The organism is Planobispora longispora (assembly GCF_016863135.1).
In the GTDB taxonomy this organism is placed as follows: domain Bacteria; phylum Actinomycetota; class Actinomycetes; order Streptosporangiales; family Streptosporangiaceae; genus Planobispora; species Planobispora longispora.
Genome location: NZ_BOOH01000012.1, coordinates 112627 through 205287, shown reverse-complemented (window position 1 = coordinate 205287; position 92661 = coordinate 112627). Strand labels below are relative to the sequence as shown.

Annotated in this window: 85 protein-coding genes; 30 read left to right on the top strand and 55 right to left on the bottom strand. The window is 71.6% G+C overall.

The features are described 5' to 3' along the window. Positions 1 to 91: 91 nt before the first annotated feature. Positions 92 to 694 carry an ArsR/SmtB family transcription factor gene (locus Plo01_RS06900; RefSeq protein WP_203889653.1) on the bottom strand — a complete coding sequence of 201 codons (603 nt, stop codon included), beginning with the start codon at positions 692 to 694 and terminating at the stop codon, positions 92 to 94. A gap of 102 nt (positions 695 to 796) precedes the next feature. On the opposite strand from Plo01_RS06900, the gene Plo01_RS06895 reads away from it, so the two are divergent. After that, a complete protein-coding gene (locus Plo01_RS06895; protein WP_203889652.1) occupies positions 797 to 2284 on the top strand; it encodes an MFS transporter in 1488 nt (495 codons plus the stop codon). Continuing rightward, entirely contained in the window at positions 2281 to 2847 is a 567-nt protein-coding gene (locus tag Plo01_RS06890; protein ID WP_239315948.1) for a murein hydrolase activator EnvC family protein, read from the top strand. The genes Plo01_RS06895 and Plo01_RS06890 overlap by 4 nt, the downstream gene beginning before the upstream one ends. Positions 2848 to 3004: 157 nt before the next feature. Here the strand turns inward: Plo01_RS06890 and dprA are convergent, their stop codons facing one another. From dprA to Plo01_RS40875, 17 genes are all read right to left on the bottom strand, one after another. Further along, complete coding sequence (dprA, locus tag Plo01_RS06885) at positions 3005 to 4189, bottom strand: DNA-processing protein DprA (RefSeq protein ID WP_239315946.1); 1185 nt, start codon at positions 4187 to 4189, stop codon at positions 3005 to 3007. Next, positions 4186 to 5844 (bottom strand): YifB family Mg chelatase-like AAA ATPase, encoded by a 1659-nt coding sequence (locus Plo01_RS06880; protein WP_203889651.1) that lies wholly within the window; start codon positions 5842 to 5844, stop codon positions 4186 to 4188. Before Plo01_RS06880 ends, dprA begins: the two co-directional genes overlap by 4 nt. A gap of 1 nt (position 5845) precedes the next feature. Continuing rightward, the gene (locus Plo01_RS06875) at positions 5846 to 6040 is read right to left on the bottom strand and encodes a hypothetical protein (protein WP_203889650.1); all 195 of its coding nucleotides are present in this window, start codon (positions 6038 to 6040) and stop codon (positions 5846 to 5848) included. Continuing rightward, a complete protein-coding gene (locus tag Plo01_RS06870) occupies positions 6041 to 6394 on the bottom strand; it encodes a YraN family protein (RefSeq protein ID WP_203889649.1) in 354 nt (117 codons plus the stop codon). 462 nt (positions 6395 to 6856) lie between these two features. Continuing rightward, the gene (locus Plo01_RS06865) at positions 6857 to 7180 is read right to left on the bottom strand and encodes a DUF2469 domain-containing protein (RefSeq protein WP_067184127.1); all 324 of its coding nucleotides are present in this window, start codon (positions 7178 to 7180) and stop codon (positions 6857 to 6859) included. A gap of 152 nt (positions 7181 to 7332) precedes the next feature. Beyond that, on the bottom strand, positions 7333 to 7941 hold the full coding sequence (gene lepB / locus Plo01_RS06860) for a signal peptidase I (protein WP_203889648.1): 609 nt from the start codon (positions 7939 to 7941) through the stop codon (positions 7333 to 7335). Positions 7942 to 7950: 9 nt separating this feature from the next. Next, positions 7951 to 8820, bottom strand: coding sequence for a signal peptidase I (lepB, locus tag Plo01_RS06855; RefSeq protein ID WP_203889647.1), 870 nt, complete (start codon positions 8818 to 8820; stop codon positions 7951 to 7953). A 224-nt stretch (positions 8821 to 9044) separates the two neighbouring features. Then, the gene (gene rplS, locus Plo01_RS06850; protein ID WP_203889646.1) at positions 9045 to 9398 is read right to left on the bottom strand and encodes a 50S ribosomal protein L19; all 354 of its coding nucleotides are present in this window, start codon (positions 9396 to 9398) and stop codon (positions 9045 to 9047) included. A gap of 159 nt (positions 9399 to 9557) precedes the next feature. Beyond that, positions 9558 to 10346, bottom strand: a complete 789-nt coding sequence (trmD, locus tag Plo01_RS06845; protein ID WP_203889645.1) for a tRNA (guanosine(37)-N1)-methyltransferase TrmD — start codon at positions 10344 to 10346, stop codon at positions 9558 to 9560. A 1-nt stretch (position 10347) separates the two neighbouring features. Next, the gene (gene rimM, locus Plo01_RS06840) at positions 10348 to 10863 is read right to left on the bottom strand and encodes a ribosome maturation factor RimM (protein WP_203889644.1); all 516 of its coding nucleotides are present in this window, start codon (positions 10861 to 10863) and stop codon (positions 10348 to 10350) included. Positions 10864 to 10984: 121 nt separating this feature from the next. Then, positions 10985 to 11227: an RNA-binding protein gene (locus Plo01_RS06835; protein ID WP_184945466.1), complete on the bottom strand. Its 243-nt coding sequence runs from the start codon at positions 11225 to 11227 to the stop codon at positions 10985 to 10987. A 1-nt stretch (position 11228) separates the two neighbouring features. After that, positions 11229 to 11687: a 30S ribosomal protein S16 gene (gene rpsP, locus Plo01_RS06830; protein WP_203889643.1), complete on the bottom strand. Its 459-nt coding sequence runs from the start codon at positions 11685 to 11687 to the stop codon at positions 11229 to 11231. Between the two features lie 469 nt (positions 11688 to 12156). Continuing rightward, positions 12157 to 13701 carry a signal recognition particle protein gene (gene ffh / locus Plo01_RS06825; RefSeq protein ID WP_203889642.1) on the bottom strand — a complete coding sequence of 515 codons (1545 nt, stop codon included), beginning with the start codon at positions 13699 to 13701 and terminating at the stop codon, positions 12157 to 12159. Positions 13702 to 13855: 154 nt separating this feature from the next. Next, a complete protein-coding gene (locus Plo01_RS06820) occupies positions 13856 to 14449 on the bottom strand; it encodes a GTP-binding protein (protein ID WP_203889641.1) in 594 nt (197 codons plus the stop codon). After that, positions 14430 to 14885, bottom strand: coding sequence for a DUF742 domain-containing protein (locus tag Plo01_RS06815; protein ID WP_373871671.1), 456 nt, complete (start codon positions 14883 to 14885; stop codon positions 14430 to 14432). Before Plo01_RS06815 ends, Plo01_RS06820 begins: the two co-directional genes overlap by 20 nt. 81 nt (positions 14886 to 14966) lie before the next feature. Beyond that, on the bottom strand, positions 14967 to 15389 hold the full coding sequence (locus tag Plo01_RS06810) for a roadblock/LC7 domain-containing protein (protein WP_275415367.1): 423 nt from the start codon (positions 15387 to 15389) through the stop codon (positions 14967 to 14969). A 34-nt stretch (positions 15390 to 15423) separates the two neighbouring features. After that, positions 15424 to 18357 carry a sensor histidine kinase gene (locus tag Plo01_RS40875; protein ID WP_203889640.1) on the bottom strand — a complete coding sequence of 978 codons (2934 nt, stop codon included), beginning with the start codon at positions 18355 to 18357 and terminating at the stop codon, positions 15424 to 15426. A gap of 557 nt (positions 18358 to 18914) precedes the next feature. On the opposite strand from Plo01_RS40875, the gene Plo01_RS06800 reads away from it, so the two are divergent. The 5 genes from Plo01_RS06800 to Plo01_RS06780 are packed head-to-tail and all read left to right on the top strand — an operon-like array spanning position 18915 to position 23300. Next, positions 18915 to 19901 (top strand): ABC transporter substrate-binding protein, encoded by a 987-nt coding sequence (locus tag Plo01_RS06800; protein ID WP_203889639.1) that lies wholly within the window; start codon positions 18915 to 18917, stop codon positions 19899 to 19901. Continuing rightward, complete coding sequence (locus tag Plo01_RS06795) at positions 19901 to 20692, top strand: ABC transporter permease (protein ID WP_203889638.1); 792 nt, start codon at positions 19901 to 19903, stop codon at positions 20690 to 20692. Before Plo01_RS06800 ends, Plo01_RS06795 begins: the two co-directional genes overlap by 1 nt. Continuing rightward, positions 20692 to 21480, top strand: a complete 789-nt coding sequence (locus Plo01_RS06790) for an ABC transporter permease (protein ID WP_203889637.1) — start codon at positions 20692 to 20694, stop codon at positions 21478 to 21480. The genes Plo01_RS06795 and Plo01_RS06790 overlap by 1 nt, the downstream gene beginning before the upstream one ends. A 9-nt stretch (positions 21481 to 21489) precedes the next feature. After that, positions 21490 to 22272 (top strand): ABC transporter ATP-binding protein, encoded by a 783-nt coding sequence (locus Plo01_RS06785; protein ID WP_203889636.1) that lies wholly within the window; start codon positions 21490 to 21492, stop codon positions 22270 to 22272. Between the two features lie 20 nt (positions 22273 to 22292). Further along, entirely contained in the window at positions 22293 to 23300 is a 1008-nt protein-coding gene (locus Plo01_RS06780) for a methyltransferase (RefSeq protein WP_203889635.1), read from the top strand. Positions 23301 to 23365: 65 nt separating this feature from the next. Here Plo01_RS06780 and Plo01_RS06775 read toward each other — a convergent pair whose 3' ends face one another. From Plo01_RS06775 to Plo01_RS06745, 7 genes are all read right to left on the bottom strand, one after another. Next, the gene (locus Plo01_RS06775; RefSeq protein WP_203889634.1) at positions 23366 to 24646 is read right to left on the bottom strand and encodes a flavin-dependent oxidoreductase; all 1281 of its coding nucleotides are present in this window, start codon (positions 24644 to 24646) and stop codon (positions 23366 to 23368) included. 481 nt (positions 24647 to 25127) lie between these two features. Then, on the bottom strand, positions 25128 to 25667 hold the full coding sequence (locus Plo01_RS06770) for a GTP-binding protein (RefSeq protein ID WP_203889633.1): 540 nt from the start codon (positions 25665 to 25667) through the stop codon (positions 25128 to 25130). A gap of 22 nt (positions 25668 to 25689) precedes the next feature. Then, on the bottom strand, positions 25690 to 26058 hold the full coding sequence (locus Plo01_RS06765; protein ID WP_203889632.1) for a DUF742 domain-containing protein: 369 nt from the start codon (positions 26056 to 26058) through the stop codon (positions 25690 to 25692). A gap of 55 nt (positions 26059 to 26113) precedes the next feature. Continuing rightward, the gene (locus Plo01_RS06760; protein ID WP_068921764.1) at positions 26114 to 26536 is read right to left on the bottom strand and encodes a roadblock/LC7 domain-containing protein; all 423 of its coding nucleotides are present in this window, start codon (positions 26534 to 26536) and stop codon (positions 26114 to 26116) included. Then, positions 26533 to 29709, bottom strand: coding sequence for a sensor histidine kinase (locus tag Plo01_RS40870; RefSeq protein WP_203889631.1), 3177 nt, complete (start codon positions 29707 to 29709; stop codon positions 26533 to 26535). The genes Plo01_RS06760 and Plo01_RS40870 overlap by 4 nt, the downstream gene beginning before the upstream one ends. 134 nt (positions 29710 to 29843) lie before the next feature. Then, the gene (locus Plo01_RS06750) at positions 29844 to 31250 is read right to left on the bottom strand and encodes an aminobutyraldehyde dehydrogenase (protein ID WP_203889630.1); all 1407 of its coding nucleotides are present in this window, start codon (positions 31248 to 31250) and stop codon (positions 29844 to 29846) included. A 28-nt stretch (positions 31251 to 31278) separates the two neighbouring features. Beyond that, positions 31279 to 32547, bottom strand: a complete 1269-nt coding sequence (locus tag Plo01_RS06745; RefSeq protein ID WP_203889629.1) for a glycosyltransferase — start codon at positions 32545 to 32547, stop codon at positions 31279 to 31281. A 159-nt stretch (positions 32548 to 32706) separates the two neighbouring features. On the opposite strand from Plo01_RS06745, the gene Plo01_RS06740 reads away from it, so the two are divergent. Next, positions 32707 to 33285, top strand: coding sequence for a TetR/AcrR family transcriptional regulator (locus Plo01_RS06740; protein WP_239315945.1), 579 nt, complete (start codon positions 32707 to 32709; stop codon positions 33283 to 33285). Here the strand turns inward: Plo01_RS06740 and Plo01_RS06735 are convergent. The 4 genes from Plo01_RS06735 to Plo01_RS06720 are packed head-to-tail and all read right to left on the bottom strand — an operon-like array spanning position 33279 to position 37108. Next, complete coding sequence (locus Plo01_RS06735) at positions 33279 to 34313, bottom strand: ABC transporter ATP-binding protein (protein ID WP_203889627.1); 1035 nt, start codon at positions 34311 to 34313, stop codon at positions 33279 to 33281. The two genes, Plo01_RS06740 and Plo01_RS06735, sit on opposite strands and share 7 nt — an antisense overlap. Further along, on the bottom strand, positions 34313 to 35086 hold the full coding sequence (locus Plo01_RS06730) for an ABC transporter permease (protein ID WP_203889626.1): 774 nt from the start codon (positions 35084 to 35086) through the stop codon (positions 34313 to 34315). The genes Plo01_RS06735 and Plo01_RS06730 overlap by 1 nt, the downstream gene beginning before the upstream one ends. Further along, positions 35079 to 35975, bottom strand: a complete 897-nt coding sequence (locus tag Plo01_RS06725) for an ABC transporter permease (protein ID WP_203889625.1) — start codon at positions 35973 to 35975, stop codon at positions 35079 to 35081. The genes Plo01_RS06730 and Plo01_RS06725 overlap by 8 nt, the downstream gene beginning before the upstream one ends. After that, positions 35972 to 37108, bottom strand: a complete 1137-nt coding sequence (locus Plo01_RS06720) for a polyamine ABC transporter substrate-binding protein (RefSeq protein ID WP_203889624.1) — start codon at positions 37106 to 37108, stop codon at positions 35972 to 35974. Before Plo01_RS06720 ends, Plo01_RS06725 begins: the two co-directional genes overlap by 4 nt. Positions 37109 to 37238: 130 nt before the next feature. Here Plo01_RS06720 and Plo01_RS06715 point away from each other — a divergent pair, with 130 nt between their 5' ends. The 3 genes from Plo01_RS06715 (at position 37239) to Plo01_RS06705 (ending at position 40778) form a co-directional block, all read left to right on the top strand. Further along, positions 37239 to 38330: a hypothetical protein gene (locus Plo01_RS06715; protein ID WP_203889623.1), complete on the top strand. Its 1092-nt coding sequence runs from the start codon at positions 37239 to 37241 to the stop codon at positions 38328 to 38330. A gap of 58 nt (positions 38331 to 38388) precedes the next feature. Next, complete coding sequence (locus Plo01_RS06710) at positions 38389 to 39348, top strand: SIS domain-containing protein (protein WP_203889622.1); 960 nt, start codon at positions 38389 to 38391, stop codon at positions 39346 to 39348. 734 nt (positions 39349 to 40082) lie between these two features. Beyond that, positions 40083 to 40778, top strand: a complete 696-nt coding sequence (locus Plo01_RS06705) for an alpha/beta hydrolase (RefSeq protein WP_203889621.1) — start codon at positions 40083 to 40085, stop codon at positions 40776 to 40778. A gap of 132 nt (positions 40779 to 40910) precedes the next feature. On the opposite strand, the gene Plo01_RS06700 is transcribed toward Plo01_RS06705, so the two are convergent. After that, on the bottom strand, positions 40911 to 41336 hold the full coding sequence (locus tag Plo01_RS06700) for a DUF742 domain-containing protein (RefSeq protein ID WP_203889620.1): 426 nt from the start codon (positions 41334 to 41336) through the stop codon (positions 40911 to 40913). 2 nt (positions 41337 to 41338) lie between these two features. Next, complete coding sequence (locus tag Plo01_RS06695) at positions 41339 to 44083, bottom strand: nitrate- and nitrite sensing domain-containing protein (protein ID WP_203889619.1); 2745 nt, start codon at positions 44081 to 44083, stop codon at positions 41339 to 41341. Positions 44084 to 44456: 373 nt separating this feature from the next. Here Plo01_RS06695 and Plo01_RS06690 point away from each other — a divergent pair, with 373 nt between their 5' ends. The 5 genes from Plo01_RS06690 (at position 44457) to betA (ending at position 51149) form a co-directional block, all read left to right on the top strand. Further along, positions 44457 to 45491, top strand: coding sequence for a quaternary amine ABC transporter ATP-binding protein (locus Plo01_RS06690; protein WP_203889618.1), 1035 nt, complete (start codon positions 44457 to 44459; stop codon positions 45489 to 45491). Further along, positions 45488 to 47494, top strand: a complete 2007-nt coding sequence (locus Plo01_RS06685) for an ABC transporter permease (protein WP_239315944.1) — start codon at positions 45488 to 45490, stop codon at positions 47492 to 47494. The genes Plo01_RS06690 and Plo01_RS06685 overlap by 4 nt, the downstream gene beginning before the upstream one ends. After that, on the top strand, positions 47491 to 48483 hold the full coding sequence (locus Plo01_RS06680) for an ABC transporter substrate-binding protein (RefSeq protein WP_203889617.1): 993 nt from the start codon (positions 47491 to 47493) through the stop codon (positions 48481 to 48483). The genes Plo01_RS06685 and Plo01_RS06680 overlap by 4 nt, the downstream gene beginning before the upstream one ends. 102 nt (positions 48484 to 48585) lie before the next feature. After that, positions 48586 to 49524, top strand: coding sequence for an ABC transporter substrate-binding protein (locus tag Plo01_RS06675; protein ID WP_203889616.1), 939 nt, complete (start codon positions 48586 to 48588; stop codon positions 49522 to 49524). After that, a complete protein-coding gene (gene betA / locus Plo01_RS06670) occupies positions 49521 to 51149 on the top strand; it encodes a choline dehydrogenase (protein ID WP_203889615.1) in 1629 nt (542 codons plus the stop codon). The genes Plo01_RS06675 and betA overlap by 4 nt, the downstream gene beginning before the upstream one ends. Positions 51150 to 51165: 16 nt before the next feature. On the opposite strand, the gene Plo01_RS06665 is transcribed toward betA, so the two are convergent. The 9 genes from Plo01_RS06665 to Plo01_RS06625 form a co-directional block, all read right to left on the bottom strand. Continuing rightward, positions 51166 to 52236, bottom strand: coding sequence for a DUF2332 domain-containing protein (locus Plo01_RS06665; RefSeq protein ID WP_203889614.1), 1071 nt, complete (start codon positions 52234 to 52236; stop codon positions 51166 to 51168). Between the two features lie 145 nt (positions 52237 to 52381). Continuing rightward, a complete protein-coding gene (locus Plo01_RS06660; RefSeq protein WP_373871670.1) occupies positions 52382 to 52969 on the bottom strand; it encodes a GTP-binding protein in 588 nt (195 codons plus the stop codon). After that, positions 52950 to 53312, bottom strand: coding sequence for a DUF742 domain-containing protein (locus Plo01_RS06655; protein ID WP_203889613.1), 363 nt, complete (start codon positions 53310 to 53312; stop codon positions 52950 to 52952). Before Plo01_RS06655 ends, Plo01_RS06660 begins: the two co-directional genes overlap by 20 nt. 132 nt (positions 53313 to 53444) lie before the next feature. Continuing rightward, positions 53445 to 53867, bottom strand: coding sequence for a roadblock/LC7 domain-containing protein (locus Plo01_RS06650; RefSeq protein ID WP_068921742.1), 423 nt, complete (start codon positions 53865 to 53867; stop codon positions 53445 to 53447). Then, complete coding sequence (locus tag Plo01_RS06645) at positions 53864 to 56770, bottom strand: nitrate- and nitrite sensing domain-containing protein (RefSeq protein ID WP_203889612.1); 2907 nt, start codon at positions 56768 to 56770, stop codon at positions 53864 to 53866. The genes Plo01_RS06650 and Plo01_RS06645 overlap by 4 nt, the downstream gene beginning before the upstream one ends. A 221-nt stretch (positions 56771 to 56991) precedes the next feature. Next, positions 56992 to 59268: a [protein-PII] uridylyltransferase gene (locus Plo01_RS06640; RefSeq protein ID WP_203889611.1), complete on the bottom strand. Its 2277-nt coding sequence runs from the start codon at positions 59266 to 59268 to the stop codon at positions 56992 to 56994. A 3-nt stretch (positions 59269 to 59271) separates the two neighbouring features. After that, positions 59272 to 59610, bottom strand: a complete 339-nt coding sequence (locus tag Plo01_RS06635; RefSeq protein WP_184945529.1) for a P-II family nitrogen regulator — start codon at positions 59608 to 59610, stop codon at positions 59272 to 59274. After that, on the bottom strand, positions 59607 to 60917 hold the full coding sequence (locus Plo01_RS06630; RefSeq protein WP_203889610.1) for an ammonium transporter: 1311 nt from the start codon (positions 60915 to 60917) through the stop codon (positions 59607 to 59609). Before Plo01_RS06630 ends, Plo01_RS06635 begins: the two co-directional genes overlap by 4 nt. 357 nt (positions 60918 to 61274) lie before the next feature. After that, the gene (locus Plo01_RS06625; RefSeq protein WP_203889609.1) at positions 61275 to 62102 is read right to left on the bottom strand and encodes an alpha/beta fold hydrolase; all 828 of its coding nucleotides are present in this window, start codon (positions 62100 to 62102) and stop codon (positions 61275 to 61277) included. Between the two features lie 75 nt (positions 62103 to 62177). On the opposite strand from Plo01_RS06625, the gene Plo01_RS06620 reads away from it, so the two are divergent. The 3 genes from Plo01_RS06620 to Plo01_RS06610 all read left to right on the top strand — a co-directional run bounded on the left by Plo01_RS06620 (position 62178) and on the right by Plo01_RS06610 (position 64076). Next, a complete protein-coding gene (locus Plo01_RS06620; RefSeq protein WP_203889608.1) occupies positions 62178 to 62747 on the top strand; it encodes a TetR/AcrR family transcriptional regulator in 570 nt (189 codons plus the stop codon). 147 nt (positions 62748 to 62894) lie between these two features. Then, positions 62895 to 63179: a putative quinol monooxygenase gene (locus tag Plo01_RS06615; protein WP_203889607.1), complete on the top strand. Its 285-nt coding sequence runs from the start codon at positions 62895 to 62897 to the stop codon at positions 63177 to 63179. A gap of 165 nt (positions 63180 to 63344) precedes the next feature. Further along, positions 63345 to 64076, top strand: coding sequence for a class I SAM-dependent methyltransferase (locus Plo01_RS06610; protein WP_203889606.1), 732 nt, complete (start codon positions 63345 to 63347; stop codon positions 64074 to 64076). A gap of 54 nt (positions 64077 to 64130) precedes the next feature. Here Plo01_RS06610 and Plo01_RS06605 read toward each other — a convergent pair whose 3' ends face one another. From Plo01_RS06605 to Plo01_RS06590, 4 genes are all read right to left on the bottom strand, one after another. After that, positions 64131 to 65069, bottom strand: coding sequence for a sigma-70 family RNA polymerase sigma factor (locus Plo01_RS06605; protein ID WP_203889605.1), 939 nt, complete (start codon positions 65067 to 65069; stop codon positions 64131 to 64133). Between the two features lie 214 nt (positions 65070 to 65283). Continuing rightward, complete coding sequence (hutI, locus tag Plo01_RS06600; RefSeq protein WP_203889604.1) at positions 65284 to 66432, bottom strand: imidazolonepropionase; 1149 nt, start codon at positions 66430 to 66432, stop codon at positions 65284 to 65286. Between the two features lie 43 nt (positions 66433 to 66475). Then, positions 66476 to 67828, bottom strand: coding sequence for a formimidoylglutamate deiminase (locus Plo01_RS06595; RefSeq protein ID WP_203889603.1), 1353 nt, complete (start codon positions 67826 to 67828; stop codon positions 66476 to 66478). Further along, entirely contained in the window at positions 67816 to 69000 is a 1185-nt protein-coding gene (locus Plo01_RS06590; protein WP_203889661.1) for an allantoate amidohydrolase, read from the bottom strand. Before Plo01_RS06590 ends, Plo01_RS06595 begins: the two co-directional genes overlap by 13 nt. A gap of 298 nt (positions 69001 to 69298) precedes the next feature. Between Plo01_RS06590 and Plo01_RS06585 the strand changes: the two genes are divergently transcribed. Continuing rightward, on the top strand, positions 69299 to 70399 hold the full coding sequence (locus tag Plo01_RS06585) for a glycoside hydrolase family 19 protein (protein ID WP_239315943.1): 1101 nt from the start codon (positions 69299 to 69301) through the stop codon (positions 70397 to 70399). A gap of 152 nt (positions 70400 to 70551) precedes the next feature. Here the strand turns inward: Plo01_RS06585 and Plo01_RS06580 are convergent, their stop codons facing one another. After that, the gene (locus tag Plo01_RS06580) at positions 70552 to 71238 is read right to left on the bottom strand and encodes an SDR family oxidoreductase (RefSeq protein WP_203889602.1); all 687 of its coding nucleotides are present in this window, start codon (positions 71236 to 71238) and stop codon (positions 70552 to 70554) included. Between the two features lie 9 nt (positions 71239 to 71247). Then, on the bottom strand, positions 71248 to 71574 hold the full coding sequence (locus tag Plo01_RS06575) for a hypothetical protein (RefSeq protein WP_203889601.1): 327 nt from the start codon (positions 71572 to 71574) through the stop codon (positions 71248 to 71250). A 38-nt stretch (positions 71575 to 71612) separates the two neighbouring features. Here Plo01_RS06575 and Plo01_RS06570 point away from each other — a divergent pair, with 38 nt between their 5' ends. The 3 genes from Plo01_RS06570 (at position 71613) to Plo01_RS06560 (ending at position 74027) form a co-directional block, all read left to right on the top strand. Beyond that, positions 71613 to 72143 (top strand): PadR family transcriptional regulator, encoded by a 531-nt coding sequence (locus Plo01_RS06570; protein WP_203889600.1) that lies wholly within the window; start codon positions 71613 to 71615, stop codon positions 72141 to 72143. A 148-nt stretch (positions 72144 to 72291) separates the two neighbouring features. Continuing rightward, entirely contained in the window at positions 72292 to 73251 is a 960-nt protein-coding gene (locus tag Plo01_RS06565) for an ATP-binding cassette domain-containing protein (RefSeq protein ID WP_203889599.1), read from the top strand. 26 nt (positions 73252 to 73277) lie between these two features. Then, a complete protein-coding gene (locus tag Plo01_RS06560; protein ID WP_203889598.1) occupies positions 73278 to 74027 on the top strand; it encodes an ABC transporter permease in 750 nt (249 codons plus the stop codon). 70 nt (positions 74028 to 74097) lie between these two features. Here Plo01_RS06560 and Plo01_RS06555 read toward each other — a convergent pair whose 3' ends face one another. From Plo01_RS06555 to Plo01_RS06535, 5 genes are all read right to left on the bottom strand, one after another. Continuing rightward, positions 74098 to 74913: a MurR/RpiR family transcriptional regulator gene (locus Plo01_RS06555; RefSeq protein WP_239315942.1), complete on the bottom strand. Its 816-nt coding sequence runs from the start codon at positions 74911 to 74913 to the stop codon at positions 74098 to 74100. Between the two features lie 127 nt (positions 74914 to 75040). Continuing rightward, positions 75041 to 76696, bottom strand: a complete 1656-nt coding sequence (gene hutU, locus Plo01_RS06550; protein WP_203889596.1) for a urocanate hydratase — start codon at positions 76694 to 76696, stop codon at positions 75041 to 75043. 416 nt (positions 76697 to 77112) lie between these two features. Then, positions 77113 to 78957, bottom strand: coding sequence for an ABC transporter ATP-binding protein (locus Plo01_RS06545; RefSeq protein ID WP_239315941.1), 1845 nt, complete (start codon positions 78955 to 78957; stop codon positions 77113 to 77115). Between the two features lie 294 nt (positions 78958 to 79251). Next, complete coding sequence (locus Plo01_RS06540) at positions 79252 to 80514, bottom strand: beta-ketoacyl-[acyl-carrier-protein] synthase family protein (RefSeq protein ID WP_203889594.1); 1263 nt, start codon at positions 80512 to 80514, stop codon at positions 79252 to 79254. Then, positions 80511 to 80759 (bottom strand): acyl carrier protein, encoded by a 249-nt coding sequence (locus tag Plo01_RS06535; RefSeq protein WP_203889593.1) that lies wholly within the window; start codon positions 80757 to 80759, stop codon positions 80511 to 80513. The genes Plo01_RS06540 and Plo01_RS06535 overlap by 4 nt, the downstream gene beginning before the upstream one ends. 271 nt (positions 80760 to 81030) lie before the next feature. On the opposite strand from Plo01_RS06535, the gene Plo01_RS06530 reads away from it, so the two are divergent. From Plo01_RS06530 to Plo01_RS06520, 3 genes are all read left to right on the top strand, one after another. Continuing rightward, entirely contained in the window at positions 81031 to 82413 is a 1383-nt protein-coding gene (locus Plo01_RS06530) for a DUF4331 domain-containing protein (protein WP_203889592.1), read from the top strand. An 85-nt stretch (positions 82414 to 82498) separates the two neighbouring features. Further along, positions 82499 to 83803: a tetratricopeptide repeat protein gene (locus Plo01_RS06525; protein WP_203889591.1), complete on the top strand. Its 1305-nt coding sequence runs from the start codon at positions 82499 to 82501 to the stop codon at positions 83801 to 83803. An 86-nt stretch (positions 83804 to 83889) separates the two neighbouring features. Next, complete coding sequence (locus tag Plo01_RS06520) at positions 83890 to 85692, top strand: nickel/cobalt transporter (RefSeq protein ID WP_203889590.1); 1803 nt, start codon at positions 83890 to 83892, stop codon at positions 85690 to 85692. Positions 85693 to 85719: 27 nt separating this feature from the next. Here Plo01_RS06520 and Plo01_RS06515 read toward each other — a convergent pair whose 3' ends face one another. The 4 genes from Plo01_RS06515 to Plo01_RS06500 all read right to left on the bottom strand — a co-directional run bounded on the left by Plo01_RS06515 (position 85720) and on the right by Plo01_RS06500 (position 88330). After that, complete coding sequence (locus Plo01_RS06515) at positions 85720 to 85914, bottom strand: hypothetical protein (RefSeq protein ID WP_203889589.1); 195 nt, start codon at positions 85912 to 85914, stop codon at positions 85720 to 85722. 99 nt (positions 85915 to 86013) lie between these two features. Then, entirely contained in the window at positions 86014 to 86706 is a 693-nt protein-coding gene (locus tag Plo01_RS06510) for a nucleotidyl transferase AbiEii/AbiGii toxin family protein (protein WP_203889588.1), read from the bottom strand. A 49-nt stretch (positions 86707 to 86755) separates the two neighbouring features. Then, the gene (locus tag Plo01_RS06505) at positions 86756 to 87535 is read right to left on the bottom strand and encodes a hypothetical protein (RefSeq protein ID WP_203889587.1); all 780 of its coding nucleotides are present in this window, start codon (positions 87533 to 87535) and stop codon (positions 86756 to 86758) included. Between the two features lie 63 nt (positions 87536 to 87598). Then, positions 87599 to 88330 carry a FadR/GntR family transcriptional regulator gene (locus tag Plo01_RS06500; protein WP_203889586.1) on the bottom strand — a complete coding sequence of 244 codons (732 nt, stop codon included), beginning with the start codon at positions 88328 to 88330 and terminating at the stop codon, positions 87599 to 87601. An 86-nt stretch (positions 88331 to 88416) separates the two neighbouring features. Between Plo01_RS06500 and Plo01_RS06495 the strand changes: the two genes are divergently transcribed. From Plo01_RS06495 to Plo01_RS06480, 4 genes are read left to right on the top strand one after another with little or no spacing between them, the layout of a single operon-like run. Next, on the top strand, positions 88417 to 89760 hold the full coding sequence (locus Plo01_RS06495; protein WP_239315935.1) for a glutamine synthetase family protein: 1344 nt from the start codon (positions 88417 to 88419) through the stop codon (positions 89758 to 89760). Positions 89761 to 89762: 2 nt separating this feature from the next. Then, entirely contained in the window at positions 89763 to 91106 is a 1344-nt protein-coding gene (locus tag Plo01_RS06490) for an aldehyde dehydrogenase family protein (protein WP_203889585.1), read from the top strand. Between the two features lie 6 nt (positions 91107 to 91112). Next, complete coding sequence (locus Plo01_RS06485) at positions 91113 to 91877, top strand: 3-oxoacyl-ACP reductase (RefSeq protein WP_203889584.1); 765 nt, start codon at positions 91113 to 91115, stop codon at positions 91875 to 91877. 28 nt (positions 91878 to 91905) lie between these two features. Next, a complete protein-coding gene (locus Plo01_RS06480) occupies positions 91906 to 92601 on the top strand; it encodes a gamma-glutamyl-gamma-aminobutyrate hydrolase family protein (RefSeq protein WP_203889583.1) in 696 nt (231 codons plus the stop codon). The last annotated feature ends 60 nt before the right edge of the window (positions 92602 to 92661 follow it).

Sequence of the window (92661 nt, the reverse complement as noted above, 5' to 3'; positions counted from 1 at the left end):
GGATCGCCCCGGCGGGGGTATGGAAACGTCCCGGGCGGGGTCGTGGATCGTCCCCGGCCGCAGTCGCGGGATCGCCCCCGCCGACGCGGGATCAGCTGCCGGAGGGCAGCCCGTGCGGCCGGCGCTCGGCGCGGGGGAACAGCGTGATGTGGGCCTCGGCGATCCTGGCCCCCGGCGGGGCCTCGCTCCGGTCACGATGGTTGAGCGCGTACGGGGCGAGGAGGTCGTCGATCCGCTTGACCAGTTCCTTCATCTCGGCCGCGTCGATGAGCAGGACGGAGCGGGCGAACAGGCTCGCCTCCCGCCACTCCGGAGGCTCCCGCTCGTAGTTGTCGAGGGCGCGCGCGGCCTCGGCCCCGGACTCGTCGCGGATCATCTTGATCAGCGCGTTCTTGGCCTCCCGCACCTCGGGCTGGTCATCGGCCTCGGGACTGACGACCCAGCCTTTGCTGATCCGCCGCCACAGGCGCTCCCTCCCGTCGCCGCGCGGCGGAGCGTCCTCGACGAAGCCGTACTTGGCGAGCATGCGCAGGTGGTAGCTCGCCGCGCTCGGCGTGATCCCGACGACCTCCGCGACGTCGGTCGCGGTCGCCACCCCTTCTTCCTGGAGCCTGTTCAGGATGGCGAGCCGCGCGGGGTGGGCGAGCGCCCGCATCGCCCTGGGATCGCTGAGCGTCCGCCTCTCCTCGGTCATGTGCAAACCGTACCCGCTCGGAGTTGTGAAGTGTTGCCTTCACAACTCTGAAGGGTTACTTTCATAGATGTGAAGCGAATCCTTCAGAAAGGTCCGTGACCGATGCTTCAGCCCGTCCCCCTCCGCAGGCAACGCGACTACCGGCTGCTGCTGTCCGCCCGTGCCGTCTCCGAGACCGGCACCGAGATCTCCCGCCTGGCCGTCCCCCTGACCGCCGCCACCCTGCTCGGCGCCTCCCCCGCCCAGATGGGCGTGCTCGCCGCCGCCGCCTCGCTCCCCTACCTGCTGATCGGGCTCCAGGCGGGGGCCGTCGCCGACCGCAGGCGGCACCATCGGCCGGTCATGGTCGCCTGCGAGGCGATCTCCGCCGCCGCCATGGCCTCGATCCCCCTGGCCTGGATCGCCGGACTCCTGACCGTGCCGTGGCTGATCGCGGTGACCTTCGCCGTCGGCTCCTGCGCGGCGGTCTTCCGGGCGTTCACCTTCCCGCACCTGACCTCGGTGGTCCACGAGAGCCAGCGGCCCCAGGCCCTCGCGGGCTTCCAGTCGGCCTACTCCCTGGCCATCGTCGGCGGGCCCAGCCTGGCCGGAACCCTCGTCCAGCTCGTCACCGCGCCGTTCGCGATGCTGGTCAACGCGGTGTCGTTCCTGGCCTCGGCGTTCCTGATCCAGAGCATCAAGGCTCCGGAGACCCACACCCCGGCCGAGCGCCGGGGGATGTGGACCGAGATCCGGGAAGGACTGGCCGCGGTCGCGGGGCATCCGGTGCTCCGCGCCCTCTGCGGCACCGGGATTGTGATCAATTTCTTCGGCAGCGCCTACATGGCCCTGTTCGTCATCTACGCGATCACCGTCCTCGCCCTGCCCTCAGGCCTGATCGGCGCGCTCACCGCCGTCTTCGGCGTGGGCGGCCTGCTGGGCGCCGCCGTCACCGCGCGCCTGGTCAAGCGGGTCGGCGAGGATCGGATGCTGATCTACGCGGTGCTGATCTTCCCGCTGGACTTCGTGACCGCGGCGCTCGCCTCCGGCCCGACCTGGGCCAAGTTCGCGCTCATGTCCGCCAGCACTCTGATCACCGGCATGGCCGTCGTCGCCTTCTCCGTGTGCCTCGGCGCGATCGTCCTCCGCGAGGCCCCCGCGCCCCTGCTCGGCCGGGTCAACGCCACGATGGTCTTCACCACCCAGGGCGTGCTCGCCCTCGGCGGCCTCGCCGGCGGCCTGCTCGGCGAGCTGCTGGGGCTGCGCCCGGTGTTGTGGATCTGCGCGGCGGGAGTGGTCCTGGCCATCCCGCTGATCTGGAGTTCCCCGCTCGGCCCGGCCTCCGGGGAGCGCGCGGACCCGGCGGGCGGCGGACGGCTCCCCCTCCGCCGCCGTGAGGCGCGCCGGTGCGATCGTGAGGCGCACCTGTGCGGCGGTGGATCCGCCTGGTACGACCGCGGGCCCGCCCGGCGCGGCCGCCAGTCCGCCTGGGCCGACGACGAGCTCGTCCGGTACGGCGGCCGCCGTCCGTCCACAACCCTGCTCGACTGTCCCCAGAATCCCGATCGGTTCATCGCGCACGCGTGGCCGATCTCATCCTTGCGAATGTGATCCCGCGAATCATCATGGCCCTGGCCCTCCTCCCGTCTCTCACGTCCGCCGTCCCCACGGACCGGCCGGCCCCCGCCCGTCCACCGATCGGCCCCGCCCACACCGGCCTCTCAGGAACGGCGGCTCCGCCGCGATGGCACCGGCCTCTCTCCGGCCGCCTCCAGATCCTGCGGCGCTTCAGCCCTCCGCCGCAGCCCTGGCTGGCCGGGCACCGGGGCGTCGACCTCGCCGCGGCTCCCGGGGCGGAGGTCCGCTCGGCGGGCCCGGGCAGGGTCGGTCACGCCGGCCCGGTCGCCGGGCGCGGGGTCGTCACAGTGATCCATCCCGGTGGTCTGAGGACGACCTACCTGCCGGTCCGCGCGTCGGTGCGGCCGGGCCAGCCGGTGACGCCCGGTGAAGTGCTCGGCTCCCTGGAAAACCTCCCCGGGCGCCTCTCCGGGCACTGCCCGGCCTCCTGCCTCCACTGGGGCCTGCTCCGCGACCGGGACTATCTCGATCCGCTTCTCCTCATCGGCCTCGGCCAGGTCCGCCTCCTGCCCATCTGGACCCACGCCCCGTCCTGAACCGGAACCACGGGGCGAACCCGCCGCTGTGCCCGCCCACCGGCACGGACACCCGTTCCGAACCGCGCCATGCGACATCACCGCACCCACGACACCGGCGCAAGGCACTCCGTCGTCGACACGAGGCACCCCACCCGGCGCCGGAACGCCTCAGGGGTCACGGACCGCCGGGGCGCAGGCGCCAGCCTCGGCGGACACGCTCGACGTAACCCGCCGCGGCCAGGCCGCCGAGGCAGGAGAGCACGGTCTCCAGGTCGACCCCCGCGGTCACGGCGATCGTCGCGGGTCCCGCTCCGGTCCGGGCCGGCACGGCCTCCAGGACGCGGCGGAGCTCGGCGGAGAGCGTGTCGCGGGGGAGCACCGGTCCCCGGAGCTCGGGGGCGAGGTCGTCTCCGATCGTGCCGACGAGCTCGATCATCTCCTCGGGGGTGGTGACGCATGTCGCGGCGCCCTGGCGGATCAGCCGGTGGCAGCCCGCCGACGTGTCCGAGGTCACCGGTCCCGGCACGGCCGCCAGATGCCGGTTGAGCGCCACCGCGTGGCCGGCCGTGTTGATGGCCCCGCTCCGCACGGCGGCCTCGACGATCACGGTGCCCCGGGACAGGGCGGCGATGAGCCGGTTGCGGATCAGAAAACGCGGCCGGGTCGGCCGGACGCCCATCGGGCACTCGCTCACCAGCACTCCCTGCTCGCGAACGGCGGCGAACAGGTCGTGGTGCGCGCTGGGGTAGGTCACATCGACACCGCAGGCGAGCACGGCGACGGTGGGCGTGCCGCCCGCGAGGGCCCCGCGGTGGGCCGCGCCGTCGATGCCGTAGGCGCCGCCGGAGACCACCCCGTATCCCCGGGAGCCCAGCTCGGCGCCGAACTCCGCCGCGATGTGCGCGCCGTACGGCGTGGCGGCGCGGGAGCCGACGACCGCGACCGACCGGACGCAGGAGAGGCGCAGGTTCGCCTCGCCCCACAACCACAGGGCACGCGGCCGGAGTTCTTCCAGATCATCCAGTTGGGTCGGCCATTCCGGGGACCCGGGAGTGATCAGGCGGGCCCCGGTCCGCTCTCCCTCGGCCAGGTCCCGGCCGGGATCGGTTCCCTCCAGACGTGCGCTCCAGGAGGCGAGCAGCCGGTCGAGCCGCTCCATCGGCTCCTCGCGTCCTCGCGCTCCGCCGGAACCGTTCCGGTGGACGTCCGCGAACCAGCGGACGAACTCCGGGTCCAGCCGTCCCGCCCGGATCTGCGCGACGGCGGCCTCCGGGCCGTAGGCGGCCACGAGCCTGCCCATCACCGTGTCGTCGGGCTCGGCCAGCCGCATCAGGCTGACACGCGCGAGCCGGTCGTTCACCGCTCCTCCCCCAGCCAGAGGCCGAGCGCGGAGTTGGTCTCCTCCACCCCCGGGCGCTCTCCGCCCTTGAGGTCTGCCAGCGTCCAGGCGACCCTGAGCACCCGATCGAGGCCCCGCGCGCTGAGCGTCCCGCTGTCCAGGCAACTCAGAAGCGGCATCATGACCTTCGCCGGCAGGCGGTATTCGTCGTGGAGGGCCCCGGTGGGGATCTCCGCGTTGCACCGCCACGGCCTGCCCGCGAACCGCTTGGCGGCACGCTCACGGGCGAGGAGCACCCGCTCGGCCACCACCTGGCTCGACTCGATGAACCGGCGGTCGGCGAGCAGCTCCCGCCGGGTCGACCGCAGGAGCGTGGCCTTGACGTCGACCCGGTCCAGCAGCGGGCCGGAGAGCCTGGCCAGATAACGGCGACGGGTCGTGGGAGTGCACCGGCACGGATCCTCGGGACGGGACGGCCGCGCGCACGGGCACGGGTTGGCGGCCAGCACGAGCATGAACCTGGCCGGGAAGGTGACCGAGCCCAGCGACCTGGACACCGTCACCTTGCCGGACTCCAGGGGCTGGCGGAGCGCGTCAAGGACGCTCATCGGACACTCGGGCGCCTCGTCCATGAACAACACCCCGCGATGAGCCAGGGAAGCCGCTCCCGGCCGGATGGTCCCGCTGCCGCCGCCGATGACGGCCGCGATGGTCGCCGTGTGGTGGGGCGCCACGAAGGGCGCGCGGTCCAGCAGCGGACGCCCCTCCGGCAACGTCCCGGCGACCGAGTGGATCGCGGTCACCTCAAGTGCCTGATCGCGGTCGAGCGGAGGGAGCAGGGTGGGCAGCCGCTCGGCCAGCATCGTCTTACCGGTGCCCGGCGGACCCAGCATCCAGAGGTTGTGCCCTCCGGCGGCGCAGACCTCGACGGCACGGCGGGCGAACGGCTGACCCGCCACGTCCTTCAGGTCGGGGACCACCTGCCCGGTCTCTCCCGCGTCCGGCCCCCCTGACGCATCCGGCCGACCGGGGAAACTCGAAGCGCCGCAGGCGGGCGCGGATCCACCGGAGGGGCCGGACCCGCCGCCGGGGCCCGCCGCGCCGTCGGAGCCGGGCCCGCCGTGGAACAGCTCGTCCACGAGTGTGGGCAGGTTGACCGGATCGTCGCTGCGCAGCCAGCCCACCAGCTCGCCGAGGGTCGTCACGGGGATCACCGTCAGGTCCGGCACCAAGCGCGCCTCCGCCGCGTTGCGCGCCGGGACCACGACCGTGCGGGCGCCGGCGGCGGCGGCCGAGAGCACGGCGGGGAGCACACCCCTCACCGGCCTGATCGAGCCGTCGAGCCCGAGCTCCCCGAGGAAGAACGGGTCGGCGATCCTCGCCCTGGGCACGGCCCCCGCGGCGGCGAGCAGTGCCACCGCGATGGCGAGGTCGAAGGCGCTCCCTCGTTTCGGCAGGCTGGCGGGGAACAGGCTCACGGTGATCCGGGCGTCGGGCCAGGCGTGGTGACTGTTGACCACGGCGGAGCGGACCCGGTCTCGCGCCTCGCTCAGCGCGGTGTCGAGCATGCCGATGAAGTGCGTTCCCGCCATGCCGTGGCCGACGTCGGCCTCGACGTCGATGACGTGACCGGTCACCCCGATCAGGCAGACGCAACGCGTGCGTGCGACGGGCACGTCAGCCCACCTCCCCGGCGGTGGGGACCGTCCGGCCCCCGGCAGTGAAGATCATCCCGCTCCCGGCGGTGGAGACCGTCCGGCCCGCGGCGGTGGAGACGACCCGCCTCCCGGCACGACCGGTGACCTGTTCCTCGTCGGCGCGGGCGACCCACCCGCCGGTGGCACGGGTGATCCAGGAGAGTCCGGCGGGCATCTAGCACACCCCCCGCTCGTGACGGATGGCGAAGTCTCCGGCGAAGCGCTCCAGCGCCACCACGTCGATCCGGATCGAGTCGAACCGCTCGCGTCGCGTTCGCAGCCACTGGACGGCGAGCCTGCGCAGCCGGGCGAGTTTCGCCTCCGTCACCGCCTCGAAGGCGGTTCCGTGCGTCCGGCCGGAACGGGTTTTCACCTCCACCACGACGAGCGCACGGCCCTCACGGGCGACCACGTCGATCTCCCCGTCGGAACAACGCCAGTTGCGGTCGAGGATCTGCATGCCCTGCGTCAGCAGGTAGTCGACGGCGACCTGTTCACCGTGCCTGCCGAGCGTGTCCTTCACGGCCATGGAACCACCTCCGGTTCCAGACCCTCGCCCAGCTCGGCGTCCCGCCGAAGGAGCGAACCCGATTCTGTGGACACCGGTCCGGGAGCCGGTGACGTCTGTGGAAATCCGCCGTGGCCGGCCGTGGTGGAAGCGGCGGAGAGCGCAGCGGCCCGGCGTCTCCGGGCCTGGCCGTGTCCCGGAGACGTACGGCGCCGGACAGCCGGAGAACCCGCCGGCGGGGAAGGACCTGCGCCGTCCTGCTGAACCGCAGGGGGTCAAAGGAGACCGCGGGGGCCTATCCGCCGGCCGGAACGGCACGGGGGGCAAGAGAGACGCGAGAGCCTGCCCGCCGACCGGAACCCTACGAGGTCGGAAGAGGACGCGGGAATCTGCCCGCCGACCGGAACGGCACGGGGTCAAAGGAGACGCGGGGCCTGCCCGCCGTTCGGAGGTGGAGGGGATGCGCGGCGTGGAGGGGCGCGCTCAGCCGGAGAATCCCTCCTTGGGCATCTCCAGATCGGGCTTGGCCAGTTCTTCCACGTTGACGTCCTTGAAGGTGACCACGCGGACGTTCTTGACGAAGCGCGCCGGGCGGTACATGTCCCACACCCAGGCGTCCTGCATCTTCACGTCGAAGAACACGTCCCCGTTCTCCGCCGTACGGACGTCCAGGTCGACGGAGTTGGTCAGGTAGAAACGCCGCTCGGTCTCCACGACGTAGGTGAACAGGCCGACGACATCGCGGTATTCACGGTAAAGCTGCAGCTCCATCTCAGTTTCGTACTTCTCGAGATCTTCTGCGCTCATCCCGGTCCTCCTGTCACACACCTTCCGGCCCGCCCGATCAGACGGAGCCGGCCCCCACATCATTGTTGCCCATCGACCCGCCTCGTCCGGACCGCGCCACCGTCGGGGATCCGGGGCCGGGGCCGGCCGTGCGCTCCTCGGGCCCGGATTCCCTACTTTTCCTTGCCGAACGACTGCGTGAACGTGTCCGGCGTCGACAGGACCGTCGCCCGCGAGAACGGCCAGTAGATCGCGACGGCCCGGCCGATCACGTCGTCCTCGGAGATCGCGCCGTTCTGCTCGTTCTCCTCGTGCCTGCGGGAGTCGAAGGAGGCGGAGCGGTGGTCGCCCATGACCCACAGCCGGCCTTCCGGGACGACCTTCTCGAACTCGTCTCCCGAGGGGAAGTCGTCGGGGTGGATGTAGGCCTTCTCCTCGAGGGGGACCCCGTTGACGGTGATCCGGCCCTTGGAGTCGCAGCACTTCACCGTGTCGCCGCCGACCGCGATGACCCGCTTGATGGTGTCCTCGCCGTCCCAGCCCTTGAAGACCACGATGTCGCCGCGCTCCGCATCGCCGTTCAGCTTGTTGACCACCACCCGGTCGTTCTTCAGGAGGGTGTTCTCCATCGACTCCGACGGGATGTAGAACGACTGGAAGACGAATGCCTGCAGCAGCAGCGCCACGACGACGCCGGAGACCAGCAGGAACAGGGTCTCACGCAGGCCGCCGCCCTTTTTGCGGGTGGGCTTTTCCTGCTTGCTCTCGGGTTCGACACTCATGAGGTACGGCTACCGCCTTGCGAGCCTGCGACGACGCCACAGCACCAGCGGGACGGCGCCCGCGACGCCCCCGATGAAGGGGACGGCCCCTCCCAGGGCGGCGGCGGTCTGCAGCGCCGGCTGGCTGAACGTGTCGGGAATGGGGAGAGTGGTGGCCCTGGAGAAGGGCCAGACGATGACGAAGGCCCGGCCGATCACCTGGTCGATCGGGATCGTGCCGCCGCCGGGGTCGCCCTGGTGCTCACGGGAGTCGAGGGAGACCGCGCGGTGGTCGCCCATGACCCAGAGCCGGCCGTCGGGAACCTTGATCGTGAACGGCTCCTTGGAGGGGTCGTCACCCGGGTAGAGGTAGCTTCCCTCGTCGATGGGCACCCCGTTGACGGTGACCCGGCCCTTGGAGTCGCAGCACTTCACGGTGTCGCCGGGGATCCCGATGACGCGCTTGATGTAGTCCTTCTCCCCGGGCACCACGCCGAAGGCCGTGCCCACCGAGTGGAAGAAGGACGCGATCGGGTTGGACGGCTCCTCGAACTCCACCTCGCCGTCCCACGAATCCACGCCCGAGAAGACCACCACGTCGCCGCGCTCGATGTCGCGGACGTGGTAGACGAGCTTGTTGACCAGGACCCGGTCGTTTTTCAGGAGGGTGTTCTCCATCGACTCCGACGGGATGTAGAACGCCTGGACGATGAAGGTCTTGATCAGGAACGCGAGAACCAGCGCGACAACGACCAGAACGGGCAGCTCCCGCCAGAAGGAACCCTTTTTCTTGTCCTTGTCGCTCTTGGCGGCCTTCTTGGTGTCTTCCGCGACCACATCCACCTCGTCCTCGACAGGTCGATGCGAGGCTGCGTCGCACGCCCGGTCTTCGCTAGTCATCTCTGACGAGCCTAGATGATGACCGGAGCTCAGTGGTCGAGCCGGTGGTTAAGGACTGCTCCGGATTCCACAAGATCCTGCGGGGAGAGGCCGGATCTCCGGCCGGAGGAGCCGCCTGTGCGAGGGTCTCGCCTCACGTCCCCGGGGACGCCGGCCGGGCGCGCCGCGGCCCCAAACGGGGATGGCCCGTCCCCCGGAGGGAGACGGGCCGGAGCCGCACGCTGCTAGCGGGCGTCGCGGCGCTCGCGGATGCGAGCGGCCTTGCCGCGCAGGTCGCGCATGTAGTACAGCTTGGCGCGGCGGACGTCACCGCGGGTCACGACGGCGATCTTCTCGATGACCGGGCTGTGGACCGGGAAGGTGCGCTCGACGCCGACGCCGTAGCTGATCTTGCGGACGGTGAAGGTCTCACGGGCGCCACCGCCCTGACGGCGCAGGACGAAGCCCTTGAAGACCTGGACACGGGAGCGGTTGCCCTCGATGACCCGGACGTGCACCTCGAGCGTGTCACCGGGACGGAAGTCCGGGACGTCGCTGCGGAGCGAGGCCTTCTCGAGCTCGGTGATCAGCGTGTGCATGACAGTGGTACCTCATTTACGCGAGCACGCGGAGGTCCACCCGGCCGCACGGAAGCGGCATCGCGGTGGACGCACATGCTGGACTGGTATGTGTCTTCCGGAGCCGGGCCCGTCGGCCCGGCGGCGCGCGCCGACCTGCAGGCAGGCGGCGGCAACGGTTCAGTGTGCCATATTTTCGCCGCTCACCGGAAATCCGAGCTCCTCCAGGAGCCGCCGGTCGTGCTTGTCCAGGCGTGCGGGGTCGAGCGCCGTGAGCAGCTCGGGCCGGTTCTTCGCGGTACGGCGCAGCGCCTCGTCCCGCCGCCACCGGGCGATCCTCCCGTGGTGGCCGGAGAGCAGGACCTCCGGCACCTCGTGTCCCCGCCACTCCGGCGGTTTGGTGTAGACCGGACCTTCCAGGAGGTTCTCCATGCTGCCCGGGGCGAAGGAGTCGTCGACCGCCGAGCAGGCGTTGCCCAGCACCCCCGGCAGGAGCCGCCCGATGGCCTCGACCATCACCAGCACCGCGACCTCGCCCCCGGCGAGCACGTAGTCGCCGATGCTGACCTCGTCCACCCGCAGGCGGGCGCCGTACTCGGCCATGACGCGGGAGTCGATGCCCTCGTAGCGGGCCGGGGTGAACAGCAGCCAGGGCTCCGCGGCGTACTCCATGGCGAGCTTCTGGGTGAAGGGCGTGCCGCTCGGCGTCGGCACGATGACGCGGGGCGCGGAGGCCGGATCGGCGGCGAGGACCCCGTCGACGGCCTCGCCCCACGGCCCGGGCTTCATGACCATGCCGGGGCCGCCGCCGTAGGGGGTGTCGTCCACGGTGCGGTGCACGTCGTGCGTCCAGTCGCGGAGCTGGTGCAGGTGGACCTCGAGGATGCCGCGCTCGCGGGCCTTCCCGATGAGCGAGACCTCGAGCGGGGCGAAGTACTCGGGGAAGATGGAGATGACGTCGACGCGCATGTCAGACGGCCTGATCCGGGTCCAGCAGGCCGGCCGGGCCGTCCACCAGGAGCGTCCCCTTCTCCAGGTCGATCTCCGGGACCAGCGCCTTGACGAACGGCACGTAGACCTCCGCGCCGCCGCGCCGGATCACCAGCAGGTCCTGCCCGTGGTGGAGCACGTCGGCCACCTCCCCGGCCCGCTCCCCGTCAGGGGTGATCACGGTCAGGCCGATGAGCTGGTGGTCGTGGAACTCGTCGGGGTCGTCGGAGGGGGGGAGGTCCGCCGAGTCGATGACGAGGGTGGTGCCGCGGAGCCCCTCGGCGCCGTCGCGGTCGGCCACGCCCTCGAAGCGGACCAGGAGGGTCCCCGAGTGCCAGCGCCGGGAGGCGACGACGAGCGGGCCGGCGGAGGCGGGGTCGGTGGCGATGGTCTCCCCGGCGGCGAAACGCCGCTCGGGGTCGTCGGTGCGCACTTCCACGGTCACCTCGCCGCGGAGCCCGTGCGGGCGGCCGATCCGGCCAACGACAAGCTGCACGCCCGTCTCCCTGATGTCGTATGCGAAGTCATGTGCGAAAGGAACTGCGGAAAGAAAACAGACGGGTCACCCACGACGTGGATGACCCGTCCGCTCGGTGGATCTCGTGTCGGCCGCGACGTCAGCGGACCTCGTCCAGGTCGAGCAGGTCGACTCGGACGTACTTGCCGTCGCCAAGGGCGTTCACGACGGTGCGGAGCGCCTTGGCCGTACGGCCGCCACGGCCGATGACCTTGCCCAGGTCCTCAGGGTGGACCCGGACCTCAAGCACGCGCCCGCTGCGGATGCGGCGAGCCCGGACCTGGATCTCGTCGGGATGCTCGACGATGCCCTTCACCAGGTGCTCGAGGGCCTCCTCAAGCACCTCAGGCCTCGCCTTCCGGCTTCTCCTCGGCGGCGGCCGGCTCGGCCGGGGTCTCGGCGGCCTCGTCGGCCTTCGGAGCCTTCTTGGCCGACTTCTTCGGCGTGGTGGCGGTCTCGAGAGACAGCGTCTCCTTGGCCGCGGCCTCGTAGAGGGCGTGCCGGTCCGGCTTGGGCTCGGCGACGAGCTTCGGAGCCGGGGCGGCCTCGCCCTTGAACTTCTGCCAGTCACCGGTGATCTTGAGGAGCTTCAGCACCGGCTCGGTCGGCTGCGCGCCGACACCCAGCCAGTAGGCCGCCCGCTCGGCGTCGATCTCGATGCGCGAGGGGTTCTCCTTGGGGTGGTACAGGCCGATCTCCTCGATCGCCCGGCCGTCACGCTTGGTGCGGCTGTCGGCGATGACGACACGGTACTGCGGGTTGCGGATCATGCCGAGCCGCTTGAGCTTGATCTTGACTGCCACGGGTGTGGTCTCTCCTGCATTAGAGCGTGGGTGAGCGGCGTCTCATCGAGTGGGGCACGAAGAGCGGACCGTTCGAGGGACAGGCACGACCGGCGGGGGTTAGAGGGCGCCCGCCTGGTCGGGATGTTCCAACATGCCATTGTGCCAGATGCGGCGGAGTGCCCGGTCGGCCAATCGCCATCTTCTCCGGTGTCGCGGGGAAAATCTCGGCAATCGTCCGCCGTCTCCCGTCCGTCCCGGCAAGCCGGAGACGGCCGGGAGCGGATCCCGGAGGAAGCCCCGGAGCATGAGCCGGAGGAAGCCGCCGTCAGAGGACGGCTTCCGGGAGGGGCGGCCGCGGGGAGACGGCCGCCCGGCGGGTCCGGCTACTTGGGCCGGACCCCCAGCAGCTCCAGAGCGGCCACGGCGATGAACCCGATGATGATGACCATCCAGATCCACCGGCTGCGCCGGTAGAACTTGTCGTCACTCATTTCTGTCCCGGGAACTTGAACTTGGAGGGGTCGAAGCCCGGCGGCAGTTCGATGCCGGGCGGGAGCTGGCCGGCGCCCAGGTTCCCGAGCGCGCCGCCGAGGTCGGGGGTCTTGTTCCCGGCGCCGGCGCCCTTGCCGAGCGCGGCCTTGCGCGGGTCGCCGCTGACGCGCCGTCCCTTGGCGGCCTTCTTCTGCGCGGCCTTGCCCTTCCGGCCGCCGGGCATGCCGGGGATGCCCAGCCCGCCCGCCATCCGCTTCATCACCTTCTGCGTCTCGAAGAAGCGGACGACCAGGTTGTTCACCTCGGCCACCGTGACGCCGGAGCCCTTGGCGATGCGCTCGCGGCGCGACCCCTTGATGATCTTCGGGTCCTCGCGCTCGGCCGGCGTCATCGAGCGGATGATGGCCGCGAGGCGGTCGAGGTCGCGCTCGTCGATCTGGTTGATCTGGTCACGCATCTGCCCCATGCCGGGCATCATGCCGAGCAGGTTCTTGATGGGGCCCATCTTGCGGACCATCATCATCTGCTCGAGGAAGTCATCCAGCGTGAAGTCCTCGCCCGAGGTGAGCTTGCCCGCCATCTTGGCGGCCTGCTGCTCGTCGAAGGTCTTCTGGGCCTGCTCGATCAGGGTGAGGATGTCACCCATGTCGAGGATGCGGGAGGCCATCCGGTCCGGGTGGAAGGCGTCGAAGTCCTCGAGCTTCTCACCGGTGGACGCGAACATGATCGGCCTGCCGGTGATCTCCCGGATCGACAGGGCCGCGCCGCCGCGGGCGTCGCCGTCCAGCTTGGTCAGCACGACGCCGTCGAAGCCGACACCCTCCATGAACGCCTGGGCCGTGGAGACGGCGTCCTGGCCGATCATGGCGTCGACGACGAACAGGACCTCGTCGGGCGAGACCGCGTCGCGGATGTCCGCGGCCTGCTTCATCATCTCCTGGTCGATGCCCAGGCGGCCGGCGGTGTCGATGATGACGATGTCGTGCTGCTGCCGCCGGGCCTGGTCGAGCGACTGCCGGGCCACCGCGACCGGGTCGCCGACGCCGTTGCCGGGCTCGGGCGCGTAGACCGCCACCCCGGCCCGCTCGGCCACGACGGACAGCTGCTGGACCGCGTTGGGCCGCTGCAGGTCGGCGGCCACCAGCAGCGGGGTGTGGTTCTGCTCCCGCAGCCAGCGGGCGAGCTTGCCCGCCAGCGTGGTCTTTCCGGCGCCCTGGAGACCCGCGAGCATGATGACGGTCGGCGGGGTCTTGGCCAGGCGGAGCCGCCTGGTCTCGCCGCCCAGGATCCCGATCAGCTCGTCATTGACGATCTTGACGACCTGCTGGGCCGGGTTCAGCGCCTGGGAGACCTCCGCGCCGCGGGCGCGCTCCTTGACGTGGGCGACGAACGTCTTGACGACGGGCAGCGCGACGTCGGCCTCGAGCAGCGCGATGCGGATCTCGCGGCAGGTCGCGTCGATGTCGGCGTCGGAGAGCCGACCCTTGGACCGAAGGGAGGAGAAGACCGATGTAAGCCGGTCGGAAAGCGTCTCGAACACGTGATTGGCCAGCCTCTGCGCTACAGGTCTGCGACTCGACCTCCCAGCCTATCCGCTGAGAGGTGGGTCCGGCGCCCCGGCGGGTGCCGCCCGGCGGGGCGCCGCGAGCCGGAGAGACAGCCGCCGCCGGCGGCCGGGCGGTCCTTCCCGGAGGTCAGCGGCCCCAGCCGGGCACGGCCATCCGCATGGTCAGCGCGTGCTCGACCAGGGTGATGAGCGTGGCCTTCACCGCGTCGCGCGAACGCGCGTCGGTCCGCGAGATCGGAATGTTGGGGGCGAGCGTGAGCGCCTCCCGCACCTCCTCCTCGCCGTGCAGGTAGGTGCCGTCCCAGCCGTTGAGCGCGACGACGAACGGGAGGTTGGCCTCCTCGAAGTAGTCGATCGCCGGGAAGCTGTCGGCCAGGCGCCGGGTGTCGACCAGAACGACCGCGCCGATGGCGCCGCGCACCAGGTCGTCCCACATGAACCAGAAGCGGTGCTGACCCGGCGTGCCGAACAGGTACAGGATCAGGTCGCGGTCGAGGGAGACCCGGCCGAAGTCCATGGCGACCGTGGTGGTCGTCTTGTTCGGCGTGAGACCGAGGTCGTCGATGCCGGCGCTCGCGTCGGTCATCACCGCCTCCGTGGTCAGCGGGAGGATCTCGGACACGGCGCCCACGAACGTGGTCTTGCCCACGCCGAAGCCACCCGCGACGACGATCTTGGTCGAGGTGAGGCCGCCACCGCGGCTAGAGCCTGCGAAGTCCACTGAGCACCCTTTCCAGCAGGTTGAGATCCGGCTTCCCCGCGTTCAGCTGCGGTTGGTGCAGCTGGACCAGGCCCTCGGCCGCCATGTCGGCGACCAGGATCCTGGTCACGCCGAGGGGGATGCGGAGCATCGCCGAGATCTCAGCGACCGAACGCACGTGCCGGCACAGGGCGCTGATCGCCTGATACTCCGGAGTGCGGGTGGATAGATCGTGATGGATCGACGTCGCCGAGGAGACCAGGGCCTCCATGGCGAGCTGGGTCCGGGGGGCGGTCCGCCCCCCGGTCACGGCGTACGGCCGGACCAGGGAGCTCTGCTCCGCCGGCGCCGGTTGCACGTGGTGTGAAGGACCGCCCTGCCGGTGGGCGTCGTCCATCGACCGGTAGGGCGGCCCGCCCATCGGGTCCCCCCCACCGGCCCAGCCATGGTCTGCCACGGCACCCTCCTAGGGACAGTTTCTGACGCGGCGCCGGAGCGCCTCGGCCCGGCCGGCCGCGACCGGCGCCTTCGCGGAGCCTCACCGGGGGTGGGAGGCCTGGAGCTCGGCGCGGACGGCCGGTGTCAGCACCTGGCCGGCCCGCTCGACGAGCAGGGTCATCTGATAGGCCACCAGACCCATGTCGCAGTCCGGAGCGGCCAGTACGGCGAGGCAGGAGCCGTCGCTGATCGACATGATGAGGAGCAGCCCGCGCTGCATCTCCACCACGGTCTGGGTCACCCCGCCGCCCTCGAAGACCCGGGAAGCGCCCTGGGTCAGGCTGAGCAGGCCGGACGCGACCGCGGCCAGCTGATCCGCCCTGTCCCGGGGGAACCCGTCCGAGAACGCCAGCGGCAGACCGTCCGCCGACACGACGACCGTGTGCGCGACACCGGGAACGTTGTTCACGAAGTCAGTGATCAACCAGTTGACTCCGCGAGCGGCCTGGCTCAATTCACGCACCTGTCATCCTCCTCGGCCATGGTGATGGGTCCTCTCACCGGTTCTCCTCATTTCCTTCAACGCTCCCGCGAGGGGCGGGATACGCCTGTCCTTCGTCGGATTCGCCTCTGGCGACGGCCCGCCCCTGCCGGACCCCCCGCTGGAAGCTCGCCAGGCGGTTGCGCACCGCATCCGGCGAGACGGACGGCCGCGGGGCGACCGGGGCGCTCGGGGCCGCGCCGGGCGCGGCCGAGCCGGGCACCAGGTTCGCCTTGGGCACCCGCTTGGGCAGTCCGGCGCCGGTGACCCCGCCCATCGAGGGATCCTGGACCGCCCGGGCCGCCTGCCAGCCGGCGTCCGCGGGCGAGGACCAGGCGTTCCTCGGCGCCGCCGGGGCCTGGACCGTGGCGGTCTCCTGCACGTCCTCGTCCCGGATCGCCGGGGCGGGGGTGAGGGGCTCGGCCTTCTTGAACCAGTCGGACTCCACCGCCGCGAAGATCGGCAGGAACTCCTCCCGCTCCTCCTCCAGGGGGTGGGAGTCCCGCACCACGGGCAGGGGCCCGGTGGCGTCGACTTCCGGCCCGAACCTGCGCCGGTTCACCGGATCGGAGGGGGGCTCCCCCCACGATCCGGAGTCCTGCGGGAAGGCGTTCGGCCAGGTCGGCCCGGTGCCCGGGGGCGGCATCTGGGCGGGCCACGGGGTGTCGACCGGGGACTGACCGATGTTCCCGCTGTTGCCGGAGAACAGGGACGTGGAGCGGAAGGAGTCGGTCTGCCCCGCGTCGAAGGAGTTGAAGTCCTGCCGCGCCGCCTCGAACGAGGAGAACGCGGGCCGTCCCGAGTCCAGCGCGACGGGGCTGGCCAGCACCGGCGGCGGGGCCACCGTCCCCCAGTCCACGCTCCCCTGCGAGAACGAAGGCGCCGACGCCCAGTCCCCGCTGCTCGGAGGGGCCGGGGGCATCGAGGGCATCGAGGGCGCCGGGCCTCCCCAGCTCCCGCCCTGCACCGCGGCGGGCATGGCCGGCGCCGCTCCGGCGCCGGTGACCGTGAGCAGTTCCTCCGGCAGCAGCACCATGGCGGTCAGGCCGCCGGTGTCCTGCTGCCTGAGCTGCACGCGGATGCCGTGCCGCAGGGCCAGGCGGCCGACCACGAACAGGCCCATCCGGCGGGAGACCGAGACGTCCACCACCGGCGGGTGGGCCAGGCGGTGGTTGGCGTGCGTGAGCTCCTCGGACGTCATGCCGATCCCGAGGTCGGTGACGGAGATCATCACGCCGCCGCCGTCGATGCGGTTGCTCGACACGATGACCTTCGTCTCGCGGGGAGAGAAGGAGATGGCGTTCTCCACCAGCTCGGCGATCAGGTGCACCACGTCGTTGACGCAGGTGCCCGCCACGGCGACGCCGCCGGAGATCCGCAGTTCCACCCGCTCGTAGCTCTCCACCTCCGACAGCGAGGCGCGGACCACGTCGATCAGGGGGATGGGCTGGCTCCACCGGCGCGCGGGCTCCTGACCGGCGAGGACCAGGAGGTTCTCGCTGTTGCGGCGCATGCGGGTGGCCAGGTGGTCCAGGCGGAACAGGCTGCCGAGCCGGCCCTCGTCCTGCTCGCCCTGCTCCAGGCTCTCGATGAGCGCCAGCTGGCGTTCGACCAGGGTCTGGCTGCGGCGGGAGAGGTTGACGAACATCGCGTTGACGTTGCTCCGCAGCGACGACTCCTCGCCCGCCAGCCGTACGGCCTCGCGGTGGACCTCGTCGAAGGCCCGGGCCACCTCGCCGATCTCGTCGTGCGAGACCACTCCGATCGGCACGACCTCGGCCGCGGACATGTCGCCGGTCTCCCGGAGTTTCTGCACGGTGTCGGGGAGGCGCCGCCCGGCGATGGACAGCGCCTCGGTCCGCAGCCTGCGCAGCGGCTTGACCAGCGAGCGGGCCATGATCGCGGTGACGGCCAGGACCAGCAGGAGGAGGAAGACCGTCAGGCTTCCCGCGATCAGGGCGCCGCGCTGCTCGGCCTCCTGGAGGGTACGGCTCTGCGCGATGACCGCTTCGGCGATCTTCTTCTCGACCTCGCGCATGCGCGTGACGACGTCGGAGGCCACGTCGAACCAGACGGCCTGGTCTCCGGCCCCGGCCCTGGACGACGTGTCGACCCGGACGAGCGGGGCTCCCGTACCGGCCAGGACCAGCGCGCGCTGCCGCATGGATTCCGCGCGGTCCTTCTTATGGCTGCTCACGGTGTCGTCGAACAGCTGCTTCTGGGCGACCGTCGCCTCGGCCCGGAAGGTCGCGAGTTCACTGTCGCGCCTCGCCCGGGCGGAGATGAAGGCGTCCAGGCTCTCGGAGCCGAACCTCCGCTCGGCGAGCGCGACGGCGAGGATGGCCCGCTCCTCGGAGGCCTGCGCCTTGGCCCTGGCCAGCGTGGCGAACGCGTGCACGCCGCCGGCGAGGGTCTGGTCGGTGACGCCCTGGACGATGTCGTCGTGCAGGGCCAGCAGGTCGGTGATCGTCCGGGAGTACATGGCGATCGTGGGCTGGGCGGGGATCTGGGTATCCACCGCCGTCTTGCGCATGCTCCCGAGCTCGTCGACGCGGTTGCGCACGTGGGCGAGTTCGATGTCGCCCTGCCCCCTGGCGTCGTCCGTGTCGCCGCCGAGGAGGAGATCGATGCGGTCGACGACGTCCACGGCGATCCTGTCGACGGCTTCGTACTGCTCCTTGAGCTCGCCTTCCCCGCCGGCCGGGCGTCCCTGCGCCACGAAGCGCGCCGAGAGGTCGCGTTCCTCCTCCAGCTCGTGCGCCAGCTCGCTGAGTTCGGCGGCGAGCTCGGCGCTGGTGCGCACGCGCTCGTACTCGGCCGCGCTGCTCATCGAGGTGATCACTCGAAGGCCGCCCAGGACGATCATCGCGACGGTGGGGATGGCGATGAGAACGATCAGCCGCGACCGGACCCGCCAGTTTCGGAGGGCGACTCCTCCGCCCTTCCGCACGTCCCGCCGCCCGAGGTCTCGGCCCTGGACGGCGGCGGTTGGGGCGTCGGCTGGCTCAGGGCCGAGTTTGCTGGGGATTGACGCTGTCCTCACTGGGCTTCCGCTGCCTCTCCTCGGACCCACTCCTTAGAGGGGGATCGCGTCACATCAATTGATAAGCATGGGACGCCGATGCATCCATGGGGTAGAGGTTATTGGAGCACAACCGGAAGAGTTCGGCCAACGGTGCATAAGTTACGGATTATCCACAACCGTCACACCGCTCCCCCAACCGGACAGAGCCCTCCGGCGCGTCGGCGAACCTCTCCCGCGGTGAACGGACATCCCTCCGGATCGCCCCCAAAGGCGACAAAACCAACGACCGTCCGTAAAACGGCATAAATCCTATTATGACCGTTTTATCCTGATAGGCGATATTTGTTATTCGAGCAATTCTCTCCGCTACTCTGATCCACGATCGACACCCCCTTGATCATCTGCCTCCCGGGACCCTCTCTCACGCCGCCTCGCGCTTCGCCGAGTCCCGCCGAGGTGATCAATGCAGCTAAGGAGAGCTGATGAGGTTCAGACTCGCGAGCCGGGCCATCGTCATAGGAGTCGCCGCCGTACTGGCGCTCAGCGCCTGCGGCGGCTCGGAGCCCGCCGACACGGCCCAGGCAAGCGGAGGAGGCGGGCTGGAGAAGGCCGAGATCACCATCGGCGCGCTGCCGATCCCGGACTCGGCCGCCCTCTACATCGCCAACAAGAGGGGCTTCTTCAAGGAAGAGGGCCTCACCGTGAACATCGAGACCGTCCAGGGCGGCGCGCAGGCCCAGCAGAGTCTCATGGGCGGTTCGCTGGACGCGACGCAGACCAACTACGTCTCGACCTTCCTCGCCGTCTCGGCCGGCAACAAGCTGAAGATCGTCGCCGACCTGTACCAGGCGACGCCCAACTCCTTCAACATCATGGTGCCGAAGGACTCCCCCATCAAGACCCCGGCCGACCTCAAGGGCAAGAAGATCGCGGTCAACAGCAAGCGGAACATCGGCACGCTGTCCGTCACCTCGGTTCTCAAGGCCCACGGCCTCACCGAGCAGGACGTCACCTTCCTGGAGTTCCCCTTCCCCGACATGGCGGGCAAGCTCCAGCAGGGCGTCGTCGACGCGGCCTGGATGACCGAGCCGCACCTGACCGCCGTGCAGAAGAACATCGGCGCCCAGAAGCTCGCCGACACCATGACCGGCCCCACCGCGGACTTCCCCATCGCGGGCGTGGTCGTCACCGAGGAGTTCCTGGCCAAGCACCCCAAGACCGTCGCCGCCTTCCAGCGCGGTCTCGCCAAGGCCCAGCAGATCTCCGCCTCGGACCGCAAGGCCGTGGAGGAGATCCTGCCGACCTACACCAAGATCGACGCCGCCACCGCCGCGGTCATCACGCTCGGCTCCTTCCCCACCAGCCTCGATGAGACCCGCCTGCAGCGCGTCTCGGACCTGATGGTGGAGCAGGGCTACCTCAAGAGCGCGATCCCGGCCAAGACCATCCTCCCGGACTCCAACGGCTGATGACAGGACGTTCCCTGTTCGACAACAGACTGCTCTGCGGCGCCATCGGCGTCGCAGGGCTGTTCTGTCTCGCGGAGCTCGCCGGGCGGACCGGGCTCATCGACCCGATCGTGTTCCCCCTGGCCTCCTCCGTGGTCGGCCGCGCGGTCGGGCTGGCGGCGGACGTCGACTTCCTCGCCGACGTCGCCTCCACCCTGGGCGCCTGGGCGGTCGGCCTCCTGCTCACCGTCCTGATCGCCGTTCCCGTCGGCTTCCTGCTCGGCACCCTGCCGTGGGTGGAGACGTCACTCCGGCCCGTGCTGGAGTTCCTGCGCCCGATCCCGTCCGTGGCGCTGATCCCCCTGGCTCTCCTGCTGTTCTCCGACCGGTTCGACATGAAGGTCGCGGTGATCGTCTACGCCGCCTGGTGGCCGGTTCTGATCAACACCATGTACGGCCTCAAAGACGTCGACCCGCTGGCCAAGGAGACCCTGCGCAGCTTCGGCTTCGGGCCGATGGCGGTGCTGTGGCGGGTGTCCCTGCCCAGCACGGCCCCGTTCATCGCCACCGGGGTACGGCTGGCCGCCGCGATCGCGCTGATCCTGGCGATCAGCGCCGAGCTGCTCGCGGGAGGGTCCAGCGGCATCGGCACGTTCATCCTGGAGGCCGGCAGCAGCCCCGACGCGCTGGAGTACACCGTGGCCGCGACCATCTGGGCGGGGGCCATCGGAGTGATCTCCAACAGCCTGTTCACCCTGGCCGAGCGGCGGCTGTTCCACTGGCACCTGGCCCGCACGGAGGGAGCGCGGTGATGCGGTTCCTGCGCGCCCTGGGCCGCCTGTGGCTGGTGCCCGTCGTGCTGGTGGCCTGGGAGGTCGCCACCCGCGCGGCGGAGGACGTCTTCTTCCCCCCGCCCACGACGATCGTGGCCCGCATGCACGAGATGTGGTTCTCCGGCCCCGCGGAGCGGCTCTGGCTCACCGACGCCGCCCTGGAGAACATCCCCACGAGCGTCGGCCGGCTCTTCGTCGGATGGCTGCTCGCGAGCGTGATCGGCATCGTCCTCGGCGTCATGCTGGGGCGCTCGGCGCTGCTGTCCCGGTTCATCGACCCGCTCATCCAGTTCGGGCGCGCCATCCCTCCCCCCGCCCTGCTTCCCCTCTTCCTCGCGCTGTTCTCCATCGGCGCGCAGATGCAGATCGTCACGATCACGTCCGGCATCATCTGGCCGATCCTGCTCAACGCCGGCGACGGCGCGCGCCACGTCGACCGGCAGCACCTGGAGACCTCCACGGTCTTCGGGCTGTCGCGGAGCCAGCGACTGTTCTGGGTCATCCTGCCCTCCGCGATGCCCAAGATCTTCGCGGGCCTGCGGCTCAGCCTGTCGCTGGCGCTGATCCTGATGGTCATCTCCGAGCTGGTGGGCAGCGTCAACGGCATCGGCTTCCAGCTCCTCGACGCCCAGAGGTCCTACGACCTGCCCGGCGTCTGGGGAACCATCGTGGTCCTCGGTGTTCTGGGATACCTGCTCAACTCGGCCTTCCTGGTGGCCGAGCGACGTGTGCTGTCCTGGCACCGGGGCGCCAACCGTACAACCTGAGGACCCGCTGTGCTTGAGATCTCGAACCTGACCCACGTCTACGGCAGCGGGCCCGGCGCCCACCACGCTCTGGGGGGCGTCGACCTGAAGGTCGCCCAGGGCGAGCTGGTGTGCATCGTCGGCCCCTCGGGGTGCGGCAAGTCCACCCTGCTCCGCTCCATCGCCGGACTGCTGCACCCGACCGGCGGCACGGTGACCCTGGGCGGGAAGCCCGTCGAGCGGACGCCCGACGACCTGGCCGTGGTCTTCCAGGACTACAGCCGCTCCCTCTTCCCGTGGATGTCGGTGGGCGACAACGTCGCGCTGCCGCTGCGGCGCAAGGGCATGGACCGGCCGCGACGGCGGGAGGCGGCGACGGAGGCGCTGGAGCAGGTCGGCCTGGCCGGCGCCGAGGGCAAATACCCGTGGCAGCTCTCCGGCGGCATGCAGCAGCGCGTCTCCATCGCCCGCGCCCTGGCCTACCGGCCCGCGCTGATGCTGATGGACGAGCCCTTCGGCTCGGTCGACGCGCAGACGCGCGAGGACCTGGAGGACCTGACCCTGCGCGTGCGCAGCCACCACGACATGACCATCCTGCTCATCACCCATGACATCGACGAGAGCGTCTACGTCGGCGACCGGGTCGTGGTCCTGTCCAAGGCCCCCGCCACGGTCGTCGGCGACCTGCGGGTGGACCTGCCCGGCCCGCGCGACCAGATCACCACCCGGGAGAATCCCGAGTTCGTGCACCTCCGTGCCGAGGTCGGCCGCCTGGTCCGCGGCATGCGCGACGACCCGGGCGCCGCTTCCTGATGATCAGAGAGGACTTGCCAATGGACGACCCACAGGCACCGGTATGGGATGCGATCGGAGGGGTGTCCCGGTTCGCCGCCCTGGCCGTGATGGCCGAGCTGGGCTGCGCCGACCACCTGCGGGAGGGGCCGCTGAGCACGGGCGAGCTGGCGGCCCGCTGCGGCGCGGACCCGTCGGCGCTGGGCCGGGTGCTCCGCCAGCTCGCCTCCATGGGAATCGTCAGGACGGCGGCGCCGGGGGTGTACGAGCTGACGGAGGCGGGTGCCACACTCCGCAGCGACGTGCCGAACTCGTTGCGCCCGGCCGTACGGATGATCGGCGAAGAGGGCTTCTGGTACGGCCTGGGCGCGCTCCCGCGGACCGTGGGCACCGGGAAGTCGGCCTTCGTCGAGCGGCACGGGCCGCTGTACAGCGGCTACCTCGCCTCGAACCCCGTCGCGGGACGGCTGTTCGACGACTACATGGTGGCCCGGGCGTGGCCGTTCGCGGAGGCCGTGGCCGCCCGCTACGACTTCTCCGGGGTGCGGACCCTCGTCGACGTGGCGGGCGGCAAGGGGCACGTGCTCGCCGCCGTGCTGAAGGCCCATTCAAACGTGCGCGGCGTCCTGTTCGACCTTGAGCAGGTGGTCCCGGGCGCGAGGGACTTCTTCGCGCAGGCCGGTCTTGAAGACCGGTGCGAATGCGTCAGCGGTGACTTCTTCGCCTCCGTCCCGGCCGGAGCCGACGCCTACATGCTGGGCAGCGTGATCCACAACTGGTCCGACGAGGACGCGGTGCGGATCCTGCGCAACGTCCGGGAGGCCATGGCCGAGGACGGCCGGGTGTTGCTGGTGGAGTTCGTCGTGCCCGACGACGACTCCCCGCACGTCTCCAAGGACGTGGACATCCGCATGCTCGCCATCTTCGGCCAGGGCATGGAGCGCAGCGCGTCGGAGTACGGCGAGCTGCTCGGCAAGGCCGGTCTCCGGCTGAACCGGCAGGTCGAGCTGACCGCCGGGTCGAGCATCATCGAGGCGCTGCCCGTCTGACCGCGGCGGTGCCACGGCCGGCGGCGCGGGCGCCCGCGCCGCCGGCCGCCGCGTTCGGGCCCGCCTCAGGCCCTCGTCCCGGCGGCCCGCCCCGGCGGCGCGTCCCGGACGACGCTCCAGGACGGGCGCTCGTTGAGGAACGTGACGTCCATGTCGGTCATCCGCCGCTGACCGGCCGCCATCTCGGCGATCTCCTCGGCGGTGAGCACCTCGGAGACGTCCCCGAACCCCAGCGGGGCCCGTTCCTCCACCAGGGCGAGGATCCGCTCCATGGGCATCTCGCGGTTGGCCAGGACCAGCGGCGTGGTGGCGGTCCTGCGCTCCCGCTCGTAGGCGGCCAGGCCCTCGACGGGTCCGGAGGCGGCGAGCGAGCGCGCCAGCGCGCGGGCGTCGAGCACGGCCTGCGAACCGCCGTTGGAGCCGACCGGGTACATCGGGTGGGCGGCGTCGCCGAGCAGCGTCACCCGGCCCCGGCCCCACGAGGGCAGGGGGTCCCGGTCCACCATCGGATACTCCAGGATGCGCCCCGCCCCGGCGATCAGGCCGGGCACGTCCAGCCAGGAGAACGTCCACCCGGCGAAGTGCGGCAGGACGTCCTCCAGGCGCCCCTCGCGCGACCAGTCGGCGGCCGGGACCGGCCCGCCGGGGTCCACCTTCACCTCCGCGACCCAGTTGATCTGCCTGCCGTCGGGCGATACGGGGTAGGCCACGAACTTGCACGACCGGTTCGAGCCGGCGACGACCAGCGTGGCCCCGTCCAGGAACGGCTCCCCCTCGGTGATCCCGCGCCACATCCGGACCCCGTTCCACAGCAGCGGCCCGTCCCCGGGATGCAGCCGCGCCCGTACGGCCGAGTGCACGCCGTCGGCTCCGACCAGCACGTCGGCGGGGATCTCGGCCCGCCCGCCGGTGCGCACGTCCCGCAACGACGCCACGACTCCCCCGGCCTCCTCGCGGACGTCGCCGAAACGCAGTCCCGTCCGCACCGCCTCCGGGCCGATCCGCTCGCGCACCGCCTCCAGCAGCGCCATCTGCAGCAGGCCCCGGTGGACGGAGTACTGCGGCCAGCGGTATCCGGCCGCCCGGCCCCGGGGCAGGGCCAGGATGGTGCCGCCGAAGCGGTCGGTGTAGGTCTGGAAGCTGGTCGCCACACCGATCCCGGCGAGACGGTCGCCCAGGCCCAGCTCGGTGAGCTCCCTGACCGCGTGGGGCTGGATGTTGATCCCCACGCCGAGCGGGCGCAGCTCCGCGGCCGACTCGGCGACCGTGCACTCGATCCCCGCGGCGTGCAGGCTCAGCGCGGTGGTGAGACCGCCGACGCCGGCACCGATGATCAGTACGCGCATGACTTCCTCGATGTCTGCCAGAGGTCCGCGGCACGGCCTCCCGCGCGTTCGGGCGCCGACCGGGAACCCGCTCCCCGGACGCCGCGAGAACCGCGCCGATGAATGGCGGCGGAGCCTCGCGGACGCATTGACGACCGGCGCGGGACCGGATCGCACGGTTCCCGCGAGCGATCTTTTTCAAAGGACCGGCAGGATGGTAGCGCACGCCCCTGCGGAATGACGGGGCCGTCGATCGCCGATGGATTCCGGATTCCGGGCGCCCGTCACATTCGACGGCCTTCATTGAACAAGGGCAGAAATAACCGAGAGCTTTCCCGGCTCTTGCGGATCCCTCCCCACCTCGCCTTCGAGGCCGTCACGAGACTTCACGGCCGTCGCTTTTGAAGCGGAATTAAAAAAGACCGCCCCCGTCCGCCCGCCGGGTACGGCGGGCGGACGGGGGCGGCGGCCCCGGATGTCTCCGGGGCTCGAGCCTCCGGCCTCAGACGCGAAGGGTCAGGACGTGCTCGACCAGGGTGATGAGCGTGGCCTTCACCGCGTCACGGGAGCGGGCGTCGGTCCGGACGATGGGGATGTGGGGGGAGATCGTCAGAGCCTCCCGCACCTCCTCCTCACCGTGCAGGTGATCGCCGTCGAAGCCGTTCAGGGCGACGACGAACGGGAGGCCGGCCTCCTCGAAGTAGTCGATCGCCGGGAAGCTGTCGGCCAGGCGCCGGGTGTCGACCAGAACGATCGCCCCGATCGCGCCCTTGACCAGGTCGTCCCACATGAACCAGAACCGGTGCTGACCCGGCGTGCCGAACAGGTAGAGGATCAGGTCGCGATCCAGCGAGACCCGGCCGAAGTCCATCGCCACCGTGGTGGTCCGCTTCGTCGGGATCTGTGAGAGGTCGTCGACCCCCGCGCTCGCCTCCGTCATGACCGCTTCCGTGGTCAGCGGCATGATCTCGGAGACAGCCCCGACGAAGGTCGTCTTGCCGACACCGAATCCGCCGGCGACGACGATCTTCGTCGACGTCATCCCGGCCGAGGCCATTCCGGCGTCAGAGCCTGCGAAGCCCACTGAGCACCCTTTCAAGCAAGCTGAGATCCGGCTTTCCGGCATCCAGCGACGGATGGTGGATCTGCACCAGGCCCTCGGCCGCCATGTCCGCGATCAGCACGCGGGTGACACCCAACGGCATGCGCAGCAGCGCCGAGACCTCGGCGACCGAACGCAGCTGCCGGCACAGCATGGTGATGGCCTGGTACTCCGTCGAGAGCATGGAGGGATCCACGCTCGGAGCAGTCGCCGAGGAGACCAGCGCCTCGAGCGCAAGCTGCGTCCGAGGAGCGGTTCTTCCCCCGGTCACAGCGTACGGGCGGATCAGGCGATCTCTCCCGCTCTTGGCCTGAGGCGGCGGCTCATTCATCGGATGCTATCCCTCCTTTTCGGTTGTTGTCCCAGCGTTCCGCGAGTGATATCCGCTACCGCTGGGACGCCTGGAGCTCGGCGCGCAGGGCAGGCGTCAGCGCCTGGCCCGCACGCTCCGCCAGAAGCGTCATCTGGTAGGCCACCAAGCCCATGTCGCAGTCGGGGGCGGCCAGCACCGCGAGGGCGGAGCCGTCGCTGACCGACATGGTCAGCAGGAGCCCCCGCTGCATCTCGATCACGGTCTGCACCACCGGGCCGCCCTCGAAGACCCGGGCGGCCCCCTGGGTCAGGCTGATCAGGCCCGCCGTGATCGCGGCGAGCTGGTCGGCGCGGTCCTTCGGGAATCCCTGGGAGTAGGCCAGCGGGAGGCCGTCGGTGGAGACGATCACCGCGTGGGCGACGCCCGGCATCTCCTTGACGAACTCGGTGATCAGCCAATTGAACCCTCGGGCGGCCTGACTGAGTTGGTGGTTCACTGCATGTCTCCCTCGACGGCCTTGGACCGCTCGCTCATCTCAGCACGGCCCTGCCGTGATCCTTGCTGGAAACTGGACAGACGACTGCGCACCCGCTCCGCCGAGAGCGGGGGCATCGGGGGCGCCGGCGTGGCCGGCGCGGCGGGAGCCGCCCCCGGGATCAGATTGGCCTTGGGCACCCGCTTGGGCAGTCCCGCGCCGGTCAGACCGCCCTCCGCGGGCTTGGCCGCCGCCTGCGCCGCGGCCCATCCCTGGTCGGCGGAGCTGCCGCTCCATTCCTGCCGCTCGGCGGGCGGTCGCGGAGACTCCGCCGGACGGGACTCCGGCTCGGCCGGGCGGGCCTCCGGTTCGCCCGGACCGGCGTCGGAGCCGAGGTCCGCGCCGGAGCCCGCCGCGGCCCCGGTCTCCGGGACGCTGCGGCGGAACCAGTCGGACCCCACCGCCTCGAAGATGGGCAGGAACTCCTCGGGCTCGGGCTCGGTCGGCGACACCCCCACCGCGGGCAGCGTCTGGGTGTTCTCACCCGGCTCCTGCCGGTGCGTCCCCCAGCCGTCCGCCGCGGACGTGTCGGGCCAGGACGGCGCCGGAGGCGCGTCCGGCCAGGACGGCGCCGGGGGCGCCGCGGCCGCGGGCGGGAACGACGCGGGCGGGAAGGACGCGGGCGGCCCCGGCGGGGCCGCCTCCGGCGCGGCCGGGAACGGCGCCGGGGCCGGCGTGAACGGCGACGACCACAGGCTCTCCACCTCCGAGGCCGACACCACCGGCTTGGACCACAGGTCCGAGATGGAGGGCGTGGGCCCGACGGGAGCGGCCGGAGGCGCGGCGTCCATCGGGACCGACGGGACCGGCGGAGCCGCCGGGGCCGGCAGCGGCGCGGCCGCGGCCCTCGGCGTGGGCGGCGCGCCGAACGGCGTGTCGTCCATCGGGGGCATGCCGAAGGGGGGCCGCTCCTCGCGCGGACGCCCGCCGAAGGAATCGGACGTCCCGAAGGAGCCGGACACCCCGAAGGAACCCGATGCCCCGAAGGAGCCGGAGGCGGCGAAGGGGTCCTCCGCCGGCGGATGGGTGAAGGAGGACATCTCCATCGACGACATGGAGGCCGACGGCATGGAGGCCGATCCGAACGGGTCCTGCCGCAGCCCCCCGGCGAACGGGTCGGCCTCGCGTCCGAGCGCCCCCACGGTGCCCGGCTGCGGGGCCCCCGACATGATCGGCTGCGGCGCCATGGCCTGCGCGACCACCTGCGGGGGGAGCAGGACGACGGCGCTCAGGCCGCCGGTCTCCGGACGGCGGAGCTGGACGCGGATGCCGTGGCGCTGGGCCAGACGGGCGACCACGAACAGACCCATGCGGCGGGAGACCGACAGGTCCACCGAGGGCGGTTCGGACAGGCGGCGGTTGGCCTCGATCAGCTCCTCGTCGCTCATGCCGATGCCCTGGTCGGTGACCGCCACGATGACGCTGCCCATCTCGTTGCCGTTGCTGGTCACCATGATCTTGGTGTCCTGCGGCGAGAAGAAGATCGCGTTCTCGACGAGCTCGGCGACCAGGTGCACGATGTCGTTGACGGCCTGCCCGATGATCAGGGTGCCGGACTCGACCCGGAGGGTCACCCGCTCGTAGTTCTCCACCTCCGACAGCGAGGCGCGCACCACGTCGCCCAGCGGGACCGGCTCGCTCCACCGGCGGCTCTGCTCCTGGCCCGCGAGGACCAGCAGGTTCTCGGAGTTGCGGCGCATGCGGGTGGCCAGGTGGTCCAGCTTGAAGAGGCTGGCCAGCCGGTCGTCGTCCTGCTCGCCCTGCTCCAGGTCGTCGATGAGGTCGATCTGGCGCTCCACCAGCGACTGGGTGCGCCGGGAGAGGTTGACGAACATCGCGTTGACGTTCGCGCGCAGCCGGGCCTCGTCGCCCGCCAGCCGTACGGCCTCGCGGTGGACCTCGTCGAAGGCCCGGGCCACTTCCCCGATCTCGTCGAGGGAGGTCACCCCGATGGAGGGAACCTCGATCTTCGAGGTGGGGTCCCCGGAGTCGCGCAGCGCGCGGACGGTGTCGGGGAGCCTGGATCCGGCCACCTCCAGCGCCTCGCTGCGCAGCCTGCGCAGCGGGCGGACCAGCGAGCGGACCGCCCAGGAGGTGATGAACAGGGTCAGCACCAGCAGGACGAGGATCGCGCCGCCGGAGATGATGGCGCTGCGCTGCTCGGCGCTCTGCATCTCCTGGCTGCGCGCGACGACCGCGGCGGCCATGTCCCTCTCGAGGGTCCGCATGCCGTCCACCGCCGCGCTGGCGGAGTCGAACCAGGTGCGGATGCCCACGACGCCCAGGGGCTTGTTCTCGCGCATGCGCGCCATGACCAGGGCGCGCATGGCGTCGGCCCGGTCGACCTTCGCGCCGCTGACCAGCTCGCGGAAGCGCCGGATCTGGGCGGCCGAGGCGGTCGCCTGGAAGGCCGCCACCTCGCTCACCTGGCTCTTGTACGAGCCGAGGAAGTCGGCCGGGTCGTCGAAGTCGAACCCGCCCTCCAGGCGCGCGACGAGCAGGATGCCGCGCTGCCGCGCGAGCTGCTCCTTGGCCCGGGTCAGCGCGCCCAGCGCCAGCGCGTCACCGATCAGGCGCTCGTCGCCGCCGCTGCGGCCGAGGTCGTCGTGGAGGGTGACGAAGTCGGCGATCATTCGCGAGTACATGCCGAGGGCGGCACGCGGGAGCACGCTGCCCTCGGTGATCAGGTTGCGCAGGCCGGGGAGCCCGTGCAGCCAGCGGCGCACCTGGGACGCCTCGCTCCGCACCCGCGCCGCGTGGTCGTCGGTGATCGACGCCACCGCCTTGAGCACCTCGTCGCCGGCCCTGTCGACCGTCTCGCGCTGCTTCTTGACGGCGGACAGCCGGGCCGGGCGCCGGTTGTCGGCGATGTACCAGGCGGTGAGGTCCCGCTCCTGGGCCATCTCGTGGGAGAGCGTGCCCAGCCGCTCGACGAGCGTGGCCACCTCGGACATCCGGCGGTACTCGGTGGAGGTGGCCAGCGCGGTGGTGAGCTGCAGGCCGCTCAGCAGCACGGCCGCCACGGTCGGGAGGAGGATCAGCGCGACCAGACGGGGACGGACGCGCCAGTTCGCCGGTAGGAACCGGGCGGCCGCCCCTGAGGCACGGCGGTTCCGGCGGTCTTGTGTCTTCACTGGTCTACGTAACCCATCGCCGGGCGGGGAAGCCGCGCACGCAATTTGAGCACATCCTTTATATCGCTTTTAGATCGATTTGGTGGTGCAGATCCCTATAAACGGGGCCGCCGGTGCAGGAAGCACCCGCACTTCTAGGCGGGCCGGAACGAGTCCCTGGCCTCCGGGGCCTGATGCTTGATCATCAGGTGCCGGGTCACCGAGTACTCCTGGACCGCCTCCTGGCTCATGTCCTTGCCGAAGCCGCTGCCCTTCACCCCGCCGTGCGGGGCCTCCGAGGCGATCGGCAGGTGGTCGTTGACCCAGGTCACCCCCACGTCGAGACGGTGCGAGACGCGCAGCGCCCGGGCCACGTCCCGGGACCAGACCGAGGAGGCCAGGCCGTAGGGGGTGTCGTTGGCCAGCCGCACCGCCTCGTCCTCGCCGTCGAAGGGCAGGGTCACCAGCACCGGGCCGAACAGCTCGCCCTGGACGATCTCGCTGTCCTGGCGGGCCCCGTCGACCAGCGTCGGCGGATAGAAGAAGCCGGACCCCTCCACCGGGGCGCCGCCGCACAGCACCGCGGCGCCCGCGGCCCTCGCGCGCTCGACGAAGCCGTGCACCCGGTCCCGGTGCCCGGCGGAGATCAGCGGGCCGATGTCGGTCGACGGGTCCCAGGGGTCGCCGGCCCTGATCCCGGCCAGCGTGCCGTGAAGCGCTTCGACGGCGTCGCCGTACACCTCGCGGGCGATGTAGACCCGCGTGGCGGCCGTGCAGTCCTGGCCGGTGTTGTAGGTCGCGCCCATCGCCACGCCCCTGGCCATCCCGGCCAGGTCCGCGTCGCCGAAGACCAGCGCCGGCGCCTTGCCGCCCAGCTCCAGATGGACCCGCTTCAGGGAGCCCGCGGCCCCGCGCATGACCGCGCGGCCGGTCTCGGTGGACCCGGTGACGCTCACCATGTCCACGCCGGGGTCGGTCACCAGCGCCTGGCCGGCCTCGGCGTCGCCGAGCACGACCTGGAGCAGCCCGTCCGGGGCGCCGGCGCGGGCGAACAGCTCGGCCAGCCGCAGGGTGGTCCCCGGCGTCTGCGGAGCGGGCTTGATCACCACCGCGTTGCCCGCGGCGAGCGCGGGCCCGATCTTCCAGACCGCCATCACGAGCGGGAAGTTCCACGGGGCGATCGAGGCGACGACGCCGACCGGGCGGCGCACCAGCACCGACGTGTAGCCCGCGCTGAACACCCCCGCCCCGGTGCCGTCCAGCGAGCGGGCCGCCCCGGCGAAGAAGCGGAGGTTGTCGACCGCGAAGGGCAGCTCGCCGTCGCGGAACACCGCCGCAGGCTTGCCGGTCTCGGTCACCTCCAGCCGGGTCAGCTCCTCGGCGTCGGCCTCGACGAGGTCGGCGAAGCGCAGCAGCACCCTGGCCCGTTCGGCCGGGGTCGCCGCGCCCCACTCGGCGAAGGCCCCGCGCGCCCGCCGTACGGCCGCCGCCACCTCGGTGACCGGGGTGACGGCCGCCTCCGTGACGAGCTCGCCGGTCGCCGGATTGATCAACTTACCCATGGAACGTCCTTGCTCGTGCTCGAAAACGTCAGGCGCCGGCCTGCTCGATCAGGTCGGCGGCCTTGCGCAGGCCGTCGCGGCGGCGGATCTCCTCGCCGGCGGCGGCCAGGCGCGCGCGCAGCCCGGTGTCGCCCAGGAGCCGATCGAGGGCGCCGGTCAGCTCCTCGTCGGTGAAGGCGTAGGTGGACAGCCGGACGCCGTAGCCCAGCTCGTGCATGCGCTGGGCGTTGTCGTACTGGTCCCAGAACAGGGGCAGCAGGATCATCGGCTTGCCGAAGTGCAGCGCCTCGGTGGTGGTGTTGTTGCCGCCGTGCGTGATGACCAGGTCCACCATCGGAATGATCTTCGTCTGCGGGACGAACTCGGCGCCCCACATGTTGTCGGCGAGCTTGATCTCCTCGTGCAGCGGGCCCTTGGAGACGATGAAGCGGTGCGGGGTGGTGCCCAGCACGTCGATCACCCGCTGCATCAGCTCCACGTCGGCCGAGCCGAGCGAGCCGAGCGAGAAGTAGACCAGGGCCCCGTCGCCTGCGAGCGACTCCGGCAGTTCGAAGGCGTCGTCGGTCTCGCGGACCGAGGAGTCCAGGCGGTGCCAGTTCGGGCCGAGCGGGCGCGCGTCGGTGTAGTCCGCGATCTCCGGGAACACGTACAGGTTCAGGTCGCCCTCGTGGATGAAGTCCAGGTCGGGCAGGGGCGCGGTGCCCTGGGCGACGCACCACTCGTTGAAGGCGGTCCAGACCTCGCGGTGGGTGCGGTCGTACTCGGCGCGGAAGGCGTCCCACTCCGAGCGGTCGTCGGCCGGGAGGCCGGAGAAGACCGGCGCCGCATTCTCGCCGCGGACCTCCAGCGGATTGCAGGAGACGATGCGCACGAACGGCTTGCCCGCGGTCATAAGCGCCGGGAAAGTGATGACGTTGTCCTCGACGATGACATCCGGCTGAACGCGCTCGATAATCGCCTTGAGCTGCGGTTCGCAGTACTTCACGCCGTCGATGAGGGCGTCCCAGATCGGCTTGGTCACCGTCTCCAGCTGCTCGGCGGTCGTCTTGCGGTATTCCGGCGCGGTGTCCCGGATGAAGTCCTTCCAGAACTGCCCCGCGTCCTGCTCCTCCTCGGACGGCGGAGCCAGGTCGACCAGGTCCTCCTCGAAGCCGAGCGCCTCCAGCTTCCCCTTCCAGGAGGCTTCAGCGGCGAAAACGACCCGGTGACCGCGCTTACGCAGAATGTCACCGATGCCGATGCAGTTGTTCGTCGGCCCGTAGGCGCTCTCCGGCATGAACAGGATCGTGAGGGGCATCGCATCCTCCAGACGGCAGGGGGCTGATTTTGTGTTAAATATTTGTTTAAATCATGATCTAGCGGGAATGCCGGATATCGGCCACTATGGACCCCGGCGTGAATCACTGAGGTAAACGAACGGGGAAATATGGCGCGTATGAGTCGGTCTGATCGGCGTGTGGATCTCATCGACGCGGCGCGCCGGGCGATCATCAGACACGGCACCGACGGTGTCGGGCTCAACCACGTCGCGGAGGAGGCGGGACTGACCTCCGGCGCCGTGCTCTACCACTTCCCCGATCTCGGCGAACTCCTGGTGGAGGCCCACCACGCCGGGATGGAGCGCTTCTACGAGCTGCGCCTGAAGCGGATCAGCGGGATGCGCGACCCCGTCGAGAAGCTCGTCGTGACCATCCGCTCGGGCCTGCCGCACGGCCCGGAGGACCCGGACGTACGGCTCCTCAACGAGCTCGGCGGCGCCGCGTCCCGCAACCGGATGTACGCGCTCCTGCTCACCACGCTCTACGACCGCCAGGTCGCGATGTACCAGAGCATCCTGGAGACCGGCAGCGCCCTGGGAACCTTCACGCTCTCCGACGACTCCCTGGTCGTCGCGCGCAACCTCGTCGCGCTCGAGGACGCGTACGGTTACCGCATAACGGCCCGCCACCCGGTGATCGGCCCGGATGAGGCGGCGGACCTCATCCTGGCCTACGCCCGCGCGGCCACGGGGAACGATCTGAAGCCGTCTCATTGAGGGACCAGCACCCCGTCCCCGGACGCCCAGGACACCCCGACCCGCGCGCCCTGCCGGACCCGGGTGGCCCCCTGCGTCGCGACCAGGAGCGGTTCCGGACGGCCCGGCACGGTGACCGCGACATGCGAGACGCCGCCGTAGAAGCTCACGTCGGCGACCTCGCCGTGGAGCACGCCCTCGGCCGGAGCGTCGTCCAGCCGGAGCCGCTCGGGCCGTACGGCCAGCAGCGCGGGCGTGCCGTCCGGCAGGTCGGAGGCGCCGGGCAGCACGCCCAGGCCGTCGGCGGCCAGGCCGGCCGCGCACGCCCGGCCCGGGAAGAGGTTGCTGGCTCCCACGAAGCCCGCCACGAACGGGGTCCGCGGCCGCTCGTAGAGCCGCACCGGCTCGTCCACCTGCTCGACCCGGCCCGCGTTGAAGACCGCGATCCGGTCGGCGAGCGACATGGCCTCCTCCTGGTCGTGGGTGACCACGACGAAGGTGATGCCGACCTCGTTCTGGAGCCGCTTGAGCTCCAGCTGCATCTCCGCGCGCACCTTCTTGTCCAGCGCGGACAGCGGCTCGTCGAGCAGGAGCAGGCGCGGCCGCTTGACGATCGCGCGGGCCAGCGCGACCCGCTGGCGCTGGCCGCCGGACAGCTGCTGCGGCCTGCGCCCGGCCATCGCGGACAGCCCCACCTTCTCCAGCACCTCGCCGACCCGCGACCGGATCTCCGCCTTCGGCAGCTTCTCCCGCTCCAGGCCGTAGGCGACGTTCTTGGCCACGGTCATGTGCGGGAACAGGGCGTAGGACTGGAACATCAGGTTGACCGGGCGGCGGTGCGCGGCCCGGCCGAGCAGGTCGTCGCCGTCGAGGGTGACGGTTCCGGAGTCCGGCGACTCGAACCCGGCCAGGATGCGCAGGAGCGTGGTCTTTCCGCAGCCGCTGGGGCCCAGCAGCGCGAAGAACTCGCCCTGGCGGATCTCAAGGGAGACGTCCGCCAGCGCCGTGACGTCGCCGAACCGGCGGCTGACACCAGTGATCTGCAGCATCAGGTGAAGGACTCCGTCAGTCGGGTCATCCGCTGGGCCACGATCACCACGGTGAAGCTCACGGCCAGCAGCAGCGTGGCCAACGCGTTGATCTCCGGGGTGACCCCGAAGCGGACCATTGAGTAGATGACGATGGGCAGGGTCGGCTCGGTCGGCGCCGCGGTGAAGAACGCGATGACGAACTCGTCGACGGAGAGCGTGAACGCCAGCAGCGCGCCCGCGGCGATGCCCGGCACGAGCTGCGGCAGGGTGATCCGGAAGAACGTCGTCGCCGGGGTGGCCCCCAGGTCGCGCGAGGCCTCCTCCAGGGAGAAGTCGGCGTGGGTGAGCCGGGTGCGGACCACCGCGGCGACGAACGCCATGCCGAAGACCGTGTGCGCCAGCAGCACCGAGTGCAGGCCGAGGGTCATCTTGACCGTCCCGTAGAACACCAGCAGCCCGATGGCCAGCACCAGGTCCGGCAGCACGGCCGGGAGCACGCCGATCGCGTCCAGCACCTTCGACCTGCTGTACCGCGCCAGCCCCACGGCCAGCAGCGTGCCCAGCGCGGTCGCCAGGACGGTCGAGCCCGCGGCCACCAGCAGGGTGTTGACCAGGCCCTTGCCGATCTCGGCGTTGCCCGCCAGCTCGCCGTACCACTTCAGGCTGAACCCGTCGAAGGAGTACGGCGAGTCTCCGGAGTTGAACGACATGACGACCAGCACCGCGATCGGCGCGTACAGGAAGACGTAGGTCATCCAGAACGGGACGTACAGCAGGCGGGGTCTACGCACGGCGGGCACTCCATGCCTGCAGGAGCAGCAGGACGATCAGGACGGCGAGCAGCGCCAGCGTCAGCGTGGACCCGAACGGCCAGTCCCTCGCCTTGAGGAACTGGTCCCTGATCAGGTTGCCGACCATGATCGATCGCCCGCCGCCGAGCAGCTCGGGGATGACGAAGTTGCCGAAGCTCGGCACGAAGACGAAAAGGCACCCGGTGACCACTCCCGGCAGCGTCAGCGGCAGCGTGACCGAGACGAACGTGCGGGCGGGCCGGGCGCCGAGGTTGGCCGAGGCCTCGCGGAGCTGCGGGTCGAGCTTCTCGATCGCGGCGTACAGCGGGAGCACCATCAGCGGCAGGTAGGAGTAGACCAGGCCGGTGACGATCGTGCCCTGGTTGTAGAGGAACTCGAACGGGCCCAGCCCCAGGTCCCCGAGAGCGGAGTTGACCAGCCCGGGGCCGCTGAGCAGCACGATCCAGGCGTAGACCCGGACCAGGAAGTTCGTCCAGAACGGCAGCACGATCGCCACCAGCGCGATCGTCTTCCACTTCCGGGGCAACTGCGCGATCAGGTACGCCGTCGGATACCCGACCAGCAGAGCGATCACCGTGGCGATCGTGGCCAGCTTCAGTGAAGAGACGATGACGTCGAGGTAGAGCGGGTCGAGCAGCCGGGTGAAGTTCTCCCCGGTCGCCTCGTAGACGACCCCGCCGAAGCGGCCCCGGCGGAACACCGTGTAGCTGAGGATCAGCGCCAGCGGGACCAGCAGCAGGACGATCAGGTAGGCCAGGCCGGGACCGAGGAAGACCAGCCGCCCGATCGCACGCGACCGCCGCCCCAGCGCACGCGACCGGCGCGACCGCGATACCGCGGCCGCGCCGGAGACGGTGGAGCCGGTCACTGCTGCGCCGCGACCTCGGTCGCCAGGCGGGTGAACTTCACCGAGTCCTCACCGAGGTCGATGATCGACTCACCCTGGAGCAGCTGCGACGGGGTCATCTGCAGCGAGGGCATGCTGGCCTTCAGTTCGGGGTCGACCAGGTCCATCGCGGCCTTGTTCGGCACGCCGTACAGGATGTTCGAGGCGGCCCAGCCGTGGACCTTCGGGTCCAGGATGTAGTTGATGAAGGCGTGCGCCGCCTCCTTGTTCTTGGAGGACTTCAGCACCACCATCGTGTCCACCCAGAGGTCGCTGCCCTCCTTGGGGACCACGAAGTCGATGTTCTTCTCGCCGGCCGGGCACCAGCCGTCCCACGCCTCGACCATGACGGCCTCGCCCTTCTTCAGGCGATCGCGGAAGGTCGTGTCGTCGTAGGCCAGCAGGTTCGGCTTGGCGGCCAGGAGCTTCTCCTTGACCTTGGCGATCTCCTCGTCGCTGCGGGTGTTGACCGAGTAGCCGAGCGCCTTGATGGCGGGCAGGGCCAGCCAGCGCTCGGTGATCATCATGGTGACCTTCCCCTTGGCGTCGGCCGGCGGGCTGAGCAGGTCGTTCCAGCTGGTCGGCGGCGTCTTCAGCAGGTCGGTGCGGTAGCAGATGCCGGTCGTGCCCCAGGTGTAGGGGACGGAGAAGACGTTGCCCTTGTCGTAGGAGAGCTCCTTGGCCTCGGGGAAGAGGTTGGCCAGGTTCGGGACCAGCTCGGGGTGGATCGGCTCCAGCAGCCCGGCCTCGTTGAGTGCCTGCGCGTACTGCCCGGAGACGAAGGCGACGTCGAGACCGGTGTCGGTGCCGGAGGTCAGCTTCGCCATGATCTCTTCGTTGTTGGCGTGCAGCGTGACCTTCAGCTCGGTCTTGAGCTTCTCCTTGACCTGCTGCGGAAGCTCCTTGGGCGTGTAGCCGTCCCAGACCGAGATGGCGAGGCTCTGCTTCGACAGGTCGGCGTTCGGGTCGAGCTGCGCGGAGGACGCGCTGGCGGCGGGTCCCGCGGCGGCGGTGGTGTCGTCGGCGGCCTCCCCGCCACACGCCGAGACTGCGAGCGCAAGACCGGCTGCCAGGGCGGCAGCCGGAAGACGACGGGTGTACCGGGAACGGGGCACAGCCGCTACTCCTTCAGAATTCAGATTTATAGGGCGATCCGGGGCGTACGGAACGTGCCAGACCAAAGCAGGAGTGTTGCAGGCAACATCAACATCGGCAACACTTTTCACGACATCGTCACATGGAAGTTTGATCCAGCTATTGAATCCGCATTCAATATGGGAGCGGCTGGCCACCGTGCCCCAGGCCGGAGACGGCCGCACCACCGCGCTCCTCACCGCTCTGACCTCGGAGATTCCCGACCCGTACACCGTCAGGCTCTTCCACCCCCTGCCGGAGGTGCCCGCCGGAGCGGCTGAGCGCGGCTTTGACGTGGACCAGACGAACTACTCCGTCGTCATCGGAGAAACCCTGGTCGTCAAGTGGCTCACCCCGCCCGTCCCCCTCCCCCACCCCGCCCCCGAGATGTTCGCCCACCTGACCTCGGTCGGCTTCACCGCCACGGCGACGCCGTACGCGGCGATCACCCGGGGCGGCGAGCTGCTCGCCCTGGTCACCCGCTACCTGCCCGGCGCCCGCGACGGCTGGGAATGGTGCGCGGAGGAGGCGGCCGCCGGCCGTACCGCCTTCGCCGGCGAGCTGGGCGCGCTCGCCGCCGACCTGCACGCCGCCCTGGCCACCCCCTCCGCGGCCTTCCCCGACCCGGTACGGCCCTCGCCCGCGCGCACCTCCTGGCCCACCCGGGCCGAGGCGGCGCTGCGCGAGGCGCTGGAACTGACCGACGGCGAGGACGGCGAATGGCTGGCCGCCCGCGCGCACCTCCTGGCAGAGCGGTTCCGCGTCCTGGCGGACCACGACGCGACCCCGCTCATCCGCATCCACGGAGACCTGCACGTGGGCCAGATCCTCCGGTGGCGGGACGGCTACGCGGTGATCGACTTCGACGGCAACCCGACGGTCTCCGACACCGATCTCTTCCAGCCCGCCGCCCGTGACCTCGCCCAGCTCTCCACCAGCCTGGAGCACGCCGGCCAGGTCGCGATCAAGCGCCGGGGCGCCGACCCCGCCGAGGTCGGGCAGTGGGCGGTGCGGGCGACCTCCTCCCTGGAGGACGCCTACATCCGGCGCCTGCACGAGCTCGGGCACGCCCGGCTGCTCCACGACGGGCTGCTGCGCGCGTTCGCGGCCGAGCAGGAATGCCGCGAGCTCATCTACGCCGCCCGCCACCTGCCCCGCTGGCGCTACGCCCCGATGGGCGTCCTGCGGTCCTGGTACCGCTGACCGCCGACCCTCCCGACCACTTGATCCACCTGATCCACCTGATCCACCGAGGAGAACCGTGAACCCCGAGCTGTACCACGCCGACCTGGAAGCCAAGCCGGAGGCGCTGGCCGCCCTGGCGGAGGCGCTGGAGACCGGCGACCCGCTCGCGGCCGTGCCGTCCGGGATCCGCCGGGTGGTCTTCCTCGGCATGGGCAGCTCCCGCTACGCCGCCCGGGTCGCCGCGCTCCGCCTGCGCGCCGCCGGGATCGACGCGGTCGCCGAGTACGCCTCCGCCGCGTCCTCCTACCCGGCCGGCCCGGACACCCTCGTCGTCGCGATCTCCGCGACCGGCGGCAGCCGCGAGACCCTCGACGCGGTCGCCCGCTACCGCGACCGCGCGTTCGTGCTGGCCCTGACCAACCGGCCGGGATCGCCCATCACCGAGGGCGCGGACCTGACCGTCCCGATGCTCGCGGGCGAGGAACGCGGCGGCGTCGCCTGCCGTACCTTCCAGCACACGGCCGCGCTGCTCCTGGCCCTGCACGACCGCCTGACCGGCGCCGCCACCGGTGTGCCCGCGGTGCTGCGCCGCACCGCCGAGGCCACCTCCGACCTGCTGGACCGGCGCGGCGAGTGGCTGGAGGCCGCCTCCGACCTGCTCGACGGCCCGCACGGCGTCTACACCGTCGCCCCCGCCGAACGCCTGTCCTCGGCCGACCAGTCCGCCCTGATGTTCCGCGAGGGCCCCCGCCGCGCCGCCACCGCCTGCGAGACCGGCGACTGGTCCCACGTCGACGTCTACCTCACCAAGACCCTCGACTACCGCGCCCTGTTCTTCCCCGGTTCCCGCTACGACGAGCAGGCCATGGAATGGATCCGCGAGCGCGGCTCCACCGTCCTGACCGTCGGCGGCGAACTCCCGGACGCCAAGGCCGCCATCCGCTACCGCCACGATGACGACCCCCTCGTCTCCCTGCTCACCGAACCCCTGGTCGCCGAGCTCATCGCCGCCCGCTGGTGGCTCGACCAGTCCTGACGCCTGCCGTACGGGGCGTGGATCGCGGTTGCCCGGCTGGGGGCTTCTGTGGGTGGTCGTGGTCGTGCTGTGCGGGTGGTGGTGGGAGCTTCTGTGGATGGTCTTGGTCGCACTCCGCGGGCGGCCATTCCAGCCGGCCGTCGGGGTCGGGCTCTGGTTTCTCAGGCCTCCGGCCTGGCGGGCGTGCGGGGTCCTGTCCTTTTTTACGCCGGCTGGAATATCCACCCGCTCCGCACTCCTGGCGCTTCGCCGTAGCGGGTGCGGGCCGTATGGATGCGGCCCCGCCTCGGACGACCGTGGTGCTCGCCGCCGCTGAAGCGCACGCGCGGGTCCGGCTCAGGGCTGAGCGCCGTCGCCTGCGGCCACGCTGTCGGGAAGGAGCTCAGGGCGAGCCGCCGTAGCTGCACCCATTCCGGCTCCAGTCGTCTTGCGCACCGTCTTCGGACGGCTCGTCACCATCGAGGCCGGATAGGAGTCAATTGAAAAACCCCCATAACGGTTATATGGTCACCGAATATGACAGAGCGACCTTGTTTCCCCAAGATGGGCGCATGGGGGTAGGGCCACACCCCGCCACGGATCCCGGGACGGCGTCCTGTCACCTGAAGGCCGGAAGCATCCGCGGATCCGGTGGGCGGGCTCGCCGCCTTCTGGGGTCGTCTCTGGCCGCGGTCATCCTCGGGCTTACCGGATGCGGTTCCGGCGGGCCTGCCAGGGTCTCACCGGACAGCGCGTTGAGTGAGCAATGCGATGCCGTTCCCTCCGGCGCCGAACGGGTCACCCTGAAAGCCCGGGACGGTGTCCGCCTGGGTGCGGCCCTGCTCGGTCCCCCTGACGCCTCGATCGGTGTGGTTCTCTCCCACGGCGCGACCCAGAGCCTGTGCGACTGGCTGACCGAGATCGACGGAATCGCCGCTGAGACGCGTGCCCGGTTCCTCATTCCCGACCGCCGCGGAGGGGGATCCAGTGAGGGAAGGCCCGATGTCGGCAGCTACGTGACCGACATCGTCGATGCTCTGCACTGGCTGAAGAAGGCCGGTGCCGTACGGCTTGCGGTCGCGGGCACCTCCTATGGCGCTCCCATCGCCGTCGCCGCCGGGCAGGAGGCCGGTGCCCGATCGGCCGAAGGGGCCGTGCGGCTTCCCGTGTGCGCGGTCATCGCCATCTCCCCGCTGCGGTCCATAGAAGAGCCGGGCGGGTCCATCCAGCCGCTCGATACGCACCTGGCCGTGCCGGGCGTATGGATCGCCGCGGAGAAAGACAATACGGGCATCGCGGCAAACGCCAGGAGCCTGTTCGACGAACTGCGGCATGACGAACAGGGCCGGCTGGTGCTCGTCCCCGGCGAGGACCACAGTCTCGCGCTGGTGCAAAACCATCCGGAAGCCAGGCTTCTGATCAAGGATGCGATCCTCTCGTGCCCGCCTTGATCTCCGGCGCACCTCTGCCGCCTGACCGATGGCAGTTCCCGCAGTCGGGCCTACGGCGGCCCGCCCTGAGCTCCTTCCCGGAAGACCCCACCACCGCACGGGGGCGACAACGCCGTACAGGACCGTAGGGGGTCAGAGGCGGCGCAGGCCGTGGAGGACGCGTTCGAGGATGTCGGAGGCGGGGCCGCTGTCCCTGGTCGGGGGGTGGTAGACCCGGACCAGGCCCTCGGCCTCCATGTCGGAGACCAGGACGCGGGCGACGCTCAGCGGGACGCCGAGGAGGGCGGAGATCTCGGCGACCGAGCGGACCTGGCGGCACATCTCGCTGATCGCGCGGTATTCGCGGGTGAAGGACATGCCCAGGATCCCGGAGGTCGCGGAGGAGACCAGCGCCTCGATGGCGAGCTGGTTGCGCGGGGTGGTCCGGCCGCCGGTGACGGTGTACATCCGGACCAGCGAGCTCTCTTCCGCCGCGTCCCCGTACGGCGGGCGGCTGTGTTTGGGCGTGTGGTGGTGGCCGTCCTCACCCGGTGGGTCGTGCCAGTGCGGGCCCGACATGTTCAGATCTCCCGGTTCGGGCGTTCGTCGCGCGCCCGGCGCAGGCCCTGCTGGAACTCGGCCATCCGGTTGCGCGCCCGCTCGGCCGAGACCGGCATCGCGGGTTCGGGGCGGGGCTCGGGGCGGGCCGGGGTGGCGCGCGGCACCGAGCCGGGGACCAGGTTGGCCTTGGGGGTGCGGCGGGGCAGGCCGGCGGAGGTCAGTCCGACGAAGGAGGGGTCGCTCGCGACACTGGCGGCCTGCCAGCCGCTGTCCGCCGGGGAGGTCCAGGGATCCGAGGGCTCGTCCGGGACGGCGGATCCGGTGGGGCCGGAGGGGTCGGGCGGCCGCGGCGACATGCGATCGACCGTGCGGAACCAGCCGGACTCGACCGAGGCGAAGATCGGCAGGTATTCGTCCTCGCTGTCCAGCGCGGGGGTGCCCACCGCGGGCAGCGGTTCGATTCTCTCCGGGGGGATCGGGGGCTGTTCCGGCTCCGCGGGCTCCCGGGAGCCCATCGCGAAGCGGTCGAACCGTTCGGGGGGCGCCTGCGGGGAGGGCGTCGTGAAGTTGAAGCGGTCGAAGGGGCCGGAGTGCTCCGGGGGGAGCCGGTCCTCGCGGAGGGGCGGGATCCAGGCACTCGGCCCGGTGACCTCGGGCGGTCTGGGCTGCGGCGGTACGGCCGCCGCCGGAAGGGGCACGGGTCCGGTCTGCCCGGCGGCGCCCGGGGCGAGGGGCGGGAAGGACGGGCCGGTGGCGCCCGGGGCGGGTGACGAGGGGAAGGGCGAGCCCGGCGCGAGGGGCGGCGGGAAGGACGGGCCGGTGAGGGGGACGAGGAGCGACTCGGGGAGCAGGACCATCGCGGTCAGGCCCGTCTCCTGGGGGCGGAGCTGGACGCGGATGCCGTGCTTGAGGGCCAGGCGGCCGACCACGAACAGCCCCATGCGGCGGGCCGCGGCGGCGTCGGCGGCCGGTGGGGCGACCAGGCGGGCGTTGGCCTGGGCGATCTCCTCGGCGGACATGCCGATCCCGTGGTCGGTCACCGAGATCATCATGCCGTTGCCGGTCCTGTCGCAGGACACCGTGACCTTGCTCTCCTCCGGGGAGAAGGCGATCGCGTTCTCCACCAGTTCGGCGAGCAGGTGGACCACGTCGCTCACGGCGGGGCCGGTCACGGCCGCCTCGGCGTGGACGCGGGTGACCACCCGGTCGTAGTTCTCCACCTCCGACAGGGAGGCCCGTACGACGTCCATGATCTCGACCGGCTGCCGCCAGCGCCGCACCACCTCCTGCCCGGCGAGGACGAGCAGGCTCTCGCTGTTGCGGCGCATGCGGGTGGCCAGGTGGTCGAGCTTGAACAGGTCGGCCAGGCGGTCGTCGTCTCGCTCGCCGCGCTCCAGCCGCTCGACCAGGGTGAGCTGGCGCTCGACCAGGGTCTGGCTCCGGCGGGAGAGGTTGACGAACATCGCGTTGATCGTTTTGCGCAGCTTGGCCTCGTCGCCCGCCAGCCGCACGGCCTCCCGGTGCACCTCGTCGAAGGCGCGCGCGACCTCGCCGATCTCGTCGCGCGACATGATCCCGATCGGGGGCACCTCGGCGGGGGCCTCTCCGTCGCGTGACTCCCGTACCTGCTGGACGTATGCCGGCAGCCGTTTCCCGGCCACCTCCAGCGCCTCCCGGCGCAGCCGCCGGAGCGGACGGACCAGCGAGCGCGCCACCCCGGTGGTGATCAGCAGGATGGCCAGGAGCAGTCCGGCGGCCGATCCGGCGACCACCAGGGCGCGGTCCCGCTCGGCGTCGCGGAGCTCCCGGCTGCGGGTGACGATCGCCTCGGCGTGCCGCTGTTCGACGGCGCGCATCCGGTCGATCGTCACCGACACCGCCTCGTACCACTGCCGGGCGTCGTCCTCCTCGGACAGGTCCAGCCCTTTGAGGGAGGCGCCGGAGGCGGCCCGGACCATGACGAGTTCCCGCAGGAAGTCGGCGCGGTCGGCGGTGTGGCCGTTGACGGTCTCGTCGAAGAAGCGCCGGTCCTCGGGGCCGGCCTCCGCGGAGAAGGCCGCGCGCTCGTTCCGTTCGGAGGAGATGGCGCCGAGGAATCTCTCCATCTGTTCCTGCTCGAACCGTCCGGCGACCAGCACCACGCTCAGCAGGGCCCGCTGCAGGGAGAGGCTCTCCTTGGCCCGGGCGAGCGCGTCCAGGGTGAGCGACCGGCCGAACAGCAGGTCGTCGGAGCTGCCCTTGCCGAGCTCGTCGTGGAGGGAGAGGAGGTCGGCGATCACGAGGGTGTAGGCGTCGATCGCGGCGTCGGGCAGCAGTTTCTCCTCCAGCGCCTGCCGCCGCAGCGGCGCCAGGTCGTCCAGCCGGGCCAGCGCGGCCCGGATCTCGTCCCCGGTACGGCCCGCCGTCTCCCCGGCGATCAAGGTGCCGCCGTCGCGGACGCGGGCGGCCGTGGAGTCCACGGCGCCCATCTGGTCGCGGACCTCCTCCGCCACGTCCTCGGGGCGGCCCAGGGCGATGAACCAGGCGGTGCGGTCGCGCTCTTCGGCCAGTTCGTGGGTGAGCGCGCCGATCCGGTCCGAGAGCCGGGCCAGGTCGTTGACGCGTTGATAGTCGGATGCGGCGTTGACCGAGGCCGCCACCTGCAGGCCCGCGAGCAGGACCAGGGCGGCGGTGGGGACCAGGATGAGCGCGACCAGCCTGGAACGCACCCGCCAGTTGCGCAGCCGCAGACCGTTGCCCGTTTTCCGGGCTCTGCCTGTACTCACCGAATGCTGCCTCTCGGTGGATGACCTCGCCGACCGAATTGCCGTGGATCACGGTAATTCGAGCACACCGCTACCGGTTGAGGCCACCGACCATAGCCACCCAAAGTGGCGCTGATGTGACAACTGAGGCGAGAACCTGGAGTTCCATTTGGCAGGCAATATCAAATTTCGGGCGACCGAATCCGGTTTTAGTGGATTTAACTTACCGTTATGGCCGTTTGCACCGTTCCATATCAGAGATCCGAGGGTAACCGCGGCGGAATCGCCGCTATCTCCCGGGGCTCCAACGTTGTGATTCCTGATATTTCCGCTTTATCGTTCCGCATACGCTCGTAGCCTCACTGCATCCGAGCGTCGAGCCTTGGAGGGCAGAGTGGCCTCATCCGACGGCGTCGCGATCGAGGTTCGCGGCCTCTGGAAGATCTTCGGTCACCGCGCCGACCGTGTCCTCGGCAGCCCCGACGCCGCGCTCGACCCGGCCGCGCTCCGGGCCAGGACCGGATGCGTCGCCGCCGTCAGGGATGTGAGCTTCTCGGTACGGCCCGGCGAGGTGTTCGTCGTGATGGGCCTGTCGGGCAGCGGCAAGTCCACCCTGGTCCGCTGCCTGACGCGGCTGATCGAGCCGACCGCCGGGGAGATCTCGATCGCCGGCGAGGACGTGTGCGCCGCCTCCCCCGCACGTCTGCGGGACCTGCGGCGGCACCGGGTCAGCATGGTCTTCCAGCACTTCGGGCTGCTGCCGCACCGCAAGGTCGTCGACAACGTCGCCTACGGCCTGGAGGTCCAGGGCGTCCCCCGGGCCAGGCGGCACGAGCGGGCGCGGGAGATCCTCACGCTCGTCGGCCTGGACGGCCACGCCGAGGCCAGGCCCGACCAGCTCTCCGGCGGCATGCGGCAGCGGGTCGGGCTGGCCCGCGCCCTGGCCGCCGACCCCGACGTGCTGCTCCTGGACGAGCCGTTCAGCGCGCTGGACCCGCTGATCCGCCGCGACATGCAGGCCGAGGTCGTCCGCCTGCACCGCGAGGTGGGCAAGACGATGCTGTTCATCACCCACGACCTGGCGGAGGCGCTCAAGCTGGGCGAGCGCATCGCGATCATGCGGGCGGGCGCGATCGTCCAGCTCGGCACCGCCGAGGAGCTGGTCGGCGCCCCGGCCGACGAGTACGTGGCGGACTTCGTCAGGGACGTGCCCAGGAGCGAGGTGCTCTCGCTCCGCTGGATCTGCCGCTCCCCCGGCGGGGACGAGCGGCTCGACGGCCCGGCGCTCCCCGCCCGGACGATCATCCGCGACGCCGTCCCCGCCGCGCTGGAGTCCGACGCGCCCATCCGCGTGGTCGAGGACGACGAGCTGCTCGGCGTGGTCGACCGCCGGGACATCCTCGCCTCCCTGGCCGGAGCCGGATCGTGACCACCTCCCAGGCGTCCCCTGCCCCGCCCGCGCAGGCGGCGCCCGGCGCTCCCCCGGGCTCCGCGGGCTCCGCGGGCTCCGCGGGCTCCGCGAGCTCCGCGGGGCTGCCGCGCTGGGCGCTCCCGCTCGCCGGGGCGGCCGTGGCCGTGGCCGCCTACGTCGCCTTCCGGGGCACCGCGACCCTCCCGCACGACGACGACGCCGCGCCGTTCCAGCTCGTCAACGACCTACGGGCCTGGGTGGACGCCAACCGCAACCGGAGCCCCCTCTTCCTGTTCTTCGTCAACTACGTGCGGCTGTTCGTCGGCGGCCTCTACGACGTGTTCCACCTGGTGCTGAGCCTTCCCGGGTGGGCGGGCCTGACCGGGGTCGCGGCCGGGCTCGGCTGGCTGACCGGCGGCCGGCGGATCGGCCTGACGGCCGCGCTGGGGTTCGGCTCGTTCGGGGTCCTGGGGCTGTGGGAGGCGAGCGTCGCCACGCTCGCGCTGGTGCTGACGGCGGTGCTGCTCTCCCTGCTCATCGGCCTGCCGCTGGGCGTGTGGGCGGGCCGCTCCCCGCGGCTGCGCCGCCTGCTGGCCCCGGTCCTGGACGTCATGCAGATCATGCCGACCTTCGCCTACCTGGCGCCGATGGTGCTGTTCTTCCAGATCGGCCCCGCCTCAGCCGCGGTGGCCACCATGATCTACTCGATCCCTCCGGCGATCCGCATCACGGCGCTGGCCATCGAGCAGGTCTCCGCCTCCGCCGTCGAGGCCTCCACCTCGCTGGGCGCGACCCGGTGGCAGACCCTGCGCAAGGTCCAGCTGCCGATGGCCCGCGCCACCATCGGGCTGGCCGTCAACCAGACGATCATGATGGCCCTGTCCATGGTGGTGATCGCGGCGCTGATCGCCGCCCCCGGGCTCGGCTCGGACATCATCCGGGGCCTCACCCGGGCCAACGTGGGCCTGATGCTCCCGGCGGGCGTCGCGATCGTGGTCATGGCCGTGGTGCTCGACCGGATCACCATGTCGGCCGCGACGCGGGCGCCGTACGAGACCGCCGGCCGCACCCGGTGGATCGTCGCGGGCGCGCTCGCCGTGGGCGGCGTCGCGCTGGGCCGCGCGCTGCCCGCGGAGTTCCCGCAGGAGTGGGTGCTCCGCTTCGCCGGGCCGGTGAACGAGGCCGTCGCCTGGGCCAAGTTCTCGTGGTACGGCTTCACCGACGCCGTCCGGAACCTCACCACGGAGGCGCTGCTCAACCCGCTGCAGTCCGTGCTCACCGGCTCACCCTGGTGGCTCGTCTCGGCGGTCGTGCTCGCGGTGGCCTGGCGGACCGGCGGACCCCGGCCCGCCGCCGTCGCCGTGGGCTGCCTGCTGGCCACGGCCCCGCTCGGGCTCTGGCAGCACACCATGGAGACGCTCACCACCGTGCTCGTGGCGGTGGCGCTGACCCTGATCGCCGGGCTGCTGCTGGGCATCGCCGCGGCCCGGTCCCCCCGGTTCGCCGCGGTGCAGCGGCCGCTGCTCGACGCCGCGCAGACCATGCCCGCGTTCGTCTACCTGCTGCCCGCGCTGGCGCTGTTCGGCGCGACCCGGTTCACCGCCATCTTCGCCTCGGTGATCTACGCCATCCCCCCGGTCGTCCGCCTGGTGGAGGACGGGATCAGGAACGTGTCCCCGGCGGCGGTCGAGGCGGCGCTCTCCTGCGGGTCCACCGACCGGCAGCTGCTGTGGAAGGTACGGCTCCCGCTGGCCCGCCGGGCCATCCTGCTCGCCGCCAACCAGGGCATCGTCATGACGCTCGCCATGGTCGTGGTCGGCGGGCTGGTCGGCGCGGGCGGCCTCGGCTACGACGTCGTCTCGGGTTTCTCCCAGCGCTCCGACTTCGGCATGGGTTTCGCCGCCGGAGTCGCCACGGTGCTGCTGGGGATCATGCTCGACCGGATCACCCAGGGTGCCGACGAGCGGAACTCCACTCCCGGAAGCAATCGCATGACCACGCGAAAGAAGAGGATCGCATGAGGATCGCACACCGGATCCGCCTGCTCGCCGGCGTTCTCACGCTGGGGCTGGCCGCCGGCTGCGGCGGGGCCACGGTGGACACCGGCACCGGCACCGGCACCGCCTCGGCGGCGCCCTCCGCCGGCGGGACGCAGGCGTCCGCCGGCGGCACCGTGAAGATCGCCGTCAACCCGTGGGCCGGCTACGAGGCCAGCGCCGCGGTGATCGCCCATCTCCTGGAGGAGAAGCTCGGCTACACCGTCGAGAAGAAGGAGCTCGCCGAACAGGTCTCCTGGGAGGGCTTCGAGAACGGCGACGTCGACGTCATCGTGGAGAACTGGGGCCACGAGGACCTGAAGAAGACCTTCATCGAGGACAAGAAGGTCGCCGTCGAGGCCGGCTCCACCGGGAACAAGGGCGTCATCGGCTGGTACATCCCCAAGTGGATGGCGGACGAGTATCCCGGCATCACCGACTACAAGAACCTGAACAAGTACGCCCACCTGTTCAAGACCTCCGAGTCCGGCGACAAGGGCCAGCTGCTGTTCGGCGACCCCTCCTACGTCAGCCACGAGAAGGCGCTCATCAAGAACCTGAAGCTGGACTACAAGGTGGTCGTGGGCGGCAGCGAGGCGGCGCTGATCGAGTCCGCCACCCAGGCGCAGCAGCAGAAGAAGCCGCTGCTGTTCTACTTCTGGGACCCGCACTGGCTGTTCAGCAAGGTCGAGCTGGCCCGCGTCTCCCTGCCCCCCTACACCGAGGGCTGCGACGCCGACGCCGAGAAGATCGCCTGCGACTACGCCGAGCTGGACCTCGACAAGATCGTGAGCAAGAAGTTCGCCGACACCGGAGGCAAGGCCTACGAGCTGGTCAAGAACTTCTCCTGGACCAACGAGCACCAGAACTCGGTGGCCAACGACATCACCAACAACGGCATGTCCGCCGAGGACGCGGCCAAGAAGTGGATCGACGCCAACCCGGACGTCTGGGCCGCCTGGGTGCCGAAGTAACCGACCCCGGCCCGGCGCGCGGCACGACCGCCCGCCGGGCCCTTCCTCTCTCAACGGGCCGCCCGGCTCCCGCGAGCCGGGCCCGCGTCCCGGAGGTGTCCCATGAGACCTGGTACGGCGCTCGCGGCGCTGCTCCTGCTCTCCTCCTGCAGCCTGCCCTCGTCGGGCGTCCCGGATCCCGCGCCCGCCGAGACCGGCGGCACCGTGAAGATCGCCGTCAACCCGTGGGTCGGCTACGAGGCCAGCGCCGCGGTCCTCGGCGAGCTCCTGGAGCGGGAGCTCGGCTACACGGTGGAGACCGTCGAGCTCAACGAGGCCCAGTCCTGGGAGGGCCTGGAGAAGGGCACCGTGGACGTCATCATCGAGAACTGGGGCCGCGAGGCGGAGAAGAAGACCTACATCGAGGAGAAGAAGGTCGCGGTCTCCGCCGGCCGGAACGGCAACAGGGGGGTCATCGGCTGGTACGTGCCGCAGTGGATGGCCGAGAAATATCCCGACATAACCGACTGGCGGAACCTCAATAAATACGCCCCCCTCTTCCGGACCGGGAAAACCGGCGACCTGGGCCAGGTCCTCGACGGCGACCCCTCCTACGTCACCAATGACGAGGCGCTGGTGCGCAATCTCGACCTCGACTACAAGGTCGTCTACTCGGGCAGCGAGGACGCCCTGATAAAGGCCGCCCGGCGCGCGACCGAGAAACGCGAGCCGCTGCTGCTGTACTTCTACGAACCGCAGTGGCTGTTCAGTCAGGTCAAACTGGTGAAAATCAATCTGCCGCCCTACGCGATCGGCTGCGACGCCGATCCGAAGAAAGTCTCCTGCGACTATCCGCCCTACCTGCTCGACAAGATCGTGAGCAGGCGGTTCGCCGACACCGGGGGCAAGGCGTACGAGCTGGTCCGCAACTTCTCCTGGACCAACGAGCAGCAGAACGCCGTGGCGAGCGACATCGCCCAGAAGGGGCTCACCGCCGAGCAGGCGGCCGCCAAGTGGATCGACGCCAACCAGATCGTCTGGAAGGACTGGATGCCCAGGTGAGTTACGACTACGTCATCATCGGCGGCGGATCGGCCGGCTCCGCGCTGGCCAACCGGCTGAGCGCCGACCCCTCGGCCCGCGTGCTGGTCCTGGAGGCGGGCCGGCCCGACTACCGGTGGGACGTGTTCATCCACATGCCGGCGGCGCTGATGTTCCCCATCGGCAACCGGTTCTACGACTGGAAGTACGAGTCCGAACCCGAACCCCACATGAACGGCCGCCGCGTCTACCACGCCCGCGGCAAGGTCCTCGGCGGCTCCAGCAGCATCAACGGCATGATCTTCCAGCGCGGCAACCCGCTGGACTACGAGCGCTGGGCGGCCGATCCCGGCATGGAGCACTGGGACTACGCCCACTGCCTGCCGTATTTCAAGCGCATGGAGAACTGCCTGGACGATCCCGGCACCCCGTTCCGCGGACACGACGGGCCGCTGCTCCTGGAGCGCGGCCCGGCGCGGGGACCGCTGTTCGAGGCGTTCTTCGCGGCGGTGCAGCAGGCCGGGCACCCGCTCACCGACGACGTGAACGGGTTCCGCCAGGAGGGCTTCGCCGCCTTCGACCGCACCCTGCACCGGGGCCGCCGGGTGAGCGCCGCCCGCGCCTACCTGCACCCGGTGCTGGGCCGCCGCAACCTCACCGTACGGACCCGCACCCACGTCTCGAAGATCATATTTCAGGGGAGGCGGGCCGTCGGGGTCGAGTTCGACGGCAAGCGCGTCCGCGCGGGCGAGGTGATCCTCTGCGGCGGCGCGATCAACTCCCCGCAGCTCCTGCAGCTGTCCGGCGTCGGCGACGCGGACCTGCTCAAGCGGGTGGGCGTCGAGGTCGTGCACCACCTGCCGGGGGTGGGCGAGAACCTCCAGGACCACCTGGAGGTCTACGTCCAGCACGCCTGCGTCAAGCCCGTCTCCATGGCGCCCGCGCTGGCCGGGTGGCGGCGGCCGTTCATCGGCGCGGACTGGTTGTTCCGGCGCTCGGGGCCGGGCGCGAGCAACCACTTCGAGGCCGGCGGGTTCATCCGCTCCAACGACGAGGTCGCCTACCCGAACCTGATGTTCCACTTCCTGCCGATCGCGATCCGCTACGACGGCTCGGCCCCCGCCTCCGGCCACGGCTACCAGGTCCACATCGGCCCGATGTACTCCGACGCGCGCGGCAGCGTGCGCATCAGGAGCGCCGACCCGCGCGCCAAGCCCGCCCTGCGGTTCAACTACCTGTCCACCGACCAGGACCGCCGCGAGTGGGTCGAGGCGATCCGCAAGACCAGGGAGATCCTCTCCCAGCCCGCCTTCGCCGAGTTCAGCGGCGGCGAGATCTCCCCCGGCCCGGCCGTGGAGACCGACGAGCAGATCCTCGACTGGGTCGCCCGCGACGGCGAGACCGCCCTGCACCCCTCGTGCACCTGCCGGATGGGCGTGGACGAGATGTCCGTGGTGGACCCGGCGACGATGCGGGTCCACGGGGTCGAGGGCCTGCGCGTGGTGGACGCCGCGGCGATGCCGTACGTCACCAACGGCAACATCTACGCCCCGGTGATGATGCTCGCCGAGAAGTCCGCCGACCTCATCCTCGGCAACACTCCCCTGCCGCCCGAGCACGTGGAGTTCTACCGTCACCTCCCGTGAGGCGCGGCGGAGGCGATCAGGTGAGGTCGTGCGCCGGGAGGCCGTGCGGCCGCGCCCCGGCCAGGACCCTCTCCTCGGCCGCCCCGAGCCGTACGGCCAGCTGGAAGCGGGGGCCGCCGACCGGGCGCGGCTCGAAGGAGACGTGCGCGAAACCCGCCTCCTCCGTGCTCTCCGCGGCCAGCCGGTCCAGCTCGCGCTCGACGCGCGCCCACTCGGCGGCCGGGACATATTGCTGCATGATCGAGTGCCAGACCACGGTGAGGGTCCCTGGCGCCAGGCGGACGCCGGACAGGAAGTCCGCGGCGCCGATCGCCTCGACCGTCGCGGGCGCCTCGGCGGCCAGCCGCAGCGCGCCCTCCAGCCGGGCGGCCCGGTCGCCCTGGTCGGGCCAGACGTAGGCGCGCAGGGCCAGTGCGCCGTCGGACGAGACCGGGTCGAGAGGGGTCAGGTCGCAGCCGCGCCGTTCGACGATCTCGATGTCCGGATGCGCGCGGGCGGATTCCACCAGCCACCCGGGCGGCGCGCCGCCCCAGGCCTCCGCCAGGACGACCGGCGAGTCCGCCGGACCCCAGGAGAAGTCCCCGTCGGTGCAGCGGAATCGGTCGGCGCGCAGGTTGAGCCCGGCGCTGGAGCCCAGCTCGAACAGCCGGACGGGCAGGCGGACGGTGCGCGCGACCGCCAGCAGCCCGGCGATCAGGAGGTTGGCCCGGCCGACCTCGTTGGTCTGCGGCGGGCGGGTCATCCAGTCGCGGACCCAGTCCAGCTCGGCGGCGACGGCATCCCGGAAGGCCGGCCAGCAGGCGCCGGGGCGGTCCGGGTCGAAGCTCCCGCCGGTGCTGGGGTAGTGCGCGGCCAGGGCGGGGGCGCGCCCGGAGAGCGCGAGGGCGTGGACCCCGCCGAGCAGCCTCAGCGCCACGACGTCGTCCCTGGGGGCGTCCTCGTATCCGGCGACCGCGTCCGCGCAGGGACCTCCCGCCCGGACGTCCTGCGCCACCCGGCCGAGCAGGGCGCCGTAGAGCGGCGAACCGAGGTTCGCGCAGTCCTTCCCCTGCTGTTCGATCATCACAGCGGCGCGTTCGCGGGACATGTGACCTCCAACGGAGATCATCCACGCCCGGCGCCGCGGGCGACAGGAGGCGCGACGGTGAGTCTCGTCACGTCCGAGGCCGGCACGGCTCGCGGGGAGCCGCACCGGCCGGGCGCGGCCCCCCGCGGAGCCGCGCCGGATGACGTCAGACCGACATGCCGTAGGCCGCGCGGACCCGCAGGACGTGCTCGACCAGCGTGATCAGCGTGGACTTGACGGACTCGCGGGAGCGGGCGTCGGTGCGCACGATGGGGACGTGCGGGGCGAGCGCCAGCGCCTCCCGCACCTCGTCCTCGGTGTGCAGGAACTGCCCGTCCCAGCCGTTGATGCCGACCACGAAGGGGAGCTTGGCCTCCTCGAAGTAGTCGATCGCCGGGAAGCCGTCGGCCAGGCGCCGGGTGTCGATCAGCACGACCGCGCCGATGGCGCCGCGCACCAGGTCGTCCCACATGAACCAGAACCGGTGCTGACCCGGCGTGCCGAACAGGTACAGGATCAGGTCGCTGTCCAGCGAGAGGCGGCCGAAGTCCATCGCCACCGTGGTGGTCGCCTTGTTCGGCGTGAGGCCGAGGTCGTCGACACCCGAGCTCGCCTCGGTCATGACCGCTTCCGTGGTCAGCGGGAGGATCTCGGACACGGCGCCCACGAACGTGGTCTTGCCGACGCCGAACCCGCCCGCGACGACGATCTTCGTCGACGTCAGGCCGCCGCGGTTAGAGCCTGCGAAGTCCACTGAGCACCCTTTCGAGCATGTTGAGATCCGGTTGTCCCTGGTCAAGGCGTGGCTGGTGGAGACGGACGAGGCCCTCGTCCGCCATGTCCGCCACCAGCACGCGGGCCACGCCGAGCGGGACCCTCAGCAGCGCCGAGATCTCGGCGACCGACCGGAACGAGCGGCAGAGCCTGATGATGGCGTCCTGCTCGGGGGTGAGCAGGGCCAGCTCCTCGTCCATGATGGACGAGGAGGAGACCAGCGTCTCCATCGCCATGTGATAGCGCGGCTCGGCGCGACCGCCGGTGACCGCGTACGGACGGAACAGGGGCTCCTCGTCCCCGGTTCCGTCAATGCCCAGCAAGGCCCTCTCCTCGTCCGGACGCCGGGGACGGGCGGCAGAGGCGGGCCCCGGGAAGAGTGGACGGAACCTGCGTCATGAGGGTGCCCGCCGGCCCCGCGGCCGTCGCCGCGGTCGTCACTGTGGCCGCGCCCATCAGCGCCCCCGGGAGGACTGGAGCTCGGCCCGAAGCGCCGGGGTGAGCACCTGACCGGCCCGGTCGACGAGGAGGGTCATCTGGTAGGCCACCAAGCCCATGTCGCACTCGGGAGAGGCCAGCACGGCGAGGACGGAGCCGTCGCTGATCGCCATGACGAGCAGCAGGCCGCGCTCCATCTCGACCACGGTCTGGGTGACCGCTCCGCCTTCGAAGACGCGGGAGGCTCCCACGGTCAGGCTGAGCAGACCGGCCGCGACCGCGGCGAGCTGGTCGGCGCGATCGTCCGGGAAACCCTCGGAGCTGGCGATCCGCAGTCCGTCGGCCGACACGACCACCGCGTGCGCGACACCGGGGGTGCCGCGGACGAACTCGGTGATCAGCCAGTCGAACCTGCGGGCCTCGTGGCTCAGGGTAGTCACTGGCCTTCCTCCTTTTCCGCCGCGTTGTCGGCGGTGTCCTCAAATAGTTCCGCACGGCCCCGCCGTACGCCCTGCTGGAAGCTCGACAACCGGCTGCGCACCCGCTCGGCGGAGATGGGCGGCATCGGCGACGACGGTGTGCTGGCCGCGGTGCCGGGCACCAGGTTGGCCTTCGGGGTCCGCTTGGGCAGACCGGCCGAGGTGATCCCGCCGAGGCTGGGATCGCTGGCGGCCTGAGCCGCCTGCCAGCCCGCGTCGGCCGGAGTCTGCCAGTTGTCCGGCACGCGGGCCGGAGCCTGCGCGCTCGCCGGCACCTGGACCGGTTCCCTGACCGGGACCGGGGCCGGGGCCGGGGCCGGGGCCGCGACGCCGACCGCGGGGGTCGGCTCGTCCATCTCCGCGAAGGACTCCTCGGGCTCGAACGGCGCCGCCTCCGCGATCGCCTCCTCGTCCGCGGCGGGTCCCGCCGGAGCCTCGGCGTCGTCGACCCGGCGGAACCAGGCCGACTCGACCGAGGCGAAGATCGGCAGGAATTCCTCCTGCTCGGCCTCCAGGGGGGAGACGCCGACCGCGGGCATCGAGGCGGTGACCGGGTCGTCGTGCGAGGCGGGTCCCCACGCCGAGAAGGAGCTGCCGGCGCTCTCCGGCGCACCGCCCCCGCCGTTCAGGCCGCTCAGACCGCCGCCGGCCTGGCGCTTGGGCAGGGCGGAGGGGGCCTCCGCGCTCTGCACGGGCGCGCCGAACGGCGCGGACGGGACCGGCCCCCGCTGCTCGGGGACCGCGGAATCCGACGAGACCGAGCCGAAGGAAGGCGTCAGCGGAAGAGCGTCCTGCCCGAAGGAGGTCTGGGCGAAGGAGTTGTCGGCGACGGAGTTCTGCCCGAAGGAGCCGCCGACGAGGGAGTTCTGCCCGAACGAACTGCCCGCCAGGGAGTTCTGCCCGAACGAGCCGCCCGCGAGCGAGTTCTGTCCGAAGGAGCTCTGCGAGGCGGACGGGTCGGCGCCCCACGAGGGGGTCGGGACCTGCTGCGCCGCCTGGACGATGATCTCCGGCGGGAAGAGGACCATGGCGATGAGGCCGCCGGCCTCCTGCGGGCGGAGCTGGACGCGGATGCCGTGGCGCAGGGCCAGGCGGCCGACCACGAACAGGCCCATCCGCCGCGACACCGACACGTCCACCACGGGCGGGTCGGCCAGGCGCCGGTTGATCTCGACCAGTTCCTCACCGGTCATGCCGATGCCCGCGTCGCTGACCGCGAGCAGCGCGCCGCCGCCCTCGATCATGCTGCTGGAGACGACGACCTGGCTGGCCCGGGGGGAGAACTGGATGGCGTTCTCCACCAGCTCGGCCACCAGGTGGACGATGTCGTTGGCCGCGCTTCCGGCGACCGAGATCGCCCGGTGCACCTTGACCTGGACCCGCTCGTAGTCCTCGACCTCCGACAGCGAGGCGCGGACGACGTCGACCAGCTTGGCCGGCTGACTGCGCCGGCGGGTCGGCTCGTGGCCCGCGAGGACCAGGAGGTTCTCGGAGTTGCGGCGCATGCGGGTGGCCAGGTGGTCGAGCTTGAACAGGTCGGCCAGGCGGCCGCCGTCCTGCTCGCCCTTCTCCAGACCGTCGATGAGCGAGATCTGCCGCTCCACCAGGGTCTGGGTACGGCGGGAGAGGTTGACGAACATCGCGCTGATGTTGGAGCGGAGTTCGGACTCCTCGGCCGCGAGCCGTACGGCCTGGCGGTGGACCTCGTCGAAGGCCTTGGAGACCTCTCCGATCTCGTCCCGGCTGTCGACGGAGATGGGGGCGACCTCGGGGGTCCGGGTGTCTCCGGAGACCCGCAGCTGGCGCACCACCTCGGGGAGCTTGAATCCCGCGACGTCCAGCGCCTCGGCGCGCAGACGGCGCAGCGGGAGGACCATCGAGCGGGCGATGATGACGGTGAGACCGAGGACCAGCAGGAGCAGGGCCAGGATCAGCCCCGCCGCGACGATCGCGTTGCGCTGCTCGGTGTCCTCGAGCTCACGGGCCCGGGTGAGCACATCGGTGGCGACCTTCTTCTCCACCTGCTTCATCCGGTCGAGGACCGCGCTGTTGTCGTTGAACCACTGCTTGACCTCGCTGAGATCGCTCAGCAGGCGGCCCGTGGTGTTGGGGTTGCTGGCCAGGGCGATCGCCTTGGACTTCGTCAGCTCGGCCCGGTGCACCCGCTCGTCGACCAGAGTGGTGCTCAGGAGCTGGCCGTTGGTGGCGCCCGCCTCGATGGCGAACTCGGTCTTGCGCTCCGCCAGGCGCGACCGGGAGGCGATGAACTCCTCGATCTGCTGGGGCGTGATCAGCGAGGGCGCGTAGTAGCCGGCCAGCAGGCGGGCCCGCTGCCGGGACACCTCTTCCTTGGCGTAGGCCAGCGCGCTGAGCCCGCGGGAGTCACCGGTGATGGAGGGGTCCTCACCGACCACCGAGAGCTCCTCGTGCAGCTGGAGCAGCGGCTGGATCAGCTTGGTGTAGCTCTCGGCGCGGCTCGTGCCCGGCAGCTCACGGGTCTGCTTGAGGCTGTCGAGCTGATACCGGGCGTCCCGGGCGGCCTTGACCGCACGGGGGCCGTAGGAGTCGTCGATCGCCTGCAGGTCCAGCTGGACCTTCTTGAGCAGGTCGTCGACCGTCTTCTCCTGGGCCTCGGCGCCGGCCACCAGGGTCTTGTTCGTCGGCGGGAACGACGCCCAGGCGCTCCGGTCACGTTCCAATCCCATGGCCTGCGCCAGGTCGCGCAGCCGCTCGGAGTATTCCGCGGCGGAGGCCGTGCGCTGATACACCGCGACGCTGTCGATCGAGGCGACAACGCGCGTTCCGGCGAGCACGACGCCCACCGCGGTCGGCACCAGGATCAGCGCCGTCAGACGCGTTCGCACGCGCCAATTTCGCAAACCGAATCGGGCGGCAGGCCGCTTGCCGCGGTCTCGCACCGATGCGCGTTCGCTATCGGTAGGTCCCGTCGTCACCGCTCTCGCTACCCTTCACCATCACGACATGAGTGGTCATCATCAGACCATACGTTCACGGGACAGAACCGACATAACCGACAAACCGGACTTAATCGTTACAAAGGTGACGAGAGACTGATTTCTTATGGTTATCGCAACGCCGCAAGTACCTGATCTCTCACCTGTGCACGCTGGGCCTCATCCGTGAGGGGACGCCCGGCCCTGTCGACCACGTAGAAGACATCCACCGCCTCTGCGCCGAGAGTCTCAACGCGCGCGGCGCGTACGTCAAGACCACATTCGCCGAACGCTCTGCCAATTCGCCACAATAGCCCCGGTCGGTCGTGCGCGCGTACTTCTATGACCGTTGCGGTGTGAGATGCGTCATCGACCAGGGTCACGCGCGGCGGGGCGACCGGCACCCGGGCCGGGCGCATCGAACGCGCCCTCCTGGCCAGGCGTTGCTCGATGTCGAGCCGGCCGGCCAGGACCAGGCGCAGATCGGCCTCCAGCGTCGCCGGGTCGGGCGGCGAGCCGTACTCCGGGACGACCGAGAACTCGATGACGGCGGTGGATCCCGCGGAGGCCGCCGAGGCCGCCCGCACCACCATGCGGTGCGCGGCCAGCACCCCGGCCGCGTGCCAGAGCAGCCCCGCCCGGTCGGGCGCGACCACGGTGACCGCTCCCCCGTTGACCCGGATCGCGCCGCCGCCGTGCCGGGCCAGGGACGCCTGCCCGGGAGAGAGCGAGGGCGCGGGCGGGAGCGGGGTGCCCGAGAGCACCGACCGCGTCCGGCGCACCAGGTCGGCGACCAGGGAGGCCTTCCAGGCGTTCCACGCGGCCGGCCCGGTGGCGTTGCCGTCGGCCACGGCCAGGGCCGCGAGCAGTTCCAGGACCTCGCGCGAGCCGACCGCCTCGGCCACCCGGGAGATCGTCACCGGGTCGTCCAGGTCGCGGCGGGTGGCGGTCTCCGGCAGCAGCAGGTGGTGGCGGACCACGGTCTCCACGACCTCGACGTCCGCCGGGGGCAGGCCCATCCGGACGGCGATGTCACGGGCCACGACCGCGCCGGTGGTGGAGTGGTCGCCGGGATAGCCCTTGCCGATGTCGTGCAGGAGCGCGCAGATCAGCAGCAGGTCGGGCCGGGAGACCTCGCGCGTGAACGCCGCGGCCCCGGCGGCGGCCTCGATCAGGTGGCGGTCGACCGTGTAGCGGTGCACCGGGTTGCGCTGCGGGCGGTGCCGTACCCGCTCCCAGTCCGGGAGGAGCCGGACCAGCACCCCCGCCTGGTCCAGCTCCTCCCAGACCGGCACCGCCGCACGCCCGGCGCCCAGCAGGGCGACCAGCGCGTCCCGCGCCTCGTCCGGCCAGGGCACCGGGAGCGGCGGCGACTGGGCGGCCAGCGTGTTCACGGTGGCCGGAGCGAGCGGCAGCCCCGCCTCGGCGGCGGCCGCCGCCGCGCGGAGCACGAGCACGGGGTCCTTGCGCGGGTTGACCCCGCGGGCCAGCACCACCTCGCCGCCGTGCTCCACCACTCCGTCGGCGAGCGGGCGGCGGCCCCTCGGCGCGGGGCCCGACAGCAGCCGGTCCACGGTGCGCCAGGTGGCGTCGAAGGCGTGCGCGATCGTCCGGCCCGCCTCCGCGAGCCTGCGCATCAGCGCCTCGGCGTCGAGCAGCCCCAGCGTCCCGGCGACCGCGTCCTGCTCCTGCAGGACCAGCCGGTCGGCGCCGCGCGCGGTCACCAGGTGCAGGCCGTGCCTGATGTCGAGCAGCAGCTCGTACGCCTCGCGGACCCGGGGGCCGGGAGCCGAGGCCACCCAGGCCGCCGCCACGGCCTGCATCGCCTGCACGTCGCGGAGCCCGCCCCGCGCGTCCCGCAGATCCGGTTCGAGCAGGAACGCCAGCTCGCCGCTGGTCTCCACGCGGCGGCTGGCGGCCTCCCGCAGCTCGCCCAGGCGGCGCCGGGAGTCGGCCCGCCACTCGGCGAGCACGGTCTCGCGCGCGGCCCGCGTCAGCTCCGGGTCCCCCGCCACGTGCCGGGCCTGGATCAGCCCGAGCACCGCCTTCAGATCCTCCCGCGCGACCTTGGCGGCCTCGTCCACGGTCCGCACCGAGTGGTCCAGGCCGATCCCGGAGTCCCAGACCGGGTACCAGATCCGGTCCGCGATGCGCGCGACGTCCTCCCGGCCGTCGTGCAGCAGGACCAGGTCCAGATCACTGCCCGGGGCGAGCTCCGAACGCCCCAGGCTCCCAACCGCGACGAGCGCGACCCCGCTCAGGGCGCCGCGCTCGTCCGTACCTCTCGTTCCCCCGTTGTTCCCGTACGGCGTGCCGCAGGCGGTCCGGAGCAGGTCCGTCAGCCAGCGGTCGATGTCCGCGGCCCGCTCCTTGCGGGCCGCGGCGTACGAGCGAGTGTCGCCTCTCACCGGTCAGAGCGCCTCGGGCCCGCGCTCCCCGGTACGGACCCGGATCACCGTGTCCACCGGGACCGACCAGACCTTGCCGTCACCGATCTTGCCGGTCTGCGCCGCCTTGACGATGACGTCGATCACGTCCTCCGCGTCGTCCTCCTCGGCCAGCACCTCCAGCCGGACCTTGGGGACCAGGTCCACCTGGTACTCGGCGCCGCGGTAGACCTCGGTGTGGCCGCGCTGGCGGCCGTACCCGCTGGCCTCGCTGACCGTCATTCCCTTGACCCCGAACTGCTCCAGGGCCGCCTTCACGTCATCGAGCTTGAAGGGCTTGATGACCGCCGTGATCAGTCTCATGCGTCCACCTTCTTGTCTGCCGGGGCCGCCACCGCGCCGTTCGGGGCCGCCACGCCCGAGGCGTGGAAGGTGCCCAGGTCGTAACCGGTCTCGGCGTGGGTGGTGATGTCGATGCCCGCGACCTCGTCCTCAGCGGTGATCCGGAAGCCGATCGTCTTGTCGATGATCTTGCCCAGGATGTACGACACGATGAAGGAGTAGGCGCCGACCGCGACCGGGCCGAGGACCTGCAGCCCGAGCTGGGTCCAGCCGCCGCCGTAGAACAGGCCCTTGTTCTGGCCGTCCAGGAAGGGGTAGGCCGCCACGAAGCCGAGCGCCACCGCGCCGATCACGCCGCCGACCAGGTGAACGCCCACCACGTCGAGGGAGTCGTCGTAACCGAGCTTGTACTTCAGGCTGACCGCGTAGGCGCAGGCGGCGCCGGCCAGCAGGCCGATCAGCATCGCGGCCCAGGGGTCGACGAAACCGCAGGCCGGGGTGATGGCGACCAGACCGGCGACCGCGCCGGAGGCGACGCCCAGCGAGGTGGCGTGGCCGTCGCGCATCTTCTCCACGACGAGCCAGGCGCCCGCCGCGACGGCGGTGGCGATCTGAGTGTTCATGAACGCCAGGCCGGCGGTGCCGTCGGCCGCCAGCTCGGAACCCGCGTTGAAGCCGAACCAGCCGAACCAGAGCAGACCCGCGCCCAGGAGCACCAGGGTGAGGTTGTGCGGGCGCATCGGCTCCTTGCGCCAGCCGGCGCGCTTGCCGAGCACCAGGGCCAGGGCCAGGGCCGCGGCGCCGGCGTTGATGTGCACGACCGTGCCGCCGGCGAAGTCCTCGATGCCCAGCTGCGTCAGCCAGCCGCCGCCCCACACCCAGTGGGCGACCGGGAAGTACACGATCGTCGCCCAGATGACGCTGAAGACCACCCAGGCGCCGAACTTGGCGCGGTCGGCGATCGCACCGCTGATCAGCGCGACGGTGATGATCGCGAAGGTCAGCTGGAAGGCGGAGAAGACCATCATCGGGAACGTGTCGTTGTAGGCGACCTCGTTGACGCCCATCAGCCCGATGTTGTCGAGCCCACCGACGATCTTGTTGAGGAAGCCGTCGCCCTCGCCGACCGTGTCGAACGCGAGCGAGTACCCGAAGAGGACCCAGGTGATCGTCACCGTGATGATGCTGACGAACGACATCATCATCATGTTCAGGACGCTCTTGGCCCTGGTCATGCCCCCGTAGAAGAACGCGAGACCCGGAGTCATGAGCAGCACGAGTGCGGTGCTTATGAGCATCCAGGCAGTGGAGCCGCTATCGATCTTCATTCGACGCGACCCTCCTTCCGATTGGCGTGTGGCCGGTTGCACAGTCGCAGTGGACGCTTCCAGGGCTCCTTCGACCGGCCGCGCACTGACGTTCCTGCAGGGTTGGGTCGCCTCGCCCGCGACGCCTCACGGCGTTCCGGTCCGGCTTCCTCTCCCGTGCGCCACAGCGTGTTCTCCCGTGGTTTCGGGCCACGACCTTGCGTGTTTCACATCTGTGAATCTCGGGGGGATGGTGTTTCGGCCTTGTTTCGGACACGTCACTCCATGACTCGTACATGTCCGGAACATGCCCGGGGCCGCTTCGCCCGGAAGTCGGGAAGGGCTCGGCGGCCCGCCGCGCCGGCGCCCGGCCGGACCTCACCCGGCCAGGTGCCTGCGCAGGTGCGGCAGAAGGTCGGCGGCGCGCTCGTCGGGGAAGAAGAGCCTGCCGCCCTCGATCTCGACGACCTCCTCGACGCCCGGAATGGTGTCGCGCAGCCAGCGGGCCCGGTCGAGGCCGAAGAAGACGTCGTCCGTCCCCCACGCCACCAGCGTCGGCACGGTCAGCGCGGCGAGCTCCGCCGCTATGGCGATGAGGTCCTTGGCGTCCAGCGCGACCAGCATGCGCTCGAAGGCCCGGCCTCCCTCCGGGGTGCCGAAGATCGGCCGCATGTACGCCTCGACGAGGGCCCCGGGGTCCTCGATGCGCTGGTAGCCCTGCCCGTAGACGGTGGCCGCGATCAGCTCCGGCCGGTCGAGCGCCGCGGCGGCCAGCGGGGCCAGCTCGCCCCTGGCGGCCAGCTCGACGGTGGGCTTGAACGCCTCGGGCGGCAGGTCGTCGTGCACGTCGCAGTTGGTGAGCGTGAGCGTGCGGAGCCGTCCGGTGTGCCTGACCGCGAAGATCTGAGCCACCGCGCCGCCCGTGTCGTTGGCGACCAGATCCACCTGGTCGAGCCCCAGCCTCGCGCAGAACTCCTCCAGCACCTCGGCGAGCGCCGGCAGGGAGAGGTCGTCGCGGGCCCGGCTCCGGCCGTGGAGCGGAAGGTCCAGCGCGATGCAGCGGCGTTCGTCCTTGAGCCCGGCGATGACGTTGCGCCACAGGTGGGAGCCGGTGCCGACGCCGTGCACGAACAGCGTGGCCGCCCCCTCGCCCACGTCGACGTAGCCGAGGTCGCCGATCGTCTTCTCGTACGCGCTCAGGTTCATTGAAGCCTCCGTTTGGATACCGACCGTCGGTCTGCAAAATTACCGACCGATGGTCGGTATGTCTAGAGTGGTTCCATGAACCTCAAGGCCCGGCGCGGCGCGGCCACCCGCGACCAGCTCATCGCGATCGCCACCCGGCTGTTCGCCGAGCACGGTTACGAGGGCGCCTCGATCGAGGCCGTCCTGCAGGAGTCGGGGCTGAGCAAGGGCGCGCTCTACCACCACTACGCGGGCAAGGACGCGCTGTTCGAGGCCGTGCTGGAGTCGGTCGAGGCGGACGCGGGAGCGAAGATCGCCGAGGCCGTTCGGGAGATCGACGACCCGGCCGAGGCCCTGCGCACCGGCGTTCTGACCTGGATCCGGCTGGCCGGAGACCCCGTGATCCGGCGGATCGTCCTGATCGACGCGCCCTCGGTCCTCGGCTGGGAGCGCTGGCGAGCCCTGGAGGAACGCCACGCGTTCGGCATGCTGAAAGCCGCCCTCCACGCCACCGGGGCGCTGCCGGAGGACCAGGTGGACCTGCACGCGCACGTGCTGCTGGCGGGGATCAACGAGATCGCCCTGCTCGTCGCGCGATCGGGGGACGGGGGGAACGCCGAGGCGGTCGTCGGGGAGCTCCTCCGGCGGCTGCTGCGGACGGGCTGAAGGCCTCCCGCGGAGCTGTCCGGCAGGACGACGCGCGCCGCCCGGGTTCCGCCGGTCGCGGATCTTCGGGTTCCGCCGGTCACGGCCCTCCGATTCCGTCGGTCACGGCCTTCGGGTTCTGTCGGTGGCGGACCCTACGATGACGGCATGATCATTGTTTCCGGCTGGCTCGCCGTCGATCCGGAGGTCCGGAACACCTATCTGCGGAGCTGCGTGAGCGTGGTCGAGCAGGCCCGCTCCTCCTCCGGCTGCCTCGACTTCGCGGTGAGCGCCGACCTGGTCGACGCCGGGCGGATCAACGTCTACGAGAGATGGGAGTCCGAGGAGGCCCTCGACGCCTTCCGGAGCTCCGGGCCGGATGACGAGCAGACGTCGATGATCCGCGACGCCGAAGTCCTCCGATATCAGATATCCGGATCCGGCCCGCCCTGATCCGGCCGCCCGGGACGCGCGGCGGATCCGCTCCAGCCGTGAACCTCCCGCGGCCGGGAGCGCCTTCCGGCGGCATGCGGTCACCTCGCCCCGCGAGGCGCGCCCTCGGCCCGCGGGCCGGGAAAACCGGTTGGCCGCCGCCGGGCGGCGACCGATACTGCCGGAGTGTTCTCCGATGCCGACGCCGCAGAGCTTTACGACCTCCAGTACCCCTGGGATGTCGCGCGTTATCCCGGTGACGCGTTCTACCACGACCTCGTGATGAAGGCGGAGGCCGTGCTGGACGTGGGCTGCGGGACGGGCGGCATGCTGCGCCACGCCCGGGAGTGCGGGCACCCCGGGCGGCTGGTCGGGCTGGATCCGGACCCGGCGGCGCTGGAACGGGCCCGGCGGCGCGCCGACGTCGAGTGGGTGGCGGGCGTCGCCGCGGAGGCGGCCTGGGATCGCGAGTTCGACCTGGCGACGATGGCCGGCAACGCGTTCCAGTGCCTGGTGGGCGACGACGAGCTGCGGGCCTCGCTGACCGCGATCCGGGCGGCGCTGCGCAACGGCGGCGGGTTCGCCTTCGAGACGCGGCACCCGCAGGCGCGAGCCTGGGACGACTGGAACCCGTCGAACGCCTCCCGGGTCGAGTACGCGACCGGCCGCACCCTGAGCGTCGCGCACCACGTCGAGTCGGTCGTCGGTGACGTCGTGACGTTCACCGAGACGGTCAGCGATTCGGACGGCGCCGTCCTGCGCGTCGACCGTACGAGCCTGCGCTTCCTGGACGTGCCCGCGCTGGGGGCGTTCCTGAGCGAGGCCGGTTTCGCCGTCGAGGCGCAGTACGGCGACTGGCGGCGCGGTCCCGTCACCGGCGCCAGCCGTTCGATCGTCACGGTCGCCCGCCGGAACTGACGGAACGGCGCGCCCGCCGGCGCGGCGGACGCGCCGCTCGCGGCGCACGGGAGATCAGGCGGCCATGGCCATCTTGCGCAGGCGGGCCAGGGCGTCGCGCTCGATGCGGCGGGCGCGGTCGCGGCCGATGCCGTAGCGCTCGCCGACCTCGGTCAGGGTGTGCTCGCGGCCGTCGATCAGGCCGTAGCGCCAGCGGAGCATCTCGCGGGTCTGGCCCTCCAGGCCGGTCAGCCACTGCTCCAGGCGCTCGCGGTCCAGGATCTCCATGGCCTGCTGCTCGGGGTCCGCCCACGTCTCATCGGCGATCATGTCGCCGAGCTCGGTCTCGTCCTCGTCGCCCACGCCCAGCTGGAGGGAGACCGGGTCGGAGGCCCAGCGGCGCAGCTCGCGGACCCGCTCGATCGGCAGCTCCAGGACCGCCGACAGGTCGGCGTCCGTCGGCTCCTGGTCGAACTCGGCCAGCATGTCCCGGCGGACCCGCATCAGGCGGGTCATCTGCTCCCCCGCGTGGGTGGGCAACCGGACCGGGCGGGCCTGCTCGTGAATCGCGCGGCCCACGGACTGGCGAATCCACCACGTGGCATAGGTCGAGAACTTGTAACCCCGTCGATAGTCGAATTTCTCCACCGCGCGGACCAGGCCCAGGTTCCCCTCCTGCACCAAATCGATCAACGGCATTCCCCGTCCCGAATATTTGCGCGCGACCGCCACCACAAGACGTAGATTGGCCTGGATGAACTCATCCTTGGCCCGCTGTCCCGAAATAGCCAGTCGTTCAAGCTCCTCGTCGGCCGCGTCCCCGATCCGCGGCTCCGTCAGCCCGCCGTCCAGCAACTGCTCCGCGAACAGGCCGGCCTCGATCCGCTTCGCGAGATCGACCTCTTCCTCCGCGGTCAGCAGGGGGACCCTCCCGATCTCCGCCAGGTAGGTCCCCAGCAGGTCCCGATCCGAGACATGCTGGTCCTGCGTGCGATTCCCCGTCGGCCTTGCCATCCGATGGCACCTCGTTCCGCCTGCTTATGACGTATCCACCCCGCTCGCTCAAGACCCCGCGCGCAACGGACACGTCGCTTGCCCAATCAACGTCCATGCCTGGGCAAAGATTCCCTAAAGAACTACGCCCGCAGAATGGTTTCGTTTTCCTCCTCAAGGAGGATGTCGCGGCGCGCCGGGGAATCATCCGGAGCCGGCGGGAGCACCGCGGCGATCAGGCGACGCGGCGGCCCTCCTTCCACACCTGGGTCACCAGCGGCACCCCGGGCCGGTAGGCCAGGTGCACGTAAGAAGGCGCCTCCAGGATGACCAGGTCGCCCCGGGCGCCGCGCCGGAGCACTCCGACGTCCGTACGGCGCAGCGCCTGGGCCCCGCCCCGGGTGGCGGCCCTGATCGCCTCCAGCGGGGTCATCCCCATCTCCCGCACGGCCAGCGCCACGCAGAACGGCATGGACGAGGTGAAGGACGAGCCCGGGTTGCAGTCGGTCGCCAGCGCGACGGTGACCCCGGCGTCCAGCAGGCGACGGGCCTCGGGGTACGGCGAGCGGGTGGAGAACTCCGCGCCGGGCAGCAGGGTGGCGACCACCCCGGCCGAGGAGAGCGCCGCGATGTCGGCGCCGGTGAGGTGCGTGCAGTGGTCGGCCGAGGCGGCGCCCAGTTCGGCGGCTATCGACACGCCCGGGCCGTGGCCGAGCTGGTTGGCGTGCACGCGCGGGAGCAGCCCGGCCTTGATCCCGGCGGTCAGGATCTCCCTGCTCTGGTCGGCGTCGAACGCGCCGCGTTCGCAGAAGACGTCCACCCACTTGGCGTGGGGCGCGCAGGCGGCGAGCATCTCCCCGGTGACCGTGCGGACGTAGTCGTCGGCGGACGAGGCGTCCGGGGGGACGACGTGCGCGCCCAGGTAGGTGGTCTCCTCGGTGAAACCGCGGGCGATCTCCAGGGAGCGGCGCTCGTCGGCGACGGTGAGGCCGTACCCGCTCTTGATCTCGACGGTGGTGGTGCCCTGGGCGAGCATCTCGGCGACCAGCGCGGCCGTCCGGGCGACGAGGAGGGCGTCGCCGGCCGCGCGGGTCGCCGCGACCGTGGTGCGGATGCCCCCGGCGGTGTAGCGCTCCCCCGACATGCGGGCGGTGAACTCGGCGGTGCGGTCCCCGGCGAAGACCAGGTGGGCGTGGCTGTCGACGAACCCGGGGATCACGCAGCGGCCGTCCACGTCCACGCGCTCGTCCGCGCCCGGGTCGTCGCCGGAGCGGCCGATCCAGGCCACCCGGCCGTCCTCGACGACGAGGGCGGCGTCGAGGATCTCCTCCCGGTCGGGGTCTCCGGTGTACAGCAGGCCGATCCGGTCGAACAACGTGCTCATCGCTGGTTCACCGCTCCTCGTCCGCCCCTGGGGCCTTCGGTTGTCACACTTTCTCCCGGCGCGCCTCGGCGATCGCCTCGCCGAGCATCCTGCCCACGTCGCCGAGGACGTGCCGGCCCTCGGCGACCACCTGGCGTCCGCTCGAGACCACGGAGTGCACGTCGGCCGCCGTGGCGGCGAAGACGACGGTCTCGGCGGCGGGGCCGCCGCCCGCGGTGCGGACCGAGTCGAGCCGGACCGAGACGAGGTCGGCCCAGGCTCCCGGGCAGAGGATGCCGCCGTCGGGGAAGCCGAGGGAGGCGTGCCCGGCGGCGGTGGCGGCCTGGATCAGCTCGGCGGCCCGCCAGTGGCCGCGCCGCTCGGTCGCCAGCCGCTCGTCCAGCTCGACCGCGCGGGCCTCCTCGAACAGGTCGACGACCGCGTGGCTGTCGGAGCCGAGGGTGATCGGCGACCCCGCGTCGGACATCGCCCGCGCCGGGCCGATGCCGTCGGCCAGGTCGCGCTCGGTCGTGGGGCACATGCACACGTACGTCTTGGACTGGCCGAGCAGCGCGACGTCCACGTCGGAGACGTGCGTGGCGTGCACGGCGGTCGTGCGGGGGCCGAGCACGCCGTGCTCGTGCAGGACCTGGACGGGGGTGGCGGAGTACAGCTCCACGCAGGCGGCGTTCTCGGCCCGCTGCTCGGAGACGTGGGCGTGCAGCGGGACCGCGTGGTGGTGGGAGAAGGCGGCGACCACGCCCATGTGCTCGGCGGGGACCGCGCGGACCGAGTGGACGGCGGCGCCGATCTCCACCTCCCGGTCCCCGGCGTAGGCGGAGGCGAGGGCCTCCGCGCGCACGGCCCACCGTTCGGCGTCCCCGTCGCCGAAGCGGAGCTGGGCGCCGGTCAGCGGCTTCCCCGCCCCCGCGGTCAGGTAGCAGGCGTCCAGCAGGGTGATCCGCAGGCCCGCCTCCCGGGCGGCCTGGACCAGCGCGTGCCCCATGGCGTTCGGGTCGTCGTACGGCGTGCCGCCCGGCGCGTGGTGCAGGTAGTGGAACTCCCCGACGCATGTGACGCCGGCCAGCGCCATCTCGGCGAACGCCGCCCTGGCCAGCCGGAGGTAGGAGTCGGGGTCGAGTGTCTGGGCCACGCCGTACATCTGCTCGCGCCAGGTCCAGAAGGTGCCCTTCTCCGCCTGGGTGATGCCGCGCAGGGCCCGGTGGAAGGCGTGCGAGTGGGCGTTGGCGAGGCCGGGCAGGGTCAGGCCGGCCAGCCGGACCGCTCCGGGGGGCGGCTCGCCCACGCCCGGCGTGACGTCGGCGATCCGCGCGCCCTCCACCTCGACGAGGACGCCCGCGACGACCTCGCCCGGCGGCAGCCAGGCCAGCTCGCACCAGTAGGTCAGCTTCGGCACAGGTCCTCCAGGACGGCTGCGAGGGCGGTGACCCCCAGACGACAGTCGGACTCCTCCGCGTGTTCCTCCGGGGAGTGTGAGATGCCCGTTGGATTGCGGACGAACACCATCGCGCTCGGAACCCCCGCCGCCGCGAGGATCCCGGCGTCGTGCCCGGCCCCCGTCGGCAGCGCCGGCGCGGCCGCGGGGCGGGCGAGCGCGGCGCCGGCCACGGCCGCGAGGCGGTCGCGCAGGACCGCGTCGAAGTCGACGACCGGGGTCCAGGACTCGGTGCTCACCTCCGCCCCGGAGAACGCGGTCAGCTCGGCGACCAGCGCGCGGACCGCGCCCTCGTCGCCGCCGCGGGCGTCCAGCCAGGCGCTGACCAGGCCGGGGACGGCGTTGGCGTTGCCGGGCGAGACGCGGAGCTTGCCGAAGGTGGCGACCACGCCGGCGCGCTCGGCGAGCTCGCGGGCGTGGAGCACGGTCCGGGCGAAGGGCAGCGTGGGGTCGTCGCGGTCGGCCAGGCGGGTGGTGCCGGCGTGGTTGGCCTGGCCGTGGAAGTCGAACCTCCAGCGCCCGTGCGGCCAGATGGCGCTCGCCACGCCGACCGGGTCCCCGGTGTGCACGAGCTCCCGGCCCTGCTCGACGTGGAGCTCGACGAAGACGCCAACGTGCCCGAGGGTCTCGGGGTCCCGGCCGAGCACGGCGGGGTCGCGCCCGGCGCGGCGGAGCACCTCGGCCATGGAGTCGCCCTCGTCGTCGGTCAGGCCGCGGGCCCGGTCGGGGTCGAGGACCCCGGTGAGCAGCCGGGAGCCCATGCACGGCACGCCGAAGCGGGCGCCCTCCTCGTCGGTGAAGCAGGCGATCCCCAGCGGCCGGCCGGGTTCGAACCCCCGGGCCGCCAGGACGTCGAGGGCGGCGAAGGCGGACACGATCCCGAGGGGGCCGTCGAAGGCGCCGCCCTGCCGCACCGAGTCGAGGTGGCTGCCGGTGACGACCCCGGGGCGGCCCGAGGGGTCGCCCCACCACGCCCAGAGGTTGCCGTTGCGGTCCTCGCGCACGTCGAGGCCGCGCCGGGCGGCCTCCTGCCGGAACCACTCGCGCAGTTCCAGGTCGGCGGACGACCACGCGTCGCGCAGGTAGCCCCCGGTCCGGCCGTCGCGTCCGAGGCGCTCGATGGCGCCCCACATCTCGTCGAACACCCCTCCATTATCTGAATGAATCCATTCATTCGCCAGCCGGGGCGGTCCCCGCCTCATACCGATCCGGCACCGGTCCCGCTCCGGCCGTACCGGTCCGGCCCCGGAGAACGCCCCCGGGGAACGGCCGGAGAACGGTCCCGGGCAACGGCCCCGGGAAGGCCCGGGAGAGCCTATGGAGATGCAAAGGATCACTTAAGGCGCTGTTAAGGCCCCGCCTGCCAGCATTTCCGACCGGGCGAACCGTCTCCCCGGCCTATGCCGTCCAGCCGTACAGAGGAGTGATCGAGTGTCGAGACAGCGCATCATGGCGGGCCTCGCCGTCACGGCGGCCGCGAGCGCGCTGACGGTCGCCGTGCAGGCGTCCCCCGCCGCCGCGGCGGACTGCGCGGCGGCGTGGAGCTCCGCGAAGGTGTACACGGGCGGGATCTCCGCCTCCCACAAGGGCCGCAACTGGACCGCGAAGTGGTGGACCCAGAACGAGACGCCCGGCTCCTCCGACGTCTGGGCGGACAAGGGGGCCTGCGGCGGCGCCACGGCCCCGTCCCCGGCGCCCACCTCCTGCGACCATCCGAACTGGGTGGCCGGGAAGTCGTACGCCGCGGGCGCCGTCGTGAGGTACACCAACGGCAAGTACTACCGGGCCGAGCACGCCAACCCCGGCTACGACCCGACCATCAGCACCTGGTACTGGAAGCCGTACGCCTGCGGCTCCGCCACGCCGGCGCCCACCCCCACGCCGACCTCCAACCCCACCACCCCGGCCCCGGGCGGCTTCGTGGTCAGCGAGGCGCAGTTCAACCAGATGTTCCCGAACCGGAACTCCTTCTACACCTACAAGGGCCTGACCGCCGCGCTGAGCGCCTACCCCGCCTTCGCCAAGACGGGCACCGACACCACCCGCCGGCAGGAGGCCGCCGCCTTCCTGGCCAACGTCAACCACGAGACCGGCGGCCTGGTTCACATCGTCGAGCAGAACACCGCCAACTACCCGCACTACTGCGACACGAGCCAGTCCTACGGCTGCCCGGCCGGCCAGGCCGCCTACTACGGCCGCGGCCCGATCCAGCTCAGCTGGAACTTCAACTACAAGGCCGCCGGCGACGCGCTCGGCATCGACCTGCTGCGCAACCCCAACCTGGTGCAGAACGACGCCGCGGTGGCCTGGAAGACCGCACTCTGGTACTGGAACACCCAGAGGGGCCCGGGCACCATGACCCCGCACGACGCCATCGTCAACGGACGCGGCTTCGGCGAGACGATCCGCAGCATCAACGGCTCGCTGGAGTGCGGCGGCCGCAACCCCGCCCAGGTGCAGAGCCGGGTGAACTCCTACCAGAAGTTCACGCAGATCCTGGGCACCACCCCGGGCTCCAACCTGACCTGCTGATCCGCTCGACCCCCTCGGACGCCGCCCCCGCGTGACGAGGGAGGGAGCGGCCCCCGCGGAGGCGCCCTCACCGGCCTTCCGCGGGGGCCGTTCCCGTGGGCGTCCTGGGGAGGGCACGGCCGGCGCGGGCAGCGCCCTCCCCGGGCGTCCCGTCAGTTCACGGGTCCGCCCGACGGGCGGACGGTGATCTCGGTGAGGTGGGCGTCCGGGGTCGCGGTCACCGCCGTCAGCACGGCCCGGGCCACCGAGTCCGGGTTCAGGTATTTCTCGGGCTCGTAGGGGCCCTTCTCCTGGTCGCGCACCCCGCGCTGCATGTCGGTGTCCACCCGCCCCGGGTAGACCGTGGTCACACGCAGGCCGGGCTCCTCCAGCCGGAGCGCGTCGGCGAAGGCGCGCAGCGCGAACTTGCTGGCGGCGTAGGTGCCCCACCCCACGTTGGCCCGCTGTCCGGCCCCCGAGTTGATCAGCACGACCTGGCCGCCCGCGGCGCGCAGGGCGGGCAGCAGCAGCCGGGTCAGCTCGGCCACCGCGATCACGTTGATCTCCATCGTGCGCCGCCAGACCTCGGCCGGGGTCTCGCCGATCCGGCCCAGCGGCGCCACTCCCGCGCTGTGCACCAGCACGTCGAGCCGGTCGATCCCGGCGACGTCCGCCTCGGTCACCGCGGTCAGCTCCACCGGCCAGGACCGCCCTGCCGGCACCTCCGCGCAGGTCTTGGCCAGCGCCTCGCGGTCTCGGCCGCCGAGCAGCAGGTCGTGCGTGGGAGCCAGGGCGCGGGCGACGGCTGCGCCGACCCCGCGGGAGGCTCCGGTGATCAGGGCGGTGGGGCGTTCGGACATGACCCAAGCCTATTGCGGCCGGAACGTGTCGGGCCCGGGACGCACCAGGGTGAGCGCATAGACCTCATGCGGATAGCGGTGATCATCCGGCCGGACCCTGACCTCCTCGGCGGCGGCCTCTATGATCACACATCGGTACCACTCCCCGTCCTGGCGGAACTCCCAGGGCCGCATCAGCACCTCCAGCCCGAATCGACGGACTTCCTCCCGGGCCCCCTCCTGCGTGCACGGCCCGCCGAGCGGGTAGCCGAACACGGTCAGCGGCTCCCATCCTCCGTCCGTCTCGCGAACGAAACCGACCAGGGCACCGTCGTCATCGCGTCTGATCTCTCGCATGATTGACACTATATACAAATTAGAATACAAATTTGTATATGTCCTCTACGCGGATCCTGATCCTCGGCGTCCTCCTCGACGGCCCGCTCCACGGCTATGAGGTACGGCGCCGCCTTGAGCTCATGGGCACCCATCACTGGGCGAACGTCGCCTACGGCTCGATCTACCACGGCCTCGGCAAGATGGCTGACGAGGGTCTGCTGGAGCGGGTGGAAGAGGGCAAGGGCGGCAAAACCGTATACGGGCTCACCGACACCGGCCGGGCCGAGTTCATGCGAGGACTGCTCAGCCACTGGTGGGAGGTCAAGCCGATCGTCGACCCGTTCCAGGTGGCGCTGACCTTCATGAACCGGCTCTCACAAGCCGAGCTGACCTCCGCCATGGAGGCGAGGGCAGTCCAGCTCCGGTTCTCGATCGAGATGGTCACCCGCGCGATAGGCGGCAAACAGGCCTACGGCGCCCCCCCGCACATCGACGAGTGTCTGCGGCTCAACATCCTGCAGCTACAGGCCCAGCTCACCTGGGTCGAGGAAGCCGCCGGGAAGGTCCGCCGGGGCGAGTTGCCCTGAGACCCGTGGCGGACAGGGAGGGCTCCCTCCCTCCCACCGGCCCGCAGGCCTTTCGCGGTGGGCCCCGAGGGGTCCGCGCACAAAAACCACTTGCCCCTCCCACAGCGGAAGGGTTCATGCTCGACATTCCCCGACGTACGGAGAACCCATGATCATCGAAGCTCATGACCTGCGTAAAACCTTCGTCGCCAAGCGCGGGCGGGGCAAGACCGAGGAGGTCGAGGCCGTGCGGGGCATCGACCTGTCCGTCGACGAGGGCGAGATCTTCGCCTGCCTCGGCCCGAACGGCGCGGGCAAGACCACCACGGTCCGGATGCTCGCGACCTTCACCATCCCCACCTCGGGCACCGCCCGGGTGGCCGGGTTCGACGTGGTGAAGGAGGCCGCCAAGGTCCGGGAGAAGATCGGCTACGTCGGCCAGGCCGGCGGCGTGGACGACAACGCCCCGGGCCGGGAGAGCCTGGTCCTGGCCGGGCGCATCGCCGGGCTCTCCCGCAAGGACGCGCTGGCCCGCGCCGAGGAGCTGTTCGCCGCCTTCAGCCTGAGCGAGATCGCCGACCGCCCGGTGAAGACCCTCTCCGGCGGCCAGAAGCGGCGCTTCTCCCTGGCCATCGGGCTGGTGAACCGGCCGCCGCTGGTCTTCCTGGACGAGCCCACCACCGGTCTCGACCCGCAGAACCGCGCCAACCTCTGGGACGAGATCCGGGCGCTCCGCGACCGGGGCACCAGCGTGCTGCTGACCACCCACTACCTGGACGAGGCCGACGCGCTCTGCGACCGGCTGGTCATCGTCGACCACGGCAAGATCGTCGCCGAGGGCACCCCGGAGAAGCTCAAGAAGGAGCTCGCCGGCGACGTCGTCACGCTCCGCCTCGACGACCTGGAGGGCGCGCGGAAGGTGCTGGCGGCGCAGCCGTACATCAAGGAGACCCAGGTGGAGGGCGACTCCCTGCGCGCCTACCTCGACGACGGCGAGCACGGCCTGCCGACGCTGCTGCGCGCGCTGGAGGCCGAGAACCTGGCCATCCGGTCCATCTCGCTCGACCGGGCCACGCTCGACGACGTCTTCCTCAAGCACACCGGCCGCTCCCTGCGCGACGCCGCCTGACCCGACTCTCTCGCGAGGAATCCCCCATGCTTCGACACACCTTGTTGTTCACCGGCTACGAGCTCGGCGTCATGCGCCGCAACCTGGCCTGGCCGATCATCGGCATCATGCAGCCGGTCCTCTATCTGCTGCTCTTCGCCCCGCTGCTGACCAGCATCACCCCGAACGGGGAGCTGTCGGAGGCGCTGATCGTGTTCACCCCGGCGGCGCTGGTGATGATCGCGCTGTTCGGTTCGATGTTCGCCGGGTTCGGCATGATCAATGAGACCCGGAACGGGGTGCTGGAGCGGCTCGCGGTCAGCCAGGCCTGGCGGCCCGCCATCATCCTGGGCCGGGTGGTCAAGGACATGCTCATGCTGGTCCTGCAGTCACTGCTGGTGCTGGGCGTGGCCGCGCTGATGGGCCTGCGGATCAGCCTGGCCGCGATGGGCCTGATGTTGCTGCTCATGGCGGTGACCGGCCTGTTCGCCGCCAACTTGTCGTACGGCCTGGCACTGGCCGTGCGCGACGAGAACGGCATGTCGCAGATCGTGCAGTTCTTCCTGCTCCCGCTGATGCTGCTGTCCGGCCTGATGCTGCCGATGTCGCTCGCCCCCGACTGGATGCAGACGGTGGCGAAGTTCAACCCGCTCTACTACGCCGTCGAGGCGGGCCGGGCCATGTTCGCCGACGACTTCTCCGACGGCGACATCCCGATCGCCTTCGCCATCTTCCTGGTCCTGGGCGTGCTCACCCTGACCTGGTCGGTCCGCTCCCTGCGGAAGCTGGCCGGATAGCCGGGACCCGTCGCCGGGAGAGCCCGCCCCGGGTGTCCGGTGCGGGCTCTCCCCGGACGGCCGGGACCGGTCAGCAGGTGAAGACCCCGGCCTGGTCGGTCATCCGTTCGTACTCCTCCAGCCGGGCCTGCGTGCGCAGCGGCGCCGCGTCCGCCATGGCCTCCACCAGCACCATGGCCAGGGCGAGCGGCGCCGCGTGCGAGTCGAACACCAGCCGCTCGCCCACCGGGGCGGCCAGGATCACGTCCGCCTCGAACGGCACGTCCCGCCGGTCGGTGATCACCGCCGTGCGCAGGCCCAGCTCCCGGGCGTCCCGCAGGGCCCGTACGGCCTCGGCCGGATAGCGCGGCAGGACCACCGCGAGCAGCCAGCCCGCGCCCGCCCGGCGGGCGGTGTGCAGGCCGTCGGCCAGCTCCGAGCCGCCGTGGGTCAGCAACCGGACGTCGGGGTGGATCCGGCGGGCGTAGTAGGCGAAGGTGGTGGCCAGGCCGCTGGAGACCCGCAGGCCCAGCACCGGGAGCGGCTCGCACGCCGCCAGCGCGGCGCCCAGCCCGGTGACGGCCGACGGGTCGGCCAGCCCCTCCCGGACCGCGCCCAGGTTGCCGATCTCCACGTCGATCGCGGTCTGCAGGTCGTTGGCCCGCGACGCGTCCCGCCCGCCCACGACCAGGGGCCGCAGCGCCTGCCGGAACTCCGGGTATCCGGCGAAGCCGAGCACCATGGCGAACCTGGTCACCGAGGGCTGGCTCACCCCCGCCCGCTCCGCCAGCTCCACGCTGGACAGGAAGACCGCCTCCGCGAGGTGGTCGTGCAGATAGCGCGCGATGCGCCGCTGCACCGGCGAGAGCCGGTGACCCTCCAGAAGCCGATCGAGTCCGCCGCCCACGTCCCCTCCAACCGATCGACGGCCCGCGGTCATTCCCCGCCCGGAAGCGGTGGCTCACCGTACCCGACCGCGGGAGCCCGCCGTCCCGCCGTCCCACCGGACGGGACGGCGGCCCGGGGCCCGGAGCTCAGGACTCGCGCATCGGGATGCGGACGTCACGGGCCTCGGCGACGGTGACGGCCTCCTCGTAGCCCGCGTCGACATGGCGGATCACGCCCATGCCGGGGTCGTTGGTGAGGACCCGGTTGAGCTTCTCGGCGGCCAGCGCGGTGCCGTCGGCGACGGTGACCTGGCCGGCGTGGATGGACCGGCCGATGCCGACGCCGCCGCCGTGGTGGATGGAGACCCAGGCCGCGCCGGAGGCCGTGTTGAGCATCGCGTTCAGCAGCGGCCAGTCGGCGATGGCGTCGGAGCCGTCGAGCATGCCCTCGGTCTCGCGGTACGGGCTGGCGACGGAGCCGCAGTCGAGGTGGTCGCGGCCGATGACCACCGGGGCCTCGATCTCGCCGGAGGCCACCATGGCGTTGAACCGCTCGCCGGCCAGGTGGCGCTCGCCGTACCCGAGCCAGCAGATGCGGGCGGGCAGGCCCTGGAAGTGGACCCTCTCCCCGGCCATCCGGATCCACCGGGCCAGCGGCTCGTTGTCGGGGAACAGCTCCAGGACGGCCCGGTCGGTCGCGGCGATGTCGGCCGGGTTCCCGGAGAGCGCGGCCCAGCGGAACGGGCCCTTGCCCTCGCAGAACAGGGGGCGGATGTAGGCGGGCACGAAGCCGGGGAAGTCGAACGCGCGGGCGTAGCCGGCCAGCTGGGCCTCGCCCCGGATCGAGTTGCCGTAGTCGAAGACCTCGGCGCCGGCGTCCTGGAAGCCGACCATCGCCTCCACGTGCCTGGCCATCGACTCGCGGGCCCGGACGGTGAACCCGGCCGGGTCCTTGTCCCGCTCGGCGGCCATGTCGGCGAAGGCGACGCCCAGCGGCAGGTACATCAGCGGGTCGTGGGCCGAGGTCTGGTCGGTGACGATGTCGATCTCGGCGCCCCGGCGCAGCAGCTCGGGCACGGCGTCGGCCGCGTTGGCCTCGACGCCGATGCTCAGCGGGCGGCGCTGGTCGCGCGCCTCGTAGGCCAGGCGCAGCGCCTCGTCGAGGTCGTCGGCCCGCACGTCGAGGTAGCGGTGCTCGATGCGCCGTTCGATGCTGCGCGGGTCGCAGTCGACGCAGATCGCCACGCCGCCGTTCATGGTCACGGCGAGCGGCTGGGCGCCGCCCATGCCGCCGAGCCCGGCGGTCAGGGTGATCGTGCCGGCCAGGGATCCGCCGAACCGCTTGGCGGCCACGGCCGCGAAGGTCTCGTAGGTGCCCTGGAGGATGCCCTGGGTGCCGATGTAGATCCACGAGCCCGCGGTCATCTGCCCGTACATGGTCAGGCCGGCGGCCTCCAGGCGGCGGAACTCCTCCCAGTTCGCCCAGTCGGGCACCAGGTTGGAGTTGGCGATGAGCACGCGGGGCGCCCACTCGTGGGTGCGGAAGACGCCGACGGGGCGGCCGGACTGCACCAGCAGCGTCTCGTCGCCCTCCAGGGTGGTCAGCGCGCGGGTCATCGCCTCGAAGGAGCGCCAGTCGCGGGCCGCCCTCCCCGAGCCGCCGTAGACGACGAGCTGCTCCGGGTGCTCGGCGACCTCGGGATCCAGGTTGTTCTGGAGCATGCGGAGCGCCGCCTCCTGCGGCCACCCCTTGGCGGTGAGCGTGGTGCCGCGCGGCGCGCGGACGGTCCGGCTGCCGGTCATGCCTGAGCCTCCCCTTGACATGAATGAATGTATTCATATTTGTCACTCGGAGGCCACAGGTCAACCCGGAGAAGAGAGGCATCCCGGGGAATCGGCCCGGGATGCCCCACCTTCCGGGGCTGTCGTCCCGGTCACGTCCCGCACGGACGGAACCGGGAGATCGGGCCCGGCGGGCGCGCCCGGTTCGGGCGCTCCGGCGCGAAGGAGAGGCTTCGCAGAACGGGAGTTCCCGATTTCGGGCCGGTCAATCGGGCCGGTGGGCGTCTTGCCCGAACCGCCCCGCTAACGGCTCCAGGAATTTGCCAGGAGTCTACGCGGAAGGCCCGCGCCCCCTCGGACGGGTCTTCGTGAACAGCCGGACGGCTCTCCCGGGAGAGCCGTCCGGCGCATCCGGGGCGTGCGGTGCATCCGGGGTGTCAGGCGGAGGTGAGGAACTGGGTGGCGGCGAGCTCGCGGTAGAGGTCGTCCTCGGCGAGCAGCTCGTCGTGGGTGCCGACGGCCCTGACCCGGCCCGCCTCCATCACCACGATCCGGTCGGCGCCGGTCACCGTGGAGAGCCGGTGCGCGATCACCAGCACGGTCGTCTCCCTGGCCACCTCCGCGATCACCTCGCGGAGCCGGAGCTCGTTGACCGCGTCGAGCTGGGAGGTGGCCTCGTCCAGCAGGAGCAGCCGGGGGCGGCGCAGCAGCGCCCGGGCGATGGCGACCCGCTGGCGCTCGCCTCCGGACAGCAGGACCCCGCGGTGGCCGACCTTGGTCTCCAGCCCTTCGGGCAGGCGGGCGACGAGGTCCTCCAGGCGGGTCAGCGCGAGCACCCGCCGCAGCTCGTCCTCGGTCACGCCCGGCGCGGCGAACAGGAGGTTCTCCCTGAGCGAGCCGTCCAGCACGGGCGCGTCCTGCTCGACGTAGCCGAGGGCGGCCCGCAGCTCCGCCAGCGGCCACTGGCGGATGTCGCGGCCGTCGACCGCGACCGTCCCGGACTGCTGCTCGTAGAAGCGCTCCAGCAGCGCGAAGACCGTGGACTTGCCCGCCCCCGAGGGGCCGACGAGCGCGGTCATCCCGCCGGCCGGGACGGTGAAGGAGACGTCCTGGTGCACGACGGGCCGGTCGTCGCCGTAACGGAAGACCACGGAGTCGAACATCACCCCGGCGGGAGCCGTGCCGGGCGGGGGGACCGTCCCGGCGGTCTGCTCGGCCGGCATCTCCTCGATCTCCCGGATCCGCTTCACCGCCGCCAGGCCGCTCTGCACCTGGGTGAACCCCTGGACCAGCTGGCCGACCGGCGCGACGAGGAAGAACAGGTAGAGCAGGAAGGCGATCAGCGCGGAGACCTCCATCGCGCCGGAGGCGACCCGCGCCCCGCCGACGCCGAGCACGGCCACGAAGGCGAGCTGCGCGGAGACCCAGGCGGAGATGCCCACGATGGAGGACAGCCAGGCGACGGCGATGCCCCGGTCCCGGGCCTCACGCGCCGCGGCTCCCACCGTGGCGATCTCCCGGTCCTCGGCGCCGCTGGCCTTGACCGTGCGGAAGGCCTGGAGCACCCGGTCGAGCACCGCGCCCATCTCGCCCACCGCCTCCTGCGCCTTGATCGAGGCCCGCTGGATGCGCGGCATGACCACGCCCACGAGCCCGCCGACCAGGACGAGGACCGCCAGCGTGACGAGGATCAGGACCCCGTCCATGACGGCCATCATCACCACCGCGCCCACCAGCATGAACACGGCGCTGACCGACTCGACGATCCCGTCGGTGAACACGGCGCGGAGCAGGGTGGTGTCGGAGGTCACCCGGGAGAGCAGGTCACCCGGCTTGAGCCGGTCCACCTCGGAGACGCGCAGCCGCATCATCCGCCCCACCAGGCTCTGCCGGGCCGAGAACACGATTCCCTCGCCCATGCGCTCCAGCACGTATCTGCCGAGCGCCCCGATGCCCGCGCCCACCACCACGGCGGCCGTCAGCGCGATCACCGGTCCGGCCAGGGACTGGTCCCGGCCGAAGGCGTCGACCACCGACTTGGCCAGCAGCGGCATCGCCAGCCCGGCCAGCGAGCTGACGAGGCTGAGCACTCCGCCGAGCAGGAGCACCCTCCAGTACGGCCGGACGTAGCCGAGCAGCAGGCGCCACGACGACGCGCCCGCGGCCCCGGAACCCGCCGTCTCCACGGCCCCTGCCCCGGGCCCGGTCGCAGGCGTGGTCCCGGCTCCGGACGTGCCCCCGGGCTCGGGCTCGCTCACGTGCCCCGATGCGGTCGCGGTCACTCTCATCCCCTCCGGACGGACGCGACCGGCCCCCGGTCGTCGTCCTTCCTGTCTATCGCCCACGTGTCCTCCCTGAGCGCTTCGCCAGGTTTCGTAGACCAAAGTCGATATTGTCAACATAAGTTGACGGTGGCCGCCACGTCAACCCGAGTTGACGACAGGGGCGGCCGGGGCCGTGAGCACGATGGGTGGAGCGGCGGGAACGGCGAGGAGCGCCGGACCGCCGCGGAGGGGGTGCGGCGGCCGGCGCTCCGGGGGCGCAGCCGCACGGGAGAGCGGGAGACTGCGCGGAGGTCAGGCCGGGGTGAGGACCAGGCAGGCGTTGCTGCCGCCGAAGCCGAAGGAGTTGGACAGGACGGGGGCCGCGGGCACGGCGCGCGGGGCCCCGTGGACGAGGTCGATCAGGTCGGCGGCCGGGCCGGCGGTGAAGTTCGCGGTGGGCGGGACCAGGCCCTCCCGGGCCGAGAGCAGGGCGAGGACGGCCTCCAGCGCGCCCGCCCCGCCGACCAGGTGGCCGGTCACGCCCTTGGTCGAGGTCACCGGGGGTGTGCGGTTCCCCGGACGGCCGGCGAAGCAGTCGCGCAGCGCGAGGGCCTCGGCGTCGTCGTTGTGCGGGGTGGACGTCCCGTGCGCGTTGACGTGGCCGACGTCCGCCGGGGTCAGCCCGGCGTCGGCCAGGGCGGCGCGCATGCAGGCGGCCGTGACGGAGCCGTCGCGCAGCGGCGCGACGATGTGGCTGGCGTCGCAGTTGGCCGCGTAGCCGCTCACCTCGCCGTAGACGCGGGCGCCGCGGGCCTCGGCGAGATCGGCACGTTCCAGGACCATGAAGGCCGCGCCCTCGCCCATGACGAAGCCGTCGCGTTCCCCGTCGAACGGGCGCGAGGCCTCCGCCGGCGCGTCCACTCGCTCCGACAACGCGCCGACCCTGGCGAACGCCTCCATGACCAGCGGGGACAGCAACGCGTCCAGCCCGCCGGCGACGGCGGCCCGGACCGTTCCCGAGCGGATCGCGCGCAGCGCCTCGCCGATCGCGGTGGCGCCGCTCGCGCAGGCCGTGTTGAAGGTCAGGCACGGGCCGCGGTAGCCGTACCGGATGGCGATGCGCGCGGCCGTGGAGCTGGACATCAGCGACGGGACGGCGTGCACGGGCACCTTCTCCCGGCCGAGCGTGTGCCCCACGATGAGGCTCTCCAGCGTGGCGAATCCGCCGCCGCCGGTGCCGACGTAGACGCCGCAGCCCTCCGCGGGCAGGTCCCCCGCGTCGGTGACGGCGTCGACCGCGGCGGCCAGCCCGATCTGCGCCGTGCGGTCGAGGGTGCGCAGCTCGCGGCCGGTGAAGTAGTCGAGCGGCTCGAAGGGGGCCAGCGGGCAGCCGATGGGGACCGGCCCTCCGGCCAGCCCGGGGATCGGGACGGCGAGCGACTTGCCCGCGAGCACCGTGGTGAACGCCTCGCCGGCGGTGTTGCCCGCCGGGCTCTTGACGCCGAGACCGGTGATGACGACCCGCGCGCCCGCGCCGCCCGTCCCCGGTCCGTCCGCCTCCCGCCCGCCCCTCACCGGGTCGCCAGCGCGGCGTGCAGGATGCCGGCCACGTCCGCCACGGTCTTGGCCCCGGCGAAGTCCGAGGGTTCGAGCTGGATGCCCAGCCTCTCCTCGATGATGACGGCGATCTCCACCCACTCCAGGCTGTCGAGCTGGTGGTCGGCGATGGTCGCGCTGGGCTTCACCTGGTCGCTCGGCACGCTGAGCACCTCGGCGATCGCCGATCGGACGACGGATGTGGCTGAGTCGAGGCTTGTCATTCGCCCACCTTGAAAAGATCGGTCCACTCGCGCCCCTGCAGTCCCACGGACTATGCCCGCCAGACACATGTTCTGTCTAGAGCCTGGATGCGCAATTAATCGGAGTTCCACTCATTTTTCGATGACCCGGCCGGGATTCAGCCGCCGGGAAACTCGGGCAATCCAATGACGCTCCGGCGGCGAACAACACGTCGAGGAACCCGGCCGGTTTCCACCTCTCTCATCCCGAGCCCGGTCACCCCCGTGACCGGCAGCCGAAAGGACGCACTCCATGGAGCTCCGGACCAACCGGCGCGCCCTGGTCAGCCTGGGCATCGCGGGAGCGTTGATCGCTTCCTCGTTCACCCTGTTCAGAGCCGACACCGGCACGGCATCCTCGCACCGCGAGGCTCCGATGACCTCAGGAGACCCCCGCAACGACAACACCGACGTCTACGCCTTCGTCAGCCCCGACAAGCCGGACACGGTGACGTTGATGGCGAACTTCATCCCCTTCGAGGAGCCCAACGGAGGGCCGAACTTCTATCAGTTCGACACCAATTCCCGTTACAACATCAAGATCGACAGTGATGGCGACGCAAAACCCGACATCACCTACCAATGGCGTTTCCAGAACCAGGACAAGCGCGGAAACACCACATTCCTCTACAACAACGGCCCCGTCACTTCGCTGAACGATGAGAACCTGCTGTTCAAGCAGCGCTACACGCTCACGAAGATCACCTCCGGCGGCTCGGAGACGCTCGTCTCCAACGGGACCGTGGCCCCGAGCAACGTCGGCCGCGCGTCCATGCCCAACTACGGCACCCTGCGCTCGGCGGCCATCGTCGGCCTCAAGGGCGGCGGCAAGACGTTCGCCGGGCAGTCGGACGAGTCGTTCTTCCTGGACCTGCGGGTCTTCGACCTGCTGTACGGCGGCGACCTGTCCGAGGTCGGGCAGGACACCCTCAAGGGCTACAACGTCCACACGCTGGGCCTCCAGCTGCCGAAGGACGAGCTGGCGCTCAAGGGCGACTCCAAGCGCAACCCCGTCATCGGCGTCTGGTCCACCGTGGACAAGCGGGGCCCGAACGGCTTCGTCCAGGTCTCCCGCCTGGCGTCGCCGCTGGTCAACGAGCTCGTGATGCCGGCCGGGCTGAAGGACACCTTCAACTCGATCAGCCCGGACAAGGACGCCGGCATCCCGGCGGTCGTCAACCGCGTCACCGACCCCGAGCTGGCCCGGCTGCTGCAGTCCATCTACGGGATCAAGGCTCCCGCGACCCCGCGCAACGACCTGGTCCAGATCTTCCTGACCGGCATCACCGAGGACAACGGCCCGATCAAGGCCGACCTCAACTCGCAGACCCTCAACAAGGACGCGGTCAAGCTGCGCCCCTCGGAGATGCTGCGGCTGAACATGTCCATCCCGCCCAGCAAGGACCCCAACCGCCTCGGTGTGATCGGCGGCGACCCGCAGGGCTACCCCAACGGCCGTCGTTTCATCGACGACACGGTCGACATCTCCCTGCAGGTGGTGGCGGGCGCGGCGCAGAGCGGCAAGCTCGTCGACGCGCTGGCCGCCGGGGACAAGGTGGACGCCAACGACAAGCCCACCGGCGGGACGTTCCCCTACATCCCGCTGCCCAGCAACATCTCGGTCAACCAGAACTGACCCGGCGGGGGCGGGGCCCGGACGGGTCCCGCCCCCGGTCAGGGCAGTCACTGCTCAAGGGCAGCCACTGTTCAGGGGAGCGATTGTGAAGACTTCCACCAAGGCGGGGATCGCCGTCCTGGCGCTGGCCGGGGCGCTGACCGCGGGGGCCGCGCTGATCCCCGGCGAGCCGTCGCCGACCCCCTCGGCGGCCGCCCTCGCGCGCGGGCCGGTCCCCGGCTCGCTCGGCGAGGTCCCCGTCTCGGCCGCCTCCACGCGGGACGCGATCGACGCGCTGACCAACCGGCTGCGCCGCCTGCCCGAGGACGACCAGGCGTGGGCGAGCCTCGGCGCCGCCTACGTCCAGCAGGCGCGCATCACCGCCGACCCGTCCTTCTACCCGAAGGCCGAGCAGGCGCTGGCCCGCTCGGCCGCGCTGAAGCCGGGCAACTTCGCCGCCCTGACCGGCCAGGCCGCCCTCGCCGCCGGCCGCCACGACTTCACCGAGGCCGTACGGCTGGCGCGGCTGTCGGCCGACGCCAACCCCTACGGCCCCGGCGCCCAGGCGGTGCTCGCCGACGCCTACACCCAGCTCGGCCGGTACGGCGAGGCGGAGCGGGCGATCGACCGGATGATGGAGCTGCGGCCCGGCGTCGCGTCCTTCACCCGGGCCGCCTACGCCGCCGAGCTCCGGGGCGACCGCGCCGGGGCCCGCCGCATGCTGGATCGCGCCCTCGGCGACGCCTTCTCCCTTGACGACGTCGCCTACTGCCACTACTCCCTGGGCGAGCTCGCTCTGCACTCCGGCGACCTGGCCGGCGCCTCGGAGCGGTACCGCCTGGCGCTGCGGGCCGCCCCCGGGTTCACCCCGGCGCTGGCCGGCACCGCCCGGGCCGCGGCGCTCGACGGCCGGACGGCCGAGGCCCTCGACCTGTACGCGACCGTGGTCGAGCGGCTCCCCCTGCCCCAGTACGTGATCGAGTACGCCGAGGTGATCCGCGCCTCGGGCGGGGATCCGTCCGGCCAGTGGACCCTGCTGCGGGCGCAGCGGGACCTGATGACGGGCGCGGGGGTGCGGGACGACGTGACCTGGGCCGAGTACGAGGCGGACCACGGCTCCCCCGCCGAGGCCGTCGCGTACGCCCGGGCCGAGTACGCCCGCAACCCCAACCTGGTCGCCGCCGACGCCCTGGCCTGGGCGCTGCACCGGGACGGCCGCAGCGAGGAGGCTCTGCCGTACGCGAGGAAGGCCACCGCGACCGGCTGGCGCAACGCCCTCCTGCTGCACCACCGCGCCGAGATCGAGCGCGCCGCGGGTCTCACCGAGCGGGCCGGGAAGTCCGCCGCCGAGGCCCGCAGGGCCAATCCCGCCTTCTCTCCTCGCCTGCCCGCGCTGGCCAGGTTCTCCTGACCTCCCCCCTCCTGGCCCCGGGCAGGCGAGGCCCCGGCTCCGTCCACGGCTCCGTCCCCCGGCCCCCCGAACGACCCGAGGTTCGCATGATCTCCCGAACGACGCTCCGCCCGGCGGCCGCCTCGGCCGCCTCCGGCCTCGTGGCCCTGTGCGCGGCGCTCGCCCTGACGGCCGCCCCCGCCTCCGCGTCCGCCGCCCCGGCCGCCGGGGTCACCGCGTCCGAGGTGGTCGCGCACCCGCTGGGCAGATTCACCGTCAACCACTACAACGGCCTGAAGATCGCCCCGGACCGGGTGGAGAACCTCGCCGTCGTCGACAGCGCCGAGCTGCCCACCCTGCAAACCAGAGCGACGGTGGACGCCGACGGGTCGGGGACGGTCTCGCCGCCGGAGCGGTCGGCGTACGGCGCCGCCCGCTGCGGGGAACTGGCCGCCGCGCAGCGGCTGACCGTGAACGGGACGGCGGCCGCCTGGCGGGTCGCCTCCTCGGCGTTCGCCTACGAGCCGGGCGAGGGCGGCCTGGAGACCAGCCGCCTGACCTGCTCGCTGGCCGCGACCGTGGCCGCGCCGCGGGCGGTGGAGTTCGAGGACGGCTTCCTGCCCGACCGGCTGGGCTGGCGGGAGATCACCGCGGTCGCGGGCGGCGGGGTGCGGCTGGCCGAGGCGTCCGTACCGGGGACGAGCGTGAGCGAGGAACTCCGGAAGTATCCCGACGACCTGCTGACCAGCCCGCTCGACCAGCGTACGGCGCGGCTGACCCTCACGCCCGGGACCGGCCCCGAGACCGGGAACGCGGCCGGGGACGGATTCGGTGGTGACGCCGGCACGGGAACCGGCGCCGGAACCGAATCCGCCCCGGCCGTTTCCCCCCTGATCTCCGTGGGACCGTTCGGCGACGCCCTCGCCCGGCTCGACCGCGCGTTCACCGACCTGGTCGGCTCCGGCTCGCTGACGGTCCCCCTCGGCCTGCTCGCGGTGGGCATCGCCGTGCTCCTGGGCGCCGGGCACGCGCTCATCCCGGGGCACGGCAAGACCATCATGGCCGCCTACCTGGCCGGACGGCGCGGCCGGCCGCGCGACGCCCTGGTCGTCGGCGCGACCGTGACCGTGACCCACACCCTGGGCGTCCTCGTGGTGGGCCTGCTGCTGAGCGCCTTCTCGTTCCTCACCGGGGAGTCCGTGCTCGGCTGGCTCGGCGTGGCCAGCGGCCTGCTGATCACCGCCGTCGGCGCCCGGCTCCTGCAGACCGCCTGGCGCGCCTACCGCACCGGCGAAGCCCCCGGTCACGGCCACGGCCACGGACACGGGCACGGGCACTTCGGCCACGGACATTTCGGTCATGGTCACGGACACGGACATGGTCACGGACAGGGACATGAGCACGGCCCGGCTCATGACCGTGGGAGTCCCGTTGACGGCGCCGCCCACCGCCACGGGCACCCGGCCCGGCCGGACGGCCGGGTGGCGCTCCTGGAGGCGGACGGCGCGCCGTCCTCCCGGGAACCGGACGACGCGCCGCCCCCACCGGTCTCCCGCGGGCACGACCCCGCGCCCGCCTCCGCGGGGTCGCGGCGCGGGCTGGTGGGCATGGGGATCGCCGGCGGCCTGGTTCCGAGCCCCTCGGCGCTCGTCGTCCTGCTCGGCGCGATCGCGCTCGGGCGGACCTGGTTCGGGGTCGCGCTCGTCCTCGCCTACGGCCTGGGCATGGCGGCCACCCTCACGGCCACCGGTCTGCTCCTGGTCAAACTCGCGGGACGGCTCGACCGGTTCGGGGGGGTGGGCCACGGCCTCGCGGCCCGAGCCTCGGCCCTCGCCCCGGTCGGAACCGCCCTCGTCGTGGTCTTGCTCGGTCTCGGCCTGGCTGTGCGCGGTCTCACCGGCGCGGCGTGACCGCCACCGCGCCCGGCAGCCGGGGACTCAGCGGAGGCGGCGGCGGAGGCCGTACTCCCGGCGCATCTCGGCCACGGCCTCCAGGATCTCGTCCTGGGTCTTCAGCAGCTTCGCCTCCGCCTCCTCGGTCCGCCCCTCGGCGGCCAGGCGGCGGTCCCCGATCCGGTGCCCCATCCGGCGCTTGGCCCGGGCCTTCAGCTCACGCAGGTTAAGTTTCTCCATAAGCTTCATGGGTTCCACCCTTTCGTCAGGATGGATCATCACCTGCCCTAAAAATGACGCGCCATGCACAGAAAGTGACCGTCGGGGGTCGCGAGGCCGTCAGTCGAGTTCGGGGACGTCGGAGTCGTACTCGGCGTCGCCCTCGTCGGCCCGGCGGAGCTTGATGTCCTCCACCCACGCGGTGGCGAACAGGCGGATCTCCCTGATCCGCTCCCCGTCCAGGCCGTAGGCCTCGAACTCCTCGTCCGCGATGAGGTCGACGAACTCCAGGCGCATCACCAGCTCCGCGAGGGAGAACTCCTCGCTGTGCAGGCGGGCCAGACGCTCCAGCTCGCGGAGGCCGTACAGGTCCGAGACCGCCGCGACGTCGGCGACGTCGCGCGCGAGACCGCGCTCGTGGAGGGTGCGGACCTTGAGCCCGACGAGGTCGTCCAGCGCCATGACGGGCAGCTCGCCGAAGAGCACCGGTCGCTGCTGGAGCGCCTCCCGCAGCAGCCCGAGCCCGCCCTCCTGGCCGGTCACCGGGTCGGTCACGATCAGGCAGCTCACGCGCGGCGTCGCCTCCCGCACCTCGGCGTCCAGCCCCGCCTTCCGTACGGCCTCCGCCATGCCGTCCGCGATCTCCGGCAGCGGCGCCTCCGCCGCCGTCGCGAAGTCGACGTCCCCGCCCGGCCGGTCGGTGAACCCGTGCATCCTCAGGGCATGCCCTCCCGCCAGCACCAGCCCGAACCGGTCGCAGACGGGCAGCACGGCATGCAGGATCCGCTCTTGGAACGGGGGGAAGTCCGTCACATCCCAAGTATGCCCACCTGGTCTGGATATATCAGGGGTGCGCAGATCGCTACCGGCGGGAGCGCAGCCGGGTGGAGGGCAGGTCGTGGCGGCCGGAGACGAACTCCTGGAAGGCGATCTTGGCTTGGATCACCGGGTGGCGCCAGCGTTTCTCCCTGCGGACGGCGCGGGCCATCTTGCCGGGGCGGGGACGGCGGGAGCCGGGGGCGAAGAACCAGTGGGCCCAGGGCGAACCGGGGCGGGCCAGCCGGATCGCCCCGGGGACCAGCAGGACCGGGACGAACAGGCCCACCAGCCCGGTCCAGATCTTGCCCTTGAGCAGGGTGACGACCGCGAGCAGCAGGTTGGCCACGATCAGGCCGACCGTCAGCCAGGTGCCCTGCGGGGTGCCGTCGGAGTCTTCCCAGCCCAGCGGGCGCAGGCCGAGCAGGAGCAGGCCGGTGACCGCGATCGCGACGAACACCGCGTCGACCGAGGTGCGGCCCTCCTCCTCCCAGTAGACGTCGTGCAGGTGCAGGATCAGCGCGAACTCGTCGAGGACCAGCGCCGCGCCGATGCCGAAGACGGCGGCGGTCACGGCGTACCAGGTCTGCGAGACGCCCGAGACCAGCAGCCCGGCGACCCCGGCGAGCAGGAGCAGCACCACGCCGAACACCACGTGGTGGATGTGCATCTCGCCGACGTTGACGTTGCGGAACCAGCCGACCTTGGCGCGGATGAGGCGGACGTTGATGCGGGTGAAGACGAAGGCGAGGATCAGCGCGACGAAGAAGCAGAACAGCGGTAGCCGTCCCGTCTCCATGATGCGCTGCTGAAACCAGTCCCCCATGTCCGTCGAGACTATGCGAGGAAACCCGGTAACCGGGTTACCCGGGGAAACTCGGGAGTCACCTCACGCGAGGAAGCCGCGCAGGAGCGCGGCCGTGCCCTCCAGGTGCTCGGCCACCGCGCGGGCGGCGGCGTCGGGGTCTCCGGCCAGGATCGCGGTCACGATCGCCTCGTGCTGCGCGGCGGCGTGCTCGATGTTGCGCTGCAGGATCGGGATGGCGTTGAGCAGGTCGGTGACCCGGAGCCGGGCGTCGGCGCAGGCGGCGGCCAGCAGCGGGGAGCCGGTCAGCTCGGCGACGCACAGGTGGAAGGCGGTGTCCAGGCGGCGGTAGTCGTCCGGGCCCGCGGAGTTGACCTCCGCCAGGCGGCGGCGGAGCTCTCCGCGCCGTTCCTCACTCAGCCCCCCGGCCAGCGCGGCGGTGGCCAGCACGCGGGCCGCCCCGCACTCCACGGCCATCCGGAAGGTGAGGGCGTCGTCCAGCTCGTCGGTGCCCATGTCGGCCACGGCCCTGCGCAGGTCCTCGCTGCCCGGCTCCGGCGGGCTGTAGGTGACGAACGCGCCGCCGTACCTGCCGCGCCGCACATCGAGGTAGCCCGCCTCCTGCAGGGCGCGGATCGCCTCGCGCAGGGTGACGCGGCTGATGCCCAGCCGCGCGGCGAGCTCGCGCTCGGGCGGCAGCTTCTCGGCGACGATCCCGAGTTTGATGGCCTGGAGCAACCGTTCCACGGTCTCCTCGAAGGCGTTGCCCGCCCGCACCGGCCGCAGCACGGTCGTCAGTCGCGGCGACTCGTCCAAATCTTCCCTCCGGCTCTTGACAAGCCAACCTTCGTGCACATCAATGGTCTGACACTAGCCCAATAAGACTCCGGCGAGGAGGGCGTGTGAACCTCAGCGAGCTTCGCGACGAGGTGGGGGCGGGACGGATCGACACGGTGCTGCTGGCGGTCGCCGACATGCAGGGGCGGCTCCAGGGCAAGCGCCTGGCGGCGCGCTACTTCCTGGAGGAGGTGGCCGAGCACGCCGCGGAGGGCTGCAGCTACCTGCTCGCGGTGGACGTGGACATGAACACGGTGGCCGGTTACGCCATGTCGTCGTGGGATCAGGGGTACGGGGACTTCGTGATGCGGCCCGACCTGTCCACCCTGCGCAGAGTGCCCTGGCAGGAGGGCACCGCCATGCTCATGGCCGACCTGGTGTGGGAGGACGGCACGGACGTGACCCCCTCGCCCCGGCAGGTCCTGCTCGGGCAGCTCGCCCGGCTCCGGGAACGCGGCTGGCGGGCGTTCGTCGGCACCGAACTGGAGTTCGTGGTCTACGCCGACACCTACGAGGACGCCTGGCGCAGGGCCTACCGGGACCTGACCCCGGCCAACCTCTACAACGTCGACTACTCCCTGCTCGGCACCGCCCGGGTGGAGCCGCTGCTGCGCCGGATCCGGCTCGGCATGGAGGGCGCCGGGATGTACGTCGAGTCGGCCAAGGGCGAGTGCAACCTCGGCCAGCACGAGATCGCCTTCCGCTTCACCGAGGCGACCGCCACCTGCGACAACCACGTCATCTACAAGAACGGGGCCAAGGAGATCGCCGCCCAGGAGGGCATGTCGCTGACCTTCATGGCCAAGCCGAACCAGCGGGAGGGCAACTCCTGCCACATCCACCTGTCCCTGCGGACCCCGGAGGGCGAACCGGTCATGGCCGGCGACGGCCCGCACGGGCTCTCCGAGACCGGGCGGCGCTTCATCGCCGGGCAGCTGGCCTGCCTGCGCGAGATGACCCTGATGCACGCCCCGAACATCAACTCCTACAAGCGGTACGTCCAGGGCAGCTTCGCCCCCACCGCGGTCAAGTGGGGCGTGGACAACCGGACCTGCGCGATGCGGCTGGTCGGGCACGGGCCGTCGCTGCGGATCGAGAACCGGGTCCCCGGCGGCGACGTCAACCCCTACCTCGCGGTCGCGGCGATGATCGCCGCCGGGCTGCACGGCGTCGAGAACGGGCTGGAGCTGGAGGAGGCGTTCACCGGGAACGCCTACTCCTCGGACGCCGAGACCGTCCCGCACACCCTGCGCGACGCGCTGGAGCTGTGGGAGGGCTCGAAGGTCGCCCGGGAGGCCTTCGGCGAGGACGTCGTGGCGCACTACGCGAACAACGCCCGGGTCGAGCTGACCGCCTTCGAGGCGGCGGTCACCGACTGGGAGCTGTTCCGGGGATTCGAGCGGATGTGAGCATGAAGATCATCAATCCGGCGACCGAGGAGGTCGTCGCCGAGGTGGAGCTCGCCGGCGCCGCCGAGGTGGACCGCGCGGTGGAGCGGGCCGGGGCCGCGTTCCCGGCCTGGCGCGCCGTCGCCCCGGGCGACCGCGCCCGGCTGCTGCGCCGGTTCGCGGCGCTGGTGGACGCCTGCGCCGGCGAGCTGGCCGCGCTGGAGGTCGCCAACGCCGGGCACACGATCGGCAACGCCCGCTGGGAGGCGGGCAACGTCCGCGACGTGCTGGACTTCTACGCCGGGGCGCCCGAGCGCAACCACGGCAAGCAGATCCCGGTGCCCGGCGGACTGGACGTGACGTTCGCCGAACCGCTGGGCGTGGTCGGGGTGATCGTGCCGTGGAACTTCCCGATGGTCATCATGACGTGGGGGGTCGCCCCGGCGCTGGCGGCGGGCAACACGGTGGTCGTCAAACCCGCCGAGCAGACGCCGCTGACCGCGCTGCGCCTGGCCGAGCTGGCGCTGGAGGCGGGCCTGCCCGAGGGCGTGCTGCAGGTGATCCCCGGAGAGGGCGAGACGGCGGGCGCCCGGCTGGTCGAGCACCCGGACGTGGCGAAGATCGTGTTCACCGGCTCGACCGAGGTCGGCAAGCGGATCGCCGCGACGTGCGCCGGGCAGGTCAAGCGGCTCACGCTGGAGCTGGGCGGCAAGAGCGCCAACATCGTCTTCGCCGACGCCGACGTCGCCAAGGCCGCCGCCACGGCTCCCTACGCGGTCTTCGACAACGCGGGCCAGGACTGCTGCGCGCGCTCGCGGGTGCTGGTGGAGCGTTCCGTCTACGACGAGTTCATGGAGCGCCTCTCTGCGGCGGTGCTCGGCGTGAAGGTCGGCGACCCGCTCGACGAGGCCGTCGAGATGGGCCCGCTGATCAGCGCCGCGCACCGGGACCGGGTGGCCTCCTTCGTCACCGGCACGCCGCATCTGCAGGGGTCGTGCCCGTCCGGGCCGGGCTTCTGGTTCCCGGCGACGGTGCTCACCCCGGAGGCGACCGACCCGGCCTTCACCGAGGAGATCTTCGGGCCGGTGGTGTCGGTGGTGCCGTTCGACGGGGAGGCGGAGGCCGTACGGATCGCCAACGACACGCGTTACGGGCTGAGCGGGTCGATCTGGACCCGCGACGTCGGGCGGGCGCTGCGGGTGGCGCGCGCCGTCGAGGCGGGGAACCTGAGCGTGAACTCCCATTCGTCGGTGCGCTACTGGACCCCGTTCGGGGGCTTCAAGCAGTCGGGTCTCGGCCGCGAGCTGGGCCCCGACGCGCTGTCCGCGTTCACCGAGACCAAGAACGTCTTCATTTCGGAGGAGTAAGAGGTTATGCAGCGTCTGCAGGACCGGGTGGCCGTGATCACCGGCGCGGGCAGCGGGATCGGCCTGGCCACCGCGCACCGCTTCGCCCAGGAGGGCGCCCGGGTGGTGTGCGTGGACGTCGACGAGACGGCCGGAGCCAAGGCCGCGGCCGAGGTGGGCGGCCTGTTCGTGAAGGCGGACGTCACCAGTGAGGACGACGTCGCCCGGATGTACCGGACGGCGTTCGAGGCCTACGGCAGCGTGGACATCGCCTTCAACAACGCGGGCATCTCCCCGCCGGACGACGACTCGATCCTGGAGACCGGCATCGAGGCCTGGCGCCGGGTCCAGGAGGTCAACCTGACGAGCGTCTACCTGTGCTGCAAGCACGCGATCCCGTACATGCAGCGGCAGGGCAGGGGGTCGATCGTCAACACGGCGTCGTTCGTGGCGGTGATGGGCTCGGCGACCTCCCAGATCTCCTACACCGCCTCCAAGGGCGGGGTGCTGGCGATGTCGCGGGAGCTGGGCGTGCAGTTCGCCCGGGAGGGCATCCGGGTCAACGCGCTGTGCCCGGGGCCGGTGAACACCCCGCTGCTGCAGGAGCTGTTCGCCAAGGACCCCGAGCGGGCCCAGCGCCGCCTGGTGCACATCCCGCTCGGCCGCTTCGCCGAGGCGTCCGAGATCGCCGCCGCGGTGGCGTTCCTGGCCTCCGACGACGCCAGCTTCATCACCGGCTCGGAGTTCCTGGTGGACGGCGGCATCTCCGGCGCCTACGTCACCCCGCTGTAGCCCGCCGATCCATCACCGGAAGGCCGACATGTCCCGTCCCGTCATCGGCGTCACCTGCTACGTCGAGCCGGCGCGCTTCACCGTCTGGGAGACGACCGCGGCGCTGCTGCCGTACGGCTACGTCGAGCACGTGGTCCGCGCGGGCGGGCAGCCGGTGATCCTGCCCCCGGCGGGCGACCCGGCCGCGGTGATCGGGCGGCTGGACGGGCTGATCGTGGCCGGGGGCGGTGACATCGACCCGGCGCGGTACGGCGAGCCGCCTCACGAGCGGACCGGCTATATCCGGAAATTTCGTGATGACGCGGAGTTGGGGCTGGTCCGCGGCGCCCTCGACGCGGGCCTGCCCCTCCTCGGGGTCTGCCGGGGCCTGCAGGTCCTCAACACGGTCCTGGGCGGCACCCTGCACCAGCACGTGCCCGACGTGGTGGGTCACGGCGCCCACGCCCCGGCCCCGGGCCGCTTCGGCCGCATGCCGGTACGGCTCGCTCCGGGCAGCCGGGTCGCGAAGATCCTGGGCGCCGGGACCGCGGACGTGGCCCACTACCACCACCAGGCGATCGACCGGCCGGGCGAGGGCCTGACCGTGACCGCCCACGCCGAGGACGGCACGGTCGAGGCCGCGGAGCTGGAGGGGCACCCCTTCGCCCTGGGGGTGCAGTGGCACCCGGAGGCCGACGACGAGTGCGCCCTGTTCGCCGCCCTGGTCGACCACATCGGTGGATAGCGGCGCAGCCCCGGACGGCCCGGCCCCGCCGTGAAACGGGGCGGATCACCGCACGGAGGG

Excerpts from the sequence above, each read along its gene's own strand:
- Plo01_RS06505 (WP_203889587.1), bottom strand. The coding sequence starts at position 87,535 with ATGGGGGACTGGTTTCAGCAGCGCATCATGGAGACGGGACGGCTACCG.
- Plo01_RS06735 (WP_203889627.1), bottom strand. The coding sequence starts at position 34,313 with ATGCTGCAGATCACTGGTGTCAGCCGCCGGTTCGGCGACGTCACGGCG.
- Plo01_RS06520 (WP_203889590.1), top strand. The coding sequence starts at position 83,890 with ATGATCTCCCGAACGACGCTCCGCCCGGCGGCCGCCTCGGCCGCCTCC.
- Plo01_RS06570 (WP_203889600.1), top strand. The coding sequence starts at position 71,613 with ATGTCCTCTACGCGGATCCTGATCCTCGGCGTCCTCCTCGACGGCCCG.
- Plo01_RS06565 (WP_203889599.1), top strand. The coding sequence starts at position 72,292 with ATGATCATCGAAGCTCATGACCTGCGTAAAACCTTCGTCGCCAAGCGC.
- Plo01_RS06485 (WP_203889584.1), top strand. The coding sequence starts at position 91,113 with ATGCAGCGTCTGCAGGACCGGGTGGCCGTGATCACCGGCGCGGGCAGC.
- Plo01_RS06480 (WP_203889583.1), top strand. The coding sequence starts at position 91,906 with ATGTCCCGTCCCGTCATCGGCGTCACCTGCTACGTCGAGCCGGCGCGC.
- lepB (WP_203889647.1), bottom strand. The coding sequence starts at position 8,820 with ATGACTAGCGAAGACCGGGCGTGCGACGCAGCCTCGCATCGACCTGTC.
- rplS (WP_203889646.1), bottom strand. The coding sequence starts at position 9,398 with ATGCACACGCTGATCACCGAGCTCGAGAAGGCCTCGCTCCGCAGCGAC.
- Plo01_RS06700 (WP_203889620.1), bottom strand. The coding sequence starts at position 41,336 with ATGTCGGGCCCGCACTGGCACGACCCACCGGGTGAGGACGGCCACCAC.
- Plo01_RS06745 (WP_203889629.1), bottom strand. The coding sequence starts at position 32,547 with ATGCCCCTCACGATCCTGTTCATGCCGGAGAGCGCCTACGGGCCGACG.
- Plo01_RS06630 (WP_203889610.1), bottom strand. The coding sequence starts at position 60,917 with ATGAAGATCGATAGCGGCTCCACTGCCTGGATGCTCATAAGCACCGCA.
- trmD (WP_203889645.1), bottom strand. The coding sequence starts at position 10,346 with ATGCGCGTCGACGTCATCTCCATCTTCCCCGAGTACTTCGCCCCGCTC.
- Plo01_RS06750 (WP_203889630.1), bottom strand. The coding sequence starts at position 31,250 with ATGGGTAAGTTGATCAATCCGGCGACCGGCGAGCTCGTCACGGAGGCG.
- Plo01_RS06580 (WP_203889602.1), bottom strand. The coding sequence starts at position 71,238 with ATGTCCGAACGCCCCACCGCCCTGATCACCGGAGCCTCCCGCGGGGTC.
- Plo01_RS06775 (WP_203889634.1), bottom strand. The coding sequence starts at position 24,646 with ATGCGCGTACTGATCATCGGTGCCGGCGTCGGCGGTCTCACCACCGCG.
- Plo01_RS06800 (WP_203889639.1), top strand. The coding sequence starts at position 18,915 with ATGAGGTTCAGACTCGCGAGCCGGGCCATCGTCATAGGAGTCGCCGCC.
- Plo01_RS06900 (WP_203889653.1), bottom strand. The coding sequence starts at position 694 with ATGACCGAGGAGAGGCGGACGCTCAGCGATCCCAGGGCGATGCGGGCG.
- Plo01_RS06675 (WP_203889616.1), top strand. The coding sequence starts at position 48,586 with ATGAGACCTGGTACGGCGCTCGCGGCGCTGCTCCTGCTCTCCTCCTGC.
- Plo01_RS06665 (WP_203889614.1), bottom strand. The coding sequence starts at position 52,236 with ATGTCCCGCGAACGCGCCGCTGTGATGATCGAACAGCAGGGGAAGGAC.
- hutU (WP_203889596.1), bottom strand. The coding sequence starts at position 76,696 with ATGACCGGCAGCCGGACCGTCCGCGCGCCGCGCGGCACCACGCTCACC.
- Plo01_RS06680 (WP_203889617.1), top strand. The coding sequence starts at position 47,491 with ATGAGGATCGCACACCGGATCCGCCTGCTCGCCGGCGTTCTCACGCTG.
- lepB (WP_203889648.1), bottom strand. The coding sequence starts at position 7,941 with ATGAGTGTCGAACCCGAGAGCAAGCAGGAAAAGCCCACCCGCAAAAAG.
- Plo01_RS06635 (WP_184945529.1), bottom strand. The coding sequence starts at position 59,610 with ATGAGACTGATCACGGCGGTCATCAAGCCCTTCAAGCTCGATGACGTG.
- Plo01_RS06515 (WP_203889589.1), bottom strand. The coding sequence starts at position 85,914 with ATGGAGAAACTTAACCTGCGTGAGCTGAAGGCCCGGGCCAAGCGCCGG.
- Plo01_RS06875 (WP_203889650.1), bottom strand. The coding sequence starts at position 6,040 with ATGCCCGCCGGACTCTCCTGGATCACCCGTGCCACCGGCGGGTGGGTC.
- Plo01_RS06765 (WP_203889632.1), bottom strand. The coding sequence starts at position 26,058 with ATGAATGAGCCGCCGCCTCAGGCCAAGAGCGGGAGAGATCGCCTGATC.
- Plo01_RS06620 (WP_203889608.1), top strand. The coding sequence starts at position 62,178 with ATGAACCTCAAGGCCCGGCGCGGCGCGGCCACCCGCGACCAGCTCATC.
- Plo01_RS06560 (WP_203889598.1), top strand. The coding sequence starts at position 73,278 with ATGCTTCGACACACCTTGTTGTTCACCGGCTACGAGCTCGGCGTCATG.
- Plo01_RS06575 (WP_203889601.1), bottom strand. The coding sequence starts at position 71,574 with ATGCGAGAGATCAGACGCGATGACGACGGTGCCCTGGTCGGTTTCGTT.
- Plo01_RS06770 (WP_203889633.1), bottom strand. The coding sequence starts at position 25,667 with ATGACGTCGACGAAGATCGTCGTCGCCGGCGGATTCGGTGTCGGCAAG.
- hutI (WP_203889604.1), bottom strand. The coding sequence starts at position 66,432 with ATGAGCACGTTGTTCGACCGGATCGGCCTGCTGTACACCGGAGACCCC.
- Plo01_RS06625 (WP_203889609.1), bottom strand. The coding sequence starts at position 62,102 with ATGAACCTGAGCGCGTACGAGAAGACGATCGGCGACCTCGGCTACGTC.
- Plo01_RS06795 (WP_203889638.1), top strand. The coding sequence starts at position 19,901 with ATGACAGGACGTTCCCTGTTCGACAACAGACTGCTCTGCGGCGCCATC.
- Plo01_RS06590 (WP_203889661.1), bottom strand. The coding sequence starts at position 69,000 with ATGTGGGGCGCCATCGAGCGCCTCGGACGCGACGGCCGGACCGGGGGC.
- Plo01_RS06530 (WP_203889592.1), top strand. The coding sequence starts at position 81,031 with ATGGAGCTCCGGACCAACCGGCGCGCCCTGGTCAGCCTGGGCATCGCG.
- Plo01_RS06780 (WP_203889635.1), top strand. The coding sequence starts at position 22,293 with ATGGACGACCCACAGGCACCGGTATGGGATGCGATCGGAGGGGTGTCC.
- Plo01_RS06790 (WP_203889637.1), top strand. The coding sequence starts at position 20,692 with ATGCGGTTCCTGCGCGCCCTGGGCCGCCTGTGGCTGGTGCCCGTCGTG.
- Plo01_RS06535 (WP_203889593.1), bottom strand. The coding sequence starts at position 80,759 with ATGACAAGCCTCGACTCAGCCACATCCGTCGTCCGATCGGCGATCGCC.
- Plo01_RS06490 (WP_203889585.1), top strand. The coding sequence starts at position 89,763 with ATGAAGATCATCAATCCGGCGACCGAGGAGGTCGTCGCCGAGGTGGAG.
- Plo01_RS06605 (WP_203889605.1), bottom strand. The coding sequence starts at position 65,069 with ATGGCAAGGCCGACGGGGAATCGCACGCAGGACCAGCATGTCTCGGAT.
- Plo01_RS06870 (WP_203889649.1), bottom strand. The coding sequence starts at position 6,394 with ATGGCCGTGAAGGACACGCTCGGCAGGCACGGTGAACAGGTCGCCGTC.
- Plo01_RS06615 (WP_203889607.1), top strand. The coding sequence starts at position 62,895 with ATGATCATTGTTTCCGGCTGGCTCGCCGTCGATCCGGAGGTCCGGAAC.
- Plo01_RS06865 (WP_067184127.1), bottom strand. The coding sequence starts at position 7,180 with ATGAGCGCAGAAGATCTCGAGAAGTACGAAACTGAGATGGAGCTGCAG.
- Plo01_RS06895 (WP_203889652.1), top strand. The coding sequence starts at position 797 with ATGCTTCAGCCCGTCCCCCTCCGCAGGCAACGCGACTACCGGCTGCTG.